Annotated in this window: 109 protein-coding genes and 1 pseudogene (2 of these 110 running past the window's edge); 50 read left to right on the top strand and 60 right to left on the bottom strand. The window is 68.7% G+C overall.

The window, feature by feature from the left end; translation table 11 throughout:
* The 5 genes from ACN6PJ_RS01080 to ACN6PJ_RS01100 all read right to left on the bottom strand — a co-directional run.
* Positions 1-491, bottom strand: the 5' portion of a protein-coding gene (locus tag ACN6PJ_RS01080; RefSeq protein WP_427994043.1) for an SDR family oxidoreductase. 253 nt of this gene lie to the left of the window's left edge; the window shows 491 of its 744 coding nt (coding positions 1-491); it begins with the start codon at positions 489-491; the stop codon falls past the left edge of the window.
* A gap of 31 nt (positions 492-522) precedes the next feature.
* Complete coding sequence (locus ACN6PJ_RS01085; protein WP_427994044.1) at positions 523-1,206, bottom strand: carboxymuconolactone decarboxylase family protein; 684 nt, start codon at positions 1,204-1,206, stop codon at positions 523-525.
* 97 nt (positions 1,207-1,303) lie between these two features.
* A complete protein-coding gene (locus ACN6PJ_RS01090) occupies positions 1,304-1,798 on the bottom strand; it encodes a (R)-mandelonitrile lyase (RefSeq protein WP_427994045.1) in 495 nt (164 codons plus the stop codon).
* A 29-nt stretch (positions 1,799-1,827) separates the two neighbouring features.
* Positions 1,828-2,238 (bottom strand): (R)-mandelonitrile lyase, encoded by a 411-nt coding sequence (locus ACN6PJ_RS01095; RefSeq protein WP_427994046.1) that lies wholly within the window; start codon positions 2,236-2,238, stop codon positions 1,828-1,830.
* A gap of 44 nt (positions 2,239-2,282) precedes the next feature.
* On the bottom strand, positions 2,283-2,639 hold the full coding sequence (locus ACN6PJ_RS01100) for a cyclophilin-like fold protein (RefSeq protein WP_427994047.1): 357 nt from the start codon (positions 2,637-2,639) through the stop codon (positions 2,283-2,285).
* Between the two features lie 347 nt (positions 2,640-2,986).
* On the opposite strand from ACN6PJ_RS01100, the gene ACN6PJ_RS01105 reads away from it, so the two are divergent.
* From ACN6PJ_RS01105 to ACN6PJ_RS01140, 8 genes are all read left to right on the top strand, one after another.
* Positions 2,987-3,895 (top strand): LysR family transcriptional regulator, encoded by a 909-nt coding sequence (locus tag ACN6PJ_RS01105; RefSeq protein WP_427994048.1) that lies wholly within the window; start codon positions 2,987-2,989, stop codon positions 3,893-3,895.
* Positions 3,896-4,345: 450 nt separating this feature from the next.
* Complete coding sequence (locus ACN6PJ_RS01110) at positions 4,346-5,026, top strand: RraA family protein (RefSeq protein WP_427994049.1); 681 nt, start codon at positions 4,346-4,348, stop codon at positions 5,024-5,026.
* Positions 5,023-6,258 carry an aminotransferase class I/II-fold pyridoxal phosphate-dependent enzyme gene (locus ACN6PJ_RS01115; protein WP_427994050.1) on the top strand — a complete coding sequence of 412 codons (1,236 nt, stop codon included), beginning with the start codon at positions 5,023-5,025 and terminating at the stop codon, positions 6,256-6,258. Before ACN6PJ_RS01110 ends, ACN6PJ_RS01115 begins: the two co-directional genes overlap by 4 nt.
* Positions 6,259-6,343: 85 nt before the next feature.
* A complete protein-coding gene (locus ACN6PJ_RS01120) occupies positions 6,344-7,165 on the top strand; it encodes an ABC transporter substrate-binding protein (RefSeq protein WP_427994051.1) in 822 nt (273 codons plus the stop codon).
* A 122-nt stretch (positions 7,166-7,287) separates the two neighbouring features.
* Positions 7,288-7,977: an amino acid ABC transporter permease gene (locus tag ACN6PJ_RS01125; protein WP_427994052.1), complete on the top strand. Its 690-nt coding sequence runs from the start codon at positions 7,288-7,290 to the stop codon at positions 7,975-7,977.
* Positions 7,970-8,659: an amino acid ABC transporter permease gene (locus ACN6PJ_RS01130; protein ID WP_427994053.1), complete on the top strand. Its 690-nt coding sequence runs from the start codon at positions 7,970-7,972 to the stop codon at positions 8,657-8,659. The genes ACN6PJ_RS01125 and ACN6PJ_RS01130 overlap by 8 nt, the downstream gene beginning before the upstream one ends.
* An 11-nt stretch (positions 8,660-8,670) precedes the next feature.
* Positions 8,671-9,405 carry an amino acid ABC transporter ATP-binding protein gene (locus ACN6PJ_RS01135; RefSeq protein ID WP_427994054.1) on the top strand — a complete coding sequence of 245 codons (735 nt, stop codon included), beginning with the start codon at positions 8,671-8,673 and terminating at the stop codon, positions 9,403-9,405.
* A 44-nt stretch (positions 9,406-9,449) separates the two neighbouring features.
* Positions 9,450-10,415 carry a LysR family transcriptional regulator gene (locus tag ACN6PJ_RS01140; protein ID WP_427994055.1) on the top strand — a complete coding sequence of 322 codons (966 nt, stop codon included), beginning with the start codon at positions 9,450-9,452 and terminating at the stop codon, positions 10,413-10,415.
* Positions 10,416-10,438: 23 nt separating this feature from the next.
* On the opposite strand, the gene ACN6PJ_RS01145 is transcribed toward ACN6PJ_RS01140, so the two are convergent.
* Positions 10,439-10,822, bottom strand: a complete 384-nt coding sequence (locus ACN6PJ_RS01145; protein ID WP_427994056.1) for an I78 family peptidase inhibitor — start codon at positions 10,820-10,822, stop codon at positions 10,439-10,441.
* 185 nt (positions 10,823-11,007) lie between these two features.
* Here ACN6PJ_RS01145 and ACN6PJ_RS01150 point away from each other — a divergent pair, with 185 nt between their 5' ends.
* From ACN6PJ_RS01150 to ACN6PJ_RS01165, 4 genes and pseudogenes are all read left to right on the top strand, one after another.
* Entirely contained in the window at positions 11,008-11,856 is an 849-nt protein-coding gene (locus tag ACN6PJ_RS01150) for a MurR/RpiR family transcriptional regulator (RefSeq protein ID WP_427994057.1), read from the top strand.
* A 19-nt stretch (positions 11,857-11,875) separates the two neighbouring features.
* Positions 11,876-13,129 carry a diaminopropionate ammonia-lyase gene (locus ACN6PJ_RS01155; protein ID WP_427994058.1) on the top strand — a complete coding sequence of 418 codons (1,254 nt, stop codon included), beginning with the start codon at positions 11,876-11,878 and terminating at the stop codon, positions 13,127-13,129.
* Between the two features lie 54 nt (positions 13,130-13,183).
* A pseudogene (locus ACN6PJ_RS01160) lies at positions 13,184-13,408 on the top strand (Zn-dependent hydrolase); the annotation flags it as partial.
* Positions 13,409-13,672: 264 nt separating this feature from the next.
* On the top strand, positions 13,673-13,846 hold the full coding sequence (locus ACN6PJ_RS01165; protein WP_427994059.1) for a hypothetical protein: 174 nt from the start codon (positions 13,673-13,675) through the stop codon (positions 13,844-13,846).
* Here ACN6PJ_RS01165 and ACN6PJ_RS01170 read toward each other — a convergent pair.
* Positions 13,813-14,748: a LysR substrate-binding domain-containing protein gene (locus ACN6PJ_RS01170; RefSeq protein WP_427994060.1), complete on the bottom strand. Its 936-nt coding sequence runs from the start codon at positions 14,746-14,748 to the stop codon at positions 13,813-13,815. The genes ACN6PJ_RS01165 and ACN6PJ_RS01170 overlap by 34 nt on opposite strands.
* 101 nt (positions 14,749-14,849) lie before the next feature.
* On the opposite strand from ACN6PJ_RS01170, the gene ACN6PJ_RS01175 reads away from it, so the two are divergent.
* Positions 14,850-16,121: an SGNH/GDSL hydrolase family protein gene (locus ACN6PJ_RS01175; protein ID WP_427994061.1), complete on the top strand. Its 1,272-nt coding sequence runs from the start codon at positions 14,850-14,852 to the stop codon at positions 16,119-16,121.
* Between the two features lie 16 nt (positions 16,122-16,137).
* On the opposite strand, the gene ACN6PJ_RS01180 is transcribed toward ACN6PJ_RS01175, so the two are convergent.
* The 3 genes from ACN6PJ_RS01180 to imuA are packed head-to-tail and all read right to left on the bottom strand — an operon-like array spanning position 16,138 to position 21,476.
* Positions 16,138-19,356 carry an error-prone DNA polymerase gene (locus ACN6PJ_RS01180; protein ID WP_427994062.1) on the bottom strand — a complete coding sequence of 1,073 codons (3,219 nt, stop codon included), beginning with the start codon at positions 19,354-19,356 and terminating at the stop codon, positions 16,138-16,140.
* Between the two features lie 16 nt (positions 19,357-19,372).
* Positions 19,373-20,842, bottom strand: coding sequence for a Y-family DNA polymerase (locus ACN6PJ_RS01185; protein WP_427994063.1), 1,470 nt, complete (start codon positions 20,840-20,842; stop codon positions 19,373-19,375).
* Positions 20,772-21,476 carry a translesion DNA synthesis-associated protein ImuA gene (imuA, locus tag ACN6PJ_RS01190; RefSeq protein ID WP_427994064.1) on the bottom strand — a complete coding sequence of 235 codons (705 nt, stop codon included), beginning with the start codon at positions 21,474-21,476 and terminating at the stop codon, positions 20,772-20,774. Before imuA ends, ACN6PJ_RS01185 begins: the two co-directional genes overlap by 71 nt.
* A gap of 302 nt (positions 21,477-21,778) precedes the next feature.
* Here imuA and ACN6PJ_RS01195 point away from each other — a divergent pair, with 302 nt between their 5' ends.
* Complete coding sequence (locus tag ACN6PJ_RS01195; RefSeq protein ID WP_427994065.1) at positions 21,779-22,831, top strand: methyl-accepting chemotaxis protein; 1,053 nt, start codon at positions 21,779-21,781, stop codon at positions 22,829-22,831.
* Here the strand turns inward: ACN6PJ_RS01195 and ACN6PJ_RS01200 are convergent.
* On the bottom strand, positions 22,797-24,344 hold the full coding sequence (locus tag ACN6PJ_RS01200) for an amino acid permease (RefSeq protein WP_427994066.1): 1,548 nt from the start codon (positions 24,342-24,344) through the stop codon (positions 22,797-22,799). The genes ACN6PJ_RS01195 and ACN6PJ_RS01200 overlap by 35 nt on opposite strands.
* A gap of 195 nt (positions 24,345-24,539) precedes the next feature.
* Between ACN6PJ_RS01200 and ypfH the strand changes: the two genes are divergently transcribed.
* Entirely contained in the window at positions 24,540-25,244 is a 705-nt protein-coding gene (ypfH, locus tag ACN6PJ_RS01205; RefSeq protein WP_427994067.1) for an esterase, read from the top strand.
* A gap of 16 nt (positions 25,245-25,260) precedes the next feature.
* Here ypfH and ACN6PJ_RS01210 read toward each other — a convergent pair whose 3' ends face one another.
* The 10 genes from ACN6PJ_RS01210 to ACN6PJ_RS01255 form a co-directional block, all read right to left on the bottom strand.
* Positions 25,261-25,965 carry a Crp/Fnr family transcriptional regulator gene (locus ACN6PJ_RS01210; protein WP_427994068.1) on the bottom strand — a complete coding sequence of 235 codons (705 nt, stop codon included), beginning with the start codon at positions 25,963-25,965 and terminating at the stop codon, positions 25,261-25,263.
* Positions 25,966-26,062: 97 nt separating this feature from the next.
* A complete protein-coding gene (hpaE, locus tag ACN6PJ_RS01215) occupies positions 26,063-27,523 on the bottom strand; it encodes a 5-carboxymethyl-2-hydroxymuconate semialdehyde dehydrogenase (RefSeq protein WP_427994069.1) in 1,461 nt (486 codons plus the stop codon).
* Positions 27,524-27,558: 35 nt separating this feature from the next.
* Positions 27,559-27,936, bottom strand: a complete 378-nt coding sequence (locus ACN6PJ_RS01220; protein WP_427994070.1) for a RidA family protein — start codon at positions 27,934-27,936, stop codon at positions 27,559-27,561.
* Between the two features lie 22 nt (positions 27,937-27,958).
* On the bottom strand, positions 27,959-28,354 hold the full coding sequence (locus ACN6PJ_RS01225; RefSeq protein WP_427994071.1) for a RidA family protein: 396 nt from the start codon (positions 28,352-28,354) through the stop codon (positions 27,959-27,961).
* A gap of 28 nt (positions 28,355-28,382) precedes the next feature.
* Positions 28,383-29,393 (bottom strand): 3,4-dihydroxyphenylacetate 2,3-dioxygenase, encoded by a 1,011-nt coding sequence (gene hpaD / locus ACN6PJ_RS01230; RefSeq protein WP_427994072.1) that lies wholly within the window; start codon positions 29,391-29,393, stop codon positions 28,383-28,385.
* Positions 29,394-29,492: 99 nt separating this feature from the next.
* Positions 29,493-30,875, bottom strand: coding sequence for an amidase family protein (locus ACN6PJ_RS01235; RefSeq protein WP_427994073.1), 1,383 nt, complete (start codon positions 30,873-30,875; stop codon positions 29,493-29,495).
* Between the two features lie 26 nt (positions 30,876-30,901).
* Positions 30,902-31,624: an ABC transporter ATP-binding protein gene (locus ACN6PJ_RS01240; protein WP_427994074.1), complete on the bottom strand. Its 723-nt coding sequence runs from the start codon at positions 31,622-31,624 to the stop codon at positions 30,902-30,904.
* Positions 31,621-33,369, bottom strand: a complete 1,749-nt coding sequence (locus ACN6PJ_RS01245) for an ABC transporter permease subunit (protein WP_427994075.1) — start codon at positions 33,367-33,369, stop codon at positions 31,621-31,623. Before ACN6PJ_RS01245 ends, ACN6PJ_RS01240 begins: the two co-directional genes overlap by 4 nt.
* A gap of 16 nt (positions 33,370-33,385) precedes the next feature.
* The gene (locus tag ACN6PJ_RS01250; protein ID WP_427994076.1) at positions 33,386-34,414 is read right to left on the bottom strand and encodes a branched-chain amino acid ABC transporter permease; all 1,029 of its coding nucleotides are present in this window, start codon (positions 34,412-34,414) and stop codon (positions 33,386-33,388) included.
* Positions 34,415-34,416: 2 nt separating this feature from the next.
* Positions 34,417-35,601 carry an ABC transporter substrate-binding protein gene (locus ACN6PJ_RS01255; RefSeq protein WP_427994077.1) on the bottom strand — a complete coding sequence of 395 codons (1,185 nt, stop codon included), beginning with the start codon at positions 35,599-35,601 and terminating at the stop codon, positions 34,417-34,419.
* Between the two features lie 206 nt (positions 35,602-35,807).
* On the opposite strand from ACN6PJ_RS01255, the gene ACN6PJ_RS01260 reads away from it, so the two are divergent.
* Positions 35,808-36,617, top strand: coding sequence for an IclR family transcriptional regulator (locus tag ACN6PJ_RS01260; protein WP_427994078.1), 810 nt, complete (start codon positions 35,808-35,810; stop codon positions 36,615-36,617).
* 16 nt (positions 36,618-36,633) lie between these two features.
* Here ACN6PJ_RS01260 and ACN6PJ_RS01265 read toward each other — a convergent pair whose 3' ends face one another.
* The 11 genes from ACN6PJ_RS01265 to queE all read right to left on the bottom strand — a co-directional run bounded on the left by ACN6PJ_RS01265 (position 36,634) and on the right by queE (position 47,766).
* Positions 36,634-37,428 (bottom strand): SDR family NAD(P)-dependent oxidoreductase, encoded by a 795-nt coding sequence (locus ACN6PJ_RS01265; protein ID WP_427994079.1) that lies wholly within the window; start codon positions 37,426-37,428, stop codon positions 36,634-36,636.
* A gap of 1 nt (position 37,429) precedes the next feature.
* Complete coding sequence (locus ACN6PJ_RS01270) at positions 37,430-38,407, bottom strand: Bug family tripartite tricarboxylate transporter substrate binding protein (protein ID WP_427994080.1); 978 nt, start codon at positions 38,405-38,407, stop codon at positions 37,430-37,432.
* Positions 38,408-38,450: 43 nt separating this feature from the next.
* The gene (locus ACN6PJ_RS01275; RefSeq protein ID WP_427994081.1) at positions 38,451-40,184 is read right to left on the bottom strand and encodes a thiamine pyrophosphate-binding protein; all 1,734 of its coding nucleotides are present in this window, start codon (positions 40,182-40,184) and stop codon (positions 38,451-38,453) included.
* A 6-nt stretch (positions 40,185-40,190) separates the two neighbouring features.
* Positions 40,191-41,033: a hypothetical protein gene (locus tag ACN6PJ_RS01280; protein WP_427994082.1), complete on the bottom strand. Its 843-nt coding sequence runs from the start codon at positions 41,031-41,033 to the stop codon at positions 40,191-40,193.
* 316 nt (positions 41,034-41,349) lie between these two features.
* Positions 41,350-42,771 (bottom strand): efflux transporter outer membrane subunit, encoded by a 1,422-nt coding sequence (locus ACN6PJ_RS01285; RefSeq protein ID WP_427994083.1) that lies wholly within the window; start codon positions 42,769-42,771, stop codon positions 41,350-41,352.
* A 52-nt stretch (positions 42,772-42,823) separates the two neighbouring features.
* On the bottom strand, positions 42,824-43,738 hold the full coding sequence (locus ACN6PJ_RS01290) for an efflux RND transporter periplasmic adaptor subunit (protein WP_427994084.1): 915 nt from the start codon (positions 43,736-43,738) through the stop codon (positions 42,824-42,826).
* Between the two features lie 2 nt (positions 43,739-43,740).
* Positions 43,741-43,953 (bottom strand): DUF1656 domain-containing protein, encoded by a 213-nt coding sequence (locus ACN6PJ_RS01295; protein WP_043548020.1) that lies wholly within the window; start codon positions 43,951-43,953, stop codon positions 43,741-43,743.
* Positions 43,950-46,001 (bottom strand): FUSC family protein, encoded by a 2,052-nt coding sequence (locus ACN6PJ_RS01300; RefSeq protein WP_427994085.1) that lies wholly within the window; start codon positions 45,999-46,001, stop codon positions 43,950-43,952. The genes ACN6PJ_RS01295 and ACN6PJ_RS01300 overlap by 4 nt, the downstream gene beginning before the upstream one ends.
* Positions 45,998-46,474, bottom strand: coding sequence for a MarR family winged helix-turn-helix transcriptional regulator (locus tag ACN6PJ_RS01305; protein ID WP_427994086.1), 477 nt, complete (start codon positions 46,472-46,474; stop codon positions 45,998-46,000). The genes ACN6PJ_RS01300 and ACN6PJ_RS01305 overlap by 4 nt, the downstream gene beginning before the upstream one ends.
* Before the next feature lie 187 nt (positions 46,475-46,661).
* Complete coding sequence (gene queD, locus ACN6PJ_RS01310; protein WP_129528064.1) at positions 46,662-47,105, bottom strand: 6-carboxytetrahydropterin synthase QueD; 444 nt, start codon at positions 47,103-47,105, stop codon at positions 46,662-46,664.
* A gap of 28 nt (positions 47,106-47,133) precedes the next feature.
* Positions 47,134-47,766, bottom strand: coding sequence for a 7-carboxy-7-deazaguanine synthase (queE, locus tag ACN6PJ_RS01315; RefSeq protein WP_427994087.1), 633 nt, complete (start codon positions 47,764-47,766; stop codon positions 47,134-47,136).
* Positions 47,767-47,886: 120 nt separating this feature from the next.
* Here queE and arfB point away from each other — a divergent pair, with 120 nt between their 5' ends.
* Complete coding sequence (gene arfB / locus ACN6PJ_RS01320; RefSeq protein WP_427994088.1) at positions 47,887-48,303, top strand: alternative ribosome rescue aminoacyl-tRNA hydrolase ArfB; 417 nt, start codon at positions 47,887-47,889, stop codon at positions 48,301-48,303.
* 2 nt (positions 48,304-48,305) lie between these two features.
* On the top strand, positions 48,306-48,989 hold the full coding sequence (locus ACN6PJ_RS01325) for a DUF2238 domain-containing protein (RefSeq protein WP_427994089.1): 684 nt from the start codon (positions 48,306-48,308) through the stop codon (positions 48,987-48,989).
* Here the strand turns inward: ACN6PJ_RS01325 and ACN6PJ_RS01330 are convergent.
* Positions 48,961-49,920, bottom strand: coding sequence for a LysR substrate-binding domain-containing protein (locus ACN6PJ_RS01330; RefSeq protein ID WP_427994090.1), 960 nt, complete (start codon positions 49,918-49,920; stop codon positions 48,961-48,963). The genes ACN6PJ_RS01325 and ACN6PJ_RS01330 overlap by 29 nt on opposite strands.
* 241 nt (positions 49,921-50,161) lie before the next feature.
* On the opposite strand from ACN6PJ_RS01330, the gene ACN6PJ_RS01335 reads away from it, so the two are divergent.
* The 4 genes from ACN6PJ_RS01335 to ACN6PJ_RS01350 all read left to right on the top strand — a co-directional run bounded on the left by ACN6PJ_RS01335 (position 50,162) and on the right by ACN6PJ_RS01350 (position 54,167).
* Positions 50,162-51,142 carry a Bug family tripartite tricarboxylate transporter substrate binding protein gene (locus tag ACN6PJ_RS01335; protein ID WP_427994091.1) on the top strand — a complete coding sequence of 327 codons (981 nt, stop codon included), beginning with the start codon at positions 50,162-50,164 and terminating at the stop codon, positions 51,140-51,142.
* 42 nt (positions 51,143-51,184) lie between these two features.
* Entirely contained in the window at positions 51,185-52,594 is a 1,410-nt protein-coding gene (locus ACN6PJ_RS01340) for an amidase family protein (protein WP_427994092.1), read from the top strand.
* A gap of 122 nt (positions 52,595-52,716) precedes the next feature.
* Positions 52,717-53,064, top strand: a complete 348-nt coding sequence (locus ACN6PJ_RS01345; protein ID WP_427994093.1) for an ArsR/SmtB family transcription factor — start codon at positions 52,717-52,719, stop codon at positions 53,062-53,064.
* A 47-nt stretch (positions 53,065-53,111) separates the two neighbouring features.
* Entirely contained in the window at positions 53,112-54,167 is a 1,056-nt protein-coding gene (locus ACN6PJ_RS01350) for an alkene reductase (protein ID WP_427994094.1), read from the top strand.
* Positions 54,168-54,172: 5 nt separating this feature from the next.
* Here ACN6PJ_RS01350 and ACN6PJ_RS01355 read toward each other — a convergent pair whose 3' ends face one another.
* A complete protein-coding gene (locus ACN6PJ_RS01355; protein ID WP_427994456.1) occupies positions 54,173-54,976 on the bottom strand; it encodes a CPBP family glutamic-type intramembrane protease in 804 nt (267 codons plus the stop codon).
* A 162-nt stretch (positions 54,977-55,138) separates the two neighbouring features.
* Here ACN6PJ_RS01355 and ACN6PJ_RS01360 point away from each other — a divergent pair, with 162 nt between their 5' ends.
* Positions 55,139-55,513: an MAPEG family protein gene (locus tag ACN6PJ_RS01360; RefSeq protein ID WP_427994095.1), complete on the top strand. Its 375-nt coding sequence runs from the start codon at positions 55,139-55,141 to the stop codon at positions 55,511-55,513.
* A gap of 6 nt (positions 55,514-55,519) precedes the next feature.
* Here the strand turns inward: ACN6PJ_RS01360 and ACN6PJ_RS01365 are convergent, their stop codons facing one another.
* The 10 genes from ACN6PJ_RS01365 to ACN6PJ_RS01410 all read right to left on the bottom strand — a co-directional run bounded on the left by ACN6PJ_RS01365 (position 55,520) and on the right by ACN6PJ_RS01410 (position 65,614).
* Positions 55,520-55,954 (bottom strand): carboxypeptidase-like regulatory domain-containing protein, encoded by a 435-nt coding sequence (locus ACN6PJ_RS01365; RefSeq protein ID WP_427994096.1) that lies wholly within the window; start codon positions 55,952-55,954, stop codon positions 55,520-55,522.
* Positions 55,955-56,105: 151 nt separating this feature from the next.
* On the bottom strand, positions 56,106-56,900 hold the full coding sequence (locus ACN6PJ_RS01370; protein ID WP_427994097.1) for an NRDE family protein: 795 nt from the start codon (positions 56,898-56,900) through the stop codon (positions 56,106-56,108).
* Positions 56,901-56,903: 3 nt separating this feature from the next.
* Positions 56,904-58,883: an FUSC family protein gene (locus tag ACN6PJ_RS01375; protein WP_427994098.1), complete on the bottom strand. Its 1,980-nt coding sequence runs from the start codon at positions 58,881-58,883 to the stop codon at positions 56,904-56,906.
* A gap of 25 nt (positions 58,884-58,908) precedes the next feature.
* Positions 58,909-59,391 (bottom strand): YbaK/prolyl-tRNA synthetase associated domain-containing protein, encoded by a 483-nt coding sequence (locus ACN6PJ_RS01380; protein WP_427994099.1) that lies wholly within the window; start codon positions 59,389-59,391, stop codon positions 58,909-58,911.
* An 80-nt stretch (positions 59,392-59,471) separates the two neighbouring features.
* Complete coding sequence (locus tag ACN6PJ_RS01385; protein ID WP_427994100.1) at positions 59,472-60,188, bottom strand: DNA-binding response regulator; 717 nt, start codon at positions 60,186-60,188, stop codon at positions 59,472-59,474.
* Between the two features lie 152 nt (positions 60,189-60,340).
* Positions 60,341-61,819, bottom strand: a complete 1,479-nt coding sequence (locus tag ACN6PJ_RS01390; protein WP_427994101.1) for an efflux transporter outer membrane subunit — start codon at positions 61,817-61,819, stop codon at positions 60,341-60,343.
* A gap of 6 nt (positions 61,820-61,825) precedes the next feature.
* Complete coding sequence (locus ACN6PJ_RS01395; protein WP_427994102.1) at positions 61,826-62,971, bottom strand: ABC transporter permease; 1,146 nt, start codon at positions 62,969-62,971, stop codon at positions 61,826-61,828.
* A complete protein-coding gene (locus ACN6PJ_RS01400) occupies positions 62,968-63,930 on the bottom strand; it encodes an ABC transporter ATP-binding protein (protein ID WP_427994103.1) in 963 nt (320 codons plus the stop codon). Before ACN6PJ_RS01400 ends, ACN6PJ_RS01395 begins: the two co-directional genes overlap by 4 nt.
* Complete coding sequence (locus ACN6PJ_RS01405) at positions 63,927-64,895, bottom strand: HlyD family secretion protein (protein ID WP_427994104.1); 969 nt, start codon at positions 64,893-64,895, stop codon at positions 63,927-63,929. The genes ACN6PJ_RS01400 and ACN6PJ_RS01405 overlap by 4 nt, the downstream gene beginning before the upstream one ends.
* A gap of 2 nt (positions 64,896-64,897) precedes the next feature.
* Positions 64,898-65,614, bottom strand: coding sequence for a TetR/AcrR family transcriptional regulator (locus ACN6PJ_RS01410; RefSeq protein WP_427994105.1), 717 nt, complete (start codon positions 65,612-65,614; stop codon positions 64,898-64,900).
* Positions 65,615-65,779: 165 nt separating this feature from the next.
* Here ACN6PJ_RS01410 and ACN6PJ_RS01415 point away from each other — a divergent pair, with 165 nt between their 5' ends.
* The 3 genes from ACN6PJ_RS01415 to ACN6PJ_RS01425 all read left to right on the top strand — a co-directional run bounded on the left by ACN6PJ_RS01415 (position 65,780) and on the right by ACN6PJ_RS01425 (position 68,235).
* Positions 65,780-66,829, top strand: coding sequence for an NADP-dependent oxidoreductase (locus tag ACN6PJ_RS01415; RefSeq protein ID WP_427994106.1), 1,050 nt, complete (start codon positions 65,780-65,782; stop codon positions 66,827-66,829).
* Positions 66,826-67,506, top strand: coding sequence for a type 1 glutamine amidotransferase domain-containing protein (locus tag ACN6PJ_RS01420; RefSeq protein ID WP_427994107.1), 681 nt, complete (start codon positions 66,826-66,828; stop codon positions 67,504-67,506). Before ACN6PJ_RS01415 ends, ACN6PJ_RS01420 begins: the two co-directional genes overlap by 4 nt.
* A gap of 129 nt (positions 67,507-67,635) precedes the next feature.
* The gene (locus tag ACN6PJ_RS01425; RefSeq protein ID WP_427994108.1) at positions 67,636-68,235 is read left to right on the top strand and encodes an HD-GYP domain-containing protein; all 600 of its coding nucleotides are present in this window, start codon (positions 67,636-67,638) and stop codon (positions 68,233-68,235) included.
* Between the two features lie 38 nt (positions 68,236-68,273).
* Here ACN6PJ_RS01425 and ACN6PJ_RS01430 read toward each other — a convergent pair whose 3' ends face one another.
* On the bottom strand, positions 68,274-69,869 hold the full coding sequence (locus ACN6PJ_RS01430; protein ID WP_427994109.1) for a glycerol-3-phosphate dehydrogenase/oxidase: 1,596 nt from the start codon (positions 69,867-69,869) through the stop codon (positions 68,274-68,276).
* Positions 69,870-69,874: 5 nt separating this feature from the next.
* Entirely contained in the window at positions 69,875-70,666 is a 792-nt protein-coding gene (locus ACN6PJ_RS01435) for a DeoR/GlpR family DNA-binding transcription regulator (RefSeq protein WP_013394120.1), read from the bottom strand.
* Positions 70,667-70,876: 210 nt separating this feature from the next.
* On the opposite strand from ACN6PJ_RS01435, the gene ACN6PJ_RS01440 reads away from it, so the two are divergent.
* The 6 genes from ACN6PJ_RS01440 to ACN6PJ_RS01465 all read left to right on the top strand — a co-directional run bounded on the left by ACN6PJ_RS01440 (position 70,877) and on the right by ACN6PJ_RS01465 (position 76,942).
* Positions 70,877-71,971, top strand: a complete 1,095-nt coding sequence (locus ACN6PJ_RS01440) for an ABC transporter ATP-binding protein (RefSeq protein ID WP_427994110.1) — start codon at positions 70,877-70,879, stop codon at positions 71,969-71,971.
* Positions 71,971-73,059 carry an ABC transporter ATP-binding protein gene (locus ACN6PJ_RS01445; RefSeq protein ID WP_427994111.1) on the top strand — a complete coding sequence of 363 codons (1,089 nt, stop codon included), beginning with the start codon at positions 71,971-71,973 and terminating at the stop codon, positions 73,057-73,059. Before ACN6PJ_RS01440 ends, ACN6PJ_RS01445 begins: the two co-directional genes overlap by 1 nt.
* Positions 73,056-73,946, top strand: coding sequence for a carbohydrate ABC transporter permease (locus tag ACN6PJ_RS01450; RefSeq protein ID WP_427994112.1), 891 nt, complete (start codon positions 73,056-73,058; stop codon positions 73,944-73,946). The genes ACN6PJ_RS01445 and ACN6PJ_RS01450 overlap by 4 nt, the downstream gene beginning before the upstream one ends.
* The gene (locus tag ACN6PJ_RS01455) at positions 73,939-74,751 is read left to right on the top strand and encodes a carbohydrate ABC transporter permease (RefSeq protein ID WP_427994113.1); all 813 of its coding nucleotides are present in this window, start codon (positions 73,939-73,941) and stop codon (positions 74,749-74,751) included. Before ACN6PJ_RS01450 ends, ACN6PJ_RS01455 begins: the two co-directional genes overlap by 8 nt.
* 21 nt (positions 74,752-74,772) lie before the next feature.
* Positions 74,773-75,081, top strand: coding sequence for a DUF2160 domain-containing protein (locus ACN6PJ_RS01460; protein WP_427994114.1), 309 nt, complete (start codon positions 74,773-74,775; stop codon positions 75,079-75,081).
* 130 nt (positions 75,082-75,211) lie between these two features.
* The gene (locus ACN6PJ_RS01465) at positions 75,212-76,942 is read left to right on the top strand and encodes an ABC transporter substrate-binding protein (protein WP_427994115.1); all 1,731 of its coding nucleotides are present in this window, start codon (positions 75,212-75,214) and stop codon (positions 76,940-76,942) included.
* A gap of 69 nt (positions 76,943-77,011) precedes the next feature.
* Here the strand turns inward: ACN6PJ_RS01465 and ACN6PJ_RS01470 are convergent, their stop codons facing one another.
* Positions 77,012-77,914 carry an NAD(P)/FAD-dependent oxidoreductase gene (locus ACN6PJ_RS01470; RefSeq protein ID WP_427994116.1) on the bottom strand — a complete coding sequence of 301 codons (903 nt, stop codon included), beginning with the start codon at positions 77,912-77,914 and terminating at the stop codon, positions 77,012-77,014.
* Positions 77,915-78,175: 261 nt separating this feature from the next.
* On the opposite strand from ACN6PJ_RS01470, the gene ACN6PJ_RS01475 reads away from it, so the two are divergent.
* The 3 genes from ACN6PJ_RS01475 to ACN6PJ_RS01485 all read left to right on the top strand — a co-directional run bounded on the left by ACN6PJ_RS01475 (position 78,176) and on the right by ACN6PJ_RS01485 (position 82,073).
* Positions 78,176-78,997: a glucose 1-dehydrogenase gene (locus tag ACN6PJ_RS01475; protein WP_427994117.1), complete on the top strand. Its 822-nt coding sequence runs from the start codon at positions 78,176-78,178 to the stop codon at positions 78,995-78,997.
* Positions 78,998-79,006: 9 nt separating this feature from the next.
* Entirely contained in the window at positions 79,007-80,827 is a 1,821-nt protein-coding gene (locus ACN6PJ_RS01480) for a glycoside hydrolase family 15 protein (RefSeq protein ID WP_427994118.1), read from the top strand.
* A 118-nt stretch (positions 80,828-80,945) separates the two neighbouring features.
* Positions 80,946-82,073: an acyl-CoA dehydrogenase family protein gene (locus ACN6PJ_RS01485; RefSeq protein WP_427994119.1), complete on the top strand. Its 1,128-nt coding sequence runs from the start codon at positions 80,946-80,948 to the stop codon at positions 82,071-82,073.
* Here ACN6PJ_RS01485 and ACN6PJ_RS01490 read toward each other — a convergent pair.
* From ACN6PJ_RS01490 to ACN6PJ_RS01510, 5 genes are all read right to left on the bottom strand, one after another.
* Positions 82,054-82,434: a DUF2784 domain-containing protein gene (locus tag ACN6PJ_RS01490; RefSeq protein WP_427994120.1), complete on the bottom strand. Its 381-nt coding sequence runs from the start codon at positions 82,432-82,434 to the stop codon at positions 82,054-82,056. The two genes, ACN6PJ_RS01485 and ACN6PJ_RS01490, sit on opposite strands and share 20 nt — an antisense overlap.
* Before the next feature lie 13 nt (positions 82,435-82,447).
* Positions 82,448-83,023 carry a restriction endonuclease gene (locus tag ACN6PJ_RS01495; protein ID WP_427994121.1) on the bottom strand — a complete coding sequence of 192 codons (576 nt, stop codon included), beginning with the start codon at positions 83,021-83,023 and terminating at the stop codon, positions 82,448-82,450.
* 36 nt (positions 83,024-83,059) lie between these two features.
* Positions 83,060-83,305 carry an RNA-binding S4 domain-containing protein gene (locus ACN6PJ_RS01500; protein ID WP_427994122.1) on the bottom strand — a complete coding sequence of 82 codons (246 nt, stop codon included), beginning with the start codon at positions 83,303-83,305 and terminating at the stop codon, positions 83,060-83,062.
* 31 nt (positions 83,306-83,336) lie between these two features.
* Entirely contained in the window at positions 83,337-84,014 is a 678-nt protein-coding gene (locus ACN6PJ_RS01505) for a DUF502 domain-containing protein (protein WP_427994123.1), read from the bottom strand.
* 149 nt (positions 84,015-84,163) lie between these two features.
* Positions 84,164-84,631 (bottom strand): winged helix-turn-helix transcriptional regulator, encoded by a 468-nt coding sequence (locus ACN6PJ_RS01510; RefSeq protein WP_043548063.1) that lies wholly within the window; start codon positions 84,629-84,631, stop codon positions 84,164-84,166.
* A 135-nt stretch (positions 84,632-84,766) separates the two neighbouring features.
* On the opposite strand from ACN6PJ_RS01510, the gene ACN6PJ_RS01515 reads away from it, so the two are divergent.
* The 4 genes from ACN6PJ_RS01515 to ACN6PJ_RS01530 all read left to right on the top strand — a co-directional run bounded on the left by ACN6PJ_RS01515 (position 84,767) and on the right by ACN6PJ_RS01530 (position 91,191).
* A complete protein-coding gene (locus ACN6PJ_RS01515) occupies positions 84,767-86,068 on the top strand; it encodes a D-amino acid dehydrogenase (protein WP_427994124.1) in 1,302 nt (433 codons plus the stop codon).
* Positions 86,069-86,181: 113 nt separating this feature from the next.
* Positions 86,182-87,309: a metallophosphoesterase family protein gene (locus ACN6PJ_RS01520; RefSeq protein ID WP_427994125.1), complete on the top strand. Its 1,128-nt coding sequence runs from the start codon at positions 86,182-86,184 to the stop codon at positions 87,307-87,309.
* The gene (locus ACN6PJ_RS01525) at positions 87,306-89,930 is read left to right on the top strand and encodes an AAA family ATPase (RefSeq protein WP_427994126.1); all 2,625 of its coding nucleotides are present in this window, start codon (positions 87,306-87,308) and stop codon (positions 89,928-89,930) included. The genes ACN6PJ_RS01520 and ACN6PJ_RS01525 overlap by 4 nt, the downstream gene beginning before the upstream one ends.
* 385 nt (positions 89,931-90,315) lie before the next feature.
* Positions 90,316-91,191 carry a DMT family transporter gene (locus tag ACN6PJ_RS01530; RefSeq protein WP_427994127.1) on the top strand — a complete coding sequence of 292 codons (876 nt, stop codon included), beginning with the start codon at positions 90,316-90,318 and terminating at the stop codon, positions 91,189-91,191.
* 12 nt (positions 91,192-91,203) lie between these two features.
* On the opposite strand, the gene ACN6PJ_RS01535 is transcribed toward ACN6PJ_RS01530, so the two are convergent.
* Positions 91,204-92,184: a hypothetical protein gene (locus ACN6PJ_RS01535; protein WP_427994128.1), complete on the bottom strand. Its 981-nt coding sequence runs from the start codon at positions 92,182-92,184 to the stop codon at positions 91,204-91,206.
* Positions 92,185-92,575: 391 nt separating this feature from the next.
* The gene (locus ACN6PJ_RS01540; RefSeq protein WP_427994129.1) at positions 92,576-93,562 is read right to left on the bottom strand and encodes a Bug family tripartite tricarboxylate transporter substrate binding protein; all 987 of its coding nucleotides are present in this window, start codon (positions 93,560-93,562) and stop codon (positions 92,576-92,578) included.
* 552 nt (positions 93,563-94,114) lie between these two features.
* Between ACN6PJ_RS01540 and ACN6PJ_RS01545 the strand changes: the two genes are divergently transcribed.
* The 11 genes from ACN6PJ_RS01545 to ACN6PJ_RS01595 all read left to right on the top strand — a co-directional run bounded on the left by ACN6PJ_RS01545 (position 94,115) and on the right by ACN6PJ_RS01595 (position 105,027).
* A complete protein-coding gene (locus ACN6PJ_RS01545) occupies positions 94,115-97,030 on the top strand; it encodes a monovalent cation/H+ antiporter subunit A (RefSeq protein ID WP_427994130.1) in 2,916 nt (971 codons plus the stop codon).
* Complete coding sequence (locus ACN6PJ_RS01550; protein ID WP_427994131.1) at positions 97,030-97,374, top strand: Na+/H+ antiporter subunit C; 345 nt, start codon at positions 97,030-97,032, stop codon at positions 97,372-97,374. Before ACN6PJ_RS01545 ends, ACN6PJ_RS01550 begins: the two co-directional genes overlap by 1 nt.
* Entirely contained in the window at positions 97,371-99,002 is a 1,632-nt protein-coding gene (locus ACN6PJ_RS01555) for a monovalent cation/H+ antiporter subunit D (protein ID WP_427994132.1), read from the top strand. Before ACN6PJ_RS01550 ends, ACN6PJ_RS01555 begins: the two co-directional genes overlap by 4 nt.
* Positions 99,002-99,484: a Na+/H+ antiporter subunit E gene (locus ACN6PJ_RS01560; RefSeq protein WP_427994133.1), complete on the top strand. Its 483-nt coding sequence runs from the start codon at positions 99,002-99,004 to the stop codon at positions 99,482-99,484. The genes ACN6PJ_RS01555 and ACN6PJ_RS01560 overlap by 1 nt, the downstream gene beginning before the upstream one ends.
* A complete protein-coding gene (locus ACN6PJ_RS01565) occupies positions 99,481-99,762 on the top strand; it encodes a K+/H+ antiporter subunit F (protein ID WP_427994134.1) in 282 nt (93 codons plus the stop codon). The genes ACN6PJ_RS01560 and ACN6PJ_RS01565 overlap by 4 nt, the downstream gene beginning before the upstream one ends.
* Positions 99,759-100,100 (top strand): monovalent cation/H(+) antiporter subunit G, encoded by a 342-nt coding sequence (mnhG, locus tag ACN6PJ_RS01570; protein ID WP_427994135.1) that lies wholly within the window; start codon positions 99,759-99,761, stop codon positions 100,098-100,100. Before ACN6PJ_RS01565 ends, mnhG begins: the two co-directional genes overlap by 4 nt.
* Before the next feature lie 203 nt (positions 100,101-100,303).
* Positions 100,304-100,786 carry a hypothetical protein gene (locus tag ACN6PJ_RS01575; RefSeq protein ID WP_427994136.1) on the top strand — a complete coding sequence of 161 codons (483 nt, stop codon included), beginning with the start codon at positions 100,304-100,306 and terminating at the stop codon, positions 100,784-100,786.
* A gap of 105 nt (positions 100,787-100,891) precedes the next feature.
* Positions 100,892-101,740: a haloacid dehalogenase-like hydrolase gene (locus ACN6PJ_RS01580; protein ID WP_427994137.1), complete on the top strand. Its 849-nt coding sequence runs from the start codon at positions 100,892-100,894 to the stop codon at positions 101,738-101,740.
* A gap of 10 nt (positions 101,741-101,750) precedes the next feature.
* Entirely contained in the window at positions 101,751-102,242 is a 492-nt protein-coding gene (tadA, locus tag ACN6PJ_RS01585; protein ID WP_427994138.1) for a tRNA adenosine(34) deaminase TadA, read from the top strand.
* Positions 102,239-103,261, top strand: coding sequence for an LD-carboxypeptidase (locus tag ACN6PJ_RS01590; protein WP_427994139.1), 1,023 nt, complete (start codon positions 102,239-102,241; stop codon positions 103,259-103,261). The genes tadA and ACN6PJ_RS01590 overlap by 4 nt, the downstream gene beginning before the upstream one ends.
* A gap of 161 nt (positions 103,262-103,422) precedes the next feature.
* Positions 103,423-105,027: an ABC-F family ATPase gene (locus ACN6PJ_RS01595; RefSeq protein ID WP_427994140.1), complete on the top strand. Its 1,605-nt coding sequence runs from the start codon at positions 103,423-103,425 to the stop codon at positions 105,025-105,027.
* Positions 105,028-105,062: 35 nt separating this feature from the next.
* On the opposite strand, the gene ACN6PJ_RS01600 is transcribed toward ACN6PJ_RS01595, so the two are convergent.
* The 6 genes in view from ACN6PJ_RS01600 to ACN6PJ_RS01625 are tightly spaced (at most 17 nt apart) and all read right to left on the bottom strand, a layout consistent with a single transcriptional unit that may run on beyond the window.
* The gene (locus ACN6PJ_RS01600) at positions 105,063-105,839 is read right to left on the bottom strand and encodes an SDR family NAD(P)-dependent oxidoreductase (RefSeq protein ID WP_427994141.1); all 777 of its coding nucleotides are present in this window, start codon (positions 105,837-105,839) and stop codon (positions 105,063-105,065) included.
* 17 nt (positions 105,840-105,856) lie between these two features.
* The gene (locus ACN6PJ_RS01605) at positions 105,857-107,014 is read right to left on the bottom strand and encodes a thiolase (RefSeq protein WP_427994142.1); all 1,158 of its coding nucleotides are present in this window, start codon (positions 107,012-107,014) and stop codon (positions 105,857-105,859) included.
* Positions 107,011-107,406, bottom strand: a complete 396-nt coding sequence (locus tag ACN6PJ_RS01610) for a Zn-ribbon domain-containing OB-fold protein (protein WP_427994143.1) — start codon at positions 107,404-107,406, stop codon at positions 107,011-107,013. The genes ACN6PJ_RS01605 and ACN6PJ_RS01610 overlap by 4 nt, the downstream gene beginning before the upstream one ends.
* Before the next feature lie 5 nt (positions 107,407-107,411).
* Positions 107,412-108,194 (bottom strand): enoyl-CoA hydratase/isomerase family protein, encoded by a 783-nt coding sequence (locus ACN6PJ_RS01615; protein ID WP_427994144.1) that lies wholly within the window; start codon positions 108,192-108,194, stop codon positions 107,412-107,414.
* Positions 108,191-108,673 (bottom strand): MaoC family dehydratase, encoded by a 483-nt coding sequence (locus ACN6PJ_RS01620; protein ID WP_427994145.1) that lies wholly within the window; start codon positions 108,671-108,673, stop codon positions 108,191-108,193. The genes ACN6PJ_RS01615 and ACN6PJ_RS01620 overlap by 4 nt, the downstream gene beginning before the upstream one ends.
* A 12-nt stretch (positions 108,674-108,685) precedes the next feature.
* On the bottom strand, positions 108,686-109,580 hold the 3' portion of the coding sequence (locus ACN6PJ_RS01625) for a Bug family tripartite tricarboxylate transporter substrate binding protein (protein WP_427994146.1). The gene runs 71 nt beyond the window's last position; 895 of the gene's 966 nt are visible here — the last part of the coding sequence; its start codon lies beyond the right edge, outside the window — the gene reads right to left on this strand; it ends in the stop codon at positions 108,686-108,688.

A 109,580-nucleotide genomic window follows, 5' to 3' on the forward strand; every position in this document is an offset into this window, starting at 1 on the left:
ATGAAATCGCGCACGAACCATTTCGTGCCGCCATAGACGGCGCTGCCTGGGTAGGCCTTGAGGCCTGCCACCGATGAGGTGGCAATGACGTGGCCGGATTTCTGCGCTAAGAACTCGGGCAGTACGGCCGCCACACCATTGAGCACGCCCTTGACGTTCACATCGACCATCTGGTGCCAATCGTCGGTCTTCAGCGCGGACAGCGGCGAAGTCGGCATCAGGCCGGCGTTGAGAAAGATGGCGTCCACGCGGCCATATCTGTTCTTGGCCAGTTTGACGATGGCGTCGTTGGCAGGCTGGTTGGTGACGTCCAGCTCCTGATACACGGCTTGGCCGCCGTGCTGTTTGATTTCATCGGCGATCCGCTTCAGATTGTCTGCACGCCGAGCGCCAAGCACGACCTTGGCGCCCTTGCTGGCGAGCAGTTTGGCCGTCGCCTCTCCGATGCCGGATGAGGCGCCGGTGATGATGATGACTTTGTCTTTAATCACGATACTCTCTGCCTTTATCTGTTCGAGTGGGCTATTGCTTGCCGACGGGAAGCGTTGCCAGATGCCGATCCAGCGCCTCGCTGGCGCGGCGGGCCATGTCGGCATCCACGCGGGACGACAGCACCTGGGTGAGCTGGCGCAACTGACTGACCGTGATGCCGACGTTCATGCTGATGCGCATGTGCGCCTGCAACTGCGACTCGGCGCCGGGTAGCGCCGAGAGCATGCCCACGGTCGCCAGCTCACGGCTTTGCCAGTCCAGGTTGTCGCGCTCGAAGATGTCGCCGAACAGGTGTGCGCGCAGGTACTCGTTGGCGATGGGCGCGAAATCGAACAGCGGCCCCTGCACCGGGCCGCCCGAGAGCTTGGTCTGGTTGGCCGTGCCGGCGGCCAGCAGCGCATCCCCTTTGGGGATGGGGCGGCTGGGCTCGCGCCCCGGCGCATCCTGGATGCCGCGCTGCTTGCGCGCATCGAGCGCCTTCATCAGTTCGCCTAGCGCATTGAGGCTGCGCGGAAAGCCGGCATAGGCGTAGAGCTGCACCAGGATTTCACGAGCGTCGCTCACCGTCATGCCAGCATCCAGCCCTTGGTTCAGCGCGGCATTCAGCTTGGCCATGTCGCCCGCGGCGGCGAGCGCTGCGATCGGCACGATGGCCTGCTGGCGGGCGGTGAGGGTTTCAGAAGCGCTTGCTGTTGTCATTTGAGATTGGGTCATGGGTTTGGTGTCCTTCTCATTCGCTGCGTGTCCCAGCGTGGTGACCAGGCTCAGGGCCACGGCCAACGCACCAACATGAAGCCGGATGCAGCGGGTCTTAGCGGGCGTGGTATTGCTCATCGGTCACTTTCTCCATCCAGGTCACGTTCTTGCCGTCCACGGTGCCGGTTACGGCTAGGTGCGTCATGGCGGTATCGGGCGCGGCCCCGTGCCAGTGTTTGACGCCGGGCGGGCACCACACCACGTCGCCAGGGCGGATGACCTGCACGGGCTTGCCCCATTCCTGCGTCAGGCCCACGCCGGAAGTCACCACCAGGCGCTGTCCCGCCGGATGCGCGTGCCAGGCGGAACGCGCGCCGGGCTCGAAGGTGACCAGCCCGCCGGAGGCGTTGATGTTCTTGTCGGCGGGCCAGACCGGATCAATGCGCGCGCGGCCGGTGAAGTATTCGGCGGGACCGGCCATCGAGGCCTGGTCGCCCGCGCGGGTGATCTGTTGTGCGCCAGCAGAGGGGCTGGCTTGTGGCTCGGCGGCCAACGCCAGGCTGGCGTTCAGCGCCGTCGCGCACAACGCAAGTCGGAGAACTGAGTGCATGGGGTTTCCTTTCTTGAGGGTGAAATGGCTCAGCCGCGTGGCGGGCCGGCGAGGTACTGTTCGTCGGTGACGTGCTCCATCCACTCGACGTTCTTCCCGTCCAGCGCCTCCTGGATGGCGATGTGGGTCATCGCAGTGGTGGGCGTGGCGCCGTGCCAGTGTTTGTATCCAGGCGGGCACCAGATGACGTCACCGGCACGGATCTCGACGATGGCTTCGCCCTCGCACTGCGTCCAGCCACAGCCGGCGGTGACGATCAGGGTCTGTCCCAGCGGATGGGCGTGCCAGGCCGAGCGCGCGCCCGGCTCGAAGGTGACGGCGGCGCAGGACACGCGGGCCGGTGCGGGCGGGTTGTTCAGCGGATCGATGCGGACCGTGCCGGTGAACCATTCGGCGGGCCCTTTGATGGATGGCTGAGATCCAGCGCGTTTGAGTTCCATGATGTTTTCCTTTCAAAGTTCGCAAGCGGACAAAGGCGGGCGCGTCAATGTCGCTCTGCGACTTCGATGCGTGCCTTTAGGGGACCTGCGGCGCGCAGCACCTGGATGTCACCATCGATGCGGCCGAGTTTGATCAGGCCTGGGGAATGCCTGAAGCCCTTGTAGAAAATGGCCAGGTTGCCCCAGGGGGCGTAGTAGGTGAGGTCGCCGATGGAGGGCGTCATGCCCGCCGGTGCGCCGGCCGTTGAGAGCTTCCTGGGCAACTGCGCGATCTTCTCGGTCGAGGCGTAGTCCTCCAGGTCCAGCATCAGCGGCAGCAAACCGAGAAAGTCTCGGGCGGCAGCGCTGTCCACCAGGGTCGCGGAAAGCACCTGCCCGTTAATCGTCATACGAATGTTCATGGAACTGACTCCTTGGCTCGGCGTTGCTGACGGCTGCGAGGCCATGGACCGCGGTTCATCCTTGCTTTCTTGAGCGTGAGCCGGGGTGGATGCCCAGGCCAACCACCACAGCAAAAGCGGCACATGCGAAACGGGATCGCATCAGGTTTCTCCTGGTTTCATCGCGGACTTGGATTGTGCGGGTACCAAACCCCAGGCCCGGCTCGTTTCGCAGTCCTTTCGACCGCCGACGAACCCGAGAACACACCATCGTTGGCGGGCAATATGGTCCGTACAAAACTGTATTGCTCTCTTAATTGGTTGAGAAGACCGTAAAATTGATATACGGTGGTGCAATGAATTCACCAATGGCAAAAGCGAACCTCAACGACCTGCAAGCCTTCGTGGCCGTGGCTCGCGAGCGCAGCTTCACCCGCGCGGCGGCTCAGCTCGGCCTGTCGCGTTCGGCGCTGAGCCACACGATGCTCGCCCTGGAAGCCCGGCTGGGCGTGCGGCTACTGACGCGCACCACCCGCAGCGTTTCCACCACGGAGGCCGGCGCGCGGCTGCTGGACGCGGTGGCACCCCGGATCGACGAGATCGAACTGGAATTGGGCTCGCTGACCGCACTGCGCGACAAGCCGGCCGGCACGGTGCGCATCACGGCGCATGACCATGCCATCACCACCTTGCTCTGGCCGCGGCTGCTGCCCCTGCTGCAGGAGTACCCTGACATCCACGTCGAATTCAGCGTGGACTATGCGTTCACCGACATCGCAGCGCACCGTTTCGATGCAGGCGTGCGTGTGGGCGACCGCGTGGACAAGGACATGATCGCCGTGCGCCTCGCGCCTGAACTGCGCATGGCCGTGGCCGCGTCGCCGCGCTATCTCGCGGGAAAGCCGCTGCCCAAGACGCCCCATGATCTGACCGACCACCGCTGTATCAACCTGCGGCTGCCCACGCATGGAGGCCTGTATGCCTGGGACTTCGAGAAGGACGGGCAGTCCGTCAACGTGCGTGTGAATGGCCAGACCACGTTCAACAACACCTTTCTGATGCTTCAGGCGGCACTCGACGGGATGGGCTTTGCCTTCGTTCCGCTAGATATCATGCAGCCGCATATCAAGGCGGGCCGACTGATACCCGTACTGCAAGACTGGTGGCCAACCTTCCCTGGCTATCACCTGTACTACGCCAATCGCAAGCAAATCGCGCCAGCACTGGCCTTAGTAATCGAGGCATTGCGCTGGCATTCCAGCAAGCCCACCAAATAAGACTCTGTCTCAGGCAGAGGCCCGTGGGAAGAATCATGAAGCGTCGAGGCAGCGATGTCTGCCGAATTCCGCCCCATGGGATACGGAGAGCGATTTGGCGCACGATCGCTGCACGCGTGACGCGGGCGGTTGCGGCTCCCACACAGCGTCGCCTGCGGATAGACTACGAACGACCGCTTTGGGTCGAAACCGGTCATCCCATATGTTCCCACCCGCTCTTCACCCCGACCGTGCTTCTCTCCACCTGACATCGGTCTTGGCAGAGACACGACTCCAACGACTGCCGCGCCGATCACCGATGTACGAATAAGGGATAACCCTTATCAATGGAAATGCACGAATAAAATTCCTGACTGACTGGGAATTTATATCGTTTTGAGGAATGCCCCCCAGGGCCTTGTAATGCGTGTTCGCTTAACGCCGTTCACGCATTTACCAGCAGACTTCCTCATGAATCCCATCGGATACCGCATTCTTCCCCGCACCGGCCCGGCCGTTTCTCCCGACGTGCTGGCCGGTTTCGCCGCCATCGGCTCGGCCCAGATCAGCGACTGCATGAACCGCCTGTATGGCGTGTCGGGCCTGCGTCCGCTGCACGCGGGCAATCAGCGCACGGTCGGCCTGGCGCTGACCGTCAAGACCCGCCCGGGCGATAACCTGATGATCCACAAGGCGATTTCGCTGGGTGGGGCGGGTGACGTGATCGTGGTGGACGGCGCGGGCGATACCAGCAATGCGCTGGTGGGCGAGCTGATGATGATGGATGCGCAGTCGCGTGGCATCGAAGGTTTCGTTATCGATGGCGCGGTGCGCGATCTGGATGTGTTTGCGCAAGGCCAGTTCGGCTGCTTCGCGCGCGCCGTGTCGCACAAGGGGCCGTACAAGGACGGTCCGGGCGAGATCAATGTGCCGGTGTCGGTGGGTGGGCAGGTGGTCAACCCGGGCGACGTGGTGGTGGGCGATGCCGACGGCGTGGTGGTGATTCCCGCCGAGCATGCCGCGGCGGTGCTGACCCTGGCGACGAAGAAGGAGGCCGACGAGGCCGTGGCGAAGGAGAAGCTGCGCGCTGGCACCTATGCCAAGCCTTGGCTGGAGAAGACCCTCGCCGAGAAGACGGGGGCCGCCAAATGAGCCAAACCGTGACCCAGACCCCGCAAACCACGAGCATCGTCGCCGACCGCATCAAGCGCATCAAGCTGTCGCCCAGCGTCGCCGCGCGCGCCATCATCGCGGAACTGCGCGAGCAGGGCCGCCGCATCATCGACCTGACGATCGGGGAGCCGGACTTCTCGACGCCGGTGCATATCCGGCAGGCGGCGACCGCCGCCATGAACCGGGGCGAGACGAAGTATCCGCCGGCGCAGGGCACGGTGGCGCTGCGCCGGGCGGCCGCCCAGCATTTGCTGGAGGCTACGGGCGTGGAGTATCCCGTGGGCCGCATCATCGTCAGCACGGGCGCCAAGCAGGTGATTTTCAACGGACTGGCGGCCACGCTGAACGAGGGCGACGAGGTGTTGATCCCGGCGCCGTTCTGGGTCTCGTACCCGGATATGGTGCTGGTCAATGGCGGCGTGCCGGTGGCGGTGGAGACCACGCCGGCCACGGGCTACAAGGTGACGCCGCAGGCGCTGGAGCGGGCGATCACGCCGCGCACGAAGTGGCTGATGATGAACGCGCCCAGCAATCCGACGGGCTCGGTCTACACTGCCGACGAGCTGCGCGGGCTGGCGGAGGTGCTCAAGCGCCATCCGCAGGTGTGGCTGATGACGGATGACATCTACGCGCGCTTGAATTTCACGGACGAGCCGACCGTGCATCCGTTGCAGGTCGCGCCCGAACTGGCCAGCCGCACGCTGGTGGTCAATGGCGTGTCCAAGGCCTATGCGATGACGGGCTGGCGTATCGGTTACGGCGCCGGGCCGGACGAGCTGATCAAGGCGATGGCCATTCTGCAGTCGCAGAGCACGTCCGGCGCGTCGTCGGTCAGCCAGGCGGCCGCGCTGGAGGCGCTGTCGGGGCCGCAGGATTGCGTGGCGGAGTTCGCCAAGGTGTTCCGCCAGCGCCGCGATCTGGCGATTGCGGAACTGTCGGGCGCGGCGGGTCTGGATATCGTCGCGCCGCAGGGCGCGTTCTACGTGTTTCCGGATTGCTCGGCCCTGCTCGGCAGGAAGACGCCGGCCGGCGACGTGATCGCGACCGATACCGACCTGACGCACTATTTGCTGCGCGAGGCGGGCGTTGCCGTGATCGACGGCCACGCCTATGGCGCGCCGGGTACGTTCCGGCTGTCGTTCGCGGCTTCGCTGGACGATATCCGGCAGGGCTGCTCGGCCATCCGGGAAGCCTGCGCCAAGCTGGCTTGAGGCCGGCCGCGCATTCCATGAAGACGCCTCCCTCCGGGGGGGCACCATTACCAGTTTGTTCACCGCACAATAAGGGGAATCAACCATGAAACGTCACACTCTCTACGCCGCCTGCCTGGGCCTGGCCTCGCTGGTCATGGGCGCCGCCGCCCAGGCCGACCAGTTGGATGACATCAAGGCGCGCGGCGAGCTGGTCTGCGGCACGCTGGGCACGTCGCAGCCGTTCAGTTTCCAGGACGCCGCCACGCGCCAGCTGGTGGGCTACGACGTGGACGTCTGCAAGTTGGTGGCGGACAAGCTGGGGGTCAAGGTCAACTACAAGCTCCTGTCGGTGGCGGCGCGCGTGCCGGAACTGAACGAGGGGCGGGTGGACATCCTGGCCGCCAACCTGGGTTATTCGCCCGACCGGGCGCAGCAGATCGCGTTCAGCCACGCTTATTACGTCAGCCCGCAGAAGCTGCTGGTGCGCAAGGATTCTGGACTGGACTCGATCGAATCGCTGAACGGCCGCCGCGTCGGCGCGACCAAGGGTTCCAGCTCGGAGCGCGAGATCAAGCGCATCCTGGATAAGTCGCAGGTGATCGGTTATGGCGACAGTTCGGCCACCTACCTGGCTCTGCAGCAGAAGAAGGTGGACGCGCAGTTCGCGTCTGAACTGGTGCTGGTGCGCCTGGTGCTGCAAAGCCCGCCCACGGCGCCCGTCAGCGTGATCGCCAAGCCGGTGTTCGACGAGCCCTGGGGCCTGGGCGTGCGCAAGTCGGAGCCGCGTTTCTTGGAAGTGGTGAACCAGGCGCTGGACGAGGCGGAAAGCTCGGGCGCGGCCGCCAAGCTATTCGAGAAATGGTTCGGCCCCGCAACGCCGTACAAGCTGGAGCGCGGTTTCAAGATCGGCCCCATCGCCGGCTGATTGCCGGGGCCTCGACGCGGCCCGCCAGTCCCCCGTCACGGTCGCCGGCGCCGCGCACAGCGGTCCGCCGGCCGCCGTGACGTTGGCCGTGGGCCGCGCGCACGCAGGAGATTTATCGTTCTATGGACTTACTTGACGCTACCCAATACCAGCAGCTGTTGAGCGGCATGGTGGTCACGGTGCAGCTGTTCCTGGTCGCCTGGGTGATGGCCTTCGCCATCGCGGTGACGCTGGTGGTGGTGCGCGCCACCAATCTGGCGCCGTGCCGCTGGCTGGTGGACGCCTATGTGGAATACCACCGCAACGTGCCGTTGCTGGTGCAGGTGCTGTTCTGGTACTTCGGCATGCCCGAGCTGCTGCCGGAGGGCTTTCGCCTGTGGCTGTACCAGCACAATGCGGAAATGTCGCTGGCGGCGATCGCGCTGGCGCTGGGGTCGGCCGCCTATATCGCCGAAGACATCCGCAGCGGCCTGCGCGCCATTCCGTTTACGCAGTTCGAGGCGGCCCGCGCGCTGGGCGCCAGCTATCTGCAATGCATGCGCTTCGTGATCGTGCCGCAGGCGGTGCGGATTTCCATTCCGCCGTTGGTGGGGCGCGCGCTGCTGCTGTTCAAGAACACCAGCGTGGCCATGGCCATCGGCGTGATGGAGCTGACCTACCAGGCCCGCGAAATCGAAAACGAAACCTACCGCACCTTCGCCACCTTCGGGGCCGCCACGATCATGTACCTGCTGGGATCCTTCCTGATCATGTTCATCGGATCGCGCGTCTATGACCGCTACCGCCTGAACCGGGGAGGCCGCAATGCTTGAGGTCCTCTCGCAATACTGGCCCACGCTGCTGGTGGGCCAATACCCCAATGGCCCGCTGGGCGGGCTGGCGCTCACCCTGATCCTGGCCGCCTGCGGCCTGGCGCTGTCCTTGCCGCTGGCGCTGCTCATCGCGCTGGCCCGCGTCAGCCCCTACGGCTGGCTCCGCGCGGCGAGCAAGACGCTGGTCAACGTGGTGCGCGGCATGCCGCTGCTGATGCTGATCTTCTGGGCCTATTTCGTGGTGCCCAAGCTGACGGGCCAGGTGGTCAGCGGCTTCTGGACGCTGATCGCCGCCCTGGTGGTCTATGAAAGCGCCTATCTGTCGGAAGTGATCCGTTCGGGGATCGAGGCGGTGCCGCGCGGCCAGATCGAGGCCTCGCGCTCGCTGGGCGTGGGTTACTGGACCACGATGCGCCGGGTGGTGCTGCCGCAGGCGCTGTTCAACGTGCTGCCCAGCATGACGAGCCAGTTCGTGTCCACCATCAAGGAAACCTCGCTGGGCTACGTCATCAGCGTCAACGAGCTGACCTTCGCGGCCAATCAGGTCAACAACCTGGTGTTGACCAAGCCGCTGCAGGTCTTCGGCATCCTGGCCATCATCTACTTCCTGGTGTGCTTCAGCCTGAGCCGCGGCCTGAGCTGGCTGGACCTGCGCATCCGCCGTTCGCGCGCCATGGCCTAAAGGAACAAAACATGATCAATCTAGAAAAAGTGAACAAGTGGTACGGCGAGCACCATGTGCTGAAGGACGTGGATCTTTCGGTGGCGCGCGGCGAGGTGCTGGTGGTCTGCGGCCCGTCGGGTTCGGGCAAATCCACCATGATCCGGACGATCAACCGCCTGGAGCCCATCGAGAAGGGGCGCATCCGGATCGACGGCGCGGATATCTACGCCAAGGGCGCCAACCTGAACGCGCTGCGCCAGAAGATCGGCTTCGTGTTCCAGCAGTTCAATCTGTTTCCGCACATGAGCGTGCTGGACAACGTCATCTTCGCGCCGGTCAATATCCGCAAGCAGCCGCGCAAGGAAGCCACGGAACTGGCGCGCAGCCTGCTCGCCCGCGTGGGCCTGGAACACAAGATCGACGCCTATCCGGGTTCGCTGTCGGGCGGCCAGCAGCAGCGCGTGGCGATTGCCCGGGCGCTGGCCCTGCAGCCGCCGGTGATGCTGTTCGACGAGCCCACCAGCGCGCTCGATCCGGAAATGGTGGGCGAGGTGCTGCAGGTGATGAAGGGCCTGGCCAAGGATGGCATGACGATGGTGTGCGTGACCCACGAGATGGGCTTCGCGCGCGACGTCTGCGACCGGGTCGTGTTCATGGACGGCGGAGAGATCCTGGAGGCGGACACGCCCGAGCGCTTTTTCAGCGCGCCGTCCCATCCGCGCGCGCAGCGTTTCCTGGCCGACATCCTGCATCCGCGCGGCTGAATGGCCGAGGGCGATGCGGCGGCGATGTTAATGTGAGGGTTTCCATGCGTTTCGCATCGACCGCCGCGATGTACACCCTCAAACAGCTAGAGGCCTTTTACTGGAGCTCCGAACTGGGCAGCTTCAGCGCGTCTTCCCGCAAGCTGCACACGACCCAGTCGGCGGTGGCCAAGCGGGTGGGGGAACTGGAGGCCTTCGCAGGCTCGCCGCTGTTCGAGCGGCGCGCCAGGAAGCTGATCATGACGCCGCAAGGCCGCAAGCTCTTCGAACTGGCGCGCGAGATGCTGGACCTGAACAGCCGCATCGTCCAGAACATGGCGGACCCGGCCAGCTTCGAAGGGGTGGTGCGGCTGGGCGTGACGGAACTGGTGGGCATGACCTGGCTGGCGCGGCTGATCAATCAGATCAGCCTGCGCTATCCCCGCGTGCAGCTGATGCCGGAAATCGACGGCGGCATCACGCTGTACGAAAGGCTGGAGCAGGACGAACTGGACCTGGCCATCATGCCGGGGCCGTTCTGGGGCTACCAGTACGATTGCGTGCACCTGGGCGCGGTCACCAACGTCTGGATGGCCAGCCCGGCCCTGGACATCGATTTTTCCGCCCGCCTGACCCCGCAGGACCTGGCGCCGTATCCGGTGATTTCGCAGCCCACCAATTCGGCCCTGTCGCATCTGTACGACGCCTGGTTCGCGGAGCAGGGCCTGCCGGTCAAGCGCGTGCTGACCTGCAACAGCCTGGGAATGATGGCCCAGTTGACGATGCTGGGCCTGGGCATCAGCTACCTGCCCGGGGCGTATTTCGCGCCGCTGGTTGTCCGGGGCGCCTTGTGCCGGCTCGATGTGCAGCCCGACCTGCCCACGATCAATTATTACGCGGTGCACAAGAAGAACATCGTCAACCCGGTGGTGTCCCGGGTGATCGATATCGCGCGCGAGGAATGCGCTTTCGAGGTGGCGGGGGCGTTCCTGCCCCATGTGCCGCCGGCGGCCAGGCCGCCCGAGGCGTAGCCGGGCGCCGGCCGTTGCCGGGATCAGCCGCAGCGGATCGCGGTCATGACGTCCTTGTCATCCACGATCAGGTTGAGCCGGGTGGCGTTGTATTCCATGGTGACCACCTGGCCCGGGCGCAGCATGCGAGCCGTGCTGCTGCCGCTGCGCGTACGCAAGTCTTCCATGACGGTCGGGGTGGCTTTCTGGCCGATCTGCGATTGCAGCGCCGTGGCGTCGCAGGTCTTGCCGCCATAGCCGGAGGCGCTGGACATGCCGGATGAGGAGGACCCGGTGCCGGCGTCGGAGGAGGAGGGCGACGCGCTGGAGGAGCTGGAGGCGGGCGCGCTGGACGAACGCGGCGCCCCGGTGTTGGCGCAGGCGGTCAGGCTGGCGACCAGCAGGAAAGGGATCAGCTTGCGGATCATGTAAAGCTCCTTACAACAACGCGTCAAAAAAGCCATGATAGACCAGCCTCGCCGCACTGTGAGCGGGGGGCGGGGCGCGGCTGCAGGCCCTTCCTGTCGCGGCTGGCGCGGTCGCGATATTTGCGTTGATACCATGGTTTCACGAATATATATTGGTGAAGCTACAGTTTCATAAGCGCTTCATCATGACATCGACGTTGCAGGAACGCATTCTTGCGCAACAGGACAGCTTTACCGAGAGCGAGCAGCGGCTTGCCCATGTGACCCTGGAGTGCCTGGGCAATATCGCGGCCTATTCGGGCGCCGAGCTGGCGCAGAAGGCGGGCGTGTCCAAGGCCACGGCGGGCCGGTTCTTCCGGCGGCTGGGCTACGAGAATTTCAACGAGCTGCGGGTCCAGGCGCGCGACGAGTCCGATCGCGGCTCGCCGCTATATGAAATGGCCGGCGTGCGCCCGCCGGACGCCACCGGCGACGCGCTGGCCGCGCACCTGGCCACCGACCTGCAGAACCTGGCGCAGACCTTCGAAAGGCTGGACAGCCGCGACGTGGAACGCGCGGTGGAGCTGTTTGCCGGCGCGCGCCGCATCGGCATTGCCGGGTTCCGGAACGGCCGGGTGCTGGCGCAATACGCCTGGGCGCTGCTGACGCAATTGCGCGACGGGGTCGCCCTGGTGCCCGGCGCCGGCCTGAACCTGGCCGAGGACCTGGCCGACCTGGGGGCCGACGACGTGCTGCTGGTGATGGACTTCCGGCGCCGCGTCACCTTGCTCAAGCCCATCGTCGAGCACGCCAACCGCGTCGGCGCCAAGGTGGTGGTGCTGACCGATCCCACCGCCACCGAGCTGCCGGCCCGTTCCGACCTGGTCCTGCGCTGCGTCAACAGCGGCGCGGCGGTGTTCGATTCCTACGTGGCCGCCACCAGCCTGATCAACCATTTGTGCTCGGCCCTGGCGCGCAAGTTCGGGCCGGCCGCGCGCGAACGCCTGCAGAACATCGAACGCCTGCACGAACACTACGGCGACTTGCATCGCTGAATTTCAAGAGGAGACTGACTTGAACCCCACGATTCCCAACGTCCGGCTGCAATACGCGCCGAATCCCGCCTACGAGCCCGCGGCGCCTTACGGCCAGCGGCAGCTCGACGTGCTGGGCGGCGCGGCCTACGAGCGCGCGCAGGCCCAGATCCGCCGCTGGCCGGGCTACCAGCCCACGCCGCTGCGCGACCTGTCCGGGCTGGCGCGGGCGGCCGGCCTGGCGGGCATCCGCTACAAGGACGAAGGCGGCCGCTTCGGCCTGGGCAGCTTCAAGGCGCTGGGCGGGGCCTATGCGGTGAGCCGGCAGCTGCTGCGTGAGCTGTCGGCGCGGCTCGGGCGCGACGATCTGTCGGTCGACGATCTGCTGTCCGGCCAGTACCGCGAGCTGACGCACGCCATGACGGTGACCTGCGCCACCGACGGCAACCATGGCCGCTCGGTGGCCTGGGGCGCGCAGTGCTTCGGCTGCCAGTGCGTGATCTATATCCATGCAACCGTCAGCGAAGGCCGCAAGCGCGCGATCGAGCAGTACGGCGCGCAGGTCGTGCGCACGCCGGGCAACTACGACGATTCCGTGCGGCAGGCGGCCGAGGACGCGGCGCGGCTGGGGCGCTACGTGGTGTCGGACACCTCCTATCCCGGCTATATGGAAGTGCCCAAGGACGTGATGCAGGGATACGCGGTGATGGCCGACGAGGCGCTGCGGCAGTGGCGCGAGGACGGCGGGGGCGAACTGCCGACGCATGTGTTCCTGCAGGGCGGGGTGGGCGGCCTGGCCGCCGCGGTATGCGCGCACTTCTGGGAGCAGTTGGGCGAGAGCCGTCCGCGCTTCATCGTGGTGGAGCCCGACAAGGCGGCCTGCCTGTACGAGAGCGCCCGCGCCGGCAAGCCGGTGGCGGTGCAAGGCGATCTGGATACGGTGATGGCGGGCCTGGCTTGCGGGGAAGTGTCGCTGCTGGCATGGGAGGTGCTGCACCCCGGCGCGCAGGCCTTCCTCACGGTCGATGACGAGGCCGCGCTGGAAACGGTGCGCCTGCTGGCCAGCGGCAAGTACGGCGACGCGCCCATCGTCGCGGGCGAATCGGCGGTGGCGGGGCTGACCGGCTGCCTGGCGGCGCTGGCCGATCCGGCCGCGCGCGACGCGCTGGGCCTGGACGCTGGCAGCCGGGTGCTGGTTTTCGGCAGCGAAGGCGCGACCGATCCGGAACTTTATCAGCGCATCGTCGGCAAAAGCGCCGCCGAAGTCGAAGCCGCCGCCGAGGCCGCGGCATGACTGGCGCCGCGCAGGAAACGGGCCTGGCGGCGGCGCGCATCGATCGGGCTCGCCAACCTGGGCGTGCTGGCCGGGCTGGAGGTGATCGCGGCGCTGAACGACGCGGTCGCGGCGACGCGGCGCCTGGTGGCGGTGGCCTTCTTCACCAACGAGGAAGGCGCGCGCTTCGCGCCCGACATGATGGGCAGCCTGGTGTTCCAGGGCGGCCTGCCGCTGGCCGACGCGCTGGCCACGGTCGGCATAGACGGCACTTCGGTGGGCGAAAACCTGGCCCGCATCGCGTGCTACGCCCGCGACCTGACCCATGCGCGCCGCCGGCTTCGGCCCGGTCACGACCGACGCCAATGGCTCGGTGCTGGGCCTGATCGGGCCGCAGGACGCGGACGTGGCCTTGTTCTTTGACGGGCACATGGACGTGGTGCCCGTGACGGGCGACTGGCGTTTCGATCCGTTCGGCGGCGATCTGCGGCGTCGCCGCGGGCGCTGAGCGCGCTGGAAAGCCTGCCGCTGTCCAGCGACGAGGTGCGGGGGCAGGCGCTCCTGGTGCCGACGAATATCGTGTCGCATCCCTATCCATCGATCTCCATGATTCCGCTCACGACCCCGATACGGTTCGACCGGCGCACGGTGTCCGGCGAAAGCCTGGACGACGTGCTGGAGCAATTGGAGGGCGCCCGGGACATCTACCGCAACCTGGTGCGCGCCGTCTGCGGCTGAGGCGCCTGCATGCCGGGCAGAAGCGCCAGCCGATCGGCCAGGAAGTCGATCAGCAGACGCGCCCGCAGCGGCTGGTAGCGGCGCGACGGGTAGACCAGAAAAGCCTCCTGCGGCGTGGCGCTCCATTTGGGCAGCACGCGCAGCAGCTGGCCGCCGGCCACCAAGTCCTGCACCAGCCAGGCGGGGCACAGCCCGATGCCCGCGCCCATGGCCAGGCTTTCCCGGATGGCCAGGGCATTGTTCACCCGGAAGCGCCCCTGCGTCCGGACCGTGGCGCGGGTGGCGCCCTGGTGCAGTTCAAGGGTGTCGCCGGTGGCCAGCCAAGCGAAGCGCACGTAATCGTGGGCGGCCAGGTCCCGCGGCGCGCGGGGCTTGCCGCGCTCGGCCAGATAGGCGGGCGCGGCCACCAGGTAGCGGACCGACTGCGCCGCCTTGCGGGCGATGGCATGGGGCGGCAGATTGCCGCCCAGCCGCAACGCCACGTCCACGCCTTCCTCCACCAGGTCCACGTAGCGGTCATTCAGGATCAGCTCGACCTGGATATCGGGATGCTCGTCCAGGAATTGCCGCAGCAGCGCGTTCAGCCGGAACTGGCCCAGCGCCACCGGGGCGTTGATGCGCAGGAACCCGGCCGGCTTTTCGGTCTGGCCGCGGGCATCGGCCACGGCTTCCGAGTATTCCTCCAGCACGCGGGTGGCGCGTTCGTAGAAGCGCTTGCCTTGCTCGGTGGGCACGACGCGCGTGGTGCTGCGTTCCAGCAGCCGCACGTTCAATTCTTTTTCCAGGGCGGCGACGATCTTGCTCAGGGCGGGCTGGCTCAGGCCCTGTTCGCGGGCGGCGGCCGAGAGGGTGCCCAGTTCCACGGCGCGGACGAAGGACCGCATGGCGCGCAGGGTATCCATGGCTATTCCTTTTTGGAAGAAGCGATATGAAGTTTAAGGTACTACCGGTGGAATCGTGAAGAACCTATCGTGGCGTCACACTCCCACTTTCAGAGGTCGTCATGAACCGCCGGCTTACCTTTCTTGCCCTGGCTTCGTCCGCCGTACTGTCCCTGTCCGCCGCGGCCGCCGCGGAACCGCCCGCCGCCGGGGCCGGCGCCGCGCTTTCCGTCTGGGCCGGTTCCTGGTCCGCCAGCCCGCAGCCCCTGTGGGAAGACTCCTTCGTGCTGCCCACGGGCATGCCCGCCGAACTGCGCGGCCAGACCCTGCGCGAAACGCTCATGCTCAGCCTGGGCGGACGGCGCCTGAGGGTGGTGCTGTCCAACCGCTATGGCGCGCAGCCGCTGGTGATCGGCGCGGCCCGCGTGGCGTTGTCCGCCGGGGGAGCGTCGGTCCGGCCGGGCACCGATCGCGCGCTGGCGTTCGGCGGACGGCCGGGCGTGACCGTGGCGCCGGGGGCGCAGGCGGTCAGCGATCCTGTGGAACTGCCCGCGCCTGCGCTGGCCGAATTGGCCGTCAGCACTTATTTTCCGCAGGCCACGCCGGTCACGACCTTCCATTGGGGCGCGCAGCAGACCGGGGCGCTGGTTTCCGGCGACGCGACCGCAGCGGCGGACCTGCCCGGCGCGCAGGCGCTGCAGGGCCGTGCCTTCCTGGCGGGTGTCTGGGTGGAACGCGCCGCGCCTGCGCCGGTGGTGGCGGCGTTCGGCGATTCGTTGACGGACGGCAACGGCTCCACGCCCGGGGCGAACCGCCGCTGGCCGGACTTCCTGGCCCGCCGCCTGGCGCCGCAAGGCGTGGGCGTGGTTAACGCCGGGATTTCGGGCGCGCGCGTCTGGGGCGACAAGATGGGCGTGAACGCGATGGCGCGCTTCGACGCGGACGTGCTGTCGCAGCCCGGCCTGCGCACGGTGGTGATGCTGATGGGCATCAACGACATCGGCTGGCCGGACAGCGCCTTCGCGCCAGGCGACGCTCCCATGACGGCGGCCAGGCTGGCCGAGGGCTACCGCCAGCTGGCGGAGGCCGCGCGCGCCCGGGGCGTGCGCATCGTGGGCGGCACCATCGCGCCCTTCGAAGGCTCGCTGCACGGCACGCCGCTGTCGGGCCACTACAACCCGGCGAAGGACGCGGTGCGGCTAGAGGTGAACCGCTGGATCCGCGAAAGCGGCGCGTTCGATGCGGTGGTGGATTTCGACGCGGTGCTGCGCGATCCGGCGCATCCGGCGCGCCTGCTGCCCGCTTATGATTCGGGCGACCATCTGCATCCCAGCGACGACGGCTACCAGGCCATGGCGCAGGCGCTGGACCTGGCAACCCTGTTCGGCCGTTGAGCGGCGGCCGGGCGCGTCAATGGAAGTTGCGGCTGTGGGTGGACAAGCCTCCCAGCAGGCCTGACAGGTCCACCAGCCGCTGCGCGATCAGGTGGCGCACGCCGTCCACGCTTTGCCAGGAGCCATACACGCCCAGCAGGGCGGCTCCCAGCAGTTCGCGCCGCTGGCGCTCTATCAGCTCGGGGCGCACGACCACGTTGACGGGGCCGGTCTCGTCTTCCAGCGTTACGAAGATCACCCCTTTGGAGGTTTGCGGGCGCTGGCGCACGGTGACGATGCCGCAGGCGCGCGCCACGCGCTTGTCGGGGTAGCCGTTCAGCACCGAGGCAGGCTGGAAATTGCGCGCGGCGAGTTGGGGGCGCAGCAGCGCCACGGGATGGCTGCGCAAGGTCAGGCCGACGCTGCGGTAATCCGCGGCCACGGTTTGGCTTTCCGAGGGAGCGGCCAGTTGCGGCGCGGCGGTTTCGACGATAGCGGCGTCGCGCAGCAGGTCGCGGCTGTGCACGCTGGCGGCGGCCTCCCAACTGGCCTGGCGGCGGTGGCCGGCCAATGTGCGCAAGGCGTCGCCCGCGGCCAGGGCGTTCAGATCGTGGCGCGTGAGGGCGGCGCGGCGGGCCAGGTCGCCGGTGTCGGCAAAGGGTGACGCGGCGCGCGCGGCCTCGATGCGCCGCGCCGTGTCCTCGCGCATGCCCTGGATCAGGCCCAGCCCCAACCTGACGGCGGGCCGGGGGGCGTCGACGGGCGGCGCGTGCGGGTGCGAAACCCGGCGGGCGCCCGGGTGTCCGGGAGGCAGGGTTTCCAGCGCCGAATCCCAGCCGCTGACCGTGACGTCGGGCGGCAGCACGCAGACGCCGTGGCGGCGGGCGTCCTGCACCAGCTGGGCGGGGGCGTAGAAGCCCATGGGCTGGGAATTGAGCAGGGCGGCCAGGAAGGCTTCGGGCTCGTGCCGCTTGAGCCATGAACTGGAATAGGCCAGCAGGGCGAAGCTGGCGGCATGGCTTTCGGGGAAGCCGTATTCGCCGAAGCCTTCGATCTGCCGGAACAGCGCTTCGGCGAAATCCAGCGTGTAGTTGTTCGCCAGCAGGCCGCCGATCAGTTTTTCGCGGTATTTGTCCACGCCGCCCTTGCGCTTCCAGGCCGCCATGGAACGGCGCAGCGCGTCGGATTCGCCCGGCGTAAAGCCGGCGGCCACCACGGCGATCTGCATGACCTGTTCCTGGAAGATGGGCACGCCCATGGTGCGGCTGAGCACGCCTTTCACCTGCGGGCTGGGATAGGTGACGTCTTCTTTCTTCTGGCGGCGGCGCAGGTAGGGGTGGACCATGCCGCCCTGGATGGGGCCGGGCCGCACGATGGCCACCTGGACCACCAGGTCGTAGTATTCGCGGGGTTTCAGGCGCGGCAGCATGGTCATCTGCGCGCGCGATTCGATCTGGAACACGCCTATGGTGTCGGCGTCGCAGATCATGTCGTAGGTGGGGGTATCGTCCGGCGGGATGTCCTGCAGGCGCAAGGGCCGGCCGCGGCGCTGGCCGGCCAGCGCCAGGGTGCGGCGCAGCGCCGACAGCATGCCCAGCGCCAGCACGTCCACTTTCAGCAGTTTCAGCGCGTCCAGATCGTCCTTGTCCCATTGCACGACGCTGCGGTCTTCCATGGCGGCGTTCTCGATGGGCACCAGGCGCGAGAGCTTGCCGCGCGAAATCACGAAGCCGCCCGGGTGCTGCGACAGGTGGCGCGGAAAGCCCATCAGGGTCTGGGCCAGGGCCGCCCATTGCCGCGCCACCTGGGATTCGGGATCCAGCCCGCAGGCGCCCAGCGTGCGCAGCATTTCCTTTTTGCCGTCCCACCACTGGTGGGCGCGAGCCACCGCGTCGATGACGCCCGGGTCCACGCCCAGCGCGCGGCCGGTATCGCGCAGCACGCTGCGCGGCCGGTAGGAAATGACCACGGCGGTCAGCGCGGCGCGATCCCGGCCGTATTTATCGTAGATGTACTGGATGACCTCTTCGCGGCGCTGGTGCTCGAAGTCCACGTCGATGTCGGGCGGTTCGTTGCGTTCTTTGCTGATGAAGCGCTCGAACAGGCTGTTGCCGCGCGCCGGGTCCACTTCGGTGATGCCCAGGCAGTAGCAGACCGCGGAGTTGGCGGCGGACCCGCGGCCCTGGCACAGGATGCCGACGCCGCGGGCGTATTGGACGATGTCGTAGACGGTCAGGAAATAGGCCTCGTAGCGCAGCTCGGCGATCAGGGCCAGTTCTTTTTCGATCTGGGCGGCCACCTCGGGCGGAACGCCGGCGGGGAAGCGGCGGGCGGCCCCGGCCTGCGTTTCCTGGCGCAGATACGTGGCGGGCGTGTGGCCGCGTGGAACGATCTCGTCCGGGTATTCGTAGCACAGTTCCTCAAGAGAGAACGCGCAGCGGCGGGCCACCACCAGCGTCTGGGCCAGCGCCTCCGGCGGATAGAGGCTGGCCAGCCGCATGCGCGTGCGCAGGTGCTGCTCGGCGTTACCGGCCAGTTCGTAGCCGCATTGGGACACGGGCTGGCGGGTGCGGATGCCGGTCAGCGTGTCGTGCAGCGGTTTGCGCGAGCGCAGGTGCATCTGCACCTGGCCCAGCGCCACGACGGGCAGCCTGGCGGTTTGGGCGGCGTGGATGACCGCGGCGCGGTGCAGGTCGTCGCGGGACCGATGCAGCAGGGTCAGCCCTACCCAGGCGCGGCGGGGAAAGGCGCGCGCCAGCCAGCGCGCCTGCTCCGCCAGGCGGTCGGCGTCGGTGCCGTAGGCGGGACTCAGGATGGCCAGGCATTCGGGCAGGTGGCGCAGGTGGGCGTAGCCCGCGGGCGGATGGGTGAGGTCTTCGGGGGCCAGCCGGTACTCGCCCTTGGGAGCCCGGGTGCGGGCCAGGGTGATGAGCTCCGACAGATTGCCGTAGCCTTCGCGGGTCTGCGCCAGCAGGGTCAGGCCCAGCGGCGCGGCGTCGGGCGCGGCGCGCAGCTGGAAGGTGGCGCCGATGAGAAGCGGCAGCTTCAGGGCCTTGGCTTCGACGTGGGCGCGGACCACGCCCGCCAGCGAGCATTCGTCGGTGATGGCCAGCGCCGCATAGCCCAGCGCGGCGGCGTGCGCGACCAGCTCCTCGGGGTGGGAAGCCCCCTGCAGGAAAGAGAAGTTGGACTGGCATTGCAGCTCGGCGTAGCCGGGCAGTGCCAGGGCGGGGGCGCCGGGGAGATCGTCATCCATATGGCGTGGGCAGGCCCTAGGCGTAGAGCCCGTGCAGGAACCAGCGGGCGTGCTTCGCGTCGCGCTCGCGGTAGATCCAGTAGCGCGCGGCGGCTTCGTCTTCGGCGACGAAATAGTCGCGCACGGTCAGGGCCGGGTCCCACCAGCCGCTTTCGATGCGTTCGGGGCCGCGCATCAGCCGCAGCGCCTGGCCGCCGTATTGCGGGCGATGGCCGGACAGCTTCAGGGGCAGCGGCGGATCCAGCAGCCAGAAGGGCCGGTCCAGCAGGGCGGGCAAGGGGGCGGGCCGCGGGGCGGGGGCCAGCGCATCGCCCCAGGCGTTGGCGGTCTCGGGGCGGTGATCGGGAACGGGACAGGCATGGCGCACCTGGCCGCGGCCCAGCCGCGCCACCAGCAGGTCCAGCAGCCTGGCGTGGTCGTCGGCGGTGCCGCCGGGCTCGGGGAACAGGGTGGTGCTGGCCGAGGGCTGCTCCACCGTGTCCGGCGCCAGCAGCGCGACGGCGATCACGGGCGCTTCCAGCGTGTAGCGGGCCAGTTTTTCGCGCAGCAGGTTCAGGATCTGCTGCGCCTGCCAGACCGGTTGCGCCAGGGCCAGTTCCAGCTCGGCGGGCGGCCGGGCATGGCGGCCGCGTTCGTGCTCCAGGCTGAGCACCACGCGCCGCACCGCCAGCTGCCGGGCGGCGAGCCACCCGCTCAGCTGTTCGGCCAGCCGGCGCGCCACCGCCAGCACCGCGTCGGTGTGCTCCACGTAGTCCATGAGTTCGATGCGTCGCGCGAACTGGGGCGGCGGTTCGATCCAGGGGTAGAGTTCGGGCGCCAGGCCGTAGGCGGCGTCCAGGGCCTGGAGCAGTTCGGGCGCGCTGCGCCGTTGCAGGCTGGCGCGAGGCAGGGCGCGCAGGTCCGCCAGGGTGTGGCAGCCGATGTCGTTCAGCCAGTCCAGGCGCGCCTGCGCCTGGGGCAGCAGCGCCAGGGGCAGGGCGTCCAGCCGCCGGGCCAGCGTGGGCAGCGCCAGGGTGCGCCGAGGCGCGCGCCGGCCAGGGCTGCGGGCGAGCAGCCAGGCGCCCGTGGCGGTGGGGGCCATGCCCAGCGTGACGCGCAGGTCCAGCGCGCGCAGCGTGGCGGCCACCCGCCGGCCCAGGGCCCGGGGGCCGCGGAAGAACATCAGGCTGGCGCCGACGTTCAGCAGCACGGTGTCGTTGCCGGCCAGGGCGACTTCGGGCGTGTATTGCAGCAGGGCCAGGGCCGCGCCCTGCAGGGTGTCGGCTTCGGCCTGGGCGTCGCGGGCCAGCAATTCGACCTCGGGCGCGATGGCGGCCGCGCCCGCGCGGCGCATGCCGGGCCTGACGCCGGCCCGGCGGGCGGCGGGAGTGAGGGCGGCGACGCGTTCCTGGTCCAGGACGGCGAACGCCTGCTCCTCATGCGGCCAGTGCGGGCGTAGGGCGTCCAGCGGCAGGCAGCGCAGGCAGGCGGCGATCCAGAGGCGCATGGCGGGAGGAGGAGGAAGAGGCGGCGCCGGGTTCCAGGCCGACGTACAGCGGCGCGTCGCTGACGGGCCCCCGGCGCTTGAGGATATGGACGGACAGGCCCCCCGGCGCGGGCGCCAGCGCCAGCCGCAAGGGGGCGGGGGTGGCGTTCTGCGCCGCGGCGGAGGGGCGCACGGCGACGAATAGCAGGTCGCTGGCCTGGGCGGCAAGGTGCAGGCGGCGCAGGGATTCGGGGCGCACGCGGGGCAGCCAGCAGATGAGCGCCCCGCAACTGCCGTTCTTCAGGATCTGTTCGGCGGCCCACAGCGTATCGGCCGGTTTTTCGGGAGCGACCCAGAGCAGTTGGCGAGGGTCCAGCCGCCAGCTCATCCAGCTGGCGATATGGGGCGCGTGCGGCGGCTGCACCAGCGCGATGGCGCGGCGGGTTTCCAGCTGGGCCAGCGCCGGGCGCAGCAGGCGGATTTCCCCGATGCCGGGATGCGGCGCCAGCAGCTCGATCAGCGAGCCCAGGGGCCAGCCGCCATCGGGCAGCTCGGCCGACAGCGCGGCATGGCCGGTGGGCAGGCTGCGGGCGGCGCCCTGGGCCAACTGGGTGGCGCGCCATAGCGCGGGATGGATGCGTTCTGGGGACTGCATGGCGGGTATGGGCCCGATTCGGGAAAAGGAACGCGGGTCAGCTCGTATAGAAATTACTGTATGAATAAACAGTATTCTACCCGTGTTTCGACGCGCGGGGCGTATCGAAAAGTGCGGGCCTGATGCACTAATGTGGTGCGCCATGCCGGTTCGAACCGCCCGCCGGGACCGGGCTGGCTCCCTCGGGTTTCCCCTGGAATGGAGCGCTCCGCCCTCTGGTTTCCCGCTTGGCATGGTTCCTGCTTGTGAGGAAATGTCACCGTCTCCTCGTGCAACAACAACCAGGAAAGGAGTGCTGAACAATGGCCCATCAACCGGAAAAAATCGTCGAACTCTCGCGCCGCGTCGAGCGCATTTCCAACGAAAAGATCGAGAGCATTGTCGATATCAACCAACAAGCCAAGTACCTGTCCTTGAACGCCCGCATCGAGGCGGCGCGTTCGGGCGAGGCGGGACGCGGTTTTGCCGTGGTGGCCAATCAGGTCCAATACGTATCCGAGCAGATCACCGGGATCGCGGACGCGCTCAAGGAGGAGCTGGCGGGTTCGATCGCCGATCTGATCCGCATCGGCGAAAACACCTTGCACGAGATCCGCGGCTACGAAGGCCGGCGGTTGGGCGACCTGGCCCTGAATATGATCGAAACCATGGACCGCAACCTGTACGAGCGGTCCTGCGATGTGCGCTGGTGGGCCACCGATTCCTCGTTGGTGAATGTGCTGGAGCAGCCGGACGCGCAGGCCGCCGGCCATGCCAGCCGGCGCCTGGGCGTGATCCTGGACAGTTATACGGTGTACCTGGACTTGTGGGTGGCCGATGCGCAGGGGCGGGTGGTGGCCAGCGGCCGCCCGGACCGCTACCCGCAGGTGCGCGGCGCCAATGTGGCGCATACGGAATGGTTCCGCCGCGGCATGGCCACGGCGGACGGCGGCGGCTACGCGGCGATGGACGTGGAACGCGAGCGCCTGCTGGGCGATGCCCACGTGGCCACTTACGCGACCGCGATCCGCGCGGACGCGGACAGGCACGGCAAGCCGCTGGGTGTGCTGGGGATCTTCTTCGACTGGGCGCAGCAGGCCGACAGCATCGTCACCTCGGTCGGTCTGTCGGACGAGGAATGGACGCGCACGCGCTGCATGCTGGTGGACCGCAACCAGCGCGTGATCGCGGCGTCCGACGGCGCCGCCTCGCTGAAAGAACGCTATGTGCTGCGCAATGACGGGCAGCCGCGCGGTTTTTACGAAAACGCCGACCGCAGCCTGGTGGGCTATTCCGTGACGCCGGGCTACGAAACCTATGAAGGCCTGGGCTGGTACGGCGTTATCGTGCAGCAGCCGCGCGCGGCGTTCGAGTAGGCGGCGAGCCGGGGCCAGAGGCGGCTCCGGCGTCCCGCTCCACCCCGTCGAAACGCATGTCTTCGTACCGGATCCAGCGCGATTTGCGCAGCAACCTATGGCCCAGCCACAAGGCGAGGAACAGCGGAATCGCCAGATAGGTGGAGACCACGCCGATCCAGTCGATGCGTTCCTCCAGGAACGCCTGGTAGTTCTGGCCCAGCGTGACCAGCAGGCACAGCACGAAGGCGAGCAGCGGGCCGAAAGGGAACAGGCCGGCCTTGTAGGGCAGGTCGGCGGTGTCGTAGCCGTGTTTCACGTAGCCCTGGCGGAAGCGGTAGTGGCTGACCGCGATGCTCAGCCACACGATGAACTCGGTCATGCCCGCGAAGTTCAGCAGCCAGATGTAGACGGCCTTCGGGCTGTACACCAGGCTGAACAGGCACAGGCAGGCCAGCAGCGCCGTCGCCAGCAGCGCGTACAGCGGCACGCCCTTGCCGGTCACGTACCGGAACACGGCAGGGGCCTGGCCTTCGGCCGCCATGTTGAACAGCATCCGCGTCGCGGCGTACATGCCCGAGTTGCCGGCGGACAGCACCGAGGTCAGGATGACCGCGTTCATCACCGTGGCCGCCGACAGCAGCCCCGCATGCTGGAACACCAGGGTGAAGGGGCTGACGGCGATGTCCTCGACTTCGTTGCGCAGCAGTTGCGGGTCGGTATAGGGCAGCAGCAGGCCGATGATCAGGATGGCCAGCACGTAGAACAGCAGGATGCGCCAGAACACGTGGTTGATCGCGCGCGGCACGTTGCGCCGGGGATTCTCGGATTCTCCGGCGGCCACGGCCACCAGTTCGGTGCCCTGGAAGGAATAGGCCACCACCATGGCCACGCCGACCCAGGTGGCCGCATTGCCCACGAAGGGCGCGTCGCCCACCTTCCAGTTTTCCAGGCCCACGGGGACGCCGCCATGGATGATGCCCGCCAGCATCGCCAGCCCGACGCCGATGAAACACAGCACGGCGGCGACCTTGATGATGGCGAACCAGTATTCGGCCTCGCCGAAGCTGCGCGCCGAAAACGCGTTCAGGCCGAAGGTCAGGGCCAGGAAGGCCACGCTCCATATCCATCCCGGCGTATCGGGAAACCAGTACGCCATGACGAGCTGCGCCGCCACCACGTCCACGGCCACGACCGTGGCCCAGCTGATCCAGAAATTCCACCCGAGGGCGAAGCCGAAGCCCTGGTCCACGTAGCGCGAGGCGTAGGTGCAGAAGGATCCCGATACGGGCATGAAGGTCGCCAGTTCTCCCAGGCTGGTCATGATGAAATAGACCATCAGCCCGATCGCCAGGTAGACCAGCAGGGCGCCGCCGGGGCCGGCTTGGGCGATCGCGGCGCCGGAGGCGACGAACAGGCCGGTGCCTATGGCCCCGCCTAGCGCTATCATCGTGAGGTGGCGCGCCTTGAGCACGCGATGCAGCTGATTCTGGCCGGCTGGCGTGGCGCCGGTTTCCGTGGTCGGTGTTTGCATTGCTGGGTAGGAGATTGCCGTCGCGCCGGACGATCAGGCAAGGCGAGGGCCGGGAGCGGGCGGCCTGGCCGCCAGGCAACGCGCGCAAGCCCGCCGGTCCGTGGCGGTGCGGCGCAGGTTGCTTCAAGCCGCGCATTTTACAATGCGGTCATTCCGGGGCGGTCCGGCCGCCCCATGCCAGTACGGAGCAGTTTCATGGCGTCTTCCCGTTCTATCGAATTCCTACCCGAGCCCGGCGTCGACGTGCGCCAGCTTTTCATCCTGCTGCATGGCGTGGGCGGCTCGCCCGACAACCTGGAACCCCTGGCCCTGGCCGTGCGCAAGGCGTTTCCGACGGCGGCGGTGCTGATTCCCGAAGGCTTCGAGCCCTACGACGGCGGCGGCGCGGGCCGGCAATGGTTTTCGGTGCGCGGCGTGACCGAGGAAAACCGCCCCGAACGCGTGGCGCTCGCCCTGCCTCCCCTGGAAGCCTATGTGCGCCAGGCGCAGGCCCGGTTCGGCCTGTTGCAATCCGACACGGCGCTGGCGGGGTTCTCCCAGGGCGCCATCATGGCGCTGGAACTGGTCCAGGCGCACGACGGCATGGCGGGCCGCGTCATCGCGTTTTCGGGCCGCTACGCCCAGCTGCCGCGGTCCGCGCCGCAATACACCACGCTGCACCTGCTGCACGGGGCCGACGATCCGGTCATGAGCGTGGAGCACATCCAGGCCGCCCAGGCGCGCCTGACCGAACTGCACGGCGATTCCACCATCGACGTCGCCACCCATGTCGGGCATGAACTGCATCCGGCCCTGATCGAACGCGCCATCATGCGCCTGCAGACCTGCGTGCCGCTGCGCAGCTGGGAAGCGGCCCTGGGCCTGAACCAGACGCCGCCGGACGGCAGCACGGTGCATTGACCCGGCGGGGGGGCGCTCAGGGCAATTCGCCGCGCACGCGCTCCGAGAAGCCCTCGGCCAGCATGATCTTCTTGCCGTCCAGGTCCAGCAGTCCCTCGCGCTTGAGGCGGTTGAGCACGCGGGTGACGGTGACGCGGGACAGGTCGATGAGGCTTCCGATCTGCTCGTGCGTCAGGTTGACCGTGATGGGGGCCTGCGGTCCGCAAGCCTCCTGGTGGGTCTGCCGGAACTGGTCGAAGAAGCGGATCACGCGTTGTTCGGGCGGGTCGAAGATGGCCTGGCGCAGGCGCGCGACCATCTGGCGCTGCTTGACGCTCAGCAGATAGATCAGCGCAAGCGCGAAGTCGGGGTCCCTCCGTACCAGGTCGGGAATGCGTTCGGTCTCGAACCGCAGCAGGGACGTGTCTTCGATGGCGCGCGCGCTGGAGTAGCGGGGCTGGCCCAGGAAGGCGGCCGCTTCGCCGATGAGGCTGCCCGGCCCCATGATGTTGAGGATGGATTCGTGGCCGTCTTCGCTGAGCATGTGGACATGGACCTTGCCGGTCACGACCACGTAGAAGACTTTGTCGACCTGCCCCTGGCTGAAGAGGTTGGCGCCGCTGGGCAGCGCGACGCGTTGGCCCACGTGGCCAAGCGAGCGCAGGTAGGCCGCCTGCTCCCCCTGGGGCAGCCAGGTCTCGGTGGCGACATGACGTGCCGGGCCATTCGCTGGTTTGGCCACGATTTCCCTTGATTTGTGTTTGTCGTTCTGTATGCCTCCGGATTATACGGCGGGCTGGCGGCAAGCCGGCGAATTGCCTGGTCCGCGCAAGCGCGGGTCAGACGCCCCAGCGAGGAATGGCGTGGCCGCCCATCGAGATGCAGACGTTCTTGATTTCGCAGAAGGTTTCCAGGCTGGCATCGCCGCCTTCGCGACCCACCCCGGAATCCTTGATGCCGCCGAAGGGCTGGCGCAGGTCGCGCACGTTCTGGCTGTTGACGAAGACCATGCCGGCCTCGATGCCGCGAGCCAGCCGGTGCGCCTTGCCCACGTCCTGGGTCCAGACATAGGAGGCCAGCCCGTAGCGGCTGTCGTTGGCCAGGCGCAGGCCCTCATCCTCGTCGTCGAACGGAATCAGGCAGACTACGGGACCGAAAATCTCTTCTTGCGCCACGCGCATGCGGTTGTCCACGCCCGCGAGCACGGTAGGTTGCACGAAATTGCCCTTGGCCACCCGCGCCGGCAGGTCTTGGGGCACGCCGCCTCCGGCCGCCACCACGGCGCCCTCGCGGCGCCCGATCTCAATGTAGCCGGTGACCTTTTCCCAATGCTGGCGGGTGATCATGGAGCCCACGTTGGTGCCCGGATCCCGCGGATCGCCCACCGTCAGGCGCGCGGCGCGCTCGGCGAATTCGCACGCGAAGCGGTCGTAGATGGTGCGCTGCACGAACACGCGCGAGCCGGCGGTGCAGCGTTCGCCGTTGATCGAGAAGATGGTGAACAGCGCCGCGTCCAGCGCGCGTTCCTGGTCGGCGTCGTCGAACACCAGCACGGGGGATTTCCCGCCCAGCTCCATCGACAGCCGCTTGATGCCCGCCCGCTCGGCGATGCGCCGGCCGGTGGCGGTGCCGCCGGTAAAGGAGATGGTGCGCACGTCGGGATGGCGCACCAGCGCGTCGCCGGCATCCGCGCCATAGCCGTGCACGATGTTGAGCACGCCCTTGGGCACGCCAGCTTCCAGCGCCAGGCGGCCCAGCCGGTCCGCCGTCATGGGCGAAAGTTCGGACATCTTCAGCACCGCGGTATTGCCGAGCGCCAGGCAGGGCGCGACTTTCCAGGTGGCCGTCATAAGCGGCACGTTCCAGGGGGAAATCAGCCCGCACACGCCCACCGGTTGCAGCAGCGTGTAGTTGAGCATGGCCGAATCGACCGGAAAGGTCTGGCCGTTGATGCGGGTGGCCACTTCGGAGAAGAAATAGAAGTTCTCGCTGGCACGCGGAATGAGCTGGCGCGAGGTCTGGTGGATCGGCAGCCCCGTGTCGTCGGTCTCGAGCTCGGCCAGTTCGGGCACGTGGCGTTCGATCAGGTCGCCCAGGCGGCGCATGATGCGGGCGCGCTCTTTGGCGGGCAGGCCGGCCCACTTGGGGAAGGCCTCCTTGGCGGCGGCCACGGCCAGGGCGATTTCACGCTCGCCGCCGAGCGCGACCTCGGCCAGCGCGTCGCCGGTGGCGGGGTTGGTATTTTCCAGTACGGCGGGGCTTTCGACATCCTTGCCGTCAATCAGGTGGGGAATCATCACTGCATTCTCTTGGTCTGGAGGAGTGGAAGCGGGGCTCAGGCGCCGCGCGCGGCGATGGCGTCGATCTCGATCTTCAGGCCCGGCCGGCCGAGGTGGGCGACACCCACGGTCGTGCGGCTGGGCGGCCGGTCGGGGAAAAACTCGCGGAACACCGCGTTCATGGCGCCGAATTCGCCGATCATGTCGGTCATGTGCACCGTCATCTGCAGCACGCCGCCGGCCTCGCAGCCGGAGGCGGCCAGCAGGGCCAGCACGTTATTCAGCGCCTGGCGCGTCTGCGATTCGATGTCGGGCGCGAAATCGCGCGTGCCGGGCGCGAAGCCGACCTGCCCGGAGACGAACACCAGGTCGCGCCAGGCCACGGCGGGCGAATGCGGCAGGCCGGCATCGCGGCCAATGATCTGTTTTTCCATGGCGTATTCCCTGGGCCGCGGATCAGGCGGCCGATCCGATCACGGCGACGGCCTCGATCTCGACCTTCAGGCCGGGCCGGGCCAGGTGGGCCACGCCCACGGTGGAGCGTGCCGGCGGCCGGTCGGGGAAGACGCGCTTGAATACGGCGTTCATGGCCTGGAAATCCGCCTCCATGTCGGTCATGAAAACGGTGGTCTTGGCCACGTCCGCCATGCTGCCGCCCGCCGCCTCGACGACGGAGCGGATGTTGCGCAAAGCCAGCTCGGTCTGCTCGGTGATGTCGTCGGAGAAGGCACGGGTGACGGGGTCCGAGCCGGTGTGGCCGGACACGAACAGCAGGCGGTCGACCAGGACGGCCGGCGAGTAGGGACGGTGCGGCAGCAGGCCGGTGGGCGGAATGATGACGTGGCGGCTCATGGGCGGAGAATCCTGCGTGGAGGTTGGGTCAGTCGACATAGGTAGGGATGGCGCGGGTGATGGGATCGGACACCGGCTGCGGACGGCCGTCGACGAGAGACGCGACGGACATGGATTCCTCGTACCAGCGGCGCGGAGGCGGCGTGCCCCAGAGGCTTTGCCGCCGCGGGTTGTCCAGTTCCCAGCGAAGGGGCGCCTGGTCGCGGTCCACCGTCAGGTAGTCGCCCGTGTACAGCTCGAAGCGATTGCCGTCGGGGTCGCGCACATAGACGAACAAGGCGTTGGAGATGCCGTGGCGGGCCGGGCCGCGCTCGATATTGTCGGCGTAGCCAGCCGCAGCCAGGGCGTCGCAGGCGCGGATCACGCCCATGGGCTCCATCAGAGAGAAGCCCGCGTGGTGCACCGTGGGACCTTTGCCCGTCATTACGGCGATATCGTGGATGGTGGCCTTGCGATACAGCCAGCTCGCCCAGACGCGTTCTTCGGGCGGGGCCGACACGGTGTATTCCGAGCAGAAGAAGCCGAGTTCGCGCGTATACCAGTCGAAGCCGGCCTGCGCGTCGGGCACCAGCACGTTCAGGTGGTCGAGCCGCGTGGGGCAGCCGTGGCGGTGTAGGTGATACTGCTGCAGCATCCACGGCGCCTGGTCCATGTGCGCGTAGTACTCGACCGGAAAGCCGAACGGATCCTGCACGCGCAGCGCGCGGCCCTGGCCGCGTTCTTCGCCGGCCTCCAGCCAGCGGATCGGCAGGCCCAGGCCCTTGAATTTGGCGGCCAGGCGCTCCAGGTCTTCTTCGCAGGAAACGCGGAAGCTGAAATGGCCGATGCCGGGCGAGGGCGAGCGCGTCAGCACGACGCTGTGGTGCTCGCGGTCCTCGATGGCGCGCAGATAGACGTGGTCCGCGTCGGATTCGGTTTCGAACAGTCCGACCACGTCCACGTAGAAATCGCGGGCGCGGGCAAGGTCCGATACCAGGTATTCGATGTGGCCCAGCCTGAGAATGTTGAAGTCGGGCTTGCCCGGCGCGTAATCGATCATTGGGAGTCTCCTTCCGGAACACGCGGCGCGGTCCGGTTCGTGTTGATGAAATTCTGCGCGCCCCGAGGGCGTGGCGTCTGTATCGCGGGATACACCGCGCTATTCTTGCCTGGCCGCGGTCCGTACCGGGAAGCGCGCCTCAAGCCAATGGCCCAGCGCCAGCAGCCGGTCTTCGCGGTACTTGGGCGCCACCCACTGCACGCCGGCGGGCAAGGCGCCGCCCTGGGGCCAGACGGGGTAGGACAGGGCCGGGACCTGGGCGCTGTTGAACGCGGGCGTGTAGGGGTTCCAGGACATCCAGTCGTCTCCGGGTTGGTCGGGAGGCACGTCGCGGCCGGCTTCGAAGGCGCACAACGGGACGGTCGGCAGCATCAGCAGGTCGACCTGGCCGAACAACACGGCCAGTTCGTTCGCGTACCGGTCGCGCTGCTGGCAGAGGGCGTGGTAGCGTGAAATGGACCAGTCGTCGACCCCGCGCACGAAGCCGATCAAGCCGGGATCGAGCCGGCCGCGCAGTTCGGGGGCCACGGCGCGCACCGCGGCGGCGCAGCCCAGCCGATACAGGTCCTGGCCCACGCGCGAAGCCGATTCGATGTCGTAATCGATTTCCTGCACCTCCAGATCGTCGGCGCGCAGCGCGGCCAGCGCCTCGTCCATGGCGGCGCGCACCGGGGCCGAACAGCGCGGGCTCCAGCGCCGGGGCGACAGCAGGCCGATGCGCGGCCGGGCGGCGGGCGCGTCGGCGGCGCCGTCCTCGCCCAGGCATGAGGTCCAGTCCAGCGGCGACGCGCCGCGCGCGGCGAGATAGGCCGCCCCCAGTTCGTCCATCCCGGCAGCGATAGGCCCCGTGTGCACGATGTTCGAGAAGGCGCTGGGCAGGGGCGACAGCGGGATCCGTCCGTGCGTGGGTTTCAGTCCGATGGTGCCGGTGAACGCGGCGGGGATGCGGATCGAGCCGCCCGCGTCGCTGCCCATCGACACGCGCACGATGCCCGCGGCGACCGCCGCGGCGCAGCCGCCGCTGCTGCCGCCCGGCGTGAGCGCCGGGTTCCAGGGGTTGCGCGTGATCCCGAAGGCCGGGCTGTCGGTGACGCCTTTCCAGTTGAATTCAGGCGCGCGCGTCTTGCCCAGCAGGACGGCGCCGGCATCGGCCAGCCGCTGGACGAACACGGTATGGGCTGCGGCCAGCTCGTCGGACGTGACCGCCGAGCCGCGCCGCGTGGGCCAGCCGCGCACGGCGGCGAATTCCTTGATCGCAATCGGCATGCCGTCCAGCGGGCCCAGCGGCGCGCCGCGGCGCCAGCGTTCCTCGGATCGACGCGCGGCGTCCAGAGCGCCCTCGCGGTCGATCAGGGCGAAGGCATTGAGCGCCGGGTCGGCGCGCTCGGCATGAGCCAGCGCGCTGCTCGTCACCTCCACGGGCGAGGCTCCTCCGTCTTGATACAGCTCGCGCAGGCGCTGGAAAGGAAGTTGATGCAACATGGTTTTGCTCCTAGTGTCGGCCCGCCTCAACGGGCGCAGGCTCCGAGATAGCTGGCCAGCAGGTCCGGGTCTTGCGCGAGTTCGGCCCCGCTGCCTTGCTTGACGATGCGGCCCAGCTCGATCAGGTAGGCCAGGTCGGCGCTTTTGAGCGCGATGCGCGCGTTCTGCTCGACCAAGATGACGGTCAGGCCCTCGCGCCGGCGCAGGTCCACCACCACGTCCATGATCTGCTGCACGATCAGGGGCGCCAGTCCGATGGAGGGTTCGTCCAGCAGCAGTACCCGGGGATGGGCGATCAGGGCGCGGCCGATGGCGACCATCTGCTGTTCGCCGCCGGACAGGGTGCCGGCCAGTTGTTCGCGGCGCTGCGCCAGGACCGGAAACAGGGCGTATATCCGGTCCAGTTCGCGTGCGAAATCGGTGCGCCGGCGAAAGGCGTAGGCGCCCAGGCGCAGGTTGTCCTCCACTTTCATGGAGGCGAACAGCGAGCGCTTTTCGGGCACCAGGCACATGCCGCGGCGCACGCGTTCTTCGACCGGGGAGCTGCCCAGGGCGTCGCCATGCAGCAGCACCCGGCCGGCGCGGGTAGGCAGGGCGCCCATCAGCGCCTTGAGCAGGGTGGTCTTGCCGGCGCCATTGGCGCCGATGAGCGACACCAGCTTACCCTGGGGCACATCGAAGCTGATGCCGTGCAGGGCGTCGACCCGGCCGTAGCTGACCGCAAGGTCCTTGACTTCGATTGCGTTCATGCCTCGGCTCCGAGATAGGCGGCCACCACGGCCGGGTTGCGCTGCACTTCCTGGCGTTCGCCCTGCGCCAGCAGCGCGCCGTAGTTCAGGACGAACAGGTAGTCGACGCAGCCCATCACCAGTTCCATGTCGTGCTCCACGAGCAGGACGGCCATGCCTCGTTCGTCGCGTAGCTTGCGCATCAGCTGGACCAGCACGGCTTTCTCCGGGCCGCGCAGGCCAGCAGCAGGCTCGTCCAGCAACAGCACGCCGGGCCGCGCCATCAGGGCGCGGGCCACCTCGACCAGGCGCTGGCTGCCCAGCGTCAGGCTGGCAGCCGGGCGCAGCGCCTGCTCCGCCAGGCCGACCAGCTCCAGCGCGGAGCGGGCTTCGCGCGCCAGGCGGCGCTCCTCGGCGCGGTCCAGGCCCAGCGCGGCCGATAGCAGGCCGGCCTTGCCCTGGATGTGGCCGCCGATCAGCACGTTGTCCAGCACGGTCAGTTCGGGCACCAGCTGCACGTGCTGGAAGCTGCGGGCAACGCCACGCCGCACCACTTCATGCGCGCGGGCCGGCAGTGTGTCGCCGTCCAGCGCGACTCGGCCGCCGCTGGCCGGGAGCACCGCGGTCATCACGTTGAACAGGGTGGACTTGCCGGCGCCGTTGGGGCCGATCAGCCCGGTGATGCGTCCCGGCGGAATATCCAGCGTCACGTCCTTCAGTGCCTGCAGTCCGCCGAAGCGCTTGTGCACGGCGTCCACGCTCAGGCGCTGGCCGGCGGATACGGGATGCGGCGCGGCCTCCTCGTCCGCCGCGGCAGGACGCGAAGGCGGCTTCAGCCGCACCCAGGTCAGTAGGCCGTTGGGCCAGCGCAGCAGCGCTACGATCAGGATCAGTCCGAACAGCATGGTTTCCATCTGACCCGGAATGCCCAGCAGGTTGGCGATCAGGTATTGGGCGCCGAGCTCGATCGCGGTGAAGGCCAGCACGCCCAGTAAAGGCCCCAGCGGATGCAGGCAGCCGCCCAGCACCACCATGATTAGCAGGTTGAAGGAGACGCCGATGGAGAACGAGGTGGGGCTGAGGAAGCTCATGTAGAAGGCGTAGATCCCGCCCGCCAGGGCCGCCAGCGCGGCCGAGAGGACGAAGATGCGGATCTTGGCCGCAGCCACGTCCACGCCGAAAGCCGCGGCCATGGTCGGGCTCGCCTTGATGGCGCGGGCGGCGCGGCCCATGCGGCCGCGGTAGATCCGGCAGTACGCGACGAAAGCCAGGCCCACCGCGATCCACGCCACCGCGCCCATGCCGCGGGTACCGACTTCCAGGCCGAAGATGCGCGGCGGCGGAATGTCGGACAGGCCGGAGGCGCCGCCGGTCAGGTCGGTGGCCGCCACCAGGCAGACATAGGCGGCGATGCCCCACGCCAGCGTGGCCAGCGGCAAGTAGTGGCCGCGCAGGCGCAGCGTGAGCCGGCCGATCACATAGGCCGCCGCCGCGCACGCCGCCACCGCCAGGGCGATGGCCAGCGGCGGCGGCACGCCGTAGTCGCGCGCCAGGATCGCGGAGGCGTAGGCGCCGCCGCCCAGAAAGGCGGCATGACCCAGCGACAGTTGCCCCGCCGCCAGCAGGAAGGCCAGCCCCAGGCAGACCAGGGCATTGGTGCCGGCCAGCGTCAGCAGGCCGACGTAGTAGGTGGGGAGCAAGAGGATCAGCGCCGCCACCGCGAGGGCGGCGCCGGACAGGTACAGTTTTTCGGGTTTCATCGGCATGGGCGCGGAAGCGTTTTCAATGTTCGTCCAGGTCGGCGTCGGCGCGGCTGTTGCGCCAGAGCAGGATGGGAATCACCATCGCGAACACCAGCGCGTCGCGGTAGGAACTGCTGAGAAAGGAAGCGAAAGACTCCAGCACGCCCACGATGAAGACGCCGGCGACGGACAGCGGGTAGTTCACCAGCCCGCCCATCGCGGCGCCCACGAACCCCTTGAGCCCGACGACGAAGCCCATTTCGTAGTGCGCCGTCACCAGCGGCGCCAGCAGCATGCCGCTGGCGCCGGACAGCGCGGCGGCGAGGAAGTAGCTCAGCCGGCCCGCCATCACCACGGGGATGCCGCAGTACTGGGCGCCCTCCCGGTTGACGGACGCCGCGCGCAGGGCCTTGCCGGTCAGTGTGCAGCGGAAGAACAGGTACAGTCCCAGGGCGGCCAGGAGCGAGAACGCCATGATGAAGAGCGATTGCGCCGCGATGTCCACGCCGGCCAGTTCCAGGCGCGCCTCACTGATGGGCGGCACGGCGCGCGGGTCGGCGCCCCACAGCAGCAGGGCCAGCGGATGCATGATCATCGACACGCCGACCCCGATGATCACCAGCACGACGGTGGAATTGCCGGGATTGGGCTCGACGGTCAGGCGGTAGACGATGGGCCCCAGCGACGCGACCAGCGCCAGCGCCGCCAGCATTTGCAAGGCGGGCGAGGGCACGCGCCAGGCCAGCGCGGCCAGGGCGGCGAGCAAGGCGCCCGCCGCGGCATAGGCCGCGAGCGGCCGCAGCGGCGAACGGCCGTCGGCGCGGGCCCGCAGCAGATCCAGCAACAGGCAGGCCGCGCCGCCGGCGCCCACCACGTAGACCACGGGGGCGAGCGTGCCCTCGATGAAACTGGCCAGCGTCAGCGCGCCGAAGGTCACGTATTCGCCTTGCGCGATGTTGACTACGCGCGTGGTGGTGTAGACCAGCACCAGGCTCAGGCCCACCAGCGTATACACGGCGCCGTTGGTCAGGCCATCAGTGGCCAGGAACAGGGTAGTGGTGAGGTCCATTCCTACTCACCCAGCAGCTCGAACTTGCCGTCCTTGACCGTCACCAGGAAGGTGCTGCGGCGGTCCAGTCCCAGGTGGTCGCCGGGGCTGTAGCTGAAGAAACCGTTCACGCCGCGGTAATCGCGGGTGGCCTCGATGGCGTCGCGCAACGCAAGCCGCGCCTGGACCAGGTCGCCGGCCTTGCCGTCGGCCACCACCTGCCGGTAGGCCAGCAGCGGGATCTGCACCGTATCGTAGGCCTGGGCGGCGAACATATCGGTCTTGCCCGCGCCGTACTTGCCGTCATAGGCCTGGATGAAGCCGGCGATGACGGACTTCAGCGGGTGGTCGTCGGGCAGTTGCCGATACACCGTCAGCGCGGAGGTGCCGACGATGGCGCCTTCGACCGCCTTCTTGCCGACGGCGATGAAGGCCGGCGTGGCGGAGCCGGCGCCGTGCAGGACCGGTCCTTTGTAGCCGACGCGGCGCAGCGTCTCGGTCGCGAGCGCGGACGAGGGCGGGATGGCGTGGAAGTAGACCGCGTCGGGCTTCTTCTGCGCGACGCGCAGCGCCTGCGGCGTGAAGTTGGTGTCGCCGCGCGAGAAGCGCTCGGCAGCGACGATTTCCAGGCCTTTGCGCTTGGCGATCTGGCTGAATTCCACCCAGCCGCCTTCGCCGTACGAGTCCTCCAGGCCCATGAAGGCCACCTGCTTCCAACCCCGCTTGAGCAGGTAGTCGACGGTGTGGTCGATCATCAGGCGGTCGGTCACCGGCGTCTTGAACGTAAACCGGTGCGCATCCGCAGGCTCGATCACCGAGGCCGCCGAGGCCAGCGACAGGTTGGGCACGCGCTCTTCCTCGATCACCTTGTTCACGGCCAGCGAGGCGGGCGTGGTGGTGCAGCAGACGACGAGATGCACCCGGTCTTCCTGGATCAGTTTGCGCGTCGCGTTGACGGCCCGCGCCGGATCGGAGCCATCGTCATATTTGACGAAGTTGACGCGGAACGGCAGGGTGGCGTCGGCCGCCGTGCGCGCTTCCAGCAGATTGATGGCAGCCACTGCGCCGGTGGCGATGGCCGAGGCGCCGCCGGTGACCGAGCTGACCACGCCGATGCGCAATTCCGGACGGTCGTCGGCCTGCGCGGCGGGTGCCAGCAAGAAGCCGGCGCATGCGAGGCCGGCCAGCAAAGAGTTGATTCTGCTCATCAATAGCTCCCGAAGAGGACAAGACAGGATGCCGGCGGGCGGCACGGGTCTGGGTGGAAGCTAGTCTGGCAGGGGCGCGGTGGCGGGGATGTATCCCGCGATACAAAGCGCGGCCCCGCGGAGTCGGGGTTTTCCTCAGCTAGCCGTTATCGGACAGGGTCGGTTTGGCGCCGGACCCCGGCTTTTGCGGCTACCATGTCCACCTCATGAGCGCCGCCAAAACCTCCGCCTCCATTCCGTCCCGCCACGCAGACGCCGTGGGCGGCGCGCAAAGCATCTTCCGCGTGCTGCGCATCCTGAAATACGTGGGGGCCGCGCCCGCGCGAGGGGTCGGCCTGACCGACGTGGTGCGGGACCTTGGCCTGACGCCGCCCACGGCGCACCGTATGCTCGCCGCGCTGCTGCAGGAAGGCTTCCTGTCGCTGAACCCGAAGCTAAAGACCTACAGCCTGGGCCGCGAGTCCTACATTCTGGGCCTGGCGGCGGAAAGCCGGCACGGTATCAAGGCCATCGCCGAATCCGCCGTGCTGCGCCTGGCCCAGTCGACGGGCGACACCAGCTTCCTCTCCGTGCGCTCCGGCCACGAAGCCGTTTGCGTCGACCGGCAGACGGGCGATTTCCCGATCAAGATCCTGACGCTCGAGGTCGGGCATCGTCGTCCGCTGGGCGTGGGCGCGGGCAGCCTGGCGCTGCTGGCTTTCCTCCCCAACGACGACATCGAGCGCGTGCTGGCGCGCTACGACGCCTCCGCCGCGCCGGATCTGCCGTCCACCGATCTGCTGCGGGCGGACATCGCCGCGGCCCGCAAGAACGGCTATGCGCTGAATCCCGGCCGCATCATTCCCGACATGCTGGGCGTGGGCGTGCCGGTATTCGACCGCGAGCAGCACGTGGTGGCCGCGCTGAGCGTGGCGGCGATCCGGTCGCGATTGTCCGGCGCCCGGCTGCAGGAAGTGGTGTCGGCCCTGCAGCGCGCCGCGGCCGATCTGGCGGCCGACCTGGCGCCGCGCCCCTGAGGGACGCCGGGACGGCTCAGCGCCCCGCGCAGGCTTTGCCGCCATCGACCGGCAGGCACACGCCGGTGATGTATTTGGCTTCGTCGCTGGCCAGGAACAGGGCGGCGTGCGCCACGTCCCAGGCGTCTCCCATCCGGCCCATGGGGCTGGCCGCGTTGCGCCGCCGGCGCATTTCCTCCACGTCCTCGAACTGGCCCGCGATCTGGGTGTAGATCAAGGGCGTGTCGATAACGCCCGGCAGCACCGCGTTGACCCGGATGTTGTGGGGCGCATAGCGCACGGCAAGCGAGCGGGTCAGGTGGTTCAAGCCGGCCTTGGCGGCGTAGTAGGACGTGTAGGGATAGGTGTTGACCTGGATCGACGCCAGCGACGAGATGTTCACGATGCTGCCCGCGCCCTGGGCCAGCATGGCCGGCAGCACGTGCTTGCAGGTCAGGAAGACGCTGGTCAGGTTGGTGTCGATCACGCGGCGCCAGCTTTCCTCGCTGGCTTCTATGGGGTCGCCCATCTCGGTGATGCCCACGTTGTTGTGCAGCACGTCGATACGGCCGGCCGCGGCCAGTACCGCTTCCACCACGCCCTGAATCTGGGCCGAATCGGTCACGTCGGCGGCCAGCGCGGCGCATTGCCCGCCTTCCTCTTCGATGACACGCTGGGTTTCCCGGGCCGCTTCCGCGCGCAGGTCCACGGCGAACACCCGCGCCCCTTCGCGCGCATACAGCGCGGACGCGGCCTTGCCGTTGCCCCAGCCCGGCCCGGAGGAGCCGGCGCCGAAGACCAGCGCGATCTTGCCCTTTAGACGCTCGCCCATGCTAGTCCACCGAAATGTGCGCGAACTGCGCGACCTTCTTCCATTTGGCCACGTCGGCCTGGATCATCGCCTTGAACTCGGCGGGCGTGTCCGCCACCACGTAGGCGCCGACGCCGGCATACTTGGCCTGCACGTCGGGGGACGCCAGCGCCTTGCGCGAGGCGTCGCTCAGCTTGGCGAGCACGTCGGCGGGCAGGCCGGCGGGCGCCAAAAGGCCGTTCCACATTTCGGCGTCGTAGTCGGGCAGGCCGGCTTCCGCGAACGTCGGCACGTCGGGCAATTGCGCCAGCCGCGTCTTGGCGGCCACGACGATGGGCCGCAGGCTGCCGGACTGGATGTGGGCCATGGACGATGCCGCCGTGTCCCACAGAATCGGCACCTGGCCGGCGATGACGTCGTTCAGCGCGGGGCCGGTGCCCCGGTAGGGCACGTGCATCATGTCCAGGCCGGACAGCGATTTGTAGTATTCCATGGCCATGTGCGTCGCGCCGCCGTTGCCCGACGATGCATAGGAGTACTTGCCGGGCGCGCCCTTGATCAGCGCGACGAAGGAGGCATAGTCCTGGGCGGGAAAGTTCTTGTTCACGACGATCACGCCGGGCACGCGGATGATCTGCGTAACCGGCGTGAAGTCCTTCACGGCGTCGTAGGGCAGGTTCTTGTACACGGCCGAGTTGGTGCCGTTGGTGCTGGAGGTGCCCAGCAGCAGGGTGTAGCCGTCGGCCGGGGCCGACGCCACCGCCCGGGTGCCCACCGTGCCGCCCGCGCCGCCGCGGTTTTCGACCACCACGGCCTGGCCGATCTGCTTGGCCAGCGCTTCGGCAAAGATGCGGCCCACCACGTCGGAGGTCCCGCCGGGCGGGAAGGGCACGATCAGGCGGATGGGGCGGTCGGGGTAGCCGCCCTGCGCCGCCGCGGTTCCCGCCACGGACACAGCCAGGACGGCCGCGGCCAGGGTCAGCCAATTGCGGATCTTCATGATGTTGTCTCCTCGCTCAGGTATTGTCGTTTTGGCGTTCTCGTCAGGCGATGCGGTCGCCCGGCTTGATCTTTGCCGCCCGGCTGTCCACGCCGGGAAGCATGTGCGCGGGATCGCGCGTCACCACCACGTCCAGAATGGTCGGGCGGTCCTTGCAGGCATAGGCGGCGCGCAGCGCGGCCTGGATGTCGGCGGGGTCTTCCACGCGGATGCCGTTGCAGCCCAGCGCGCGGGCCACGTTGGCGTAGTTGGTTTCCGCAAGATCGGAGGACTGGTAGCTTCCGCTGCCGTACATCAGGTGCTGCAGGGCCTTGATGTATCCGGAAGCGGCGTTGTTGACGACGATGAGCGTGAACGCCAGGCCCATGCGCACGGCGGTTTCCAGTTCGCCCAGGGACATGTTGCAGCCGCCGTCCCCGGTCAGGCTGACGACCTGGCGGCCCGGCGCGGCGGCGGCCGCGCCGATGGCGCCCGGGATGCCGTAGCCGATCGACGCGAAGCCGCGGTCGGGCACGAAGCCGCGCCCGGCGCGCTTGGTATCGAAGAGCAGGCCGCCCCAATGCGCCGCGAAACCGCCGTCGGCCACCAGGATGCCGTCTTCGGGCAGCGTTGCGTTGATTTCGTGCATCAGGCGCGCCATGCCGATGGGCGTTTCGGAGGCGGTGAGCTTGCCTTGCACGGATTCGCGCCACGCATGCATGGCCTGCTCGACTTCGGCAAGATAGTCCTCGCGGCCCGTCGGGGCGCCGCCGGCCTGGGCCGCGATGCGTTCGCCCAGGTCCTGCAGCGTGGCCTGCGCATCCCCCCACAGCCGCAGCGTGGGGGTGGCGGTGCGGTCGAACTCCTCGGCCACGATGTCCAGGTGGATGATGGGCGTGCCGGCGGGCAGCAGGTCGTAGCGGCGCGTGGCGACCTCGCCCAGCTTGCAGCCGACCACGAACAGGCAGTCGGACTTGGCGATCAGCGCGTTGGCGATGCGGCTATAGCGGCCGAACAGGCCGGCGTTCAAGGGGTCGCTGCAGGCGACCGCGCCCTTGCCGCTCATGGTGTGCGCCACGGGAATGCCGAAGCGGCGGGCGAATGCCTGCACGGTGCCGGCGGCATCGCTGATGTGCACGCCGCCGCCGCACAGCATCAGGGGGCGGGAAGCGTTGGCCAGCATGCTGGCGGCCTGCTCCAGATCGTCGCCTGCCGGCCGGCAGCGCAGCGCGGGCGCCCGCCGATAGTTGGCGCTGGAGTGGAACGCGTCCGCGTCGAAGGCGTGGACGTCGTGCGCGATGTCCTCGGGCACGTCCAGCACCACGGGACCGGGCCGGCCGCTGGTCGCGATCGCGAACGCGCGGCGCACCAGTTCCGGGATGCGCTCGATCTTCTCGACGCGCAGCACGTCCTTGACGACGGGGCGCAACACTTCCAGCTGGCGCGCTTCCTGCGTCATGTTCTTCCATGAGTGCATGCGGTGCGAATCTCCCACCAGGGCAACCATCGCCGTGCCCGCGTTATAGGCCTCCGCCAGCCCGGTGACCAGATTGGTCGCGCCCGGCCCCAAGGTGGCGTCGCACACGCCCGGGCGGCCGCTGACCTTGGTGTAGGCGTCGGCGGCGAAGACCGCGCAGCGTTCGTCGTTGATCAGATTGTGGTTCAGCTTCAGGCGGCGCGCGGCGTCGTAGAACGGCAGCAGCTGGAAGCCGCCCATGCCGAACATCAGGCCTACGTCGTGCGCCGCGAACATGCGCGCGATGGCTTCGCCGCCCGTGATTTCCAGTTTTTCCGACATGCGGGTCTAGCTCCTAGTAAGCGTGCCCTGCGTTGCAAGCAGGGCATCGATAGCGGTTTTCAGGGGCGTGCCGGGACGGCAGCCGAGTTCGAGGGCCAGGCCGTTGGCGCGCGAGATCACGCCCTCGTCGTGGCAGGAGCGGGCGTCTCCGATGCGCGCGCTCCCGGCCGCGACGGTCAGCGCCGCGATGCCGCGCCGCTGCAGCATGGGCAGGCGGCCCGTGCCGGCGCCGTCCTTGCCGATGCCGGCGTCGTTAAAGGTGACCAGCCTCAGGGCCGGGCCCACGCCATCCGTTCCCAGGGTGGCCAGGGCTTCGCCATGGGAGGCCGTGACCGCGATCAGGCCCTCGTCTTCCGGGCGCAGCAGCGAGACGGAATCGGCGCCCACCACCCATGGCGAGCCGTCGGGGGCCGCCCGCAATACGATGCGCGATTCGCTCCTGGCGTCGGGAACCGCGCGCGGCGGCACGGCGTTCTCCAGCAGCCGGGCGGCCTGCGCCACGGGCATGCCGGGCCGGCATCGCAGCGCGGACGCCAACCCGTTGACGTGGCTGATCAGGCCATGCCAGACCATGTCGGCGCCGTCGCCGATCCGGCAACTGCGGAAGTCCGCGGTGGCGGCGGCGATGCCCCAGCGCTCCAGGTCGGCGAGCCCGGCGATGCCGGCCTGTTGCCAGCCGATGCCGGCATCGTTGAGCACGACGGCGCGGACTTGCCCGCGCGCCGCGCAATACGCGGCGTAGCCGCCGCCGTGAGATCCGGCGATCACCACCCGGCCCGCATCTGCCGGCGTGAGCTTGGTGATGCTGTCCAGAATGCGCGCGGTGACCGAGCTTGGTTGATATTCCATATTATGGATATGTTGATCCTGTTGAGCCCCGGGGATGAACGAGCGCCATCGTTGCGCATCGCTGCGCTGGCTGTCGAATCATTCGCACGAAACGATTCTACCGGCCGGAATTTCGGCGGATCAACATTTGATCCATATTGTGGAAGTGAATTGGAAGAGCGGGGCCTGGCGTCGCGGCGTGCTTGCGCGAGGGGGAAGGAAGACAGGAGAGCGGGCGGCACGAGGCCGCCCGCGGTAGGGAAACGCTTGGGTTCGATCGGATGCGTGGGGCGCGGGCCGACTGCGTGCGCCGACTGCGTGCGCCTACTGCGTGCGCCTACTTTTCCCAGCCGCCGCCCAGCGCCAGGAACAGCGCGATCTGGTCGCTGCTGAGTTCGGCCTGCGAGGCCGCCAGCGCGCTTTCGTTGGTGGCGAGCGTGCGCTCGGCGTCCAGCACGGTCAGGTAGTCGGTCTTGCCGTACTTGAACAGCTGGCTGGCCTGGGCGGCGGCCTGGGCGCTCTGGTCGCGCGCGGCGCGCAGGGCGGCTTCGCGGTCCAGCTGGCGGGCGTAGACCACCAGCGCGCTTTCCGTTTCGCGCAAGGCGTTCAGCACCGTCGCGTCGAAACGCGCCGCCGCGGCCTTGGTGTTGGCCTGCGCCTGCGCGATGCGGGCCTGCGCGGCGCCGGTATTGGGAACCGTCCAGGAAATCAGGGGGCCGACGCTCCAGCTGAAGGTGCCGCGATCGCCGAACATGGCGGCGGGGCCGCCCGAGGCCGCCGACAGGCCCAGCGTGATCTTCGGATAGAGATCCGCGGTGGCGACGCCGATGCGGGCGGTGGCGGCGGCCAGCGTGCGTTCGGCCTGGCGGATGTCCGGGCGGCGGCGCAGCAGGGCGGCGCCGTCCCCGACCGGAATCGTTTCGGCCAGGCGGGGAGGCGCGGCGCATTGCAGCAGCGCGGGCGTGACTTCGGCGGGCGTCTGGCCGGTCAGCGCCGCCAGCCGGTACAGCGCGGTGCGTTGCTGGGCCTGGAAGGGCGGCAGGTTGGCCTGCAGCTGCTCAAGCTGGCTGCGGGCGCGCGTCACGTCCAGCGCGGTGCCGCGCCCGGCGCGCTGCAGCCGTTCCACCGCGTCCAGCGATTCCTTCTGCACCTGCACCGAATGCCGGGCGGAGGCCAGTTGCATGCCGGCCGAGCAGATGTTGGCGTAGGCGCGGGCCGTTTCGGCCGCCACGGTGACGCGGGTGGCGTCGTAGGCGGCCTGCGCGGCCTGCGCGTCGCCCGTGGACGCCTCCACGGCGCGGCGGATCTGGCCGAACAGGTCGAGCTGATACGACACGCTGGCTCCCGCGGAATAGGACCAGCGGTTAGGCGGATCGATGCCGGGCTGCAACTCCTGCAGGCCGGAAACGTGGCCGAAGGTGGGCGAGGCGTTGACGCCGATGCCGGGCTGCTGCTGCGCCTGCGTTTCGCGCAAGGCGGCCTGCGCGCGTTCGAGGTTGGCGCTGGCCACGCGCAGGTCGGTGTTGGCCGACAGGGCCTTTTCGACCAGCCCGTCCAGCACGGGATCGTTATACAGGCGCCACCAGCGGCCAGGCACCGCATCCTGCTGGAATACCTTTTCCTGCGCTTGCGCGAACGGCGCCTGCGCGCTCTGCCGCTCGGCCACCGAGTCCGCGGGCACCTGGTAGTCAGGGCCCACGGTGGTGCATCCGGCCAGCGCAAGGGCCAGCATCAGCGGCAGGAGGTTTCTGGTCTTCATGGCAGTTGCGGCTAATCGTCGATAAAAAGGTTATTGAGGCGGGAAAAGGGTTTCAGGACGGCAGGCGGCCATCGGCCGGCGCCTGGGCGGGCTTGGGGTCCACCGACACGGTGGCGGTCTGGCCGGCCACCAGGCGCACTCCCTGGGGCACGTCGTCGATCTGCACGCGCACCGGGATGCGCTGCGCCAGGCGGACCCAGTTGAAGGTCGGGTTCACGTTCGGCAGCAGGTTCGCGCCGGTGCTGCGGTCGCGGTCGGCGATGCCAAGGGCGATGCTCTCCACGTGGCCGCTGATGCGGCGCGAGTCGCCCATCAGCGTCACGGTGACCGGATCGCCTTCGTGGATGCCCGGCAGCTTGGTTTCCTCGAAGTAGCCTTCCACGTAGAAGGAACCGGAGTCCACCAGCGCCATGACGCCGCGGCCGGCGGTGGCGTACGAGCCCGCGCGCAGGTCCAGGTTGGTGACCCGGCCGTCATTGGCGGCCACCACGCGGCTGCGCTCCAGGTTCAGGCGCGCCGTATTGAGCTGCACTTCCGCTTGAGCCAGCGCGGCTTCGGTCTGTTGCAGGCGCGTCTGGCTCTGTTCCAGGGCCTCGGCGGCCACCAATTGGCCCAGCGAGCGGTTGCGCTTGGCGTCGCGCACCGCCTGGTCGCGCGCCACCTGCTGCGAACGCACCGAGGCCTGGGCCTGGTCGTAGGCCAGCTGGAAGCGCGCGCGGTCGATTTCGAAAAGCACGTCGCCGGCCTTCACGTCCTGGTTGTCGTGCACGGGCACGCTGGTCACCAGGCCGGAGACGTCGGGCGCGACCTGCACCACGTAGGCCTTGACGCGGCCGTCGCGCGTCCAGGGTTCGACTTCATAGTGCACCCAGAGCTGCCAGCCGGCGTAGACGGCCGCGGCGACGACGGCGGCTGTCACTGCAAATTTGCCGATGGCGGCAGGGCGCAGGGCGTGGGGGAGTTTCATACCTATCTCTGGAGAAAATGCGGGGAAATGAGCGATACGCCATACAGCAGCACCACGAACAGCGCGAGATCGAACAGCGCGGGGTGCCACACCAGGCGGTACAGCCCGGCGCGGGCCAGCACGCGGCGCACCGCCCAGGCGACGCCCAGGGTGACCACGCCCAGCACCAGCAGCCAGGGGAAGTAAATGCCGTAAAGATTGAATTCGCCGATCATGATGTCTGGCCCTCCAGCGAGGGGTGGGCGGGTTGATAGCCGGGCGCGTCGGGGAAGAAGGCGCGGCGGATGCCCACCAGCGCCACCACCGCGCGGTCGCGCGCGGCGGCGCCTTGCGGCGTGGCGGCGACGCTGGACAGCGCGCGGTCGATCTGCGCGAGAAACTCGGGCGTCTTCTTTCCGGCTTGCCACGCGGAGCGGGCGTGGAAAAAGTCCGCCAGGCTGTCGAGCACCGGTTTGATGGTCGCTTCGGCCATGGGCAGGTGGCGCCGCGCCCGTTGCAGTTCAGTGATGTCGCGGCCCACGCGCAGATCCTTCAGCGCGTCGGCGGCCACGACGTCGTCCGGGCGCTTGGCCAGCGCCAGGCGCGGCTGCAGCAGGCCGATGCGGTCCAGCATGCGGGCGGCATAGGTGTGGCGCGACGGCGCGCGCGGGGAGCTCGCCAGCGTTTCCAGCTCCTTCCAGTTGGCGGCCTGGATGCGGCGGGCGCTCCAGTCGGCGCTGACGGTGCGGAAGATGGCGGCGATGATGGCCGCGGTGGCCACCCCCATGCACTGCGCGACCTGCGTATCGATGAAGGACACGATGTCGGCCGTGTTGGTGTCTTGCAGGGCCATCGTGCCCAGGAAACCGAACAGCATGGCCATCGCCTTGCCGGCGGTGGCGGGCCGGGCGATGAAGATGCCCAGCACGAAGGCGGTGGGCAGCATCGCCAGGGCCAGCATCTCGAACGAGTGGATGGCGGGCATGATGCCCAGCAGGTAGAGCGCGGACAGCGGGATCGAATAGACCGTGTAGGTCAGGAACTGCATGATGCCGGGCACGGGGTTGTCCTGCGAGGCGAAGAAGCAGCTGAAGATGGCGGCCATGAGCGCGGCGGTGGCGCCGTTGCTCCAGGCTGTCCCGATCCAGAAGGCGCAGCAGACCGAAATGGCCACGCCGGCGGCCAGCGCCGACAGCAGCGCCATGCCCCGGTCGCGGTGCAGCTGCGTCTTGGGGGCGCGCTTGGAGCGGGGCGAACGCAGCGGCGCGCCCTGCAGGCCGGCGCGGATTTCACGGCGCAGGGCCAGGCATTCGTCGTAGGTGTCGATCAGTTCGCGCAGGCGCGTCATCAGGCTGGCCAGCAGCGCGTCGCGCCAGGAGGAGCGGCTGTCGATGGAAGGCGTCAGCCGGGTGACCGCGGCGCGCAGGTGCACGGCGGCCTCATGCGTGGCCTGCGCGCCCGCATTGATCCATTCGGAAATGTCGTTCAGCAGCGCCGACACCGCTTCCGGCAGCGGCTGGCCGTCGGCCTGCAGGGCGCGCATGCGATCCTCCACGGCGGAGACGGCGGGCGTCAGGGCCGCGATCTGGTCCTGCATGGCGCGCACGGCGCCCGAGGTCCAGCGCAGGTTGCTGGTGTCGAAAGGCACGTGCGTGGACAGCAGGCGCAATTGGGTGATGTCGTTGGCCAGCACGCGGCGGTCGCGGTCTTTCTGTTCGGTGGTCTGGCCGCTGAGTGTGTCGTGCATCCAGTTGCGGGCGTCGCGCACCGCCTTGTCCAGCTGCAGCGTCAGCGCGGGCGCCAGGCCGCGCGGCAGCACGATGCTGTGGATCAGCGTGGCGCAGACGATGCCCAGACTGATTTCCTCGACGCGCGCGAGGGCGGTGTCGAATACCAGGGAGGGGTCCGTCACGCTGGGAAAGCCGATCATCGCGGCGGTGTAGCCCGCCAGCATGAACAGATACGAACGCGGCGTGCGGTCCAGCACGGACAGGTACAGGCAGGCGCCCACCCACAGCACCATGGCGGCGGTCATCACGACCGGCGAATTCGACAGGCGCGGCACCATGTAGACCGTGGCGGCCGAGCCGAAGAAGGTGCCCGTCAGGCGGTACAGCGCCTTGGAGCGCACCGCGCCCGACCAGGGCTGGGCGACGACATAGGCGGTGGTCATGGCCCAGAACGGACGCGGCAAACCGATGCTGTAGGCCAGGTAGAGCGCCGTGATGGCGCTCAGGTAGCTCTTCAGCGAGAAGATGGTTTCGCGGACGTTCGGGAGTTTCACGGCTGCTCGTCCTGTTGCTGCGCGCCGGCGCCGCTGCGGCCCAGCGAGACCTTCAGCGTTTCGAAGACGCGCTGGCAGGCTTCCAGATCCGAGTCGCTGATGCCCCGGAACAGGCGGCGGCGCAACTCGACCAGCACTTCCTCGACCTGGGCGCGCAGCGCGTGGCCGGCGTCGGTCAGGTGCAGGGTCTTGGCGCGGCGGTCGTGCGGATCCTCGCGGCGTTCCATCAGGCCGGCGGCGACCAATTGGTCCAGCACCCGGACGAGCGAGGGGCCCTCGACCCCCAGCGCTTCGGCCAGGGCGCCTTGGCGGACCCCGTCTCCCAGGCGCCCGGCCAGGATGACGGGCCAGGCCGTGGCCTGGGAAAGGCCGTAGTCGGCCAGCGCCTTGTCGGCGGCGCCGCGATAGGCGCGCGACAGCACCATCAGGTTGGCGGTGGTGGCCATGAGTTGGGAGTCGGAGGGCGTGTTCATGGAATAGATTGTATCCTATCTATTAGCTTACTAATAATTGAAAATGGCGAATATCTCCATTGATTTTCTCAATCGGAAAAATAGGGAACGGGCTTTCCATGGATGGAAAGCCGGCGCAACGCGGGAGGAGATGCCCGGATTCCAGCGCCCCGGGCGCGGCGCGGGCGCGGCGGGCGCGCCCCGGCGGTCAGCCGTTGCAGTCCGCCCAGCAGTTGGGCGTTTCGTACAGGCGCACGCGGGTCAGGCGCAGTTCGGCGCCATAGTGGCCGTGATAGTGGGGCGCCAGGATGCCGAAGACGATGGCGGCCAGGTTCTCGGCCGTGGGGATGCGGTCCAGCACCACCGTCTTGTGGCCGGGCAGGGTGTCCAGGAAGGCGCGCACGGCGGCGTCGCCCTCGTAGACCAGGAAGGCGTGATCCCAGACGTCCACGACGTGGGCCTTGGCGATCTGCTTGATTTCGGAGAAGTCCATCAACATGCCGTTGTCGGACTCGCCCGGGGCCTGCACGATGTCGCCGGTCAGGGTGATTTCCAGCACATAGCGGTGGCCGTGCAGGTTGCGGCACTGGCTGCGATGGTCGGGAATGCGGTGGCCGGCGTCGAACTCCAGCCTGCGGGTCACGGAAATCATGGCGCGCTCCGCAGGGGACGAGGGTAAATCATGGAATGCCTATGTATTTGTGGGTCTGCAGGCTGAGCCGCCATTGCGGGTGCTGCATGCAGTACTGGACGGCTTGTTCGGTATTGGCCGCGCGCGCGGGGCCGTCCATGGGTTGCAGGAAAAAATGGTCGAAATCCAGGTGGGAGAAGGCTTCCGGCAGCGCATTGGCCTGCGGGTACACGAGCTTGAGCTCGTCGCCGCGTTCCAGCACGACGGGGGCGGTGCCCTTGGGGCTGACGCAGATCCAGTCGATGCCGGCGGGCGGCTTGATGGTGCCGTTGGTTTCGATGGCCACGGTGAAGCCGCGGGCGTGGATGGCCGTGAGCAGCGGCGCGTCCAGTTGCAGCAGGGGTTCGCCGCCGGTGAAGACCACGTAGCGGTCTTCGGCGCCGGGGCCCCAGCAGGCAGCGATGGCGTCGGCCAGCAGTTCGGGCGTGGCGAATTTGCCGCCGCCTTCGCCATCGGTGCCGACGAAGTCGGTATCGCAGAAGGTACAGGCGGCGCTGGCGCGGTCGCTTTCGCGTCCCGTCCACAGGTTGCAGCCTGCAAACCGGCAGAATACCGCCGCGCGGCCCGCATGGGCGCCTTCGCCTTGCAGCGTCTTGAAGATTTCTTTGGCGGAATAAGTCATGAGTGGTGCCGGCGGCCGGACGCCGGAAAAATCGGGCAAAGCGGGTTATTTTACTTGGCGCGGCGCATCCGGCGGTAGAACCTTCGGGTAGCCGGCGCCCGCCCTCTATACTCCAGTCCTATGTTTCACGTCCAAGATTCCCTGTACCTGGATGAGCGCGACCTGGCGTTCACCATGATCCGCGCCCAGGGCGCGGGCGGCCAGAACGTCAACAAGGTGTCCAGCGCGGTCCATCTGCGGTTCGACGTGCGGGCGTCCAGCCTGCCGCCGGAAATCCAGGACGCGCTGTGCGCCCTGAGCGACCACCGGGTCTCCAAGGACGGGGTCATCGTCATCAAGTCCCAGGCGTTCCGCAGCCAGGAAAAGAACCGCGCCGAGGCCATCGAGCGCCTGATCGCCATGGTGCGCGCGGCGGCCCGGCAGGACAAGCCGCGCCACGCCACGCGGCCGACCCGGGCGTCGCAACGCCGGCGCGTCCAGCGCAAGGTGCGCCACGGCGAAATCAAGCGCCTGCGCGGCCGGGTCGAGGGCGACTGACCATGGCCGGCGCGCGGCGGCGCTACCTGTACACGCTGGGCTTGCTGTTCGCCGCGATCTGGGCGGCGCTGGCCATCGCGCCGCACGACCGCGCGGATTGGGCGCTGGAGAACGCGCTGGTGCTGGCCTTCGGCGCCGCGCTGCTGATCACCCGCCGCTGGTTCGTCTTTTCCCGTACGTCCTATACGCTGATCTTCCTGTATCTGTGCCTGCACGCCATCGGGGCGCATTACACCTATTCGCTGGTGCCCTACGACGACTGGTGGCGGGCCTTGACGGGCCGCAGCTTCAACGGCCTGGTCGGCTGGGAGCGCAATAACTTCGACCGGGTCGTGCATTTTTCCTACGGCCTGCTGCTGGCCTATCCCATCCGCGAGATCTTCCTGCGCGTGGTCGAGGTGCGCGGCTTCTGGGCGTATTTCCTGCCCATGGACGTCACGCTGTCCACCTCGGCGCTGTACGAACTGCTGGAATGGGGCGCCGCCGCGGCGGTGGGCGGCGACCTGGGCGCGTCCTACCTGGGCACGCAGGGCGACGTCTGGGACGCCCAGAAGGACATGGCGCTGGCGGCCGCCGGCGCGGTCATCGCCATGGCCGTCACCGCGCTGGTCAATTGGCGGGCCCGCCGCGACCTGGCGCGCGACTGGGCCGACAGCCTCAAGCCCCGGCGCCCGCCGCAGTCGTAGCGCCGGCCGTCGCGAGGGGCGGGCCTGCCGCCCCGGCCGCGCCGGCCACGCGGCGCCGGAACAGGTCGGCCAGGGTCGCGGCCGCCAGCGATAGCGGCGTGCCGCAAAGCGTCATGATGCCGATGCTCGCCACCGGCATCGGCACCTCCGGCCGGATCCGGCTCGCTTCGTCGCCGTACGGCGGTACATCCAGCATCCCGGCGGGGCAGATGATGAGCGCGTCGCTACGTGTCATCAGGTTCCACATCACGCCGAACGTGTCGCAATCGATGACACGCTCCGGCGTTTGCAGCCCATTGGCGCGCAGGCCCCGCAGGAAAGCCTCGGTGTGGCTGCCGGCCGAGGCATTGAGCAGCCATTCGCAGCCCAGGAGATCGTCCCAGCGCGTAGCGCCGGCCAGCGGATGGCCGCGGCGGCAGGCGATCATGAATTCCAGCGGGCGCAGGACTTCGAACTCGAATTCGGGTTCGCCGCTGCTGTCCGGCATGCGCGAGGCCACGGCGAAATCCAGCGTGCCGTTGCGCAGCGCGGGCTGGACGGCGGGCAGCAGACCTTCCGAGACCTTGACCTTGGCGGCGGGCATGCTGCGCCGGAAATCGCGCAGGACGTCGGGCAGCACGCTCAGCATGACCATGGGCGTCACGCCTACGGCCACCCGCGCCTGCGCGCCGCTGAGCAGTTGGCGGATGTCCTGGCGGGCCAGCGCCAGCTGCGCCTGGGCCAGCCGCGCCCGCACCGTCAGGTGTTCGCCGCATTCGGTGGGGGCGATGCCCTTGGCGCTGCGGGTCAGCAGCGGCGCCTCCAGCTCGGCCTCCAGTTCCTTGATGGCCTTCGTCACCGCGGCCTGGCTCAGGTGCAGGCTGCGCGCGGCGGCCCGGATGCTGCGCAGTTCGGCCACCTTCAGCCAGGCCCGGAGATGATGGTCCTTCATACGGCTCCCGAAAAAGATGGCTGCCGAGGTCGGTTCCGACGCAAGGCCGGAGGCGGCGTCCGCGACAGCGCCGGCGCCAACGCCAGAGGAGGCATCCGAGACGGATTCAGAGACAACTCCTGGTTGTCACCTTAACAAAGAAATAGCCTTACATGTGGCGCCAATGATCTCTAAGCTTCACGACGACAAGGCCGGGCGCGAGTCCCGACTCCGGTTCCGTGTAGCGCTTCAGGAGAACGCCATGCAGCTATTTCCACGTCGTGCCCGCCGGGCCTTGGCTCTGTGCCTGGCCCTGTTCGCCGCCGCCGGCGCGGCTCATGCCGAATGGCCCGAGCGGCCGATCAAGCTGATCGTGCCGTACGTGGCGGGGTCCGGTCCCGACGTCGTGCTGCGCCCGATCGCCGACGCGCTGGGGCGCGAGCTCGGCCAGCCCGTGATCGTGGACAACCGGGGCGGGGCGGGCGGTATCGTCGGCACCCAGCTGCTGGCCTCCGCCGCGCCGGACGGCTACACCATCGGCTTCGGCAACCTGGTGACGCTGGCGATCAACAAGAGCATGTATCCGAAGCTGCCTTACGACCCGCAGCGCAGCCTGGCGCCGATCAGTCTGGCCATCAGCAATGCCCTCGTGCTCGTCGCCCGCAACGATTTCCCGGCGGGCAACGTGCGGGAACTGATCGATTACGCGCGCAAGCACCCGGGCAAGGTCAGCGTGGGTTCGCTCGGCGTGGGATCCAGCGCCCACCTGGCCGGGGAGATGCTCAAGAGCGAGACGGGCACCGTCATGCTGCATGTCCCCTACAAAAGCGGCCAGCAGGCCGTGGGCGACATCGCAGGCGGGCAGCTCGACGTGATGATCGACAACGTCGCCGGGGTGCTGCCTTTCATCCGTTCGGGCCAGGTCAAGGTGCTGGGAGCGACCAGCCTGGCCCGCGTGCCCGTGCTGCCGGATGTGCCGACCGTAGACGAGTCCGCGGTGCGGGGCTTCGAAGTGGTTTCCTGGGGAGGCATCGTCGCGCCCGCGGGCACGCCCAGGCCCGTGATCGACAGGCTCAACGCCGCGGTGGCGAAGGCCTTGCGGGATCCGGCGGTCCTGACGCTCAACGAGACGCTCTCGGTGGACGCGACGCCGTCCACGCCCGAGCAGTTCGCCAGCCTCATCGCCAGCGAGATCCCGCGCTGGGGCGCGATGGTGCGGCGCTCCGGCGCCTCGGCCGACTGAACGCGCCCGCAGCAACCCGCCTACGCAGCAATCGGAGCCATCATGACGAACGACCTCTGGCGCTGGAGCGCCCTGGACCTCGCGCAAGCCATCCGGAATCGGCAGGTTTCCAGCCGGGAAGCCGTGCAAAGCTGCCTGGAGCGGGCCCGGCAGCTCAACCCGGTCTTCAACCCGCTCACGGAAATCTACGCCGAGCAGGCCTTGCGGGCGGCCGATGCCGCCGACGCCTCCGTCCGCGACGGCCGCGCGCTGGGCATCCTCCACGGCGTGCCCGTGACGATCAAGGCCAATGCCGACCTGGCCGGAACGGCCACGACCAATGGCGTCGTCGCCTACCGGGACCTCATCGCCCGCGAGAACAACCCGGCCGTCGACAACTGGATCAAGGCCGGCGCCATCGTGATCGGCCGCAGCAATGTGCCGGCCTTCTCGTGGCGCTGGTTCAGCGACAACGATCTGCACGGACGCACGCTCAATCCGTTCGACGCGGCGCGCACGCCGGGCGGCTCCAGCGGCGGCGCGGCCGTCGCCGCCGCATTGGGCCTGGGACCGCTGGCGCACGGCAGCGACCAAGGCGGATCCATCCGTTATCCGGCCTATGCCTGCGGCGTCGCGGGCCTGCGTCCGTCGCAAGGGCGGGTGCCCGGGTACAACGCCAGCCAGCGTTCGGAGCGGCCGGTGGTGTCGCAGCTGGCCGCGACCCACGGCCCGCTGGGCCGGACGATCGCCGACCTGAGGCTGGGATTGGCGGCGATGTCGTCCGGCGATTGCCGCGATCCCTGGTGGGTGCCGGCGCCGCTGGAGTGGCGCGATCCCGATGAGAGCCGGCGGGTTGCGCTATTCCGAGGCTCGGCGGCGTTCCAGCCCGATCCCGCGGTGTCGGCCGCGTTGGAGCGAGCCGCCGCCTGGCTGGAAGAGGCCGGCTACCGCGTCGAGGAAGCGGAGCCGCCCAGGTTCGGCGAGGCGGCTGCCCTGTGGCTCGACGTCCTGATGAACGAGGCGGCCGGCTCCATGCGGCGCGAGATCGAACGCGCGGGCGACCTGGCGATCCAGCGCGCCTACCGCAGCATGCTGGCGCGGGTGCCGGACCTCGACAGGGACGCGTTGGTCGAGGCCATGGCGATGCGCACGACCCTCCTGAGGGAGTGGGGCGGGTTCTTCGAGCGCTTTCCGGTGCTGCTCATGCCGGTGTCGTTCGAGCGCCCGTTCCCGGTGGACCTGGACCAGCAGGGTGACGAGGCCATGGCGCGGTTGCTCCGGGCCCAGAGCCCGCTGGTGTCGACCGCGATCCTCGGCCTGCCGGGCCTGTCGGTGCCGGTCGGGATGGCCGACGGCATGCCGATGGGGGTGCAACTGGTCGCGGGCCGGTTCCGGGAAGACCGTTGCCTCGCCGCGGGCGAGGCGATCGAGGCGCGCGCCGCGTGGTCCGTCCTGGACCGCCGCCTCGCCTGACCGCAGTCGTTTCCCCGAGGGGCGGCCTGGCCGTTTCAAGCGGATAGCCCTGGGGGCGGCAGGGGCATGACTATATATCGTATAGTTCCGATGTATGGTTCGATAAATTGCGATATTCCAATATGACTGCCGCCACGTCCAGCCCCGATCCTGCCGCCGCATCGCCCGGCATCGACGCCGACGCCATTCTCAAGGCGCTGGCCAATCCGGTGCGGCGCGACATCCTCGCCTGGCTGAAGACGCCGCATGCGTATTTCGAGGAACGCCCGGGCCATACCTTCGAGCATGGCGTATGCGCGGGCCACATCGATAGCCGCTGCGGGTTGTCCCAGTCCACCGTCTCCTCGCACCTGGCCGTCCTGCAGCGCGCGGGCCTGATCTCGGCGACGAAGGTGGGGCAGTGGATATTTTTCCGTCGCAACGAAGCCGTCATCGCCGCGTTCCTGCGGCAACTGAACCAGGATATGTAGCCCCGCTACGACTGAGCGCCCCGGCTTGCGGGGCCGGAGGATTTTGCATGAGCCCATTGTTCGAACCCCTGCGCGTCGGCGACCTGACGCTGCCCAACCGCATCATCATGGCGCCGTTGACGCGCATGCACGCCGACCCCGGCCGCGTGCCGAACGATCTGATGGTCGAGTACTACACCCAGCGCGCCGGCGCCGGCCTGATCCTGACCGAGGCCACGGCCGTTACGCCGCAGGGCGTGGGCTACGCGGACACACCGGGGCTGTGGACGCCGGAACAGGTCAAGGGCTGGCGCAAGATCACGTCCGCCGTGCATGCCGCCGGCGGCCGCATCGTGGCGCAGCTGTGGCACGTGGGCCGCATTTCCGATCCGATGTTCCTGGACGGCGAACTGCCCGTGGCGCCCAGCGCCATCGCCGCGGGCGGCCACGTGAGCCACGTGCGTCCGTTGCGCGCCTACGTGACGCCGCGCGCGCTTGAAACCGCCGAGCTGCCGGGCGTGGTCGAGGCTTACCGCCACGGCGCGCGGATGGCGATGGAGGCCGGCTTCGACGGCGTGGAAGTGCATGCGGCCAACGGCTACCTGCTCGACCAGTTCCTGCAGGACAGCACCAATCTGCGCACCGACGCCTACGGCGGTCCGGTGGAGAACCGCGCGCGCCTGCTGCTGGAAGTGGTGGACGCCTGCGTGTCGGTGTGGGGCGCGGGCCGGGTGGGCGTGCATCTCTCGCCGCGCGGCGATATCCATACCATGGGCGATTCGGACCCCGCCGCCACGTTCGGCTACGTGGCCCGCGAACTGGGCAAGCGCGGCATCGCGTTCCTGTGCGTGCGCGAACGCGAAGCGCCCGACAGCATCGGCCCCGCGCTCAAGGCGGCGTTCGGCGGCGTCTATATCGGCAACGAAGGCTATACGCGGGAATCCGCCGAGGCCGCCATCGCGGCGGGCCGGGCCGATGCGGTTGCCTTCGGCGTGCAGTACATCGCCAACCCCGACCTGGCGCGCCGCTTCGCGCTCAAGGCGCCGTTGAACCGGCCCAATCCGGCCACGTTCTACGCGCCGGGCCCCGGCGGCTATACGGACTACCCGGCGCTGCCGGCCTAGCGTACTCAGAACGCGGCGCGCATGGGATAGGTGAAGAGCCCGAAGTGCGCCGCGTTCAGGCCCAGGTGCGCCAGCACGGCGGCGGCCAGGCCGCCATGGCGGTAGGCCGCGCCGTAGGCGGCGCCCGCCAATCCGGCCAGCAGCATCCATTGCCAGCCGCCGGCGTAGTGCGCCAGCCCGAACAGCAAGGCCGCCACGGCCAGCGCCGCCCAGGCGCCCCATGGACGGTCGCGCCATCGCAGGCTCAACTGCTGCTGCAGGTAGCCGCGAAACAACGCTTCCTCGGCCAGCGTAACGAGCAGCGCATTGTTCGCCAGCCAGATCCACCCGGCGTCCGGCCATTTGGGCGCCCAGCCCACGACGCCCAGGACCAGCGCCGACCCCAGGCAGGCCGCGATCGCGGCGGCGCAGCACAGCAGGGCCGATGCCATTGTGGTTCGCGCGTCAGCGCCAGCCATGGGCGGCGCCAGCGCCAGCACCACCCAGAACGCCACCAGCGGTTTGTCCAGGTTCAGGTACATGCCGAAAGGCGCGGCGCCCGGGCTCAGCGGCGCCGGGGCTATGGCCAGGAGATTGTGAAAGCCGGGCGGCAGATGCAGGAACAGCAGGATCGCTACCCCAAGGAAAAGAGCGTGTCCCAGGGCGCGCGGGATCGGGGCCGATGCCGGCCGGACCAGCGCCGCCGCCAGGACCAGCAGCGCCGGCCAGGCCAGCGCGACGGGGTCGATGGCGCCATCGGCCCAGGCCCAGCCATAGGCGGCCGTCAGGGGGACCGGCGCCCAGCGCCGCGCCGCGGGCGGCCAGAGCATGGCGGCGGCAACGAACAGGAAGGACCAGGGGCTGAGGAGCGGCACGCGGAAGAGGCGAGGGCAAAGGGGGGAGTGTACGCGGTGGCCGCCGGCTAGCCGCTCCCGCTCCCCGCGCTATCTGCGTTATCGTCCCTAGCGTGTCGCATACCTGGGAGTCGCACAATGAAGACGATCGCGTGGTTGATGCTGGCGGCGGCGTTGCTGCCTTTTGTATCGACGATCATCGCCAAGGCGGGGGGCAAGCAATTCGACAACAACGATCCGCGCGCGTGGCTCGCGCGCCAGGAGGGTTGGCGCGCCCGCGCCAACGCGGCGCAGGTCAATACCTTCGAGGCGCTGCCGTTCTTTTTCGCGGCCGTGCTGTTCGCGTTGTACAACCAGGCGCCCGCCGCGCACGTGGCCACGCTGATGGCGTGCTGGCTGGGCGTGCGCCTGGGGTATCTGGCCATGTACCTGGCGGGCTGGGGCGCGCTGCGTTCGCTGGTCTGGGCGATCGGCGTGGGCTTCGTGATCGCGATCCTGTTCTCGGGCGTCTAGGGCCCGTTACTTCCATTCGAACACGGCGCGCGCGGTGGCGCCGTTCTGCACCGAGACTTCGCGCTCCTGCGCCGCGCCGTTATAGGTGGCGGATACCTTGTAGCGGCCCGCCGGCAGCTTCACCAGCATGTAGGGGCCTTCGGCGGTAGCCTGCAGGACGGATTTGCCCTGCGCGTCCTGGATCGACACGCCGACGTTGGCCACGTAGTCGGCGTTGCCGTCGCGTTGCGCGGCGAAGGTCAGTGCCAGCGGATAATCCTTGGCGGCGGCCTTCATGGCCTCGGACTCGTCCAAACCGATGCCGCCGCTGACGTATTCCACGGCGCCCTGGCGCTGTACCGCAGGCAGGCCGGCCTGGACGGTCGACAGGATTCCGGCGAAGGCCATGCTGCCCACGGCCATTGCGGCGGCCATGGTGCAGCGTTCGATACGCTTGTTCATGAGGTTCTCCTTGATAGGATGGCCGGCGCCGCTTCGTGCCGGCCGCGGTCGTTGCCGCGCCACGTAGGGGCGACAGGAAATTCGACCCCCGCCAGCGCGCGGAGTTCGCGCTGGCGCGCCTCCGATGTCTACCGATTGTTTCCGGCCCCGCCTATTGCGGAATCTGGCCGCCGCCCGCGCCGCGCCAGGAAAACGTCAGCCGGCTTTCACCATTGATCGAACCGTCGGGGGCGAAGCGCCTTTCATCGAGCTGTCCGGCGCCGTCGCCGCGTAGCGCCAGCACGCTGGAACTGCGCGTGCCATAGTTCGGACTGACGATGAATGGGCTGCTCAATAGCCTTTCCCGATCCAGCGGCAAGCCGGTGGCCGGCAGGTCGGCGTCATCCGCGGGGCTGCGGTCGGCCAGCGCGGCCATGAGCGCGGGCAGATCGGGCTGCGGCCCGCCGGAGAGCACGGCGGCGAAGGCGGCCTTGGTGCGCGCCAGCTTCGGCCATGGCGTGTCCAACAGGTGGTTGGACAGCGCGTAGACGCCCGGCGCGAGCGCGCGCGGCCCGCCATCGCGGTTGCTCAGGTACCAGGTTTCGCGCGTGTCGCCCACGATCAGGTTGAAGCCGTTGTAGGCCTGGTCCGCCGCATGCACGCGGGCCAGGTAGGCGGCGGGCGTGTCGGCGCCGCGCAGGTAGTCTTCCACCAGCGCGCCGCGGGACGGGGCGTTGTCGAGGAAGCTGCCGGGTTCGCGGAAATTGGTCACCAGCGCATAGCGGCCGCGGGCGGTCGCTCCCATCCAGGTGCCGCCGGCCCGGCCGTCGCGCCCGGCATAGATCCAGGGCGCGTCGGGCCATTGCGCCGCGGGGAGCGTCGGGCGCTCGTGGAATTCATCGCGATTGGCGGCGATCAGGACGGGGATGCCCGGCACGACGTGCAGGGCCAGTACGGCAAGACACATGGTTCAGACCTGGTTGGCGGGTTTGTCGGGAGGCGCATGGACGGGCGCGGCCGCGAAATCCGGGCCGGCCAGCGTTGCGCGCAGGGTTTCGATCTGGGCGGCCACGTCGCGCAGGACGGGCGAGGGCGAGACGATGGCGGCGGCGGGCATGGGCGCGCCCTGGCCGACCGCAAGGCTCATTTCATGGAGGCTTCCCGCCAGTTGCGCCAGCTGCGCGGCGGTGGGCGGGGCGCGGTCGTCCGGCGCGGACCAGGCGGTGTCGGAGATGGCGTTGGCCACCCGTTCCAGGGCCACCTCGACCGGCCACCAGGCCAGCGCGCGGCGGCTGACGAGGCGGGGCTCCGACAGGCCGCGCTGCAGCGCCACGCGCAAGTCGGACAGGCGCGCGTAGGCGCTGGCGCGCAGGCTGTGCCGGCTCGCGGGATCGGCCTGGAATACGGTGTTGAGATAGGCAGCCAGCGTGTCCATGGCGGTGGATACCGCGTTGTCCAGGTTGTTGCGCTCGATGCGTATCCACGGCAGGTATCCGACCAGCAGCACGATGGCCGCCGCCACGCCGACATCGATCAGCCGGGCCAGCGCGATGGGCCAGCTGCCGGGCTGCAAGGCGCCGATCAGCAGCATCAGGATGGGCAGCAGGATGGCCGAGAACAGGCCGTAGTTGCGCCGTATGGACCAGGGCAGCAGGGACGCCAGCGCCGCCACGGTGAGCAGGCTGACGAGGCCGTTGCGGTCCAGCGCCAGCACGGTCGCGCTGATCGCCACGCCGACCACGCTGCCCGCGCAGCTTTGCAGCGCCCGCGCGAAGACCGAGCCGAAATTGGGCTTGAACACCACCACGACGATGAGCGGCACCCAGTAGGAGCGCGGCAGCGAAGCGGCATGGGCCACCACTTCGGCGGCGATCAGGCACAGGCCCAGCCGGACCAGGTAGCGCACGGTGGTCGGCCCCGGCCGGTAGGTGCGCGCCAGCACCCGCCAGGGCGTGCGCGGGCGCGCGGGGGGCAGGTCGGCGAAGACGTCGGCCTCGCTCAGCTTGCCGCCGTCCAGCAACGGCCGCGCGTGTTCCAGGGCGTCGGCCAGTTGCGGCATGCCGGCGCCGCGCAGCGTGGAGATGTCGCCGCGGGGATCGGGCACGGCGTCGTTTTCCACGCGGTCCGCCAGGCGGTTCATGACGCGCGCGCAGTCGGGCGGCAAGACGCGGCCGGCGCGGGCTAGCGCCAGGGCGGCGTTGGTCAGCGGCGTGCAGGCCTGCAACTGCGCGGCCAGCCGCGCCAGCCGGGGCGATGGGCCGGCCGCGCGGCCCCGGGCGGCGAGCACGGCGTCGTAGGCGGCGGTCATGGCGGCTTCCATGTCGCGCCTGGCGGTCATGGTCCGCGAGGTGCCGATGGCCGCGAACATCGCGGCCAGCCTGCGGTAGGCCATGGCCACCGCGGCGCGTTCGGGCGCGATGGGGTTGACCACCCATCCCGACAGCGTCAGCGCCAGCCCGAACAGTCCGCCCGCGCCCACCAGGACCGAGGGCAGCCACGGCGGCAGGGACGACGTCAGGCTGGACCCCACGATCACGTAGACGGCGAATTGCAGCGTGGCAACCGCCGCGATGTTGTTGAAGGTGCCGACGAGGCTGGCCGCCAGCACCAGCAGTGTCATCGCGCCGGCGGTCCACAGGCCGTGCCCTGAAACCAGGTTGCCCAGAAAATAGCCCAGCGCGCCGCCGAACACGGTCGATCCGATGGACAGCGCGCGGTTGCGATAGGGGCCGCCGTTGTCGCCCGTGATGGCCGGCAGCGCGCCCAGCGATACCAGCGCGGCGGCGGCGCTCTGGTCCAGCGCCAGGCCCGCGGCGGCGGGCAGGCCGATCGCCAGGGCGGCGCGCAGCGCCACCCAGCGGCTGACCGGCGACGGCTCCATGTGCGCCAGGCTCATCAGCCAGCGCATGTTCGAGGTGCGCGCGCCGCGGCTCATCGGTGGGCGGGACACGGTGGCCTCATGCCGCGCCTGGGGCTCAGGCCTTGATAAGCGGCGCCTCGTCGGGCGCCGCCAGCCGGAAGTAATCCTCCGTGTTCAGGAGGATGGAGGCGTCCAGGCGGCCGGCGTTGAATACGATCTCGCCGTGGCGCTCCCGGAGGCTGGGATCCACCAGCAGGTGCAGGTCGGGATTGAAGGTGAAGGGAGGGATGGCGCCGATCTCGCAGCCGGTCAGCTCGCGCGCCAGGTCCTGCGAGGCCAGCGACGCCTTCTTGCCGCCCGCGGCGCGGGCGATCGCGTCCAGGTCGGCCTGCTTGTCGGCCGGGAAGACCGCCAGCACGTTCTTGCGCTGGTTGGAGGATATCTTCACGCGGCAGACCAGCGCCTTCGCGCCCTGGCTGACCTCGGTGCCGCGGATGGCGGCGACTTCGACGGAGCGGCCGGCGGCGGGGTGTTCGAGCAGGCGGTAGCGGGCCTGGTTCTGGGCAAGCAGGGCTTGCAGGCGTTCAAAGACTTCCATGTCGGGGCGCGGTCATAGGGCATCGGACCGGCGCCGGGAGTCGGCGCCGTACGCCGCATGATACGCCGCCCGGCGGCCGGCTAGATGTCCCCGGTGAAGGCGTAGCCCCATCCCCAGACCGTGCGTATCGGCAGCTCCACATTGATGTCCTGCGCCTTGCGCCGCAGGCGGCTGACCACGACGTCGGTGCGGCGCATGGATTCGCGCCCGCCCTGCGGGTCCGCGCCGGGCGAATCGCCGCGCGGCAGGCGCTTGTCGGCGGTGGCCGTGAGTTTGAGCAGGAACTCGCGTTCGGCCTGGGTCAACGGCAGCCGCGTGCCCTGCGGGCTGACCAGCGTCCAGGCGGCGTCGTGGAATTGCCATTTGCCCGCGGGCTCGGCGGGCGCGGCCGGGCGCGGTTCCGGCTCGGCGGCCGGCCGGCGGCCCGTGGGCGGCACGCGCCGCACCAGCGCCTGCAGGGCCGCCGCGATCTCCGGCGTGCCCACGTCGGCCTGGAAACACGCGTCGGCGCCGCAATGCAGGCCCAGTATGCGGTTTTCGGGGGAGTCGAAACTGGAGATGGCGATGATGCCGGCGGTGGTGTCCATGGCGCGCAGCCCGGCGATGGCCATGCAGAGATCGGAGAGTTCGGCTTCCATCACGAGCAATGGAGTGCGGTGCGCCTGGAACAGGCGGAACAAGCCGTTGGAATCTTCGCACTGGCGGGGCGAGAAGCCCATTCCGGCCAGCGAACCGCTACGGCGCCTGCGTTGACCGGCATCGGGCGAGAAGACGATCAAGTCTAGTAAGTCATTCATGAATCGTTGTGATCTGTGCAGCATAAGCATTTGCATGATGCTACGGATACAGCGATTTCCTAAACCTCGCTCAACGCCACTTTCCGGCCCGAATTCTCGGACATGCGCGCCCGCCGCCCGCCGGGCGCACCGTTGTGGTGCGCGGCGGCCTGTCAGGGGGCGGGAGCCTCGTTCCACCAGCCTCCGCCCAGCGCCTGCAGCAGGGCCGCCGTATCGGCGTAGCGCGCGGCATCGGCCGCGGTGCGCGCGATCCGGGCCTGCAGCAGCTGCCGCTGGCTGTCCAGCAGGCTCAAGTGGCTGATGCCGCCCGCGCCGTAGCGGCCTTGCGCAATGCGCTCGGCCTCGTCCGCCCGGCGCCAGGCGTCGTCCTGCGCCAGGAAGGCGTCGCCGTCGGTCTGCAATGCGCGCAGCGCGTCCGCGACCTGGCGAAAGCCGTCCAGCACCGTCTGGCGGTAGGCCGCCGCCGCCGCGTCGTACGCGGCCTGCGCGGCGCGCTGGCGGGCCCGCAGCTCGCCGCCGCGGAAGAGCGGCTGGGTCAGCCCCAGTCCCAGGTTCCATACGTTCAGGCCGTTGGACAGATCGCCGGCGCGGGTGCGTTGCGAGCCGAAACTCGCGGTCAGCGTGAATTGCGGATACAGGTTGGCCGTGGCCACGCCCACGTCGGCCGAGGCCCGGTGCCAGAGCGCTTCGGCGGCCAGGACGTCGGGGCGCTGGCGAGTCAGCGCGGAAGGGACGCCGGTGGGCACGTCCGCCGGCAGCGTCAGGTCCGCCAGCCGCAAGGGAGCCCGGCGCAACGCGGCCGGCGGCTGGCCCAGGTAGGTCGCCAGCTGGTGCGTGACCTGCGCCAGCTGGTAATCCAGCGGCGGCAGCGTGGCGCGCGTCTGCGCGACCAGAAGCGCCTGGTTGCTCAGGTCGGCCTGCGATACGCCGCCCGCCTCCAGGCGCCGGCGCATGATGTCGCGCTGGCGGACCTGGGCCGCGAGCAGTTCGCGCGTGGCTTCCAGCCGTTCGCTCAGGTCGGCCTGCCGGATGGCGGCCGTGACCACGTTGGCGGCCAGCGACATGCGCGCCGCCTGCAATTCGTGGCGCTGGTAGTCCACCTGGGCGCCCAGTCCCTCCAGCGCGCGGCGGTTGGCGCCGAACACGTCCAGCGTGTAGGACACGTCGACCGATGCGTTGTAGAGCGTGAAGGGGGCCGGCTGCTCGGCCACCGGCACGCCGAAGGCGGATGGATCCACTTTCTGCCGCGCCACGGACAGGTCGCCGTCAACCGAAGGCAGCAGGCGTCCGCCCGTTTCCGCGTTCAGTTCTTCGCCCGCCTGGCGCAGGCGCGCCCGAGCCTGCTCCAGTGTCGGGCTGGCCGCCAGCGCCTGCCGCACCAGGCCGTCCAGCGCCTCGGAGCGGAACAGCCGCCACCACTGGGCGGGGATGTCGGCGCCGGCCGCCAGCTGCTGCGCGCCCGAGGACGGCGCGGCTTCTCCAGGGGCCAGGTAAGCGTCGACCGGGGGCGCCTCCGGAGGGCGGAAATCGGGTCCGGCGGCGCAGCCCGCAAGCAGCGCGCTCAGGACCGGCGCGGCCAGGCGCCGCGGCGCAAGGGCGGAGGGGAAGGACGTAGGCAAGGGGCGGGACATGGCGGGTCAATCCAGGGTGCGGCGGTAGAACTTCACGGCGGCGGTCATGACGACCACGGTGAACAGCAGCAGCGGCCAGATGCTGGGCCAGAGGTCCCACCAGCCGTTGCCCTTGAGCAGGATGCCGCGGATCAGCCTGTTGAAATGCGTGAGCGGCAGCAGGTTGCCCAGGTATTGCGCCCACACCGGCATGCCCTGGAACGGGAACATGAAGCCCGAAAGCAGGATGTTGGGCAGGAAATAGAACATGGTCAGCTGCATGGCCTGCAACTGGTTCTGCGCCAGCGACGACAGGGTGATGCCCACCGTCAAGTTGGCGGCGATGAACAGCAGCGAGGCCAGATACACGCTCAGGAGCGAACCCTGGAACGGCACGTGGAAGACGAAGCGCGCGGCCAGCAGGATGATGCTGGCCTGGATCAGCCCGATCGCGATGTAGGGCACGATCTTGCCGGTCATCACCTCAAGCGGCCGCACCGGCATCGCCAGCAGGTTCTCCATCGTGCCGCGCTCGCGTTCGCGCGTCATCGCCAGGCCGGTCATCATGACCAGCGTCATCGTGAGGATCACGCCCATCAGGCCCGGCACGGTGTTGTACTGGGAGATCTGTTCCTCGTTGTAGAGCCTGTGCACGCGCACCTCGAAAGGCGGCTGGCCGCCCGCAAGGCCGGCCAGCGGGCCGGTGAGGTCCTTGGCCGCCACCGCCTGCGTCAACTGGGTGGCCGCGCCGATGGCCAGGCCGGTGGCCATGGGATCGGTCGCGTCGGCCTCGATCAGCAGGGCCGGGCGCTCGCCCCGCAGCAGGCTGCGCGTGAAGTCCGGCGGGATGGTAAGCACGAACAGCACCCGGCCTTGCGCCAGCGCGGCGCGCCCGGCCTCCTCGTTGTCGAGCTCCTCGGTGATGCGGAAGTAGTCGGACGATTTCATCGCCGCGACGAAGCTGCGCGTGAACGGGCTGTGGTCCGCCGCGATAATGGCGGTGGGCATCTGCTTGGGATCGGTGTTGATGGCGTAGCCGAACAGCGCCAGCTGCATGATGGGCATGCCCACGATCATGCCGAACGTGATGCGATCGCGGCGCAGCTGCAGGAACTCCTTGAGCACCATGCTCCACCAGCGCGACCAGGAAAATCCTTGCAGGCGGCGGATCATGGCGGACTCGCGAAATTGTCGGTGGAGCGCCTCATCAGGTAGATGAAGACGTCCTCCAGGCTGGTGTCGATGCGTTCCAGGCTGAGGTCCTGGCCGGCGATGGCGTCTCGCAGCGTGCGTTCCAGCAGCGCCGCGTCCTGGCCGCTGATATGCAGGGCGGAGCCGAAGGCCACGGTCTGGTCCACGCCCGGCGCGCCGCGCAGGCGTTGCGCCAGCGGCACCAGATTGTGGCCGCGGATCGCCCAGGTGGTCAGGCGCTGCTCGGCGATGACGTCCTCGGCCGTGCCCTGGGTCAGCAGCCGGCCGTACGAGATATAGGCCAGCTTGTGGCAGCGCTCGGCCTCGTCCATGTAGTGCGTGCTGACCAGCACCGAAATGCCGCGCGCCGCCAGCTCGTGCAGCTGTTCCCAGAAGTCGCGCCGCGCGGTGGGGTCCACGCCGGCGGTGGGTTCGTCCAGCAGCAGCAGGCGCGGCCGGTGCAGCAGGCAGGCGGCCAGCGCGAGCCGCTGCTTCCAGCCGCCGGACAGCGATCCGGTCAACTGCCCGGACCGGGTCTGCAGCCCCAGGTTTTCCAGGGCCTGGTCCACGGCCTCCTGGCGCTTGGGCATGCCATACATGCGCGCGACGAAATCCAGGTTCTCGCGGATGGTCAGGTCGTCCCAATACGAGAACTTCTGCGTCATGTAGCCCACGTGCCGCTTGATCTGCTCGCTGTCGCGGAGGATGTCGTAGCCCATGCAGGTTCCGCTGCCCGAGTCCGGCGTGAGCAGCCCGCACATCAGCCGGATGCAGGTGGTCTTGCCGCTGCCGTTGGGGCCCAGGAAGCCGAAGATCTCGCCCTCGCGCACCCGGAGCGACACGTCGTTGACCACGTGCTTGTCGCCAAAGCGCTTGTTCAGGCCCTGCACGTCGATCACGTAGGGGCTGGCGGCGTCCTGCCGGGCGGGGCGAGCGTTCATTGCGGCACGGCCTCCAGGGGCTGGCCCGGATGCAGCCTCGGCGTCGTCTCGGGCGCGGGCCGGGCCTGGATCATGTAGACCAGCTTGCCGCGGGTTTCCCGGCTGTAGATCACGGGCGGCGTGTACTCGGCCTGGGTGGAGATGTAGTCGATGCGCACCGGGATGGGATCGCCGCAGCCATCGCAACTCACCATGAGTTGCTGCCCGACCTTCAAGGCGCCCAGCGCCGCCTGCGGCACGAAGAGGCGCACCTTGATATTGCCCGGGGGCAACAGGCTGACGACGGGGCTGCCCGCGGGCACCCATTCGCCCACGCGGTACAGCGTGTCGAACACCAGCCCCGCGGCGGGCGCGGCCTGGCGCTTTTGCGCCAGGGTCCAGTCCGCCTGCGCCAGCGCCGCCCGGGCAGCCTCCACCTGCGCGGCTTGGGCGAGCCTCTGATCGTCGCGGCCGGGCAGGGCGGCCACGTCCAGCTGGGCCTTCAGCTCGCGCACCCGCGCCTCATCCGACCGCGCCTGTTCACGGCTGTCGTCCAGCTGCGAACGCGCGATGCCGCCGATGCGGAACTGTTCCGTGTCGCGGCGCAACTGCGTGGCCGAGCGTCGGCTGGCGGCCTCGGCCTGCGCCAGTTGCGCGCGCGTGACATCCACTTCCGCCGGGCGCTTGCCGGTGGCGATGTCTTCCAGCTGGGCCGCGGCGGCGGCCAGTTGCGCGCTGGCCTGGTTGCGGGCCGCGGTTTCGCGTTCGGCATCCAGCGCGAACAGCGGCGCGCCTGCCGCTACCTGCTGGCCGCGGCGCACCGGCAGTTCCGTCAGGCGCCCGGCTTCGGAAGAGGCCACATAGACATAATCGCCTTCCGCGTAGCCTTGGAAGAACGGGCCGTCGTCATTGCCGCAGCCGGCCAGCAGCAGCGCCAGCGCGGCGGCGGCGGGCAGGGGACGGCGCAGGGCGGAAGGGATGCGCATGGTTAGCGTCCTGGTGGAGCGGACGGCGAGAACAGGCCGCCCGTGAGCATGGCGATGGCGTGGGTCGCGATCGTCTGGGTATCGATGGACTGGGCCTGGGCATCGCCTTGCAGGACCCGCCTCCACAGGGAGGAGGTGGCCAGGGGCAGCAGGGTAAGGCCCAGGATGGATAGAAAGACCAGGCGCGGTTCCACGCCGGGCGTGATGGCGCCGTGGCGCTGGCTGTCGGCGATCAGGCCGGCGAAGGCGTGCAGTCGGTCGGAGGGCAGGTGGCGCAGCACGCGTTCGCGCAGCTGGCCGCCTTCGTTGACCACTTCATGCAGCCACAGGGCGGGCAGCCAGGGCCGCTGGGCCGCGCATTGGACCAGGCGGCCGACGATGTCGGCGATGAAGGCGCGGGCCGCGGCGGCGGGGTCGGGAACCGGGACAGGCTCGGCGCCTTCTCCCAGGGGCACGGAAGCCCACACAAAGCCGATGACTGGCACGATCCGCTCCTGCACGACCGCGTCGATCAGCTGGTCGCGGCTTTTGAAGTAGTAATGCACCATCGCCGGGGTGACGCCCGCCTGCTGCGCGATATGGGAAATGGTGGTGGCCGCCACGCCGCGGGCCGCGAACAGATCGGTGGCGAGGTCGAGCAATTGCCCGCGGACGGCGGCGTTGTCCGGGCGCTGGGGCCGGCCGGGACGGCGGGAGGGAGGAGGCGGTACGGGACTCATGCGCCATATCCTAATTAAATTATTAATTAATTAAAAGGGGGGTGCCCGCCAGGGTTACACGCCGAGGCCGCGGACAACGATGGTGTAATGGGGCGGTTCCCCCTATGCCGCCATCCGGACGCTGCTGCCAGGCCCGGGCGGCTTTTCGCAGGAGACTGGACCGTCATGCCGCAATCGTCTTCGATCAATCGCCGCATCGTGCTTGCCGCCCGGCCGCACGGTGAGCCCTCGGACAGCGACTTCCGCCTGGAAACCGGGGAGGTGCCCCAGCCCGGCCCGGGCCAGGTGCTGTTGCGCACCATATATCTGTCGCTGGATCCCTATATGCGCGGACGCATGAGCGATGCGCCGTCCTACGCCGAGCCCGTCAAGGTCGGCGAACCCATGGTGGGCGGCACGGTCACGCGCGTCGAGGCGTCCAGCCATCCCGACTACAAGACGGGCGACTGGGTGCTGGCGCAATCCGGCTGGCAGGACTACGCGCTGTCGGACGGGAGCGGTCTGCTGCGCCTGGGCCCGGATCCCGAGCATCCCTCCTATTCGCTGGGCGTGCTGGGCATGCCCGGTTTCACCGGCTACATGGGCCTGCTGGACATCGGGCAGCCCAAGGCGGGCGAAACCGTGGTGGTGGCCGCGGCCAGCGGGGCGGTGGGCGCGGTGGTCGGGCAGATCGCCAAGATCCACGGCTGCAAGGTCGTGGGCATCGCGGGCGGCGCGGACAAATGCCGCTACGCGGTCGATGAACTGGGCTTCGACGACTGCCTGGACCACAAGGTGCCCGATCTGCCGGGCCGCCTCGCCCGCGCGGTGCCGCAAGGGATCGACGTGTATTTCGAGAATGTCGGCGGGGCCGTTTTCGATGCGGTGCTGCCGCTGCTGAATCCGCGAGCCCGCGTTCCGGTCTGCGGCCTGATATCGGCCTACAACGCCACCAGCCAGCCCGAAGGGCCCGACCGCCTCGGCCTGCTGATGCGCACCGTCCTGACCAAGCGCCTGAAGATCCAGGGCTTCATCATCTTCAATGAATACGCGCACCGATACGGCGAATTCCGCCAGGCGATGGAAGGCCTGGTCCGGGAGGGCCGCGTGAAATACCGCGAAGACGTGGTGGAAGGGCTGGAAAATGCGCCGCGCGGCCTCATCGGGCTGCTCAGGGGCGAGAATGCCGGCAAGCGCATCGTGCGCGTCGGCCCGGATGAAAGGAGCGCACTATGAATATCCTGATCGTGCTGACGTCCCATGACACCCTGGGCGATACCGGCCGCAAGACCGGCTTCTGGCTGGAGGAATTCGCCGCGCCATACTACGCCTTCGTCGACGCGGGCGCACAGGTCACGCTGGCCTCGCCCGCGGGCGGCCAGCCTCCGCTGGATCCCAAGAGCGACGATCCCGATGCCCAGACGGACGATACCCGGCGCTTCCGCCAGGATGCCCAGGCCCAGCGGCTATTGGCTTCGACGCGGAGGCTGGCCGAGGTGCAGGCGGCCGATTACGACGCCGTTTTCTATCCCGGCGGGCACGGCCCGCTCTGGGACCTGGCGGAAGATCCGAAATCGGTTGCGCTGATCGAGACCATGCTCGCGGCGGGCAAGCCGGTGTCGGCCGTGTGCCACGCGCCCGGCGTGCTGCGCCACGCCATGACGGCCGATGGCAAGCCGCTGGTGCAGGGCAGGCAGGTGACCGGATTCTCCAATGCGGAAGAGGCCGCCGTGCAGTTGAGCGACGTGGTGCCTTTCCTGGTCGAGGACGAACTGAAAAAGCTGGGCGGGCTGTATTCCAGCGGCCCGGACTGGCAGCCGCACGTGGTCGGTGACGGCCTGCTGATCACCGGCCAGAATCCCGCGTCGTCGGTGGGAGTGGCGCAAGCCCTGCTGGATCGGTTGAAGCACTGACGCGCCGGCCGGGCATGGCCGCGCCGGGGGATTGCGATCAGCTTGGCCGGAATGACGCGGCAATGTGTCAGAATCGCGGCTTTTTGAAACATGCGCGCGGCGCCAAGCCGCCCCGCGCGCCAAGTCCTGATGCCTCCAGACGTACCCGATTTTTCCCATGGCTGCTGCGTGGAGGCGCTGTTTGCCGCCATGCGCGCGCGCGACCCGGCCACCGGCCGCCATTGCAACAGAGTGGTGGCCCTGAGCGTGGCCCTGGCCCGGGCGTGCAGCCTGCCGGAAGCCGAACACGAGCCGGTCGCGATCGCGGCCAGGCTGCACGATGTCGGCAAGATAGGCACGCCGGACCGCGTGCTGTTTTCCCCTGGCCGCCTGGAGGGGGATGACTGGGAGATCATGAAGGGGCATGCCGCCGCCGGCGCCGACATCATCATGCACAGCGCGATTGCGCAGCGCGACCGGATCGCGCTCGCCGTGCGCCACCATCACGAACATTTCGACGGCTCGGGCTATCCCGGCGGCCTGGCCGGAGAGGACATTCCGCTGCATGCGCGCATCATCTCGCTGGCGGACTCCTATGACGCCCTGGGCGACGCCCGGCCCTACCACCCGGCGCGCCCGCACGCGGAGATCATGCGCATCCTGGCCGAAGAGGCCGGCTCCAAGTGCGACCCGCAACTCCTGCGCGTTTTCGAGCGAATGATCCAGGGCAGCCCACTGAGGGTGCCGTAGCATGGACGCGGCGCGGGCATTCCCGCGCCGCGTCCATGCTACAGGCGGTAATGCGCCGCGACGGTTTGCAGTTCCTGCAGCGTGCGCTGCTGCCAGGCGGCGTCGTGGCCCAGTTCGTCCGCGAGGATGCGCGCCACTTCGGGGGCGGCCAGCATCGCGGCTTCGCTGTCCAGGAACAGCGCGCGGTTGCGGCGGGCGAGCACGTCTTCGGCGCTGCGCGCGAGTTCGAAGCGCGCGGCGAAACGGACGTGCGCTTCGGACAGCCCGCTGCTCTTGACCAGCATGCGCTCCGCGCCCGGCAGCGCCTTCAGCGCGGCCAGGTCGCTGCCGTAGTAGCTGTCCGGGGTGCCGGCGTGCTCCTGCGACGGGGCCAGGCCCGCGGCGCCGTGCAGCGCCAGCGATTCGGTGCGGCAGCTGGCCTGCGTCAGCAGCTGGTGCTGGATGGCCGTGTCCACCACGTCCTGCGCCATGCGGCGGTAGGTCGTCCATTTGCCGCCCGTCACCGTCACCAGTCCGGCCTTGGACACCAGGATCGTGTGCTCCCGCGACAAGGTCTTGGTGGACGCCTCGCCGGTGGCCTTCACCAGCGGACGCAGGCCCGCCCAGACGCTGGTGACGTCGTCGCGCGTCGGCTTGCGGCTGAGGTAGCGGGCGGCGGTGCCCAGGATGAAGTCCACGTCCTGCGCGCCGGCTTCCGGATCCAGCGGCAGATCGTTGCGCGGGGTGTCGGTGGTGCCGACGATGGTATGGCCGTTCCAGGGCACGACGAACAGCACGCGCCCGTCGTCGGTCTTGGGAATCAGGATGGCGCGGTTGCCCGGCAGGAAATCCCGCGGCAGCGTCAGGTGCACGCCCTGGCTGGGGGCTACCATGGTCTGCGCGTTCTTGTCTTCCATGCGCCGCACCGCGTCGACCCAGACGCCGGTGGCGTTGACCACGCAACGCGCGCGCAGGGTGAAGGTCGAACCGCCGATCGCGTCCTGCGCCGTCACGCCGTCCACCTTGCCGCCCGTCATGGTCAGGCCCGTGGCGCGCACGTAGTTGACCGCCGTGCCGCCCAGGTCGAACAGGGTGCGCATCAGGCTGACCGCCAGGCGCGCGTCGTCGAACTGGCCGTCGTAGTACAGCACGCCGCCCCTGAGCTTGCGGCCGTTCACGCTTTCGGCCAGGGTGGGCGCGTTGGCCAGCGTATCGCGGCGCGACAGCCAGCGGCTGGGCGACAGGTTCAGCTTGCCGGCCAACATGTCGTACATCTTCAGGCCCACCCCGTAGAAAGGCTGGTCCAGCAGGTTGTACGCGGGCACGACGAAACCCAGCGGCCATACCAGATGCGGCGCGTTGCGGTTGAGCAGCCCGCGTTCGTGCAGGGCTTCGCGCACCAGGCTGACATTGCCCTGCGCCAGGTAGCGCACGCCGCCGTGCACCAGCTTCGTGGCCTTGCTGGAAGTGCCCTTGGCGAAGTCGGCGCCTTCGATCAGCAGCGTGCGGTAGCCGCGCGAGGCGGCGTCGACCGCGGTGCCCAGGCCGGTGGCGCCGCCGCCGATGACGATCACGTCCCAGGAATGCGTGTTGTCCAGCGTGGCCAGGAGGCGGTTGCGGTCGGGCGGAGCGACGGAGGCGAGGGGAGGGTTCATAGAGGTCAAGGTGTTTGCTTCAAAGTATTGGGCGCCGCGGCGACGTCGCAGCGCACGCCGGCGTCCAGCAGGACCTGCGCCAGCGGCTCCTGCGGATGCGCATCGGTGAAAAACCGGTCTATCTGCGAGATGTGCGCCAGCTCCACCATGGCCTGGCGCTTGAATTTGCTGCTGTCGGCGGCAAGCCAGACTTCGCGCGATTGTTCGATGATGGTCCGCGCCACGCGCACCTCGCGGAAGTCGTAGTCGCGCAGCGTGCCGTCGGCTTCGATGCCGGAAATGCCGATCAGGCCGATGTCCACCTTGAACTGGCGGATGAAGTCCATCGTCGCTTCGCCCACGATGCCGCGGTCGCGCGAACGCACCACGCCGCCGGCCACGATGACCTCGCAGTCCGGGTTGTCCGACAGGATGTCCGCCACGTGCAGGTTGTTGGTGATGACGCGCAGGCCGCGGTGGCGCAGCAGCGCCCGCGCGATGGCTTCGGTGGTGGTGCCGATGTTCAGGATCAGCGAACAGCCGTCCGGCACGGCGCGCGCCACTGCCTCGGCGATGCGCTGCTTGCCGGCGGCGTGCAGGCCCTGGCGCTTGCGGTAGGCGATGTTTTCGATGGTGGACGCTTCGATGCGCACGCCGCCGTGGAAGCGCGAAAGCAATCCGGCTTCCGAAAGAATATTGACATCGCGCCGCACGGTCTGCAGCGTGACGTCAAAGCGTTTGGCGAGCTCTTCGATCGAGGCGGAGCCCTGGGCCCGCACCATTTCGATCAGGGCGCTCTGTCGAGGATTCAGTGTCATGTTCACATGATAAAACAACAAAAGCGAAAAACAATGACGCGCTGCAAGATTGTTTTTTGTTCGCTTCTTGGGTAAAACGCACAAAAAACGAAAGCTATCTGAAAGAGTATGCTCATCCTGTCGTTCGCTTGACGCAGGTCGAGCCGCTGTACCGAATACCGAAGTCCGGATTGAACAAATAGGGACGTATTAGTAGGTAGAGGAGATCAGATGCAGCTGAACCTGGACGGGGTAGGTTTGCGGGCCGGTTCGCAAACCCACCTGTATCCCATGAGCCTCGCTCCGGTCGAGGGCGCCATGACGGTGTTGCTGGGGGCGACCCTGGCCGGCAAGACGTCGCTGATGCGCATCATGGCCGGGCTGGACCGGCCCACCGAAGGCCGCGTGCTGGCCGACGGCGCGGACGTCACCGGGGTGCCGGTGCGCCGCCGCAACGTCGCCATGGTGTATCAGCAGTTCATCAATTACCCGTCCATGTCGGTCTACGACAACATTGCCTCGCCGCTCAAGCTGCGCGGCGCGGGCGACATACGCGAAAAAGTGCGCGCCATGGCGGCCCGGCTGCACATCGACCACCTGCTGGAGCGCTACCCGTCGGAGCTGTCGGGCGGGCAGCAGCAGCGCGTGGCGCTGGCGCGGGCCCTGGCCAAGGACGCGCCGCTCATCCTGCTGGACGAGCCCCTGGTCAATCTGGACTACAAACTGCGCGAGGAATTGCGCGACGAACTGTCGGCGCTGTTCGCGGAAGGGCGCTCTACGGTCATCTACGCCACCACCGAGCCCGGCGAGGCGCTGTTGCTGGGGGGGCACACGGCAGTGCTGGACGCGGGCGAACTCCTGCAATACGGGCCCACCGCGGAGGTCTTCCACCGGCCGAATTCGCTGCGCGTGGCGCGCGCGTTCAGCGATCCGCCCATGAACCTGTTCGCGGCCCGCCGGACGGCCGACGGCTTCCTGCTGCAAGGAGACATGGAAGTGCCGCGCGCCCTGCCGCCGGGCGCGGGCGGGGACGGGGGGGAAATCACCGCGGGCCTGCGCGCCGGCGCGCTGGACGTGGAGCCCCGGCCGGGCCACGTGGGCCTGCCCGGGGTGGTGAAGCTGGCGGAGATTTCCGGTTCCGACACGTTCGTGCACGCGGAGACGCCGGCGGGCGACGTGGTGGCGCAACTGCCCGGCGTCCATCGCTATACGCTGGACCAGCGGGTGCGGCTGTACTTCGACCCCGCCCAGACCTACGCTTTCGGCGCGGGAGGGGCTTTGCTCGCCGCGCCGCGGAAGCCGGCGGGCGCGGGGGAGACGGCCTGATGGCGCAGATCGAGCTGGACCTTTCCCATTCGTACGTGGCGGATCCCAGGACGGACGAGGATTACGCGCTGCTGCCGTTGAAGTTCACGTTCCGGGACGGCGGCGCGTATGCCTTGCTGGGGCCGTCCGGTTGCGGCAAGACCACGCTGCTGAACTGCGTGTCGGGGCTGTTGCGCCCGTCGCACGGCCGCATCCTGTTCGATGGCGAGGACGTTACCGGCAAGACGCCGCAGGCGCGCAACATCGCCCAGGTCTTCCAGTTCCCGGTCGTGTACGACACGATGACGGTGGCCGAGAACCTGGCTTTCCCCCTGCGCAACCGCGGCATGGCGCCCGACCGCATCCGCGAGCGGGTGGGCCGCATCGCCGAAATGCTGGAAATGTCCGCCGTGCTGGACCGCCGGGCCAGCGGCCTCACGGCCGACGCCAAGCAGAAGATCTCGCTGGGCCGCGGCCTGGTGCGCAGCGACGTCTCGGCCATCCTGTTCGACGAACCCCTCACCGTCATCGACCCGCAGCTGAAGTGGGAGCTGCGCCGCAAGCTCAAGGAGATCCACCACGAGTTCAAGCTGACGCTGATCTACGTCACGCACGACCAGACCGAGGCGCTGACCTTCGCCGACCAGGTCATGGTGATGGCGCGGGGCAGGGCCGTGCAGGTGGGGACCGCGGACGACCTGTTCCAGCGGCCGGCGCATACCTTCGTGGGCCATTTCATCGGCTCTCCCGGCATGAACTTCCTGCCGGCGCAATGGCGCGACGGCGCGCTGGAAGTGGGCGGGCGGCGCGTGGCGGGCGTGCCCGAGGCCATGGCGGCCAGGCTGGCCGGCGCGGGCCCGGTCAAGCTGGGCGTGCGTCCCGAGTACCTGCGCCTGGCCGAACCGGACGCGGCCGGCGCCGTGCCCATGCGCGTCGAGCGGGTGCAGGACGTGGGCACCTACACGCTGCTGGTGGCGGACTACGAGGGCACGCCGGTGCGCGCCCGGCTGGGAAACGGCGCTGTTCTCGCCGCTTCCGGCGGAACCGTCTGGCTTTCCGTGCTCAATCCGCACACCTGCTTCTACCGCGACGAGGAGCTGATCCGATGAAACCCATAGATCACCGGGCCTGGTTCCTGGTCCTGCCCGTGGTGCTGTGCGTGGCCTTCTCGGCCATCCTGCCGTTGATGACCATCGTGAATTATTCGGTGCAGGACATCATTTCGCCTGATCGCCGGGTGTTCGTCGGCACGGAGTGGTACGCCGCCGTGCTCCAGGACGAAGAGCTGCACGGCGCGCTGCTGCGCCAGATCGGCTTCTCGCTGGCGGTGCTGGCGATCGAGATCCCGCTGGGCATCCTGTTGGCGCTGTCCATGCCGGCGGGGGGCTGGCGGGCCTCCGCGGTGCTGGTGATCATCGCGCTGTCGCTGCTGATTCCCTGGAACGTGGTGGGCACGATATGGCAGGTGTTCGGCCGCACCGACATCGGCTTGCTGGGCGCCACGCTGTCCTGGCTTGGCGTGGATTACAACTACACCGGCAACGACATGGACGCCTGGGTCACGGTGCTGGTCATGGACGTCTGGCACTGGACGCCGCTGGTGGCTTTGCTTTGCTACGCCGGCCTGCGCGCGATCCCGGACGCCTACTACCAGGCCGCGCGCATCGACGGGGCCTCGCGCATGGCGGTATTCCGCTACATCCAGCTGCCCAAGATGCGCGGCGTGCTCATGATCGCGGTGCTGCTGCGCTTCATGGACAGCTTCATGATCTATACCGAGCCCTTCGTGCTGACGGGCGGCGGGCCGGGCAACGCCACCACCTTCCTGTCGCAGTACCTGACGCAGAAGGCCGTGGGCCAGTTCGATCTGGGGCCCGCGGCCGCGTTCTCCATCATCTACTTCCTGATCATCCTGCTCTTGTGCTTCATCCTCTACAACTGGATGCAGCGCGCCGGCACCACCGGCGGCTTCGACGAGGAGCGCGCAAATGCGTGAGAACAACACCTGGTGGCGCGGCGCCTTCCTGACCCTGTACCTCGTCTTCGCCATCCTGCCGCTGTACTGGATGCTGAACATGTCGTTCAAGACGAATACCGAGATCGTCAGCACGCTGACGTTCTGGCCCCGCGACTTCACGTTCGAACACTACCGCACCATCTTCACCGACCCGGCCTGGTACTCGGGCTACATCAATTCGCTGATCTACGTCGTCATCAACACCGTGATTTCGCTGGCGGTGGCGCTGCCGGCGGCCTACGCGTTCTCGCGCTACCGCTTCATCGGCGACAAGCACGTGTTCTTCTGGCTGCTGACCAACCGCATGACGCCGCCCGCGGTGTTCCTGCTGCCGTTCTTCCAGCTCTACAGTTCGTTCGGCCTGATGGATACGCACCTGGCCGTTGCCCTGGCGCACCTGGTGTTCAACGTCCCGCTGGCGGTATGGATCCTGGAGGGCTTCATGTCCGGCGTGCCGCGCGAGATCGACGAAACCGCCTATGTCGACGGCTATTCCTTTCCGCGTTTCTTCCTGACGATATTCCTGCCGCTGATCAAGTCGGGCGTGGGCGTGGCGGCGTTCTTCTGCTTCATGTTCAGCTGGGTCGAACTGCTGCTGGCGCGCACGCTCACGTCGGTCAACGCGAAACCCATCGTCGCCACCATGACGCGCACCGTGTCCGCCTCGGGCATGGACTGGGGCGTGCTGGCCGCGGCGGGCGTGCTGACCATCGTGCCCGGCGGGATCGTCATCTGGTTCGTGCGGCACTACATCGCGAAGGGCTTCGCGATGGGCCGGGTATAGCGTCGCAAGGAGGACTGCCAGATGTTCAGCTGGATGGTGTGGACCACCCCCGTCGCCGTGTTTTTTTCCTGCGTCGTCCTGATGCTCATCGGCATGACGGTGTGGGAACTGAAATCGCCCACGGTCGAGCGCAAGGGCTTTCTGCCCCTGCGCACCACCCGGGGCGACCGCCTTTTCATCGGCCTGATGGCCGCGGCCTGGGTCAACCTGGCCTTCGTGGGCCTGGGCGAGAAGGCGGCCGAATGGCTGTCGCTGGACGAGCCTCCGTCGGTGTGGATCGGCTTTGCCGCGTCGATGCTGTTGTTGGCGTTCATCATGAGGAAGGGTTGAATGAAGAAGGGCTGAAGAGGGGCGCAGACCTCTCGACGATGCAAGCGGTGTGGAAGGACTATCGGCCAGCGTCTTCCCCGGCCAGCGGTCCGCAGCGAACATTGGGGAAGGCTTATCGAGGAGACAGGTCATGAAATTGCGCATGCACGCCATGGCGGCCGCTATCGCCCTGATCGGAACGTCGGGCGCATGGGCCGGCGAGCCGGAAGCGAAGAAGTGGGTCGATTCGGAGTTCCAACCCTCATCGCTGTCCAAGGACCAGCAGATGGCCGAGATGAAGTGGTTCATCGACGCCGCGGCCAAGCTCAAGGCGAAGGGGGTCAACGAAATCAACGTGGTGTCCGAGACCATCACCACGCACGAGTACGAGTCCAAGACGCTGGCCAAGGCCTTCACGGAGATCACCGGCATCAAGGTCAACCACGACCTGATCCAGGAAGGCGACGTGGTCGAGAAGCTGCAGACCTCCATGCAGTCCGGCAAGTCCATCTACGACGGGTGGATCTCGGATTCGGACCTGATCGGCACCCATTACCGCTACGGCGCCATCCTGCCGCTGTCCGACTACATGGCGGGCGCGGGCAAGGAATGGACCAATCCGAACCTGGACCTCAAGGACTTCATCGGCACCAAGTTCACCACGGCGCCCGACGGCAAGCTCTACCAGCTGCCCGACCAGCAGTTCGCCAACGTCTACTGGTTCCGCGCGGACTGGTTCGCGCGCCAGGACCTGAAGGACAAGTTCAAGGCCAAGTACGGCTACGAACTCGGCGTGCCCACCAACTGGTCCGCCTACGAGGACATCGCCGACTTCTTCTCCAACGACGTCAAGGAGATCGACGGCAAGAAGGTCTACGGCCACATGGACTACGGCAAAAAGGACCCCTCGCTGGGCTGGCGCTTCACCGATGCCTGGCTCTCCATGGCCGGCGCCGCCGACAAGGGCTTGCCCAACGGCATGCCGGTGGACGAGTGGGGCATCCGCGTGGCCGACGACAAGTGCACGCCCGTGGGCGCGTCCGTCGTGCGCGGCGGCGCCACCAACAGCCCGGCCGCGGTCTACGCCCTGACCAAGTACGTGGACTGGATGAAGAAGTACGCGCCGCAACAGGCCATGGGCATGACGTTCTCGGAGTCGGGGCCGGTGCCCGCGCAGGGGCAGATCGCCCAGCAGATCTTCTGGTACACGGCGTTCACCGCCGATATGACCAAGAAGGGCCTGCCGGTGGTCAACGAAGACGGCACGCCCAAGTGGCGCATGGCTCCGTCGCCCTACGGCCCGTACTGGAAGGACGGCATGCAGAATGGCTACCAGGACGTGGGCTCGTGGACGTTCTTCAAGTCCACCAACCCCGACAAGATGGCGGGCGCCTGGCTCTACGCGCAGTTCGTCACCTCCAAGTCGGTGTCGCTGAAAAAGTCCATCACCGGGCTGACCTTCATCCGCGACAGCGACATCAACAGCGAGTTCTTCACCAAGAACGCGGCGAACTACGGCGGCCTGATCGAGTTCTATCGCAGCCCGGCGCGCGTGGCGTGGACGCCCACCGGCAACAACGTGCCCGACTATCCGAAGCTCGCGCAGCTCTGGTGGAAGAACGTGGCCACCGCGGTGACCGGCGAGAAGACGCCGCAGGCCGCCATGGACAACCTGGCCAACGAAATGGACCAGGTCATGGCGCGGCTGGAGCGGGCGGGGATGGCGCAGTGCGCGCCGAAGCTGAATCCCAAGAGCAATCCCTCCAAGTGGCTGTCCGATCAGCATGCGCCCTGGAAGAAGCTCGCCAACGAAAAGCCCAAGGGCGAGACGATTCCCTATGAAAAGCTGCTGGCCGCCTGGAAGGAGGGCAAGGTCAGGTAAGTTTCCCGCAGCCGGGAAAAACGCCACGGAAACGTGGCGTTTTTTTCTGGCGGGCCGCCGCGCGCCGCGTCATCCGATCGCGAGCGACCGGTGCGCGCACACGCCCGCCATCACGCCGGAAGCACTGGCCAGGGTCGCGTTGCTCATGGGGATGGCCGCGTCGCCCGCCGCAAACACGCCGGCGACCGTCGTCTGCTTGAGCGCGTCCACCCGGATGACCGGGCCCAACGGCCCTTCATCGAAGGCGCAGCCCAGCTGCGTCGCCAGCGGGCTGGCCATATGCGTCCTGCTCGCCACGAAGAGCGCGTGGATCGCCATGCGGCGGCCATCGGCCAGCTTGACGGCGTCCAGCCCGGGCGCCGCTCCCATCAGTTCGACGACGGGGGTGCGTTCGATGCGCACTCCGCGACGGGCGAGCAGCGCGGCCTGCTCCGCGTCGGGCTCGAATTCGTCTTGCGTGAAATAGGTGGTCGGCCCCCAGTCCGGCAGCAGCGCGGCCTGATGCGCGGACAAAGGATGCGCCGCCAGCACGCCCAGCGGCCGGCCGGCGTTTTCATATCCGTGGCAATACGGGCAATGCAGGACGGTCTGGCCCCAGCGTTCCTGCAGGCCGGCCAGGGGCGGAAGCTCGTCGCGCAGGCCGGTCGCCAGGATCAGCCGCTGGCCCAGCGCCTCCCGGCCGCCTGCCAGCACGACGCGGAACGGGCCGCCCTCGCGGACCGCAGCGGCCTGCAGGACCTCGTCGTCCAGGAAGGCGGCGGTGGGGTAGCGCGCAAGCTGCGCGCGCGCCTGCCGCACGATGTCGCGGGGCGGCGTGCCGTCCTGGGCCAGGAAACCATGCGCGTGGGACGCATAGCGGTTGCGGGGCTGGCCCGCGTCGATCAGCAGGACGCGCCGGCGGGCGCGCGCCAATTGCAGGGCGGCCGAGAGGCCGGCGAAGCTGCCGCCGACGATGAGGACGTCGTAGGTCATGAAGAGGCTCCGGATGTGGGTTATCAAGATACTTTATAAGTTGCATGATAGGGCGCAATTCGATTTTCATGCAACTTGATAAGTATCTTATGTGGAGAAACGGCGATTCTCGGCCACCCCGGCGCGCGCCCGGGGAGGCAGCAGGTCGCAGCGCGGCGCGGGGATTCCGCGGCGGGGTTGTGCCAGCGGGAGGGCGGGACTAACCTGAACGGCACGTGTACCGAGCGGCTGCGCCTGCGGCGCCGCCGCGCAGGAGGCGGCATGCAGCAAGGTTCAGACCTACAAGGGCGCGTCGCGCTGGTGACCGGCGCGTCGTCCGGCATCGGGCGGGCCACCGCCATCGCGCTGGCGATGGCGGGCGCGCGCGTGGTGGTCAATCACCGGGCTGGCGGCGACTCGCAGGCCCGGGCCGCCGCCGTGGTGGAGGATATCCAGCGCGAGGGCGGCGAAGCCGTGGCGGCGGCGGCCGACATCAGCCGCGAAGCCGAGGTGGACCATCTGTTCGGACAGGCCGTCCGGCACTTCGGGCGGCTGGACATCCTCGTCAACAACGCGGGCATCGAGCATCCTTCGCCCATCGCCGACATGACGCTGGCGGACTGGCGGCGGGTAATCGACGTGAATCTCACCGGCCATTTCCTGTGCGCCCGGGCCGCGGCCCGGGCCTTCGACGCGCAGCCCGCGGATCCCGCGCGGCAGGGGCTGGCGCAAGGCAACATCCTCTTCATCAGCTCGGTCCACGAGGTCATTCCGTGGGCGTTCCAGGTGAACTACGCGGCGTCCAAGGGCGGAGTCTCGCTGCTGATGAAATCGCTGGCCCAGGAGCTGGCTCCCGCCAGGATCCGGGTGAACTCGATCGCGCCGGGCGCCATCCGCACCGCCATCAACCGGCCCGCCTGGGACTCGCCCGACAGCCTGGCCAATCTGCTCAAGCTCATTCCCTACGGCCGCATCGGCGAGCCCGAGGACGTGGCGCGCGCGGCCGTCTGGCTGGCGAGCGACGCGTCCGATTACGTCACCGGCACGACCCTGTTCGTGGACGGCGGAATGACGCTGTATCCCGAATTCCGCGGCGCGGGCTAGGCGGCGCCCATGTCCAAGCCCCTGGAAGACTACGGACTCATCGGCAACATGCTTTCCGCCGCGCTGGTGGCGCGCGATGGCTCCATCGACTGGCTCTGCCTGCCGCATTTCGATTCGCCCGCGTGTTTCGCCGCGCTGCTGGGCGATCAGCGCCATGGACGCTGGCGCATCGCGCCGCATGGCAAGGGCGCCACCGTCTCGCGGCGCTACGTGCCCGACACCGCCGTGCTGGAAACGCGCTACGAGACCGCCACGGGCGCGGCGACGCTGTTCGACTTCATGCCGCTCAGCGACGACGACGAACGCGCGGACGTGGTGCGCATCGTGCGCGGCGAATCCGGGCACGTGCAGATGGACATGGAACTGGTGCTGCGTTTCAACTACGGCCAGGCCGTGCCCTGGGTGCGGCGGCGCGACTACGGCCTGAGCGCCATCGCGGGGCCGGACGCCGTCGAGCTGCACACGCCCATCGAACTGGAGGGCCACGAACTCAAGACCACCGCGCGCTTCAACGTGCACCAGGGCAAGGTGGTGCCGTTCACCTTGTCGTATCACCGTTCGCACCGCACCCCGCATTTCGTGCCCGACCGGGTCGAAAGCATGGACCGCACGATCTCGTGGTGGCAGGAATGGGCCAAGCGCTGCCATTGGGAGGGGCCGGCGGACGCGCGGCGCGACGCGGTGCTGCGCTCGCTGATCACGTTGAAGCTCCTGACCTTCCAGCCCACGGGCGGCATCATCGCCGCGCCCACGACCTCGCTGCCGGAGGCCCTGGGCGGCAGCCGCAACTGGGACTACCGGCATTGCTGGCTGCGCGATTCGGCGCTGACGCTGTACGCGCTGCTCAATGCCGGCTACCGCGAAGAGGCGGAGGCCTGGCGCCAATGGCTGTTGCGCGCGGTGGCGGGCCATCCCGACCAGCTGCAGATCATGTATGGCATCGCGGGCGGGCGCTGGCTGCCGGAACTGGAGATACCCTGGCTGCCCGGCTACGCGTCCAGCCTGCCGGTGCGCAAGGGCAACGATGCCGCGGGCCAGGACCAGCTCGACGTCTACGGCGAACTCATCGAGACCCTGTATGCCGCCCGCGTCGCGGACCTGGCGCCGCTGGCCGAGGCCTGGCGCCTGCAGAAGGTGCTGCTGGAGCCGCTGGCGCGCCGGTGGCCGGAGCTCGATCACGGCATCTGGGAGGTGCGGGGCGAGCGGCGGGCCTTCACCCATTCCCGGCTGATGTGCTGGGTAGCGTTCGACCGCGCCGTCAAGGGGTGCGAGCGTTTCGGCCTGAAAGGCCCGGTCGAGGCATGGCGCCGCCTGCGGGAGCAGATCCGCGCCGATATCTGCCAGCATGGCTATGACCGCGAACAGGGCTGTTTCGTGCAGAGCTATGGGTCGGACGCGCTGGACGCCAGCCTGTTGCTGATTCCCCAGGTGGGCTTTCTGCCCGCCGACGATCCACGCGTGGCGGGGACGGTGCGCGCCATCGAACGCGGGCTGCTGCGCGACGGCCTGCTGCGCCGCTATTCCACCGACCGCACCGACGACGGACTGGAGGGCGAGGAAGGCGTGTTCCTCGCCTGCAGCTTCTGGCTGGCGGACGCCTACGTGATGCAGGGCAGGCTGGACGACGCGGAACGCCTCTTCGAGCGGCTGCTGGCGTTGCGCAACGACCTGGGCCTGCTCGCGGAGGAATACGACGTGGTCCGCCGGCGGCTGGTCGGCAATTTCCCGCAGGGCTTTTCGCACATCGGCCTGGTCAACACGGCCTACAACCTGAGCGGGGCGACGGGCCCCGCGCGGCAGCGCGCCGAGCAGGATGCACCGCGCGCCTGAGATGCCTGCCGCGGTGTATTCTCGCAGTCATGCGGGGCCCCCATGACGGGCCCCGCCTTGCGCAGGCAGCGCCAGGCAGCGACCCCGCCAGCCGGCCGCCGCACCCAGGAGACACAACATGCTTTTGACGGAAGAACAGCAAAGCGTCCAGGAAATGGCGCGCCGGTTTGCGCAGGAGCGCCTGGCTCCCAACGCCGAACGCTGGGACCGTGACCACCACTATCCCGCCGACGCCATCGCCGAGATGGCGCAGCTGGGATTCTTCGGCATGCTCGTGCCGGAGGACTGGGATGGCAACGACAGCGGCTACGTGTCGTACGCCGTCGCCCTGGAAGAGATCGCGGCGGGCAGCGGAGCCTGCTCCACCATCATGAGCGTGCACAACTCGGTCGCCTGCATGCCCATCCTGAAATTCGGCACGGATGCGCAGAAGGAACAGTTCCTGCGGCCGCTGGCGCGCGGCGAGCACATCGGCGCTTTCGCGCTGACGGAGCCGCAGGCGGGGTCGGACGCCAGCAGCCTGCAAACGCGGGCGCGCCGGGACGGCGATAGCTATGTGCTGAACGGGGCCAAGCAGTTCATTACGTCGGGCCGCAACGGCCAGACCGTGATCGTGTTCGCGGTGACCGATCCGGGGGCCGGCAAGCGCGGCATCTCCGCCTTCATCGTGCCCACCGATACGCCGGGGTACAAGGTGCTGCGGGTGGAGGACAAACTGGGCCAGCACGCGTCGGACACCTGCCAGATCGCCTTCGAGGACCTGCGCATTCCGGCCGGCTACCGGCTGGGCGAGGAGGGCGAGGGCTACCGGATCGCCTTGTCCAACCTGGAGGGCGGCCGCATCGGCATCGCCTCGCAATCCGTGGGCATGGCGCGGGCGGCGTTCGAATGCGCGCGCGACTACGCGCGAGACCGCCAGGCCTTCGGCAAGCCCATCATGGAACACCAGGCCGTGTCGTTCCGCCTCGCCGACATGGCCACCCAGATCCATGCCGCCCGCCAGATGGTGCTGCACGCCGCGGCCTTGCGCGCCGCCGGCCGGCCGGCGCTGACCGAGGCATCGATGGCCAAGCTGTTCGCATCGGAAATGGCGGAAAAGGTGTGTTCCGCCGCCATCCAGACCCTGGGCGGATACGGATACCTGAAGGATTTCCCCGTGGAGCGGATCTATCGCGACGTGCGCGTGTGCCAGATCTACGAAGGCACCAGCGACATCCAGCGGCTGGTTATCGCGCGGAACCTGTAGCGCGGCGGCCGCGGCGCAGCCACAGCGCATAGATTGCCGCGTTGCCGGCCACCAGCAGGGCGGCCAGCAGGATCTGCGTTGCCCGGCCGATGTCGGCCGGGTAGATAAGGCCCAGCAGGTAGTGTTCGATGAAGCCGCCGGCGTAGCCTTCCTGGCCCGCCTGCCGGCGCAGCGACACTTCCAGCGGGGTGAGCGGGCATATCCAGCCCATGCCGACGACCAGGGCGCCCCAGGCCAGCGCGGGCAGATGCAGCCAGGCGATCCAGCGCTTCCAGAGCGCCAGCAGTCCGCCGAACGCCACGAACGCCACGAAGAGGCCGTGGACGATGAGCACCAGATCGGCAAGCAGGCGGTAGCTCATCGCCGTGCCCGCGTCAGGCCTTCAGGTCCCGCAGCAGCTTGGCCAGCTCGGGCGCCGTCATCAGGGACACTCCCTGCGACCTGGCGTACTGCCGCGCATTCTCGGAGACTTCGCCCAGGGCGATGTAGATGGCCTCGCGCGCGCCGCGTTTCTCGCGCGCCGCCTGCAGTTCGCGCAGCGGCTCGACGCCGACGCGCGCGGCCTTCCAGCGCTTGGCACTGACGATGGCCACGTGGCCGTCCTTGCTGAGCGCGAAGTCCGCGCCGGGCGCCTGCAGGCGCTCCACCTCGCAGCCGTCGCGCTGGAAGCCGGCCTCGACGGTCCGGGAAAAGTCCGCCCACGACATGCCGGCCGCCGCTTCGGCCACTGCCTGCACGCGGGGGCCCGAGGGCGCGCGCAATTGCCGGTAGGCCGCCATGGTGGAGATCACCGCGAACGGCACGGCGGCGAAGACGCCCATCGCGGCGTATTCCAGGGGCAGGGCGGCGAAGCCTCCGGCCGCCAGCAGCAGGGCCACGCCAGCGCTCATCCACCACGGCGAGCGCAGCAGGACGGCGAAGATGGAGTTCTGGGACATCTTGAATTTCATGGCGGCTCGCGGCGTCGCTTGGGCGGGGGAAAGCGGTCAGGCCGGGCCGTCGCCGGCCTCGGCGGCGCGCAGCACGATGCGCGTGTCGCCGCAGGTGACGATCTGCCCCGGGCGGATCGTCGCCGTCTTGCGGGTTTCCACGACGCCGCCCACGCTCACATGGCCTTGCGCCACGAGCATCTTGCCGGCGCCGCCGCTATCGCACACGCCGGTGGCCTTGAGCAGCTGGTTGACTTCGATATAGGGGCTGCCGGCGGCAAGCGTGAATTCGATGATGGGCATGTCGTGCCTGGAGGGAATGGTAGGTTGGGACTCAGGCCGGGCCGCCGCCGCTGCTGGCGCCGCCAGGGGCGCCCGGGGCGTCGCTCGGGGGTTCCTGCACGGCGGGCGCGGCCGGCCGGTTGTTGTTCTCGGCGCGCGCCATCCAGGCGATCAGCGACGAACGCATGGCTTCCTCGACCGACATCTGGATGGGCTGCACCCATTCCTGCGGCACGAAGACGGTGTAGCCCCCGATCATGTAGCCCATCGGCAGGTAGACGGCCACACGCCCGTCCTGGGAAAACCCTTCGGGCAGCCCGTCCATGCTGCGGCGGGTGATCAGGCCCACCAGCTCGAGCGGCTGGCCGGGGATGCGCAGGACAACGACCTGCTGCGCGGTGTTCTTCGAACTGGGAGAGAAGTAGTCCGCGAAGCTCTTGAGGGACGAATAGATGCTCTTGACCACCGGCAGATTGGTGAACGGCATCTCCACCAGCGCCAGCACGCGCTGCACGCGTTCCTTGGAGACCAGGTAGCCGATCGCGAGAATGCCCAGTATGCCCAGGGCAAGGCCCATGCCCGGCACGTAGAAGCCGCCGATGAAGGGGCGCAGGAAGGTCAGCGCCACCGCCTCGGTCCAGGCCAGGAATATATACAGCAGGTAGATGGTCAGCGCCAGGGGCAGGACGGTGATCAGTCCGCGGAAGAAGTACTTGTAGAGTCGAGTCATAGGCGAAAGGCAAAAAATGGGGTCGGTGCGCGGCGGCGCAGGCCGGAGGGCCGCCAGCATAGCAGCCGGCGCGGTCCGGTCCGGTAACAAACCGCATGGAATGCTTGCCGCGCCCACGGCGGGGCCTCTCGGCCCCAGGGTGTGTGTCCCTAACGGTCCACGGGCAAGTACAGGGTCTCCTTGATCTCCTCCATGACCACGTAGCTCCGCGATTCGGCGGAGGCCGGAAGGCGCTTGAGGATTTCGCCCAGGAGACGGCGATATTCGTTCATTTCGGTCAGGCGCGCCTTGACCAGGTAATCGAAGTCGCCCGACACCAAGTGGCATTCCATGACCTCGGGCACGTACAGCAATTCCTTCTTGACCTTGTCGAACACGTCGCCGGACTTGGCCGAAAGCTTGATTTCCAGAAAGACCAGCAGGTTCTTGCCCAGCGCGGCCGGGTTGACGCGCGCATGGTAACCCGTGATGACGCCTTCCCGCTCCATCCGCTTCAGACGGTCCGAGCAGGGGGTGGCCGACAGGTTCACCCGGTCGGCCAGCTCGGTCACCGAAATCCGGCCCTCACGCTGCAGAATATCCAATATTTTCAGGTCGATACGGTCTAGGTCGCGCATTTCACTTTTGGCGATCGGAAAACAGGATGGGGGCGGGAAAAACCACTGCCAAAGATGATTTTTCAGTGCCTTTCACTGGAAGGAGGCTCATAGACTACCGAAATTCCTGCACAAAACCAAACACTGGAAAGAATCATGCATGTCATCGTCCTAGGCAGCGGCGTCATCGGCACCACGACCGCCTATTACCTCGCCCGCCAGGGTGCCAAAGTGACGGTGCTGGACCGCCAGCCCGGGCCCGCGCTCGAGACCAGCTACGCCAACGCGGGTCAGGTGTCGCCGGGCTATTCCACGCCCTGGGCGGCGCCCGGGATCCCGATGAAGGCGATCAAGTGGCTGTTCCAGAAGCACGCGCCGCTGGCGATCCGCCTGGACGGCAGCCTCTACCAGCTGAAGTGGATGGCCGCCATGCTGGCCAACTGCTCGGCCGAGCGCTATTCGGTCAACAAGGAGCGCATGCTCCGCCTGTCCGAGTACAGCCGCGATTGTCTGCGCGAACTGCGCGCGACCACCGGCATCCATTATGAAGAGCGCACCCGCGGCACCTTGCAGCTGTTCCGCACGGAGGCCCAGCTGGAGGCCGCGCGCCGCGATATCGCCGTGCTGGAAGAGGTGGGGGTGCCCTACGAACTGCTGGACCGCAACCGCCTGGCCACCGCCGAGCCCGCGCTGGCCCGCGCCATCGACAAGCTCTCGGGCGGCCTGCGCCTGCCGAACGACGAAACCGGCGATTGCCAGCTGTTCACCACGCGCCTGGCGGAACTGGCCGCCGGCCTGGGCGTGGAATTCCGCTACGGCCAGGCCGTTTCAGGCCTGAATACCGCGGGCGGCCAGGTTACGGGCGTGCGCGTCGGCAACGACGTGCTGACGGCGGACCGCTACGTCGCCGCCTTCGGCAGCTATACGCGCGGCTTCCTGGAGCCGCTGGGCCTGGACCTGCCGGTGTATCCGGTCAAGGGCTATTCGCTGACCATCCCCATGACCGACGAGGCCGCGGCGCCCGTATCGACGATCCTGGACGAAACCTACAAGATCGCCGTGACGCGCTTCGACAAGCGCATCCGCGTGGGCGGCATGGCCGAGCTGTCGGGTTTCGACCTGCGCCTGAAGCACGCCCGCCGCAAGACGCTGGAACTGGTGGTGAACGATCTGTTCCCGGGCAGCGGCGACGTGGCCCGCGCCGAATTCTGGACCGGCCTGCGTCCCATGACGCCGGACAGCACGCCGGTGGTCGGCCCCACGCGCTACGGCAATCTCTATCTGAACACCGGCCATGGCACGCTGGGCTGGACCATGGCCTGCGGCTCCGGCAAGCTGGTGGCCGACCAGGTCATGGGCCAACGCCCGGCGATCCGCACGGACGGTCTGGACCTGTCGCGCTACGACCGCAAGTCGGCCTCCAATCAGCGCCTCGTGCTGGACGGCAAAAGCGCCTGACGCAGTGCGGCGGGGCAGGCCCGCCGCTTGACGGGTCGCCCGCGCGCGGCGGCGGTGCGTCCGCGCCGCGCCGGGCGCTTCACCCCTGCCATGGACGCCATACAATGGCGCGCATGACCCATTTCCTGCATACCGCCGATTGGCAGATCGGCCGACAGTACGGCCAGTTTGAAACCGACGACGCCGCCATGCTGGCCGAGGCGCGCTTCGAGGTCGTGGCGCGGATCGCGGCGCTGGCCGCCGAACGCGGCGTGGACGCCGTGCTGGTCGCGGGCGACGTGTTCGATACGCAGGGCGTGTCTGACCGCACGGTGCGCCGGCTGTTCGCCGCCATGGCGGCCTATGCCGGGCCTTGGGTCATGATTGCCGGCAACCACGACGCGGCGCTGGCCGATAGCGTCTGGAGCCGCGCGTTGCAGCTGGATTGCATTCCGTCCAACGTCCACGTGCCGCTCGGCACGGGCGTGGTGGATTTGGCGGATATCAATCTGGCCATCCTGGCCGCGCCCTTGACGCAGCGCCACACTTACGAGGACGTGACGCAGGCCTTCGATGCGCTGGATACCGAGCCCGGCCGCATCCGGGTCGGCCTGGCGCACGGCAGCGTCGCGGGGCGGCTGCCGGACAACATCGACGCGACCAACCCCATTGCTGCGGACCGCGCGGCCCGGGCCCGCCTGGACTACCTGGCGCTGGGCGATTGGCACGGCTGCCTGTCGATCGATGAGCGCACCTGGTACGCCGGCACGCCGGAGCAGGATCGCTTCCGGGGCAACGAGCCGGGCTACGTGCTGGACGTGCGCATCGAAGCGCCGGGCGCCGCCCCGGTGGTCGAGCGGTTGGCCACGGGCAAGTACCGCTGGTCGGCCTGGTCTGAAACCCTGAGCCTGCCCTCCGACGCGCAGGCGCTGGCCGGGCGCATGGCGGCGCTGCGCGCGGAAGACGTGCTGCGGCTGGACGTGCAGGGGCACGTGAATATGGAAACCTGGGAAGCCCTGCAACAGGCCGTGGACCGGGCCGCCGCGCAGGTGCGCGCCTTGCTGCCCGACTTGTCGGGCCTGAAGCTCGAGCCGGACGACGCGGACCTGGCCGAGCTGCGCGCCAGCGGCTACGTAGGCGAGGTGGCGGCGCGGCTGCAGGCGCTGCAGGCCGACGCCGGGCAGGCCGCGGTCGCGGGAGAGGCCTTGCGGCTGCTGCTGCGGTTCCAGCGTGAAAGCGCCACGCCCGGAGGCGCGAAATGAAGCTTACGCGCATCGCCCTGGAGGAATTCCGCAAGTTCCGCCAGCCGCTCGTGCTGGACGGTCTGCAGGACGGGCTGAACCTGTTCGTGGGGCCGAACGAAGCCGGCAAGAGCACGGTGGCCACGGCCATCCGCTCCGCCTTCCTGGAACGCTATAGCACCAGCAAGGTGGCCGATCTTGCGCCGCATGGCGAATCCGGCGCGCGCCCCAGCGTGGAACTGGCGTTCACGCACGATGGCCACAGCTATGTGCTGAAAAAACAATTCCTGTCGCGCGCGCGCTGCGAACTGCTGATCGACGAAGGCGCGCGGCGGCTGGACGGCGAAGAGGCCGAGAACGCGCTGGCCGCGCTGCTGGGCTTCGAGCTGGCCGGGCGCGGCCAGAGCAAGCCGGACCTTGCGGGGATCCCGGGCCTGTTGTGGATACAGCAGGGCGACGGCCAGAACCTGCAGGAAGCGGCGGGCCATGCGGGCGCGCACTTGCGCGACGCGCTGACGCAGCTGTCGGGCGAGCTGGCGTCCGGCGACGGGGACCGCCTGTACGAGCGTGTCGCCGCCGAGCGCGGCGCCTTGCTGGACGCGCGCAACGGCCGTCCCAAGGGGATCTACAAAGAGGCCGAGGACGCGCTTGCGCGCGCGGTGGCGGAGCGCGACGAGTGCGCGCAGGCCATGGCCCAGCTGAACGCGGACGTGGACCGCCTGGCCGAGCTGCGCCGCGCGCACGAGCGCGCGCAGGCGAGCGAACCCTGGAAGGACTTCGAGGCCCGGGCCGCCGAGGCGCGTTCGCGGCTTGCCGCCGCGGCCAAGGCGCGCGAGGCGTTCGAAGGCCTGCGCCGCGAACAGGCGCAGGCTGCCCAGACCCTGGCGCTGCTGCAGGACCAGGTCCGACGGGACCAGCAGGACGACACCGAACTCCGGGCGCTGGCGGAAGAGGCGCGCGCCGCGCGCGGCCGCGCCGACGCCGCGCGTGAGCCCGTGACGCGCGCGCAGCAGCAACGCCAGGCCCACGCGGACGCGGTCGATGCCGCGCGCCAACGCGTTGCGTTGGCGCAGGCCGCGGCCGGCCGCCTCGACCTGCAACGGCAGCTTGCCCAATTGGCGCCCGAGATCGAGCGCCTGGACAACGCGCTGAAGGAAGCCGCCGCGCTGATCGAGCAGGGATCGGCGCTGAAGGCCGAGAGCGTGCGGATCGAGATCGCCGAAGCCGATATCGACGCCTTGCGCCAGGCCGAGCGCGAACTGGCCAATCTGCAACTGCGGCAGCAGGCCATTGCCACGCGCCTGTCCTACGAACTGGAGCCGGGGCGCGAAGCGCGCCTGGACGGCAGGGCGCTCGGCGGCGCCGATGAGGTGCTGCTCACTGCCGCGGCCGAGCTCGAGCTGCCCGGCGTCGGCCGGTTCCGCATCGAGCCGGGCGGCAAGGACCTGCCCGCCTTGAAGCGCGAAGCGGGCGAGGCCAGGGCGGCCTGCGGCGCCTTGCTCAAGCGCCTGGGCGTCGACACGCTGGCCGAGGCCGAGCGCCGCCATGCGCGTTACAGCGCGCTGCTGCGCGAACTGGAGGGCATGCGCAAGACGCTGGGCATCCATGCGCCCAAGGGCGTGGACGCCTTGCGCAGCCAGCGCGACGAGGCGCTCGCGCGCCGCGCCCAACTGGAAGAGCGCCTGTCGAAGCTGCCTGCCGCGGATGCGACGGGCGATGTCGATCTGCCGGCGGCGATGCAGGCGCTGCGCGAGGCGGAGGCGGTCTTCGCGCAGGCCGAGAAGGCGCTGGCGGCCGCGCAACGCGCGATGGATGCGGATAGCGCCCGGGCCCAGCTGCTCGAAGGCCAGGTGGCCGCGCGCGGCGCCGACCTGCAATCGCCCGAACGCGCCGCGCAGCGGCAGTCCCGCGCCGGCCGGCTTGCAGAGGCCCGCAGCGGCCATGACGATCTCGAACGCCGCGTTCGCGACGCGCAAGCCGCGCTTGCGGGGCACCAGCCCGAACTATTGGAGCAGGATGTCCTGCGCTATGAAAAATCCGCGGCCATCGAGCGCGATGCGCAGCATAAGCGCCACGGCGACATCCTGCAGTTGCAGGGCAAACTGGACCAGGCGGGCGCGCAGGGGCTGGGCGAGCGCCTGTCCGAGGCGGCGGCGGCCTGCGAACGCCTGGAGCGGCGGCGCGACGAATTGGCCCGCCGCGCGGCGGCGCTGGACCTGCTGCTGGGGCTGTTGACGGACCAGCGCGCCGCGGCCACGCAACGGCTGCAGGCGCCGCTGGCGCGCCGCCTGAATCATTACCTGGCGCTATTGTTTCCCGAGGCCGACCTGCGCCTGGACGATGCCTTGCTGCCCACGGCGCTGCGCCGCGCAGGCGGGGAAGACATGCTGGCCGCGCTCAGTTTCGGCACGCGCGAGCAATTGGGCATCCTGGCTCGTTTCGCCTATGCGGATCTGTTGCGCGAAGCGGGCCGGCCGACGCTGCTGATGCTCGACGACGCGCTCGTGCATACGGACGATGCGCGGCGCGACTTCATGAAGCGCGCATTGTTCGACGCGGCGACTCGTCACCAGATCCTGATGTTCACCTGCCATGGCGACGCATGGCGGGACATGGGCGTGGAACAGCGCCGCATCGCTTGACGCCATCCGGTGCGAGCGGTAGTCTTGCCGCATGCCTGATTCCACGCGCCTCGCCGTTTCCGCGTCCGCTGCCTTCGCAGCGGGCGTCCGCGCGCGCGTGAGGTCACGGCGTTCCGAGGTTTCTCCCGGTATTTCCCCTGTCGTCTCCACGGTGGTATCGCCGCCCGTCTCGCCGCCTTGCGGCGTGGTGGCGGGCGCATGCCCGCCTTCGGCGGCCGTCGTCGGCTGACGCCGTCCGCACCCGACTCCTCCTTTTCAAGCCTTTCCGCCTGACGCCCTGACGCGCCCCGCGTCCGTCATGCGCCTGCTTGCGCCTTGCGCGCGGTCGATCGCCGCGTCCAGGGAAGAGGGGGAGCCTGTTATGACTTCGACAGGTAGAAACCTCATGTCTTTCGATAGATCCGCGTGGACCTCCTACGGTTCCACCACCTTGTTCGTGCTGCTGTGGAGCGGCGGCGCGATCTTCGCCAAATGGGGGCTGTTCCATGCCTCCGCCTTCGCCTTCCTGCTGTTGCGCTTCATCCTGGCCATGGCCGCGCTGCTGTTGATCTGCGCGCGACGCAGGCGCTGGCTGCCCGAGCCGGGCACGCGCGGCACGGTCGCGGCGACCGGCCTGCTGCTGATCGGCGGCTATTCCATCTGCTATCTGCTTGCGCTGGACCACGGCATTACGCCGGGCGTGCTGGCGACCCTGCTGGGGGCGCAGCCTATCCTGACCCTTGCCTTGCTCGAACGGCGCTATTCGCCGGCCCGGATGGCCGGGCTCTTCCTGGCATGTTGCGGGCTGGCGATGGTGATGTACCAGAGCATCGGCATGGCGCGCTTCTCGGCGTCTGGCATGGCGTTCGCGTTCGGCGCGCTGATATGCATGACGGCGGGGGCGATCCTGCAGAAGCGGGTGCGCCAGGCGCCGATGGACGTGATGCCGCTGCAATACGCCGTCAGCCTTGCGCTGTGCCTGCTGTTCGTGCCGTTCCAGCCTATGCGCGTGGAATGGGTGGCCGGGTTCATCGTGCCGCTGGCCTGGATGGGGCTGGTAATTTCGGTAGGCGCGACACTGCTGTTCTACCGCATGATCCAGGCCGGCAACCTGGTGAATGTCACGAGCCTGTTCTATCTGGTTCCGGCCGGCACGGCGGTGCTGGATTACCTGATCCTGGGCAATCGCCTGTCGGCGCTGAGCGTGGCCGGGATGGCGGCGATCCTGCTCGGCCTGATGCTGGTGCTGCGCCATCCGGCGAGCGGGGCCGCCCGGGCCTAGGTTGAACGGGCCCTAGTTGCGGGATCCCGGCTTCTGTCCGCCTGCGGGTTCGCGGCCGGACAGGAGTCCGGGCGCCGTGGCCTCGCCGCGCCAGCCGCCGTCCCATGCCTGGCCGGCGGACTCGGCGTCGTCCTGGCCCGTCCAGTAGCCGCTGACCAGCTGTTCCGGCCGCGATTGCGCCACGACTCGGGCGCAGGCGGACCAGGCGTCCAGGCGGACGCTCAGGCCGGCGTAGATGCCGTGGCCGGCTCCCGCCTCGATGATGCCTGCGGCCTGCAGGCCTTCGCCGGCCCGGATCGCGCCTTCGGCGCGGATGTCTTCGCCGGCGATCAGCCCCCAGCCGGACGCCAGGTGGTCGCCGCAGAGGATGGAGCCGCCGGCCTGGATGCCGCAGGCGGCGTGGATTTCCTTTTCGCCGCGCACGTCGCCGCCGGCCTTGATGCCCTGGCCGCATTTGATCGCGCCTTGCGCCTGCACGTCCTGCCCCGCGTGCAGGTGGCCGGTCACGGCGAGATCCTGGCCGGCGCAGATGTCCCACTTGGCGCGGACGTTGCCGCCGCAGTCCAGGCGGGTGGCGGTCTCGATGCCCCAGTCCGCCGATACGTCGCCGCCGGCGCGCAGGTCGCCGCCGCTCGCGATGTTGGCGCCGGCGGCGATGTTCTCGCCTGCCATAATGGTCTCGCCGGCGCGGATGCCGCCGCCGGTCACGATGCTGCGGCCGGCGCGCACGACGGTGTCCACGTTGATGCCCATGCGCACTTCCAGGGTGCCCGCGAAGACGATCGCATTCGCGTCGACCGCGTCCAGTTTCAGCACGGCGTCCGTCGGGCCGAACTGGTCCAGCAGCCAGCAGGCGTCGCTGACCCGTCCGTCGGCCACCAAGGCGTCAAGCACGGCCTGGTAGTCCCCTTGTCCGTTGTGGTCGCGGAGGAACCATTTGTAGCCGTCCGCGCAGGGGTTCTTGGCTTTGACGAATTTCTTGGTGAGTTGCATGGCGCTTGGAAAAGGTCGGTGCGTGGCCTGGCCGCAGCCCCCCAGGGGCATGCGGAAATGTGACGAGACGCGGCGCCCGGCCACGCGGCAGGGCGTTCGCCGGCAGGCTGCGGGCTGCGGTCGGCGCGGATGTGCGCAGGCAGCCGGCGGCGGGCCGGAATGGGACTCAGAGAGGAGGGACGCCGGCGATTAGCCGGGCTTGGAGCGCGCGTAGGCGGAGCGCGCGGCGACTTCCTGCGAGCTCAACAAGGTCGAGCGCAGGGCGCAGATGGCGCATGCGGCGCAGGGGAGGGGAGAAAAATCGGATCGCACGGACGCACATGCTACCAGCCGGGCGATTGCAGTCAAGCGCCGGCCCCGGAGAAGGGGCCGGCGGCGGGTGTCGCGGATATCAGTTCGTCGACTGGATATTGCGTTCCTTCGCGATGCGCTGGCGCAGTTCGAGCTCGCGCTTGGTCTGGGCGGCGTATTCGGCCGGCGTATTGCCGTCCACCAGCGAGCCGCCATCGGCCAGGCGCTGCACGGTCTTGGGATCCTGGAGCGCCTTCACCGTGGCGTCATGGATGCGGTCGATCACCGCCTGCGGCGTGCCAGCGGGCGCAACCAGTCCGTACCAGGCCATGTTGTCCATTTCCGGCAGGCCGCCTTCGGAGAAGGTGGGCACGTCCGGCAGCGCGGGCAGGCGCTTGGGCGCCGCCACGGCCAGGGCGCGCAGCTTGCCGGCCTGGATGTGGGGCATGGACGAGGGGAGGTTGTCGAACTGGGCGTTGACCTGTCCGGCGATCACGTCGTTGAGCGCCGGGCCCGAGCCGCGGTAGGGCACGTGCACCATGTCGGTCTTGGTGAGCGACTTGAAGAGTTCGCCGTCCAGATGGCCGATGCCGCCCGAACCCGAAGAGGCGTAGGTGTACTTGCCGGGGTTGGCCTTCAGCAGGGCGATGAATTCGGCCAGCGTCTTGGCCGGCACCGCGGGGTTCACGGTCAGCACGTTCGGCACGTTCACCATATTGGTGATGGGCGCGAAGTCCTTCAGCGGGTTGTACGGGTTCTTCGGATTGGTGGCCGGGTTGGTGGCCATGGTGCTGACGGTGGCCACGCCCAGGGTGTAGCCGTCGGGGGCGGAGCGCACCAGGGCGTCCGCCCCGATGGCGCCGCCGCCGCCGCCGCGGTTTTCCACCACCACCGGCTGGCCGAGCTGGCGGCCCAGGCCTTCGGCGACGATGCGCGCGACGATGTCGGTCGTGCCGCCGGCCGCGAAGGGCACGATCAGGCGGATGGGCTTGTTGGGGTAGGGATCGGCGGCATGCGCGCCGGTACTAAAGCAGACGCCTGCGATTGCGGCGGCCAGGATGGCCTTTGCTTGGGACAGCACGGTCAAGAGTCTTCTCCATATTATTGAATTCCGACCCGGCCGGCTTCTGTGGCCGGCGTCGGTGAAGCGTGCCTTGCGCAGATGCAGGCCCGGCCAACGCTTCGTGGGCGCCATTCCACACAGGAATTCCACCATGGTCAACCCGGATCGACCCTGACCGCCGGAGCTGATTTTCGGCGCGGCGCCGTTGCGCGAAGAAGACTGCAATACGGGAAAAAACCCAATGCTGACAAAGAGATGAACAGACATATAACCGCATCGATTGCGCAATCATTGCGCATTGAACGTGTCGTCATCAGCCTCCTTCACACATAAATCTCTGCATAACTTACAAGAATCTGATATTTTTCGGATGAGATTCTTGGCCGGTCTTGCAAGAAAACTATTGCGTTTGTTTCTGTCTGCGCCGTTCAATGGCGTTGGTTGATGTCCCCGCGGGGCAACGTGTAGTGCAGCGACGCACCGGGCCAGGGTTCCGTCCGTTTTTCAATCCCCGGTCTGTTTCGTCTTTCGCTGCCTTGCGCTGGCGGGAGGGGGCCCGGACATTCTCGGAACGCCATGTCGCTGATCCTGATCCTCGCTCTGCCGTTCGCCGGCAGCCTGTGCGCCGCGCTGCTGCCTTCCAACGCCCGCAATGCCGAGGCGTGGCTGGCCGGCCTCATCGCGCTGGTCTGTGTGGTTCTGGTCGCGGCCTTGTATCCCGACGTCGCCAACGGCGGCGTGGTCCGGTTCGATATGCCGTGGGCGCCGGCCCTGGGCCTGCAGTTCACCCTGCGCATGGATGGCTACGCCTGGCTGTTCGCGCTGATCGTCTCCGGCATGGGCGCGCTGGTGGTGTTGTATGCCCGCTACTACATGTCGCCGGAAGATCCGGTGCCGCGCTTCTTCTCGTTTTTCCAGGCCTTCATGGCTGCGATGCTCGGCGTGGTGCTGTCGGGCAACCTGATCCAGCTGGTGATGTTCTGGGAAATGACCAGCCTGGCCTCCTTCATGCTGATCGCCTACTGGCACCATCGCCTGGACGCCCGGCGCGGCGCCCGCATGGCGCTGACGGTCACGGGCGGCGGCGGGCTGTGCCTGCTGGCCGGCGTGCTGATCCTGGGCCATATCGTTGGCAGCTACGACCTGGACCGCGTGCTGGCCGCCGGCGACCTGGTGCGCGCAGACCCCTGGTATCCGGCCGTGTTGATCCTGGTGGCGCTGGGCGCGCTGACCAAGAGCGCCCAGTTCCCGTTCCACTTCTGGCTGCCCAACGCCATGGCGGCGCCCACCCCCGTGTCCGCCTATCTGCACTCGGCGACCATGGTGAAGGCGGGCGTATTCCTGCTGGCGCGCTTCTGGCCGGTGCTGTCGGGCACCGACGAATGGTTCTGGATCATCGGCGGCGCGGGGCTGGTCACGCTGGTGCTGGGGGCCTACGCGGCCATCTTCCAGCAGGACATGAAAGGCGTGCTGGCCTATTCCACCATCAGCCACCTCGGGCTGATCACGCTGCTGCTGGGGCTGAACAGCACGCTGGCGCTGGTGGCGGCCATCTTCCACATGATCAACCACGCCACGTTCAAGGCCTCGCTCTTCATGGCGGCGGGGGTGGTGGACCACGAAACCGGCACGCGCGACCTGGGCCGCCTGTCCGGCCTGTACAAGGCCATGCCCATCACCGCCACGCTGGCCATGGTGGCGGCGGCCTCGATGGCGGGCGTGCCGCTGCTCAACGGCTTTCTGTCGAAGGAAATGTTCTTCGCCGAGACCACCTTCGTCAGCGGCGACCGGATCACCGAGATCGGCCTGCCGCTGCTGGCCACCATCGCGGGGGCGTTCAGCGTGGCGTATTCGCTGCGCTTCATCCTCCAGGTGTTCTTCGGCCCGCCGGCCACGGACCTGCCGCGCGCGCCGCACGAGCCGCCCCGCTGGATGCTGTTTCCCAGCGCGCTGCTGGTGTTCATGTGCCTGCTGGTGGGCGTGCTGCCCGGCCTGACCGTCGGCCCCTTCCTGGCCACCGCGGCCCAGAGCATCCTGGGGCAGGACATGCCGGAGTACAGCCTGGCCGTCTGGCACGGCGTGAACCTGCCCCTGGTGATGAGCCTGGTCGCCACCACGGCCGGCGTGCTGCTGTACCTGGCGCTGCGCGCGCACCAGCGCGCCAATCCCGGGCGCGTGCCCTTCATCTACCGCCTGGACGGGCGCCGCACCTTCGAGGCGCTGCTGGACGGCTCCAGCGTGGCCGCCGCCTGGCTGCTGCGCTGGCTGGCGTCCTCGCGCCTGCAGGTGCAGATGCTGCTGATCGTGCTGGGCACGCTGTTCGTCGCCTGGCTGCCGCTGCGCGCCGGCGGCTGGCTGGACGGGGCGGGCCGCCTGACCCCGGTGGACCCGGCCTTCGCGCTGCTGTGGCTGGTGGGCGCGGTCTGCGCCCTGGCCGCGGCCTACCAGGCCAAGTACCACCGCCTGGCGTCGCTGGCGCTGGCCGGCGGGGCAGGGCTCATCACCTGCCTGACCTTCGTCTGGTTCTCGGCGCCCGACCTGGCGCTCACGCAGCTGTCCGTCGAAGTGGTGACCCTGGTGCTGCTGTTGCTGGGCCTGCGCTGGCTGCCCCGGCGGATCGCCCAGGATGAGGACGAAAGCCTGAAGGCCACGCTGCGCGCGCGGGGCCGCCGCCTGCGCGACCTGCTCATGGCCGTCGCGGCGGGCACCGGCATGTCGGCGCTGGCCTACGCGGTGCTGACCCGTCCGCAGGGCGAAACGATTTCTTCCTATTTCGTGGACCGCGCGCTGCCCGACGGCGGCGGCACCAACGTGGTGAACGTGATCCTGGTGGATTTCCGCGGCTTCGATACGTTCGGCGAGATCACGGTGCTGGGCATCGTGGCGCTGACCGTCTATGCGCTGCTGCGCCGCTTCCGGCCCGCCGCCGAAAGCGCGGACCTGCCGCGCCAGCAGATCGACCAGGATGGCGGCGTGCCGGCGGCGCCGGACATCAAGTCGGTGGTGCCCGCGGGCTCGATGATGGTGCCGACGGTCCTGGTGCGCCTGCTGCTGCCCACGGCCGCATTGATCTCCGTGTACTTCCTGCTGCGCGGGCACAACGAGCCGGGCGGCGGATTCGTCGGCGGCCTCATCTTCGCCACCGCGGTCATCCTGCAATACATGGTCGGCGGCGTGTACTGGGTGGAGTCCCGCAGCCGCCTCAACCCCCAGAACTGGATCGGCATCGGCCTGCTGTTCGCGGGCTCCGCCGCGATGGCCGCCTGGCTGGCCTACAAGCCCTTCCTGGCCGCGCTGTCCTGGGACATTGCGCTGCCGCTGGTCGGCCACGTGCACCTGTCCAGCGTCCTGCTGTTCGATCTGGGCGTGTACATGCTGGTCGTAGGATCCACCGTGCTGGTGCTGGTCGCGCTGGCCCACCAATCGCTACGCGCGCAACGCAAGGCCGCCGCCGACGTCCAGGCGGCCGCCGCTCAAACAGGGGAAGCCTGATGGAATTGATCTACGCCATCGCGATCGGCGTCTTGGCCGGCTCGGGAGTGTGGCTGCTGCTGCGCCCGCGCACCTTTCAGTTCATCATGGGGCTGTCGCTCGTTTCCTACGCGGTGAACCTGTTCATTTTCGGCATGGGCAGGCTGACCTCGGGACGCCCTCCGGTGGTGGATCCGGCCGCGGCCCATGATCCTTCCTGGTATGCGGATCCGCTGCCGCAGGCGCTGGTGCTGACCGCCATCGTGATCGGTTTCGCCACCACTGCGCTGTTCCTGGTTGTGCTGTTGGCCTCGCGCGGCCTCACGGGTACCGACCACGTCGATGGACGGGAGTCCCAATTTTGAGTTTCTGGCTGCAACACCTTCCCATACTGCCCATCATCACCCCGCTGGTGGCCGGCGCGGCGATGCTCCTGCTGGCCGACACCAGCCGCTATGCCCGGGGCGCGATCGCGCTGGTGTCCACGCTGGCCCAGCTGGCCGCCGCCATCGCCTTGCTGGCGGTGGCTGGCGGCGCCGTGCCCGGCGTCTGGCCGGACGGGGTGGGGGTCTACCTGGTGGGCGACTGGCCCGCGCCTTTCGGCATCGTGCTCGTCGTCGACCGGCTGGCCGCGGTCATGCTGACGCTGACCGCGGTGCTGGGCCTGGCCTCGCTGGTCTACGCGCTGGCCCGCTGGGACCGCGCGGGCGTGCATTTCCATTCCCTGTTCCAGTTCCTGCTCATGGGCCTGAACGGCGCCTTCCTCACGGGGGACCTGTTCAATCTGTTCGTGTTCTTCGAGGTGCTGCTGGCCGCGTCCTACGGCCTGTTGCTGCATGGCTCCGGCATGGCGCGCGTCAGCGCGGGCCTGCAGTACATCGCGGTGAACCTGGTGGCGTCGTTCCTGCTGCTGATCAGCATCGCGCTGATCTACGGCGTCACCGGCACCCTGAACCTGGCGGACCTGGCGCTGCGCGCGGGCAACCTGGCCGGCGCCGATCGCATGCTGTTCGAGGCCGGCGCGGCCATCCTGGGCGTGGCCTTCCTGGTGAAGGCGGGCGCCTGGCCCTTGAACTTCTGGCTCGTCAGGGGCTATGGCTCGGCCGGCGCGCCCATCGCCGCCATGTTCTCCATCATGACCAAGGTGGGCATCTACGCGCTGCTGCGCATCGGCTCGCTGCTGCTGCCCTCGGGCGCCCCGGCGGCCTTCAGCCTGGACTGGATGTTCGCCGCCGGCCTGGCCACGCTGCTGTTCGGCGGTCTGGGCCTGCTGGCCACGCAGCAGCTGGAGAAAATGGTGGGCTACTGCGTGATCGTGTCGGCAGGCACGCTGCTGACGGCCCTGGGCATGCCCGGCGTCACGCTGACCGGCCCGGCGCTGTTCTACCTGATCAGTTCGGTGCTGACCACGGGCGCGTTCTTCATGCTGGCCGAACTGATCGAACGCACCCGCAGCTTCGGCGCGAACGTGCTGGCGGTGACGCTCGACGCCTTCGACCTGGACGATCCGGCCTCGGTCAACCGTTCCGACGACGTGGTGGGCGTGGCCATTCCCGCGGCCATGGCTTTCCTGGGGTTGGCCTTCATCTGTTGCGCGCTGCTGGTGACGGGGCTGCCGCCCCTGTCGGGTTTCGTCGCGAAGCTGTCGCTGCTGTCGGCGGCCGTCTCGGCGGCCAATGAGTCGGCCTTGCCCATGGACGCATGGATCCTGGTGGCGGCGGTGCTCGTTTCGGGCCTGGCGGGCCTGATCGGCCTGGGCCGCACCGGCATCCGCGTGTTCTGGGCGAGCGACGACCGCAGCACGCCGCGCCTGCGCGTGATCGAGGCGGGGCCGGTGGCCGTGCTGCTGCTGCTTTGCGTGGGCCTGGCCGCCGGCGCGGGGCCCGTGTCGGCCTACCTGGACGACGCGGCCCGATCCCTGGATCGGCCCCAGTCCTACATCGAGGCCGTCATGTCGGCGCAGACCGTGCGCGGCCTCAAGGAGGGAAGCTGATGCGGCGCTTCTATTTCGTATTCCTGCCGGCGTTCCTGTTCGTCCTGTGGCTGGTCCTGAACCAGAGCCTGTCCGTGGGACAGATCGCGCTGGGCATCGCGCTGGCGCTGTGGTTCACCTGGGCCGCGTCGCGGCTGCGTCCGCTGCACGCGCGGCCGCACCGGCTGTGGAAGGCCGTGCCGCTGTTCCTGCACGTAACGGCGGACATCATCAGGTCCAACATCGCCGTGGGCAAGCTGATCCTGAATCCGCGGCCCAATGATTTTTCCCCCGGATTCATCATGATTCCGCTGACCATGCGCGACCCGCACGGCCTGGCGATGCTGGCCTGCATCGTTACCTACACGCCCGGCACGGTCTGGGTGAACCTGACCGACGACCACCACCTCAAGCTGCACGTGCTGGACCTGCAGAACGAAGCAGACTGGATCAGGCTGGTGCAGGAGCGCTATGAGCGCCCGCTGATGGAGATTTTCGAATGAATACCGTACTTTACTGGTCGGCGTCCTTTGCCTTGCTCTGCTTCGCGCTGGGCATGGTGTGCGCCACCGTCCGCCTGCTGCGCGGCCCCACCGCCCAGGACCGCGTCCTGGCCCTGGATACCCTGTACATCAACGGCATGCTGACGATGCTGGTCTTCGGCATCCGGTCCGGCACGTCGGTGTATTTCGACATCGCGCTGCTGATCGCGCTGTTCGGCTTCGTCGGGTCCACCGCGATGGCCCGTTTCCTGCTGCGCGGCGAGGTGATCGAGCCATGATGGAGACCCAGATCCCGCTGTGGGCCGGCATCCCGGCCAGCATCCTGCTGGTCGTCGGCGGCCTGCTGGCCTTGACCGGTTCGGCCGGCCTGTTGCGATTCCGCACGTTCTACGCCCGCATCCATGCACCCACGCTGGGCAACACCATGGGCTGCGGCTGCGTGCTGGGCGCGTCCATCCTGGTCTTCTCGGCGCTGTCGGCCCGGCCGGTGTTCCACGAAGTGGTCATTACCTTGCTGCTGATCGTATCCTCGCCCGTGACCGCGATGCTGCTGATGCGCGCGGCGACCTACCGCAACCGCCTGAATCCCGCGGACGCGGAGAAGGACGCGCGTTAGCAGACGCGGGCCGAATTCGATGGTGCGTTGCGTCAATTGAAACGTAATTTTACGATTTCACGTTGCTGGACACCCCGGCCGCGCCTCATCGTGGGATAGTGAGCCAATGGCCTGCTCCCCCCAGGGGCGAGCAGGTCCCGAGCGAGCGGCGCCGGCTTGCAGGCCGCGCCGCTCTGGTGCAAACGCTATTGAAGGAGCTGGCCATGAATACACGACCCATGCACACCAAACGCCTTGCGGCAACCCTTTGCGCGGCAGGCCTGATGCTGGCCGCGGGGGCGGTCCACGCGGCTGATGCGACAGGCCGCGGCACAGCCCAATCCCAATACCAGCAGGACGTGGCGGCGTGCAAGAGCGGCAGCACCGGCCAGGATCCGGCCGCCTGCATGCGCGAGGCCGGCGCGGCCCGCCAGGAGGCGGGGCGCCAGAATCTGAAGGAAGGCAGCCCCGACCAGTACCAGCAGAACATGATCGACCGCTGCAACCGCCTGCCGGCGGCATCGCGCCAGGACTGCGTGACCCAGATGACCGCGCCCACCAATGTGCGCGGCAGCGTGCAGGGGGGCGGCGTCCTGCGGGAAACGGTGATCCAGGTGCCGGCGGACTCCGTTCCGCCTGCCGGCGGCGCGCCGGCCGCGGCGCCCGCGCCCTCGGGCGGCGCGATGACCGCCCCGGTCCGCCAGTAAGGGCCGGGCAGGGGGGCTGGAACCTCGCGTTCCGGGCCTCCCCGGGGCGCGGCCGCCGCCACATTCAGGCAAAATGGCGGCTGTCGCCCTTTTTCACGCACATTCATGTCCGACGTCATCGCCCTGATTTTCGATTTCGACGACACGCTGGCCTCGGACAGCACGTCCGGCTTTCTGGAAAGCATCGGGGTGGACACGGCGTCCTTCTGGAAGGACGAGGTCGATCCCTTGCTGTCGCGGCAGGACTGGGACCCCGTGCCCGCCTACCTGTACCAGATGATCCGCCTGTCTCAAGGCGGCCAGCATGGCCTCATCACCCGGCAACGCCTGCAAGACTGGGGCGCCCGGCTGGAATTGCACGAAGGCGTGCCCACCTTGTTCCAGCGGCTGCGCGCCGCCGTCAGGGCCGAGCAGCCGCAGGTGCAGCTGGAGTTCTACCTGATTTCCAGCGGCATCGGCGACGTGGTGCGCTCCACGCCCATCGCCCATGAATTCACCGAGATCTGGGCGTCGGAATTCGTCTATGGCCAGGACGGCGGCATCGAGTTCCCGCGCCGCGTCGTCAGTTTTACCGACAAGACGCGCTACCTGTTCCACATCCAGAAGGGCATCATCGGCCGCGATTTCCGCGGCAAGCCCTTCGAGGTCAACCGCAAGGTCCCCGAAGACCGTTTGCGCGTGCCGTTCGACCAGATGGTGTTCGTCGGGGACGGCTATACCGACATCCCGTGTTTCTCGCTGATCCGCCGCGCCGGAGGCTTCGCCTTCGGCGTCTGGGATCCGAAACACCGCGACAAGCGCAGCCGGGCCTGGGGCTTCATCGAAGAGGGCCGGGTGTCGAACCTGAACCAGGCCCGCTACGATGAAGAGGCCGAACTCTACCAATGGCTGGAAGAGGCCGTGACCAGCCTGGCCGGCCGCATCGCGCTGAAGTCCCGGGTGTACCGTGGTTGAGGCGGACGCCGTGGCGGCCGTCCCGCCCTGGACGGCGCAGGACGCCGCTTTCATGGCCCTGGCGCTGGAAGAAGCCCAGGCGGCCTACGCCATCGGCGAGGTGCCGGTGGGCGCGCTGGTGGTGTCCGCGCAGGGCGACATACTGGGGCGCGGGTACAACCGCACCATCATCGACCACGACCCGACCGCCCACGCCGAGATCGTGGCGCTGCGCAACGCCGCGCGGGCGCTCGAAAACTACCGGCTGCCGGGCATCACCGTGTACGTCACCCTGGAACCGTGCGTGATGTGCATCGGCGCGATGCTGCACGCGCGCCTGGCCCGCGTCGTGTTCGGGGCCTACGATCCCAAGACCGGAGCCTGCGGCAGCGTGCTGGACGTGGGTTCGGTTCCCAAACTCAATCATCACACTTCAGTCACCGGCGGCGTGCTGGCGGAACCTTGCGGCGAACTGCTGCGCCGGTTCTTCCGCGAGCGCCGCAGCAAGGAATCCATCGCATGAGCACCCCTAAAGCCGCCAAGCCGCGCGGCGCGAAAGCCGCTGCCAGCCACGATCATGGCCACGTGCACGATCACGAGTGCGGCGACGATTGCGGACATGACCACGGCCACGATCACGCGCTGCCCGACGCGCGCGGCATCTATCTGATCTCGCCTTCGTCCGCGGTGCGCGATCCGGCCACGGTCGAGCTGGCGCGCGAGCGCCTGCAGGGGCAGGGGTTCAAGACGGCCCTGGACCGCACGGCGTACGCCGTGCACCAGCGCTTTGCCGGCACGGACGCGCAGCGCCTGGCCAGCCTGACGCGGGCGGCCAAGCAGAAACAGCCTATCGTGATGGTGACCCGCGGCGGGTACGGGATGGGCCGCCTGCTGCCTTCGATCGATTGGAAGGCAATGGCCGACAGCGGCAAGCGCTTCGTCGGCATGAGCGACTTCACCGCCTTCAACCTGGGCCTGCTGGCCCAGACCGGCGCGGTCAGCTACACGGGCGCCACGGCCGTCGCCGACTTCGGCGGCAAGAAGGTCGATGACCTCACCGAAGCCCTGTTCGGCGAGATCATGCGCGGCGAACTGGAGATCCTCAGCTTCGAGACCCAGGACGCCGACCCGGTCGACTGCCGGGGCATCCTCTGGGGCGGCAACCTGGCCATGCTGACGTCCCTGGTAGGCACCCCCTACATGCCGAAGGTGAGGGGCGGGATCCTGTTCCTGGAAGACGTGGCCGAGCATCCCTACCGCGTCGAACGCATGCTGATCCAGCTGTACCAGGCGGGCATCCTGGGCCGCCAGAAGGCCATCGTGCTGGGCCGCTTCTCGGATTACAAGCTGGCCCCGCACGACAAGGGCTATGACCTGCACGAGGTGGTGGCCTGGCTGCGCAGGACGGTCAAGGTTCCGGTGGTGACGGGGCTGCCCTATGGCCACGTGGCCACCAAGGCCACGCTGCCGATCGGGCAGAAGGTCGGCCTGGCCACCGAGCGGGGGCTGGCGCACCTGGTGCTGGACGAGCACCACCACTGAGCATGGCGAAGCGGCGCGAGGGGCCGAGGGGCCGCGTCGCGGGCGAAAATGCGGCGCTACGCAGGGGCAAACGCGCCAGGCGGGGCGGGGGACAGACGGGCTTGGTACAATGTCAGGTTTCCCGCACGCGTCCTTGACGCCCTTAGCCTCTAAAAAACACCGTGATATCCACCGCCAATCTCACCATCCAGTTCGGTCCCAAACCCCTTTTCGAGAACGTCAGCGTCAAGTTCGGGGAAGGCAACCGCTACGGGTTGATCGGGGCCAACGGGTCCGGCAAATCGACCTTCATGAAGATCATCGGCGGTGATCTGGAGCCATCGGCGGGCAACGTGTCTCTGGAGCCCGGCGTGCGCCTGGGCAAGCTGCGCCAGGACCAGTTCGCTTTCGAGGACCAGCGCGTGCTGGACGTCGTCATGATGGGCCATACCGAGATGTGGGCGGCCATGTCCGAACGCGACGCCATCTACGCGAACCCCGAAGCCACCGAGGACGACTACATGCGCGCGGCCGAACTCGAGGCCAAATTCGCGGAATACGACGGCTATACCGCCGAAGCGCGCGCCGGCGAACTGCTGCTGGGGCTGGAAATCGCGGTCGACCAGCACAATCTGCCGATGCGGGAAGTGGCGCCGGGCTGGAAGCTGCGCGTGCTGCTGGCGCAGGCCCTGTTCTCGAACCCCGACGTCCTGCTGCTGGACGAACCGACCAACAACCTGGACATCAACACCATCCGTTGGCTGGAAAACGTGCTCAACAGCTACCAGAGCACGATGATCATCATCAGCCACGACCGCCACTTCCTGAACCAGGTGTGCACGCACATGGCCGACGTGGATTATGGCGAGATCCGCATCTACCCCGGCAACTACGACGACTACATGCTGGCCTCCACCCAGGCCCGCGAGCGCCTGGTGGCCAACAACGCCAAGGCCAAGGAGCGCGTCGCGGAGCTGCAGGATTTCGTGCGCCGCTTCGCCGCCAACAAGTCCAAGTCGCGCCAGGCCACTTCGCGCCTGAAGCAGATCGACCGCATCAAGTCCGAGCAGGTGGTGGTCAAGCCGTCGTCGCGTCAGAACCCCTACATCCGCTTCGAGCAGAACAAGGTAATGCACCGCCTGGCCGTCACGGTCGAGAACCTGTCGAAGGCCTACGATGCGCCGGTCATCCGCAACTTCTCGGCCATGGTCGACGCCGGCGAGAAGATCGCCATCATCGGCGCCAACGGCGTCGGTAAAACGACCCTGCTGCGCCTGCTGGCCACCGACCTGCAGCCGGACGCCGGCTCGGTGAAATGGTCGGAGAACGCCGACCTGGGCTACATGGCGCAGGACGTGTCCGACCAGTTCCTGCAGACCGACATCAACCTGCTCGACTGGATGGGCGAACACCGCCAGCCGGGCGACGACGATCAGTCGATCCGTTCGGTGCTGGGCCGCCTGCTGTTTTCGGCGGATGACCTGCCCAAGGCGCCCAAGGTGCTGTCGGGCGGCGAAAAGAACCGCATGACCTTCGGCCGCCTGATGCTGGGCCGGCACAACGTCATGCTGCTCGACGAGCCCACCAACCACCTGGACATGGAATCGATCGAGTCGCTGCAGTTCGCGCTGGAAAAGTACGAAGGCACCCTGGTCTTCGTTTCGCACGACCGCGAGTTCGTCTCGGGCCTGGCCACCCGCGTGATCGAGATCCTGCCCTCCGGCGAGATCGTCGACTACCGCGGCGGCTACGACGACTACCTGACTTCGCGCGGCATCGACGCGTGATGCCTGTGGCGGGCCGCCAGCGGCGGCCCGGCCACCTACATGCCGATGGTCATGCCGCCGTTGGCATAGATGTGCTGCCCCGTGATGTACGAGGCGGCGTCGGACAGCAGGAAGCACACCGGCCAGGCCACCTCGGCGGCCTGCCCGAAACGGCCCAGCGGAATCTGCGACAGATAGGTATCGCGGAACTTGTCCCCGCGTATCGTCTCCGTCATGGGCGTTTCCACCACGCCGAAGCCGATCGTGTTCACGCGTATCCCGTATTTGCCCCATTCGCGCGCCGCGCTCATGGTCAGGCCCAGCACGCCGGATTTCGCCGCCGCGTAGTTGATCTGGCCGATCGTGCCGCGCCGGCCCGCATCCGACGTAATGTTGACGATGGCTCCGCCGGGCTTGCCCGTCTCGCGGGCCGCGGCCAGCATGTGGCGGCCCGCCGCCTGCAGGAACTGGAACGAGCCGGTGAGGTGCACGTCGATCACCTTTTGCCAGGCGTCCTGCGTCATTTTCTCGATCATGGCGGTGCGCGTTATGCCTGCGTTGTTCACCAGGCCGTCGACCGCGCCGAAACGCGCGGCGGCCTGCTCGATCGCGGAGGCGGCGAAAGCCGGATCCGAGACGTCGCCGGCCAGGGGCAGGAGCCGGCCTTCGGGCGCTTCGCGTTCGAAGGCCGCCAGCGCGTCCGCGTTCATGTCCACCGCGGTCACGCGGGCCCCGAGCCGCAGCGCCAGTTCGCTGATGGCGCGGCCGATACCCTGGGCCGCGCCGGTCACGATGATGCTGCGCTGGTCGAGCAGATAGGCTGTGTGGTTCATGTGCTTTCCTTTTGATGTCAGAGCGTTTCGGCGCCGCCGAGGATCAGCGTGGCCTGGCTGGACAGCTCGCCGCCGTTGCCGTGCGCCAGCGCCAGGCGCGCGCCCGGCACCTGGCGCGCGCCGCCCTGGCCGGCCAGCTGGACGAACGCCTCGACCATGGTGAACAGGCCGTACATGCCGGGATGCACGCAGGACAAGCCGCCGCCGTTCGTGTTCACGGGCAGTTCGCCGCCCGGCGCGATGCGCCCGTTTTCGACGAAGGCCGCGCCTTCGCCCTTGGCGCAGAAGCCCAGGTCCTCGAGGAACAGGATGGGATTGATGGTGAAGGCGTCGTAGAGCTCCAGCACGTCGATGTCCCGGGGGCGCACGCCGGCCTGGGCGAAGGCCCGCGCGCCGCTGCGCACCGCCGCCGTCACGGTCAGGTCGGGCATGTTGGTGATCTCGCGGTGGTCCGTCGCCGCCGCCGCTCCCAGCAGGTAGGCCGGTCGGGCGCAATGGTCGCGGGCGCGGTCGGCGCGTGTCATCACCACGGCGGCGGCGCCGTCCGTGACCAGACAGCAGTCGCGCACGCCCAGCGGCTCCGCGACCATGCGGGCCGACAGGTATTGCGCCATGTCCAGGGGTTCGCGCAGGTATGCCTCGGGATTGAGCATGGCCCATTGGCGGGCGGCGATGGCGACCGCGCCCAGTTGTTCCCGCTTCAGCCCATATTGGTGGGCATAGCGCGAGGCCGCCAGCGCATAGGCGCCCACGGGCCGCGCAAGGCGGTAGGGGGCCTCGTTGGGCGAGGGGCGCATGGAACTGACCAGCTTGCCGGCGGCGCTGCGCTGGTTGCTGCCGTAGGCGATGAGCGCGACGTCGCACTGGCCCGCTTCCAGCGCCAGCGCCGCCCACATGGCGTGCGTGAGGAAAGAGGAGCCGCCCGTGCGGTTGTTTTCGGTAAGGCGCGGTGAAATGCCCAGGTACTCGGCGAAGCCCAGGCCGGACATGAAGTCGTCGGGCAGGCCGATGAACAGGCCGTCTACCTGGTCGGGCCGCAAGCCGGCCTGGTCCAGGGCGCGCAGGCTGGCCGCGACGGCCAGGTCCATGGAGCTCATGCCGGGGGACTGGCCGATGCCGTAGGTGGCGCCGGCGACGATGGCGGTCTTGCCGCGCGGGAAATGATCCTGGCTCATGCCTGCTCCGAGACGGGTTCGAACACCAGCACGCCGCGGCCGGCTTCCTGGACGACGCGGGCGCGCACCCGCAAGCCGATGCGCACCTCGTGCGCGGGAATGCCCTCTACCCGGGACATGAGCCGCGGCCCTTCGTCCAGGTCCACCAGCACCACGCCGTAGGGCGGCTCGGGCGGCTTCGGATGGATGACGGTGGCGGCGTAGACGCGGGCCAGCCCGCTGGGGGCGACCCATTCCAGGTCGCGAGAACCGCTGCGCGGCGCCGCCACGCGCGGGTAGAAGAAATGTTCGCCGCTGGCGCGGTCGCGCTGCAGCATGAAGCGGCCTTCGTCCAGATAGGCTTCGTAGCGGGCCTGGGGGCCCGGGTCGACCGAGGAGCTTTGCGTAGGCATGCGATTCAATCCCATTTGTAGGCCAGCGGCTGTTTTTCGACGAAGCGCCGGGCGGCGTCGCGGTGGTAGGCGCTGTCGCGGCAGATCGCCTGGGCCATGGCTTCCTGCGTGTAGATGTCTTCGCGAGTGGATTCGAAGGTCCGGTTCATGATCGATTTGGCCAGGCCCAGCGCCTGCGTCGGGGCGGCATGGAAGCGTTCGGCCATGGCCAGCGCCTGATCCAGGGGATCGCCGTCGCACACGGCCTGCACCAGGCCGAGGCGCAATGCCTCATCGGCCTCGCATACCCGGGCCGTGAATACCAGTTCCTTGGCGCGCGCCAGGCCGACGGCCCGCGGCAGCAGATACATGCCCAGCATGTCCGGCACATAGCCGATGCGGGCGAACACCGCGCAGAAGGTGGCCCCTCGCCCCGCGATGGCGTAGTCGGCGCAAAGCGCCAGCGACAGGCCGGCCCCGAAGGCAACGCCGTCCACCGCGCTGATCACGGGCTTCTCCAGGTCCACCAGCGCGTCGTACCAGCGGTGGATCTTGCGGATGCGTTCGCGTCCCTCGAATGCGTCCAGGCCCTGCGCATGGGCCTGAGCGATGGACTTGATGTCGCCGCCCGCGCAGAAATGCCCGCCGGCGCCGGTGAGCACCACGGCCTTGATGCCGTCGTCCTCGCGCAGTTCCGGGAGGGCGAGCGCGAACGCGTCGCGCATTTCCAGGTTGAGCGCGTTGCGCTGGTCGGGCCGGTCCATCGTCAGCACCGCGGTAGCGCCGTGGCGCGTGATCTTCAATGTCATGACTGCTCCTTGCTGCCGTCGTGATAGGCGACCTGCGTCAGCCAGCGCGCCACCAGCGCGGGCCGCTGCTCGCCATCGATGTCGATGCGCACGTCCCAGTTGAGCCGCGCCTGGCCGTCGGGCAGCTCGTCCATCGAGACCAGGGAGAACGCGGCGCGGATGCGCGCCCCGGCCTTGACCGCCTGCGTGAAACGCACGCGGTCGAACCCATAGTTCACCGCCAGCCGGCGGTTGGGAAAACGCATCGCGGAAGCGAACAGGCTGGGCAGGAGCGAGAGCGTCAACAGGCCATGGGCGATGGCCGCGCCATAGGGGGATTCCGCCTTGGCGCGCTCGGGATCCATGTGTATCCATTGCGTGTCGCCGGTGGCCAGGCCGAAGCGGTTGATGGTGTCCTGGTCTACGGTTTGCCAGGGGGTGAGGGCGGGCGGCTGCCCGGCGAAGGCCCGCAGCGCCTCCAGCGAATCCAGGGTAATCATGGCGAAACCTCCTTATTGCGCCTTCAGGCCGAGATCGCGGGCGACCGGTAGCCAACGGTCGCGCTCGGCCTGCACGAATGCGGCGAACACGCTGGCGTCGCCAGGCATGGGAACGGCGCCGATGCTGGTGAGCTTGCGCTGAAGTTCGGGCTGCGCGAGCGCCTTGTTGACACCCTGGTTCATGCGTTCGACCACGGCGGGCGGCGTGCCGGCGGGCGCCACCAGGCCGAACCAGGCGCTGGCGTCGATGCCCGGGTATCCCAGTTCGGCCGCGGTGGGCACGTCGGGCAGGCCCGCGAAGCGCTTGTCGTCCAGCACGGCGAACGGGCGGATCTTGCCGGCCTGCGCCTGCGCCATGCTGGAGGGCAGGGCATCGAACATCATGTCGGTGCTGCTGCCCATCAGGCCGACGATGGCCGGCGCGCTGCCCTGGTAAGGCACGTGCGTCACCTGGAAGCCCAGCTTGCTGACGGCGTACTCGCCGGCCAGGTAGGTGATGTTGCCGGTGCCCGCCGACCCCATCGTGAGCTTGCCGGGAGACTGCTTGCCCAACGCGACCAGCGCCTTCACGTCCTTGGCCGGCAGGTCCTGGCGGACCACGAGCAGCAGCGGCGATTTGGCCATGCCCGAGACCGGCACGAAGTCCTTCGCCGGGTCATAGGTCATCTTGGCGTACAGGGCCTGGTTCACCACCAGCGGCGCGTTGGAGCCGACGAAGAAGGTCTTGCCGTCGGGCTTGGCGCGGGCGACGTGGTCGGCCGCGATCATGCCGGCGGCGCCGGGCTTGTTGTCCACGATAATGGTGGCGCCGCCATCCTTGGCCAGTTCCTGCGCCACCAAGCGGGCGATCTGGTCGGCCGCGCCGCCCGGCGGGTAGGGCACCACGAAGCGGATGGGGGCTTCCTGG

The sequence above is a fragment of the Achromobacter sp. genome (assembly GCF_050285585.1).
Taxonomy (GTDB): domain Bacteria; phylum Pseudomonadota; class Gammaproteobacteria; order Burkholderiales; family Burkholderiaceae_B; genus Achromobacter.

Excerpts from the sequence above, each read along its gene's own strand:
- ACN6PJ_RS01085 (WP_427994044.1), bottom strand. The coding sequence starts at position 1,206 with ATGACCCAATCTCAAATGACAACAGCAAGCGCTTCTGAAACCCTCACC.
- ACN6PJ_RS01090 (WP_427994045.1), bottom strand. The coding sequence starts at position 1,798 with ATGCACTCAGTTCTCCGACTTGCGTTGTGCGCGACGGCGCTGAACGCC.
- ACN6PJ_RS01095 (WP_427994046.1), bottom strand. The coding sequence starts at position 2,238 with ATGGAACTCAAACGCGCTGGATCTCAGCCATCCATCAAAGGGCCCGCC.
- ACN6PJ_RS01100 (WP_427994047.1), bottom strand. The coding sequence starts at position 2,639 with ATGAACATTCGTATGACGATTAACGGGCAGGTGCTTTCCGCGACCCTG.
- ACN6PJ_RS01105 (WP_427994048.1), top strand. The coding sequence starts at position 2,987 with ATGGCAAAAGCGAACCTCAACGACCTGCAAGCCTTCGTGGCCGTGGCT.
- ACN6PJ_RS01110 (WP_427994049.1), top strand. The coding sequence starts at position 4,346 with ATGAATCCCATCGGATACCGCATTCTTCCCCGCACCGGCCCGGCCGTT.
- ACN6PJ_RS01115 (WP_427994050.1), top strand. The coding sequence starts at position 5,023 with ATGAGCCAAACCGTGACCCAGACCCCGCAAACCACGAGCATCGTCGCC.
- ACN6PJ_RS01120 (WP_427994051.1), top strand. The coding sequence starts at position 6,344 with ATGAAACGTCACACTCTCTACGCCGCCTGCCTGGGCCTGGCCTCGCTG.
- ACN6PJ_RS01125 (WP_427994052.1), top strand. The coding sequence starts at position 7,288 with ATGGACTTACTTGACGCTACCCAATACCAGCAGCTGTTGAGCGGCATG.
- ACN6PJ_RS01130 (WP_427994053.1), top strand. The coding sequence starts at position 7,970 with ATGCTTGAGGTCCTCTCGCAATACTGGCCCACGCTGCTGGTGGGCCAA.
- ACN6PJ_RS01135 (WP_427994054.1), top strand. The coding sequence starts at position 8,671 with ATGATCAATCTAGAAAAAGTGAACAAGTGGTACGGCGAGCACCATGTG.
- ACN6PJ_RS01140 (WP_427994055.1), top strand. The coding sequence starts at position 9,450 with ATGCGTTTCGCATCGACCGCCGCGATGTACACCCTCAAACAGCTAGAG.
- ACN6PJ_RS01145 (WP_427994056.1), bottom strand. The coding sequence starts at position 10,822 with ATGATCCGCAAGCTGATCCCTTTCCTGCTGGTCGCCAGCCTGACCGCC.
- ACN6PJ_RS01150 (WP_427994057.1), top strand. The coding sequence starts at position 11,008 with ATGACATCGACGTTGCAGGAACGCATTCTTGCGCAACAGGACAGCTTT.
- ACN6PJ_RS01170 (WP_427994060.1), bottom strand. The coding sequence starts at position 14,748 with ATGGATACCCTGCGCGCCATGCGGTCCTTCGTCCGCGCCGTGGAACTG.
- ACN6PJ_RS01175 (WP_427994061.1), top strand. The coding sequence starts at position 14,850 with ATGAACCGCCGGCTTACCTTTCTTGCCCTGGCTTCGTCCGCCGTACTG.
- ACN6PJ_RS01180 (WP_427994062.1), bottom strand. The coding sequence starts at position 19,356 with ATGGATGACGATCTCCCCGGCGCCCCCGCCCTGGCACTGCCCGGCTAC.
- ACN6PJ_RS01185 (WP_427994063.1), bottom strand. The coding sequence starts at position 20,842 with ATGCGCCTCTGGATCGCCGCCTGCCTGCGCTGCCTGCCGCTGGACGCC.
- imuA (WP_427994064.1), bottom strand. The coding sequence starts at position 21,476 with ATGCAGTCCCCAGAACGCATCCATCCCGCGCTATGGCGCGCCACCCAG.
- ACN6PJ_RS01195 (WP_427994065.1), top strand. The coding sequence starts at position 21,779 with ATGGCCCATCAACCGGAAAAAATCGTCGAACTCTCGCGCCGCGTCGAG.
- ACN6PJ_RS01200 (WP_427994066.1), bottom strand. The coding sequence starts at position 24,344 with ATGCAAACACCGACCACGGAAACCGGCGCCACGCCAGCCGGCCAGAAT.
- ypfH (WP_427994067.1), top strand. The coding sequence starts at position 24,540 with ATGGCGTCTTCCCGTTCTATCGAATTCCTACCCGAGCCCGGCGTCGAC.
- ACN6PJ_RS01220 (WP_427994070.1), bottom strand. The coding sequence starts at position 27,936 with ATGGAAAAACAGATCATTGGCCGCGATGCCGGCCTGCCGCATTCGCCC.
- ACN6PJ_RS01225 (WP_427994071.1), bottom strand. The coding sequence starts at position 28,354 with ATGAGCCGCCACGTCATCATTCCGCCCACCGGCCTGCTGCCGCACCGT.
- hpaD (WP_427994072.1), bottom strand. The coding sequence starts at position 29,393 with ATGATCGATTACGCGCCGGGCAAGCCCGACTTCAACATTCTCAGGCTG.
- ACN6PJ_RS01235 (WP_427994073.1), bottom strand. The coding sequence starts at position 30,875 with ATGTTGCATCAACTTCCTTTCCAGCGCCTGCGCGAGCTGTATCAAGAC.
- ACN6PJ_RS01240 (WP_427994074.1), bottom strand. The coding sequence starts at position 31,624 with ATGAACGCAATCGAAGTCAAGGACCTTGCGGTCAGCTACGGCCGGGTC.
- ACN6PJ_RS01245 (WP_427994075.1), bottom strand. The coding sequence starts at position 33,369 with ATGCCGATGAAACCCGAAAAACTGTACCTGTCCGGCGCCGCCCTCGCG.
- ACN6PJ_RS01250 (WP_427994076.1), bottom strand. The coding sequence starts at position 34,414 with ATGGACCTCACCACTACCCTGTTCCTGGCCACTGATGGCCTGACCAAC.
- ACN6PJ_RS01255 (WP_427994077.1), bottom strand. The coding sequence starts at position 35,601 with ATGAGCAGAATCAACTCTTTGCTGGCCGGCCTCGCATGCGCCGGCTTC.
- ACN6PJ_RS01260 (WP_427994078.1), top strand. The coding sequence starts at position 35,808 with ATGAGCGCCGCCAAAACCTCCGCCTCCATTCCGTCCCGCCACGCAGAC.
- ACN6PJ_RS01265 (WP_427994079.1), bottom strand. The coding sequence starts at position 37,428 with ATGGGCGAGCGTCTAAAGGGCAAGATCGCGCTGGTCTTCGGCGCCGGC.
- ACN6PJ_RS01270 (WP_427994080.1), bottom strand. The coding sequence starts at position 38,407 with ATGAAGATCCGCAATTGGCTGACCCTGGCCGCGGCCGTCCTGGCTGTG.
- ACN6PJ_RS01275 (WP_427994081.1), bottom strand. The coding sequence starts at position 40,184 with ATGTCGGAAAAACTGGAAATCACGGGCGGCGAAGCCATCGCGCGCATG.
- ACN6PJ_RS01280 (WP_427994082.1), bottom strand. The coding sequence starts at position 41,033 with ATGGAATATCAACCAAGCTCGGTCACCGCGCGCATTCTGGACAGCATC.
- ACN6PJ_RS01285 (WP_427994083.1), bottom strand. The coding sequence starts at position 42,771 with ATGAAGACCAGAAACCTCCTGCCGCTGATGCTGGCCCTTGCGCTGGCC.
- ACN6PJ_RS01290 (WP_427994084.1), bottom strand. The coding sequence starts at position 43,738 with ATGAAACTCCCCCACGCCCTGCGCCCTGCCGCCATCGGCAAATTTGCA.
- ACN6PJ_RS01295 (WP_043548020.1), bottom strand. The coding sequence starts at position 43,953 with ATGATCGGCGAATTCAATCTTTACGGCATTTACTTCCCCTGGCTGCTG.
- ACN6PJ_RS01305 (WP_427994086.1), bottom strand. The coding sequence starts at position 46,474 with ATGAACACGCCCTCCGACTCCCAACTCATGGCCACCACCGCCAACCTG.
- queD (WP_129528064.1), bottom strand. The coding sequence starts at position 47,105 with ATGATTTCCGTGACCCGCAGGCTGGAGTTCGACGCCGGCCACCGCATT.
- queE (WP_427994087.1), bottom strand. The coding sequence starts at position 47,766 with ATGACTTATTCCGCCAAAGAAATCTTCAAGACGCTGCAAGGCGAAGGC.
- arfB (WP_427994088.1), top strand. The coding sequence starts at position 47,887 with ATGTTTCACGTCCAAGATTCCCTGTACCTGGATGAGCGCGACCTGGCG.
- ACN6PJ_RS01325 (WP_427994089.1), top strand. The coding sequence starts at position 48,306 with ATGGCCGGCGCGCGGCGGCGCTACCTGTACACGCTGGGCTTGCTGTTC.
- ACN6PJ_RS01330 (WP_427994090.1), bottom strand. The coding sequence starts at position 49,920 with ATGAAGGACCATCATCTCCGGGCCTGGCTGAAGGTGGCCGAACTGCGC.
- ACN6PJ_RS01335 (WP_427994091.1), top strand. The coding sequence starts at position 50,162 with ATGCAGCTATTTCCACGTCGTGCCCGCCGGGCCTTGGCTCTGTGCCTG.
- ACN6PJ_RS01340 (WP_427994092.1), top strand. The coding sequence starts at position 51,185 with ATGACGAACGACCTCTGGCGCTGGAGCGCCCTGGACCTCGCGCAAGCC.
- ACN6PJ_RS01345 (WP_427994093.1), top strand. The coding sequence starts at position 52,717 with ATGACTGCCGCCACGTCCAGCCCCGATCCTGCCGCCGCATCGCCCGGC.
- ACN6PJ_RS01350 (WP_427994094.1), top strand. The coding sequence starts at position 53,112 with ATGAGCCCATTGTTCGAACCCCTGCGCGTCGGCGACCTGACGCTGCCC.
- ACN6PJ_RS01355 (WP_427994456.1), bottom strand. The coding sequence starts at position 54,976 with ATGCTCTGGCCGCCCGCGGCGCGGCGCTGGGCGCCGGTCCCCCTGACG.
- ACN6PJ_RS01360 (WP_427994095.1), top strand. The coding sequence starts at position 55,139 with ATGAAGACGATCGCGTGGTTGATGCTGGCGGCGGCGTTGCTGCCTTTT.
- ACN6PJ_RS01365 (WP_427994096.1), bottom strand. The coding sequence starts at position 55,954 with ATGAACAAGCGTATCGAACGCTGCACCATGGCCGCCGCAATGGCCGTG.
- ACN6PJ_RS01370 (WP_427994097.1), bottom strand. The coding sequence starts at position 56,900 with ATGTGTCTTGCCGTACTGGCCCTGCACGTCGTGCCGGGCATCCCCGTC.
- ACN6PJ_RS01380 (WP_427994099.1), bottom strand. The coding sequence starts at position 59,391 with ATGGAAGTCTTTGAACGCCTGCAAGCCCTGCTTGCCCAGAACCAGGCC.
- ACN6PJ_RS01385 (WP_427994100.1), bottom strand. The coding sequence starts at position 60,188 with ATGAATGACTTACTAGACTTGATCGTCTTCTCGCCCGATGCCGGTCAA.
- ACN6PJ_RS01390 (WP_427994101.1), bottom strand. The coding sequence starts at position 61,819 with ATGTCCCGCCCCTTGCCTACGTCCTTCCCCTCCGCCCTTGCGCCGCGG.
- ACN6PJ_RS01395 (WP_427994102.1), bottom strand. The coding sequence starts at position 62,971 with ATGATCCGCCGCCTGCAAGGATTTTCCTGGTCGCGCTGGTGGAGCATG.
- ACN6PJ_RS01400 (WP_427994103.1), bottom strand. The coding sequence starts at position 63,930 with ATGAACGCTCGCCCCGCCCGGCAGGACGCCGCCAGCCCCTACGTGATC.
- ACN6PJ_RS01405 (WP_427994104.1), bottom strand. The coding sequence starts at position 64,895 with ATGCGCATCCCTTCCGCCCTGCGCCGTCCCCTGCCCGCCGCCGCCGCG.
- ACN6PJ_RS01410 (WP_427994105.1), bottom strand. The coding sequence starts at position 65,614 with ATGAGTCCCGTACCGCCTCCTCCCTCCCGCCGTCCCGGCCGGCCCCAG.
- ACN6PJ_RS01415 (WP_427994106.1), top strand. The coding sequence starts at position 65,780 with ATGCCGCAATCGTCTTCGATCAATCGCCGCATCGTGCTTGCCGCCCGG.
- ACN6PJ_RS01420 (WP_427994107.1), top strand. The coding sequence starts at position 66,826 with ATGAATATCCTGATCGTGCTGACGTCCCATGACACCCTGGGCGATACC.
- ACN6PJ_RS01425 (WP_427994108.1), top strand. The coding sequence starts at position 67,636 with ATGCCTCCAGACGTACCCGATTTTTCCCATGGCTGCTGCGTGGAGGCG.
- ACN6PJ_RS01430 (WP_427994109.1), bottom strand. The coding sequence starts at position 69,869 with ATGAACCCTCCCCTCGCCTCCGTCGCTCCGCCCGACCGCAACCGCCTC.
- ACN6PJ_RS01435 (WP_013394120.1), bottom strand. The coding sequence starts at position 70,666 with ATGACACTGAATCCTCGACAGAGCGCCCTGATCGAAATGGTGCGGGCC.
- ACN6PJ_RS01440 (WP_427994110.1), top strand. The coding sequence starts at position 70,877 with ATGCAGCTGAACCTGGACGGGGTAGGTTTGCGGGCCGGTTCGCAAACC.
- ACN6PJ_RS01445 (WP_427994111.1), top strand. The coding sequence starts at position 71,971 with ATGGCGCAGATCGAGCTGGACCTTTCCCATTCGTACGTGGCGGATCCC.
- ACN6PJ_RS01450 (WP_427994112.1), top strand. The coding sequence starts at position 73,056 with ATGAAACCCATAGATCACCGGGCCTGGTTCCTGGTCCTGCCCGTGGTG.
- ACN6PJ_RS01455 (WP_427994113.1), top strand. The coding sequence starts at position 73,939 with ATGCGTGAGAACAACACCTGGTGGCGCGGCGCCTTCCTGACCCTGTAC.
- ACN6PJ_RS01460 (WP_427994114.1), top strand. The coding sequence starts at position 74,773 with ATGTTCAGCTGGATGGTGTGGACCACCCCCGTCGCCGTGTTTTTTTCC.
- ACN6PJ_RS01465 (WP_427994115.1), top strand. The coding sequence starts at position 75,212 with ATGAAATTGCGCATGCACGCCATGGCGGCCGCTATCGCCCTGATCGGA.
- ACN6PJ_RS01470 (WP_427994116.1), bottom strand. The coding sequence starts at position 77,914 with ATGACCTACGACGTCCTCATCGTCGGCGGCAGCTTCGCCGGCCTCTCG.
- ACN6PJ_RS01475 (WP_427994117.1), top strand. The coding sequence starts at position 78,176 with ATGCAGCAAGGTTCAGACCTACAAGGGCGCGTCGCGCTGGTGACCGGC.
- ACN6PJ_RS01480 (WP_427994118.1), top strand. The coding sequence starts at position 79,007 with ATGTCCAAGCCCCTGGAAGACTACGGACTCATCGGCAACATGCTTTCC.
- ACN6PJ_RS01485 (WP_427994119.1), top strand. The coding sequence starts at position 80,946 with ATGCTTTTGACGGAAGAACAGCAAAGCGTCCAGGAAATGGCGCGCCGG.
- ACN6PJ_RS01490 (WP_427994120.1), bottom strand. The coding sequence starts at position 82,434 with ATGAGCTACCGCCTGCTTGCCGATCTGGTGCTCATCGTCCACGGCCTC.
- ACN6PJ_RS01495 (WP_427994121.1), bottom strand. The coding sequence starts at position 83,023 with ATGAAATTCAAGATGTCCCAGAACTCCATCTTCGCCGTCCTGCTGCGC.
- ACN6PJ_RS01500 (WP_427994122.1), bottom strand. The coding sequence starts at position 83,305 with ATGCCCATCATCGAATTCACGCTTGCCGCCGGCAGCCCCTATATCGAA.
- ACN6PJ_RS01505 (WP_427994123.1), bottom strand. The coding sequence starts at position 84,014 with ATGACTCGACTCTACAAGTACTTCTTCCGCGGACTGATCACCGTCCTG.
- ACN6PJ_RS01510 (WP_043548063.1), bottom strand. The coding sequence starts at position 84,631 with ATGCGCGACCTAGACCGTATCGACCTGAAAATATTGGATATTCTGCAG.
- ACN6PJ_RS01515 (WP_427994124.1), top strand. The coding sequence starts at position 84,767 with ATGCATGTCATCGTCCTAGGCAGCGGCGTCATCGGCACCACGACCGCC.
- ACN6PJ_RS01520 (WP_427994125.1), top strand. The coding sequence starts at position 86,182 with ATGACCCATTTCCTGCATACCGCCGATTGGCAGATCGGCCGACAGTAC.
- ACN6PJ_RS01525 (WP_427994126.1), top strand. The coding sequence starts at position 87,306 with ATGAAGCTTACGCGCATCGCCCTGGAGGAATTCCGCAAGTTCCGCCAG.
- ACN6PJ_RS01530 (WP_427994127.1), top strand. The coding sequence starts at position 90,316 with ATGTCTTTCGATAGATCCGCGTGGACCTCCTACGGTTCCACCACCTTG.
- ACN6PJ_RS01535 (WP_427994128.1), bottom strand. The coding sequence starts at position 92,184 with ATGCAACTCACCAAGAAATTCGTCAAAGCCAAGAACCCCTGCGCGGAC.
- ACN6PJ_RS01545 (WP_427994130.1), top strand. The coding sequence starts at position 94,115 with ATGTCGCTGATCCTGATCCTCGCTCTGCCGTTCGCCGGCAGCCTGTGC.
- ACN6PJ_RS01550 (WP_427994131.1), top strand. The coding sequence starts at position 97,030 with ATGGAATTGATCTACGCCATCGCGATCGGCGTCTTGGCCGGCTCGGGA.
- ACN6PJ_RS01560 (WP_427994133.1), top strand. The coding sequence starts at position 99,002 with ATGCGGCGCTTCTATTTCGTATTCCTGCCGGCGTTCCTGTTCGTCCTG.
- ACN6PJ_RS01565 (WP_427994134.1), top strand. The coding sequence starts at position 99,481 with ATGAATACCGTACTTTACTGGTCGGCGTCCTTTGCCTTGCTCTGCTTC.
- mnhG (WP_427994135.1), top strand. The coding sequence starts at position 99,759 with ATGATGGAGACCCAGATCCCGCTGTGGGCCGGCATCCCGGCCAGCATC.
- ACN6PJ_RS01575 (WP_427994136.1), top strand. The coding sequence starts at position 100,304 with ATGAATACACGACCCATGCACACCAAACGCCTTGCGGCAACCCTTTGC.
- ACN6PJ_RS01580 (WP_427994137.1), top strand. The coding sequence starts at position 100,892 with ATGTCCGACGTCATCGCCCTGATTTTCGATTTCGACGACACGCTGGCC.
- ACN6PJ_RS01590 (WP_427994139.1), top strand. The coding sequence starts at position 102,239 with ATGAGCACCCCTAAAGCCGCCAAGCCGCGCGGCGCGAAAGCCGCTGCC.
- ACN6PJ_RS01600 (WP_427994141.1), bottom strand. The coding sequence starts at position 105,839 with ATGAACCACACAGCCTATCTGCTCGACCAGCGCAGCATCATCGTGACC.
- ACN6PJ_RS01605 (WP_427994142.1), bottom strand. The coding sequence starts at position 107,014 with ATGAGCCAGGATCATTTCCCGCGCGGCAAGACCGCCATCGTCGCCGGC.
- ACN6PJ_RS01610 (WP_427994143.1), bottom strand. The coding sequence starts at position 107,406 with ATGCCTACGCAAAGCTCCTCGGTCGACCCGGGCCCCCAGGCCCGCTAC.
- ACN6PJ_RS01615 (WP_427994144.1), bottom strand. The coding sequence starts at position 108,194 with ATGACATTGAAGATCACGCGCCACGGCGCTACCGCGGTGCTGACGATG.
- ACN6PJ_RS01620 (WP_427994145.1), bottom strand. The coding sequence starts at position 108,673 with ATGATTACCCTGGATTCGCTGGAGGCGCTGCGGGCCTTCGCCGGGCAG.